This window comes from Burkholderia sp. AU16482, from assembly GCF_002223285.1.
GTDB classification, from domain to species: Bacteria; Pseudomonadota; Gammaproteobacteria; order Burkholderiales; family Burkholderiaceae; genus Burkholderia; species Burkholderia semiarida.
This window is the reverse complement of record NZ_NKEY01000003.1, coordinates 169,409-282,388: the sequence shown is the minus strand read 5'-3', so window position 1 is coordinate 282,388 and position 112,980 is coordinate 169,409. Positions and strand designations below refer to the sequence as shown.

At 67.5% G+C, this 112,980-nt stretch carries 110 protein-coding genes, 1 tRNA gene, 2 pseudogenes and 1 riboswitch (1 of these 114 running past the window's edge); of the genes and pseudogenes, 59 read left to right on the top strand and 54 right to left on the bottom strand.

What is annotated here, in order from left to right; translation table 11 throughout:
- Positions 1–195, top strand: partial view of an MFS transporter gene (locus CFB35_RS03715; protein WP_059574242.1) — the 3' portion only. Its footprint begins 966 nt before the window's first position; only the last 195 of its 1,161 coding nucleotides appear in the window; its start codon lies off the left edge, out of view; it ends in the stop codon at positions 193–195.
- A 201-nt stretch (positions 196–396) separates the two neighbouring features.
- Here CFB35_RS03715 and fahA read toward each other — a convergent pair whose 3' ends face one another.
- The 5 genes from fahA to CFB35_RS03690 are packed head-to-tail and all read right to left on the bottom strand — an operon-like array spanning position 397 to position 6,353.
- Positions 397–1,728 (bottom strand): fumarylacetoacetase, encoded by a 1,332-nt coding sequence (gene fahA, locus CFB35_RS03710; protein WP_059574243.1) that lies wholly within the window; start codon positions 1,726–1,728, stop codon positions 397–399.
- Positions 1,725–3,059: a homogentisate 1,2-dioxygenase gene (hmgA, locus tag CFB35_RS03705; protein ID WP_059574244.1), complete on the bottom strand. Its 1,335-nt coding sequence runs from the start codon at positions 3,057–3,059 to the stop codon at positions 1,725–1,727. Before hmgA ends, fahA begins: the two co-directional genes overlap by 4 nt.
- A 15-nt stretch (positions 3,060–3,074) precedes the next feature.
- Entirely contained in the window at positions 3,075–4,436 is a 1,362-nt protein-coding gene (locus tag CFB35_RS03700) for an MFS transporter (protein WP_059574245.1), read from the bottom strand.
- Entirely contained in the window at positions 4,433–4,663 is a 231-nt protein-coding gene (locus CFB35_RS03695) for a DUF2783 domain-containing protein (RefSeq protein ID WP_059574246.1), read from the bottom strand. The genes CFB35_RS03700 and CFB35_RS03695 overlap by 4 nt, the downstream gene beginning before the upstream one ends.
- Positions 4,664–4,691: 28 nt before the next feature.
- A complete protein-coding gene (locus CFB35_RS03690; RefSeq protein ID WP_089464567.1) occupies positions 4,692–6,353 on the bottom strand; it encodes an FAD-dependent oxidoreductase in 1,662 nt (553 codons plus the stop codon).
- Positions 6,354–6,707: 354 nt separating this feature from the next.
- Between CFB35_RS03690 and CFB35_RS03680 the strand changes: the two genes are divergently transcribed.
- Positions 6,708–7,511 (top strand): EAL domain-containing protein, encoded by an 804-nt coding sequence (locus CFB35_RS03680; protein ID WP_059574247.1) that lies wholly within the window; start codon positions 6,708–6,710, stop codon positions 7,509–7,511.
- 218 nt (positions 7,512–7,729) lie between these two features.
- Here the strand turns inward: CFB35_RS03680 and CFB35_RS03675 are convergent, their stop codons facing one another.
- Together CFB35_RS03675 and CFB35_RS03670 are read right to left on the bottom strand one after the other, a co-directional pair.
- Complete coding sequence (locus CFB35_RS03675) at positions 7,730–8,140, bottom strand: GFA family protein (RefSeq protein WP_059574248.1); 411 nt, start codon at positions 8,138–8,140, stop codon at positions 7,730–7,732.
- 148 nt (positions 8,141–8,288) lie between these two features.
- Positions 8,289–9,080, bottom strand: a complete 792-nt coding sequence (locus tag CFB35_RS03670; protein WP_059574249.1) for an IclR family transcriptional regulator — start codon at positions 9,078–9,080, stop codon at positions 8,289–8,291.
- A gap of 113 nt (positions 9,081–9,193) precedes the next feature.
- On the opposite strand from CFB35_RS03670, the gene CFB35_RS03665 reads away from it, so the two are divergent.
- The gene (locus CFB35_RS03665) at positions 9,194–10,381 is read left to right on the top strand and encodes an acyl-CoA dehydrogenase (protein WP_059574250.1); all 1,188 of its coding nucleotides are present in this window, start codon (positions 9,194–9,196) and stop codon (positions 10,379–10,381) included.
- A 138-nt stretch (positions 10,382–10,519) separates the two neighbouring features.
- On the opposite strand, the gene CFB35_RS03660 is transcribed toward CFB35_RS03665, so the two are convergent.
- On the bottom strand, positions 10,520–11,158 hold the full coding sequence (locus CFB35_RS03660; protein ID WP_006476788.1) for a peroxiredoxin: 639 nt from the start codon (positions 11,156–11,158) through the stop codon (positions 10,520–10,522).
- A 317-nt stretch (positions 11,159–11,475) separates the two neighbouring features.
- On the opposite strand from CFB35_RS03660, the gene CFB35_RS03655 reads away from it, so the two are divergent.
- The 3 genes from CFB35_RS03655 (at position 11,476) to CFB35_RS03645 (ending at position 12,777) form a co-directional block, all read left to right on the top strand.
- Complete coding sequence (locus CFB35_RS03655) at positions 11,476–11,778, top strand: YqjD family protein (protein WP_006494044.1); 303 nt, start codon at positions 11,476–11,478, stop codon at positions 11,776–11,778.
- A gap of 122 nt (positions 11,779–11,900) precedes the next feature.
- A complete protein-coding gene (locus CFB35_RS03650; RefSeq protein ID WP_059574251.1) occupies positions 11,901–12,290 on the top strand; it encodes a phage holin family protein in 390 nt (129 codons plus the stop codon).
- Between the two features lie 43 nt (positions 12,291–12,333).
- Complete coding sequence (locus CFB35_RS03645; RefSeq protein ID WP_059574252.1) at positions 12,334–12,777, top strand: DUF3318 domain-containing protein; 444 nt, start codon at positions 12,334–12,336, stop codon at positions 12,775–12,777.
- A gap of 67 nt (positions 12,778–12,844) precedes the next feature.
- Here the strand turns inward: CFB35_RS03645 and CFB35_RS03640 are convergent, their stop codons facing one another.
- The 7 genes from CFB35_RS03640 to glyA form a co-directional block, all read right to left on the bottom strand.
- Entirely contained in the window at positions 12,845–13,291 is a 447-nt protein-coding gene (locus tag CFB35_RS03640) for a type IV pilin protein (RefSeq protein WP_059574253.1), read from the bottom strand.
- Positions 13,288–13,815: a hypothetical protein gene (locus CFB35_RS03635; protein WP_179231713.1), complete on the bottom strand. Its 528-nt coding sequence runs from the start codon at positions 13,813–13,815 to the stop codon at positions 13,288–13,290. Before CFB35_RS03635 ends, CFB35_RS03640 begins: the two co-directional genes overlap by 4 nt.
- 143 nt (positions 13,816–13,958) lie before the next feature.
- Positions 13,959–14,792, bottom strand: coding sequence for a type IV pilus assembly protein (locus CFB35_RS03630; RefSeq protein WP_059574254.1), 834 nt, complete (start codon positions 14,790–14,792; stop codon positions 13,959–13,961).
- Positions 14,782–15,195: a hypothetical protein gene (locus tag CFB35_RS03625; protein WP_059574340.1), complete on the bottom strand. Its 414-nt coding sequence runs from the start codon at positions 15,193–15,195 to the stop codon at positions 14,782–14,784. The genes CFB35_RS03630 and CFB35_RS03625 overlap by 11 nt, the downstream gene beginning before the upstream one ends.
- Positions 15,192–15,755 carry a GspH/FimT family pseudopilin gene (locus CFB35_RS03620; RefSeq protein WP_059574255.1) on the bottom strand — a complete coding sequence of 188 codons (564 nt, stop codon included), beginning with the start codon at positions 15,753–15,755 and terminating at the stop codon, positions 15,192–15,194. Before CFB35_RS03620 ends, CFB35_RS03625 begins: the two co-directional genes overlap by 4 nt.
- A gap of 153 nt (positions 15,756–15,908) precedes the next feature.
- Complete coding sequence (gene nrdR, locus CFB35_RS03615; RefSeq protein WP_050011738.1) at positions 15,909–16,388, bottom strand: transcriptional regulator NrdR; 480 nt, start codon at positions 16,386–16,388, stop codon at positions 15,909–15,911.
- 6 nt (positions 16,389–16,394) lie between these two features.
- Positions 16,395–17,642 carry a serine hydroxymethyltransferase gene (gene glyA, locus CFB35_RS03610; protein ID WP_059574256.1) on the bottom strand — a complete coding sequence of 416 codons (1,248 nt, stop codon included), beginning with the start codon at positions 17,640–17,642 and terminating at the stop codon, positions 16,395–16,397.
- Positions 17,643–17,779: 137 nt separating this feature from the next.
- Positions 17,780–17,880, bottom strand: a riboswitch (ZMP/ZTP riboswitch).
- Between the two features lie 180 nt (positions 17,881–18,060).
- Between glyA and CFB35_RS03600 the strand changes: the two genes are divergently transcribed.
- From CFB35_RS03600 to CFB35_RS03560, 9 genes are all read left to right on the top strand, one after another.
- On the top strand, positions 18,061–18,807 hold the full coding sequence (locus CFB35_RS03600; protein ID WP_059574257.1) for an SDR family NAD(P)-dependent oxidoreductase: 747 nt from the start codon (positions 18,061–18,063) through the stop codon (positions 18,805–18,807).
- A 121-nt stretch (positions 18,808–18,928) separates the two neighbouring features.
- The gene (gene ybgC / locus CFB35_RS03595; RefSeq protein ID WP_059574258.1) at positions 18,929–19,414 is read left to right on the top strand and encodes a tol-pal system-associated acyl-CoA thioesterase; all 486 of its coding nucleotides are present in this window, start codon (positions 18,929–18,931) and stop codon (positions 19,412–19,414) included.
- A gap of 144 nt (positions 19,415–19,558) precedes the next feature.
- Positions 19,559–20,236, top strand: coding sequence for a protein TolQ (gene tolQ, locus CFB35_RS03590; RefSeq protein WP_059574259.1), 678 nt, complete (start codon positions 19,559–19,561; stop codon positions 20,234–20,236).
- Positions 20,237–20,246: 10 nt separating this feature from the next.
- The gene (tolR, locus tag CFB35_RS03585) at positions 20,247–20,696 is read left to right on the top strand and encodes a protein TolR (protein WP_006484943.1); all 450 of its coding nucleotides are present in this window, start codon (positions 20,247–20,249) and stop codon (positions 20,694–20,696) included.
- Positions 20,693–21,748, top strand: coding sequence for a cell envelope integrity protein TolA (gene tolA, locus CFB35_RS03580; protein ID WP_059574260.1), 1,056 nt, complete (start codon positions 20,693–20,695; stop codon positions 21,746–21,748). Before tolR ends, tolA begins: the two co-directional genes overlap by 4 nt.
- A gap of 109 nt (positions 21,749–21,857) precedes the next feature.
- Positions 21,858–23,153, top strand: coding sequence for a Tol-Pal system beta propeller repeat protein TolB (gene tolB / locus CFB35_RS03575; RefSeq protein WP_059574261.1), 1,296 nt, complete (start codon positions 21,858–21,860; stop codon positions 23,151–23,153).
- 17 nt (positions 23,154–23,170) lie between these two features.
- Complete coding sequence (gene pal / locus CFB35_RS03570; protein WP_006484980.1) at positions 23,171–23,683, top strand: peptidoglycan-associated lipoprotein Pal; 513 nt, start codon at positions 23,171–23,173, stop codon at positions 23,681–23,683.
- Between the two features lie 19 nt (positions 23,684–23,702).
- Positions 23,703–24,452 (top strand): tol-pal system protein YbgF, encoded by a 750-nt coding sequence (ybgF, locus tag CFB35_RS03565; RefSeq protein WP_006484965.1) that lies wholly within the window; start codon positions 23,703–23,705, stop codon positions 24,450–24,452.
- A gap of 109 nt (positions 24,453–24,561) precedes the next feature.
- Positions 24,562–24,638: transfer RNA gene (locus CFB35_RS03560), tRNA-Lys, on the top strand.
- A gap of 128 nt (positions 24,639–24,766) precedes the next feature.
- On the opposite strand, the gene CFB35_RS03555 is transcribed toward CFB35_RS03560, so the two are convergent.
- From CFB35_RS03555 to CFB35_RS35250, 8 genes and pseudogenes are all read right to left on the bottom strand, one after another.
- Positions 24,767–25,714, bottom strand: coding sequence for a fatty acid desaturase family protein (locus CFB35_RS03555; protein ID WP_196485200.1), 948 nt, complete (start codon positions 25,712–25,714; stop codon positions 24,767–24,769).
- Positions 25,711–26,328 (bottom strand): phosphatase PAP2 family protein, encoded by a 618-nt coding sequence (locus CFB35_RS03550; protein WP_059574342.1) that lies wholly within the window; start codon positions 26,326–26,328, stop codon positions 25,711–25,713. The genes CFB35_RS03555 and CFB35_RS03550 overlap by 4 nt, the downstream gene beginning before the upstream one ends.
- Complete coding sequence (locus CFB35_RS03545; protein WP_059574263.1) at positions 26,325–27,482, bottom strand: hypothetical protein; 1,158 nt, start codon at positions 27,480–27,482, stop codon at positions 26,325–26,327. Before CFB35_RS03545 ends, CFB35_RS03550 begins: the two co-directional genes overlap by 4 nt.
- Positions 27,479–28,228 carry a hypothetical protein gene (locus CFB35_RS03540; RefSeq protein WP_059574264.1) on the bottom strand — a complete coding sequence of 250 codons (750 nt, stop codon included), beginning with the start codon at positions 28,226–28,228 and terminating at the stop codon, positions 27,479–27,481. The genes CFB35_RS03545 and CFB35_RS03540 overlap by 4 nt, the downstream gene beginning before the upstream one ends.
- Positions 28,225–29,241 carry a hypothetical protein gene (locus CFB35_RS03535; RefSeq protein ID WP_059574265.1) on the bottom strand — a complete coding sequence of 339 codons (1,017 nt, stop codon included), beginning with the start codon at positions 29,239–29,241 and terminating at the stop codon, positions 28,225–28,227. Before CFB35_RS03535 ends, CFB35_RS03540 begins: the two co-directional genes overlap by 4 nt.
- A 70-nt stretch (positions 29,242–29,311) precedes the next feature.
- Complete coding sequence (locus tag CFB35_RS03530) at positions 29,312–30,376, bottom strand: glycosyltransferase family 2 protein (RefSeq protein ID WP_059574343.1); 1,065 nt, start codon at positions 30,374–30,376, stop codon at positions 29,312–29,314.
- 140 nt (positions 30,377–30,516) lie between these two features.
- Positions 30,517–30,960 carry an inner membrane protein YiaA gene (gene yiaA / locus CFB35_RS03525; RefSeq protein ID WP_059574344.1) on the bottom strand — a complete coding sequence of 148 codons (444 nt, stop codon included), beginning with the start codon at positions 30,958–30,960 and terminating at the stop codon, positions 30,517–30,519.
- A gap of 124 nt (positions 30,961–31,084) precedes the next feature.
- Positions 31,085–31,373: pseudogene (locus tag CFB35_RS35250) on the bottom strand (AraC family transcriptional regulator); the annotation flags it as partial.
- A gap of 130 nt (positions 31,374–31,503) precedes the next feature.
- On the opposite strand from CFB35_RS35250, the gene CFB35_RS03515 reads away from it, so the two are divergent.
- Both CFB35_RS03515 and CFB35_RS03510 read left to right on the top strand, forming a co-directional pair.
- Positions 31,504–31,833 (top strand): carboxymuconolactone decarboxylase family protein, encoded by a 330-nt coding sequence (locus CFB35_RS03515; RefSeq protein ID WP_059574266.1) that lies wholly within the window; start codon positions 31,504–31,506, stop codon positions 31,831–31,833.
- Positions 31,834–32,034: 201 nt separating this feature from the next.
- Positions 32,035–32,868, top strand: a complete 834-nt coding sequence (locus CFB35_RS03510; RefSeq protein ID WP_011544669.1) for a class II glutamine amidotransferase — start codon at positions 32,035–32,037, stop codon at positions 32,866–32,868.
- A gap of 108 nt (positions 32,869–32,976) precedes the next feature.
- Here the strand turns inward: CFB35_RS03510 and CFB35_RS34105 are convergent, their stop codons facing one another.
- The gene (locus CFB35_RS34105; protein WP_143328692.1) at positions 32,977–33,201 is read right to left on the bottom strand and encodes a hypothetical protein; all 225 of its coding nucleotides are present in this window, start codon (positions 33,199–33,201) and stop codon (positions 32,977–32,979) included.
- 268 nt (positions 33,202–33,469) lie between these two features.
- On the opposite strand from CFB35_RS34105, the gene cysC reads away from it, so the two are divergent.
- The 3 genes and pseudogenes from cysC (at position 33,470) to CFB35_RS03495 (ending at position 35,254) form a co-directional block, all read left to right on the top strand.
- A complete protein-coding gene (gene cysC, locus CFB35_RS03505) occupies positions 33,470–34,000 on the top strand; it encodes an adenylyl-sulfate kinase (RefSeq protein WP_060011431.1) in 531 nt (176 codons plus the stop codon).
- Between the two features lie 85 nt (positions 34,001–34,085).
- Positions 34,086–34,241 (top strand): annotated as a pseudogene (locus CFB35_RS35245) (mannose-1-phosphate guanylyltransferase/mannose-6-phosphate isomerase); the annotation flags it as partial.
- Positions 34,242–34,441: 200 nt separating this feature from the next.
- Complete coding sequence (locus CFB35_RS03495) at positions 34,442–35,254, top strand: mechanosensitive ion channel family protein (protein ID WP_059574269.1); 813 nt, start codon at positions 34,442–34,444, stop codon at positions 35,252–35,254.
- Positions 35,255–35,344: 90 nt separating this feature from the next.
- Here the strand turns inward: CFB35_RS03495 and CFB35_RS03490 are convergent, their stop codons facing one another.
- Positions 35,345–36,028 carry a DedA family protein gene (locus tag CFB35_RS03490; RefSeq protein WP_059574270.1) on the bottom strand — a complete coding sequence of 228 codons (684 nt, stop codon included), beginning with the start codon at positions 36,026–36,028 and terminating at the stop codon, positions 35,345–35,347.
- A 183-nt stretch (positions 36,029–36,211) separates the two neighbouring features.
- Between CFB35_RS03490 and mutL the strand changes: the two genes are divergently transcribed.
- Both mutL and miaA read left to right on the top strand, forming a co-directional pair.
- Positions 36,212–38,197: a DNA mismatch repair endonuclease MutL gene (mutL, locus tag CFB35_RS03485; protein ID WP_089464565.1), complete on the top strand. Its 1,986-nt coding sequence runs from the start codon at positions 36,212–36,214 to the stop codon at positions 38,195–38,197.
- Positions 38,194–39,168, top strand: a complete 975-nt coding sequence (gene miaA, locus CFB35_RS03480; protein WP_089464564.1) for a tRNA (adenosine(37)-N6)-dimethylallyltransferase MiaA — start codon at positions 38,194–38,196, stop codon at positions 39,166–39,168. The genes mutL and miaA overlap by 4 nt, the downstream gene beginning before the upstream one ends.
- 4 nt (positions 39,169–39,172) lie before the next feature.
- Here miaA and tetR read toward each other — a convergent pair whose 3' ends face one another.
- Entirely contained in the window at positions 39,173–39,805 is a 633-nt protein-coding gene (gene tetR, locus CFB35_RS03475) for a tetracycline resistance transcriptional repressor TetR (RefSeq protein WP_060011424.1), read from the bottom strand.
- Positions 39,806–39,861: 56 nt separating this feature from the next.
- Between tetR and tet the strand changes: the two genes are divergently transcribed.
- On the top strand, positions 39,862–41,061 hold the full coding sequence (tet, locus tag CFB35_RS03470; RefSeq protein WP_089464563.1) for a Tet(A)/Tet(B)/Tet(C) family tetracycline efflux MFS transporter: 1,200 nt from the start codon (positions 39,862–39,864) through the stop codon (positions 41,059–41,061).
- A 105-nt stretch (positions 41,062–41,166) separates the two neighbouring features.
- Here tet and purM read toward each other — a convergent pair whose 3' ends face one another.
- The gene (gene purM / locus CFB35_RS03465) at positions 41,167–42,222 is read right to left on the bottom strand and encodes a phosphoribosylformylglycinamidine cyclo-ligase (protein ID WP_089464562.1); all 1,056 of its coding nucleotides are present in this window, start codon (positions 42,220–42,222) and stop codon (positions 41,167–41,169) included.
- Positions 42,223–42,475: 253 nt separating this feature from the next.
- Between purM and hda the strand changes: the two genes are divergently transcribed.
- The 10 genes from hda (at position 42,476) to CFB35_RS34090 (ending at position 49,191) form a co-directional block, all read left to right on the top strand.
- Entirely contained in the window at positions 42,476–43,210 is a 735-nt protein-coding gene (gene hda, locus CFB35_RS03460; protein ID WP_059574276.1) for a DnaA regulatory inactivator Hda, read from the top strand.
- Between the two features lie 11 nt (positions 43,211–43,221).
- The gene (locus CFB35_RS03455; protein WP_011656045.1) at positions 43,222–43,899 is read left to right on the top strand and encodes an HAD family phosphatase; all 678 of its coding nucleotides are present in this window, start codon (positions 43,222–43,224) and stop codon (positions 43,897–43,899) included.
- A 5-nt stretch (positions 43,900–43,904) separates the two neighbouring features.
- Positions 43,905–45,446, top strand: coding sequence for a polynucleotide adenylyltransferase PcnB (pcnB, locus tag CFB35_RS03450; RefSeq protein ID WP_089464560.1), 1,542 nt, complete (start codon positions 43,905–43,907; stop codon positions 45,444–45,446).
- 35 nt (positions 45,447–45,481) lie between these two features.
- Positions 45,482–46,024 carry a 2-amino-4-hydroxy-6-hydroxymethyldihydropteridine diphosphokinase gene (gene folK / locus CFB35_RS03445; RefSeq protein ID WP_059574279.1) on the top strand — a complete coding sequence of 181 codons (543 nt, stop codon included), beginning with the start codon at positions 45,482–45,484 and terminating at the stop codon, positions 46,022–46,024.
- Positions 46,021–46,707, top strand: coding sequence for a deoxynucleoside kinase (locus CFB35_RS03440; protein WP_059642128.1), 687 nt, complete (start codon positions 46,021–46,023; stop codon positions 46,705–46,707). The genes folK and CFB35_RS03440 overlap by 4 nt, the downstream gene beginning before the upstream one ends.
- 43 nt (positions 46,708–46,750) lie before the next feature.
- Positions 46,751–47,566, top strand: a complete 816-nt coding sequence (gene panB / locus CFB35_RS03435) for a 3-methyl-2-oxobutanoate hydroxymethyltransferase (RefSeq protein WP_059642131.1) — start codon at positions 46,751–46,753, stop codon at positions 47,564–47,566.
- 158 nt (positions 47,567–47,724) lie between these two features.
- Positions 47,725–48,105, top strand: coding sequence for a BPSL0067 family protein (locus tag CFB35_RS03430; protein WP_059642133.1), 381 nt, complete (start codon positions 47,725–47,727; stop codon positions 48,103–48,105).
- Positions 48,102–48,548, top strand: coding sequence for an STY0301 family protein (locus CFB35_RS34100; protein ID WP_143328691.1), 447 nt, complete (start codon positions 48,102–48,104; stop codon positions 48,546–48,548). Before CFB35_RS03430 ends, CFB35_RS34100 begins: the two co-directional genes overlap by 4 nt.
- Before the next feature lie 23 nt (positions 48,549–48,571).
- Positions 48,572–48,745, top strand: a complete 174-nt coding sequence (locus CFB35_RS35655; protein ID WP_323620624.1) for a BPSL0067 family protein — start codon at positions 48,572–48,574, stop codon at positions 48,743–48,745.
- Positions 48,670–49,191 carry an STY0301 family protein gene (locus tag CFB35_RS34090; RefSeq protein ID WP_323620627.1) on the top strand — a complete coding sequence of 174 codons (522 nt, stop codon included), beginning with the start codon at positions 48,670–48,672 and terminating at the stop codon, positions 49,189–49,191. The genes CFB35_RS35655 and CFB35_RS34090 overlap by 76 nt, the downstream gene beginning before the upstream one ends.
- A gap of 5 nt (positions 49,192–49,196) precedes the next feature.
- Here the strand turns inward: CFB35_RS34090 and CFB35_RS03425 are convergent, their stop codons facing one another.
- The 5 genes from CFB35_RS03425 to grpE all read right to left on the bottom strand — a co-directional run bounded on the left by CFB35_RS03425 (position 49,197) and on the right by grpE (position 55,686).
- Positions 49,197–51,179 (bottom strand): chorismate-binding protein, encoded by a 1,983-nt coding sequence (locus CFB35_RS03425; RefSeq protein WP_089464559.1) that lies wholly within the window; start codon positions 51,177–51,179, stop codon positions 49,197–49,199.
- A 5-nt stretch (positions 51,180–51,184) separates the two neighbouring features.
- Entirely contained in the window at positions 51,185–52,321 is a 1,137-nt protein-coding gene (dnaJ, locus tag CFB35_RS03420; RefSeq protein ID WP_006476837.1) for a molecular chaperone DnaJ, read from the bottom strand.
- A gap of 267 nt (positions 52,322–52,588) precedes the next feature.
- Positions 52,589–54,541 (bottom strand): molecular chaperone DnaK, encoded by a 1,953-nt coding sequence (dnaK, locus tag CFB35_RS03415; RefSeq protein WP_059574284.1) that lies wholly within the window; start codon positions 54,539–54,541, stop codon positions 52,589–52,591.
- Positions 54,542–54,689: 148 nt separating this feature from the next.
- Positions 54,690–55,130 carry a thioredoxin family protein gene (locus CFB35_RS03410; RefSeq protein WP_060011413.1) on the bottom strand — a complete coding sequence of 147 codons (441 nt, stop codon included), beginning with the start codon at positions 55,128–55,130 and terminating at the stop codon, positions 54,690–54,692.
- Positions 55,131–55,140: 10 nt separating this feature from the next.
- Positions 55,141–55,686 carry a nucleotide exchange factor GrpE gene (grpE, locus tag CFB35_RS03405; protein ID WP_059574286.1) on the bottom strand — a complete coding sequence of 182 codons (546 nt, stop codon included), beginning with the start codon at positions 55,684–55,686 and terminating at the stop codon, positions 55,141–55,143.
- A gap of 353 nt (positions 55,687–56,039) precedes the next feature.
- Here grpE and CFB35_RS34895 point away from each other — a divergent pair, with 353 nt between their 5' ends.
- The gene (locus tag CFB35_RS34895) at positions 56,040–56,201 is read left to right on the top strand and encodes a hypothetical protein (RefSeq protein WP_006476841.1); all 162 of its coding nucleotides are present in this window, start codon (positions 56,040–56,042) and stop codon (positions 56,199–56,201) included.
- On the opposite strand, the gene CFB35_RS03395 is transcribed toward CFB35_RS34895, so the two are convergent.
- From CFB35_RS03395 to hrcA, 3 genes are all read right to left on the bottom strand, one after another.
- Positions 56,173–56,580 (bottom strand): RNA-binding S4 domain-containing protein, encoded by a 408-nt coding sequence (locus CFB35_RS03395; protein WP_059574287.1) that lies wholly within the window; start codon positions 56,578–56,580, stop codon positions 56,173–56,175. The two genes, CFB35_RS34895 and CFB35_RS03395, sit on opposite strands and share 29 nt — an antisense overlap.
- An 84-nt stretch (positions 56,581–56,664) precedes the next feature.
- Positions 56,665–57,729 (bottom strand): ferrochelatase, encoded by a 1,065-nt coding sequence (gene hemH / locus CFB35_RS03390; protein ID WP_059574288.1) that lies wholly within the window; start codon positions 57,727–57,729, stop codon positions 56,665–56,667.
- 141 nt (positions 57,730–57,870) lie between these two features.
- A complete protein-coding gene (gene hrcA / locus CFB35_RS03385; RefSeq protein WP_059451324.1) occupies positions 57,871–58,893 on the bottom strand; it encodes a heat-inducible transcriptional repressor HrcA in 1,023 nt (340 codons plus the stop codon).
- Between the two features lie 131 nt (positions 58,894–59,024).
- Here hrcA and CFB35_RS03380 point away from each other — a divergent pair, with 131 nt between their 5' ends.
- Both CFB35_RS03380 and recN read left to right on the top strand, forming a co-directional pair.
- A complete protein-coding gene (locus tag CFB35_RS03380) occupies positions 59,025–59,927 on the top strand; it encodes an NAD kinase (RefSeq protein ID WP_006492558.1) in 903 nt (300 codons plus the stop codon).
- Positions 59,928–59,946: 19 nt separating this feature from the next.
- Positions 59,947–61,596, top strand: coding sequence for a DNA repair protein RecN (recN, locus tag CFB35_RS03375; protein WP_059574289.1), 1,650 nt, complete (start codon positions 59,947–59,949; stop codon positions 61,594–61,596).
- Positions 61,597–61,725: 129 nt separating this feature from the next.
- On the opposite strand, the gene glnE is transcribed toward recN, so the two are convergent.
- A complete protein-coding gene (gene glnE, locus CFB35_RS03370) occupies positions 61,726–64,530 on the bottom strand; it encodes a bifunctional [glutamate--ammonia ligase]-adenylyl-L-tyrosine phosphorylase/[glutamate--ammonia-ligase] adenylyltransferase (protein WP_089464558.1) in 2,805 nt (934 codons plus the stop codon).
- A 233-nt stretch (positions 64,531–64,763) separates the two neighbouring features.
- Between glnE and CFB35_RS03365 the strand changes: the two genes are divergently transcribed.
- The 6 genes from CFB35_RS03365 (at position 64,764) to CFB35_RS03335 (ending at position 73,654) form a co-directional block, all read left to right on the top strand.
- Entirely contained in the window at positions 64,764–68,963 is a 4,200-nt protein-coding gene (locus CFB35_RS03365; protein ID WP_089464557.1) for a YhdP family protein, read from the top strand.
- Positions 68,964–69,023: 60 nt separating this feature from the next.
- The gene (locus CFB35_RS03360) at positions 69,024–69,851 is read left to right on the top strand and encodes a carbon-nitrogen hydrolase family protein (protein WP_089464556.1); all 828 of its coding nucleotides are present in this window, start codon (positions 69,024–69,026) and stop codon (positions 69,849–69,851) included.
- An 86-nt stretch (positions 69,852–69,937) separates the two neighbouring features.
- A complete protein-coding gene (gene tldD / locus CFB35_RS03355; protein WP_059574293.1) occupies positions 69,938–71,404 on the top strand; it encodes a metalloprotease TldD in 1,467 nt (488 codons plus the stop codon).
- A 395-nt stretch (positions 71,405–71,799) separates the two neighbouring features.
- A complete protein-coding gene (gene aroG, locus CFB35_RS03345; RefSeq protein ID WP_059574294.1) occupies positions 71,800–72,873 on the top strand; it encodes a 3-deoxy-7-phosphoheptulonate synthase AroG in 1,074 nt (357 codons plus the stop codon).
- Positions 72,874–72,998: 125 nt separating this feature from the next.
- Positions 72,999–73,268: a type II toxin-antitoxin system Phd/YefM family antitoxin gene (locus CFB35_RS03340; protein WP_089464555.1), complete on the top strand. Its 270-nt coding sequence runs from the start codon at positions 72,999–73,001 to the stop codon at positions 73,266–73,268.
- Positions 73,265–73,654, top strand: coding sequence for a type II toxin-antitoxin system VapC family toxin (locus CFB35_RS03335; RefSeq protein ID WP_089464554.1), 390 nt, complete (start codon positions 73,265–73,267; stop codon positions 73,652–73,654). The genes CFB35_RS03340 and CFB35_RS03335 overlap by 4 nt, the downstream gene beginning before the upstream one ends.
- A gap of 90 nt (positions 73,655–73,744) precedes the next feature.
- Here the strand turns inward: CFB35_RS03335 and hmpA are convergent, their stop codons facing one another.
- Positions 73,745–74,953, bottom strand: coding sequence for an NO-inducible flavohemoprotein (gene hmpA / locus CFB35_RS03330; RefSeq protein ID WP_059574297.1), 1,209 nt, complete (start codon positions 74,951–74,953; stop codon positions 73,745–73,747).
- A 95-nt stretch (positions 74,954–75,048) separates the two neighbouring features.
- Positions 75,049–75,600: a cob(I)yrinic acid a,c-diamide adenosyltransferase gene (locus CFB35_RS03325; protein WP_059574298.1), complete on the bottom strand. Its 552-nt coding sequence runs from the start codon at positions 75,598–75,600 to the stop codon at positions 75,049–75,051.
- A 136-nt stretch (positions 75,601–75,736) separates the two neighbouring features.
- Here CFB35_RS03325 and CFB35_RS03320 point away from each other — a divergent pair, with 136 nt between their 5' ends.
- The 6 genes from CFB35_RS03320 (at position 75,737) to proC (ending at position 82,879) form a co-directional block, all read left to right on the top strand.
- Positions 75,737–77,146, top strand: a complete 1,410-nt coding sequence (locus tag CFB35_RS03320) for an FAD-binding oxidoreductase (RefSeq protein WP_059574299.1) — start codon at positions 75,737–75,739, stop codon at positions 77,144–77,146.
- A 38-nt stretch (positions 77,147–77,184) separates the two neighbouring features.
- On the top strand, positions 77,185–78,678 hold the full coding sequence (locus CFB35_RS03315; protein WP_059574300.1) for an FAD-linked oxidase C-terminal domain-containing protein: 1,494 nt from the start codon (positions 77,185–77,187) through the stop codon (positions 78,676–78,678).
- Positions 78,679–78,861: 183 nt separating this feature from the next.
- A complete protein-coding gene (glcE, locus tag CFB35_RS03310; protein WP_059574301.1) occupies positions 78,862–79,950 on the top strand; it encodes a glycolate oxidase subunit GlcE in 1,089 nt (362 codons plus the stop codon).
- 7 nt (positions 79,951–79,957) lie between these two features.
- Positions 79,958–81,184, top strand: a complete 1,227-nt coding sequence (gene glcF, locus CFB35_RS03305) for a glycolate oxidase subunit GlcF (protein WP_059574302.1) — start codon at positions 79,958–79,960, stop codon at positions 81,182–81,184.
- Positions 81,185–81,314: 130 nt separating this feature from the next.
- A complete protein-coding gene (locus CFB35_RS03300; RefSeq protein ID WP_059574303.1) occupies positions 81,315–82,013 on the top strand; it encodes a YggS family pyridoxal phosphate-dependent enzyme in 699 nt (232 codons plus the stop codon).
- Between the two features lie 53 nt (positions 82,014–82,066).
- Positions 82,067–82,879 carry a pyrroline-5-carboxylate reductase gene (gene proC / locus CFB35_RS03295; RefSeq protein ID WP_059574304.1) on the top strand — a complete coding sequence of 271 codons (813 nt, stop codon included), beginning with the start codon at positions 82,067–82,069 and terminating at the stop codon, positions 82,877–82,879.
- 104 nt (positions 82,880–82,983) lie between these two features.
- Here the strand turns inward: proC and ubiA are convergent, their stop codons facing one another.
- The 6 genes from ubiA to recG all read right to left on the bottom strand — a co-directional run bounded on the left by ubiA (position 82,984) and on the right by recG (position 91,157).
- The gene (gene ubiA, locus CFB35_RS03290; RefSeq protein ID WP_059574305.1) at positions 82,984–83,847 is read right to left on the bottom strand and encodes a 4-hydroxybenzoate octaprenyltransferase; all 864 of its coding nucleotides are present in this window, start codon (positions 83,845–83,847) and stop codon (positions 82,984–82,986) included.
- Positions 83,848–84,054: 207 nt separating this feature from the next.
- The gene (gene dpsA / locus CFB35_RS03285) at positions 84,055–84,543 is read right to left on the bottom strand and encodes a non-specific DNA-binding protein DpsA (RefSeq protein ID WP_059574306.1); all 489 of its coding nucleotides are present in this window, start codon (positions 84,541–84,543) and stop codon (positions 84,055–84,057) included.
- 120 nt (positions 84,544–84,663) lie between these two features.
- Positions 84,664–84,834 carry a hypothetical protein gene (locus CFB35_RS34890; RefSeq protein ID WP_179231712.1) on the bottom strand — a complete coding sequence of 57 codons (171 nt, stop codon included), beginning with the start codon at positions 84,832–84,834 and terminating at the stop codon, positions 84,664–84,666.
- A 110-nt stretch (positions 84,835–84,944) separates the two neighbouring features.
- Complete coding sequence (gene katG, locus CFB35_RS03275) at positions 84,945–87,131, bottom strand: catalase/peroxidase HPI (RefSeq protein WP_063888301.1); 2,187 nt, start codon at positions 87,129–87,131, stop codon at positions 84,945–84,947.
- Positions 87,132–87,755: 624 nt separating this feature from the next.
- Positions 87,756–88,715 (bottom strand): LysR substrate-binding domain-containing protein, encoded by a 960-nt coding sequence (locus tag CFB35_RS03270; RefSeq protein WP_006754461.1) that lies wholly within the window; start codon positions 88,713–88,715, stop codon positions 87,756–87,758.
- 126 nt (positions 88,716–88,841) lie between these two features.
- Positions 88,842–91,157, bottom strand: coding sequence for an ATP-dependent DNA helicase RecG (recG, locus tag CFB35_RS03265; protein ID WP_089464553.1), 2,316 nt, complete (start codon positions 91,155–91,157; stop codon positions 88,842–88,844).
- A gap of 167 nt (positions 91,158–91,324) precedes the next feature.
- Between recG and queA the strand changes: the two genes are divergently transcribed.
- Positions 91,325–92,392: a tRNA preQ1(34) S-adenosylmethionine ribosyltransferase-isomerase QueA gene (gene queA / locus CFB35_RS03260; protein ID WP_089464552.1), complete on the top strand. Its 1,068-nt coding sequence runs from the start codon at positions 91,325–91,327 to the stop codon at positions 92,390–92,392.
- Between the two features lie 184 nt (positions 92,393–92,576).
- Positions 92,577–93,776, top strand: coding sequence for a tRNA guanosine(34) transglycosylase Tgt (tgt, locus tag CFB35_RS03255; RefSeq protein WP_089464551.1), 1,200 nt, complete (start codon positions 92,577–92,579; stop codon positions 93,774–93,776).
- Positions 93,777–94,068: 292 nt separating this feature from the next.
- Here the strand turns inward: tgt and CFB35_RS03250 are convergent, their stop codons facing one another.
- The gene (locus tag CFB35_RS03250) at positions 94,069–94,407 is read right to left on the bottom strand and encodes an acyl carrier protein (RefSeq protein WP_143328689.1); all 339 of its coding nucleotides are present in this window, start codon (positions 94,405–94,407) and stop codon (positions 94,069–94,071) included.
- A complete protein-coding gene (locus CFB35_RS34085; RefSeq protein ID WP_124658310.1) occupies positions 94,397–94,957 on the bottom strand; it encodes a hypothetical protein in 561 nt (186 codons plus the stop codon). The genes CFB35_RS03250 and CFB35_RS34085 overlap by 11 nt, the downstream gene beginning before the upstream one ends.
- A 593-nt stretch (positions 94,958–95,550) precedes the next feature.
- Here CFB35_RS34085 and yajC point away from each other — a divergent pair.
- The 3 genes from yajC (at position 95,551) to secF (ending at position 98,968) form a co-directional block, all read left to right on the top strand.
- Entirely contained in the window at positions 95,551–95,874 is a 324-nt protein-coding gene (gene yajC / locus CFB35_RS03240; RefSeq protein ID WP_006476868.1) for a preprotein translocase subunit YajC, read from the top strand.
- 106 nt (positions 95,875–95,980) lie between these two features.
- Positions 95,981–97,999, top strand: coding sequence for a protein translocase subunit SecD (gene secD / locus CFB35_RS03235; RefSeq protein ID WP_059581177.1), 2,019 nt, complete (start codon positions 95,981–95,983; stop codon positions 97,997–97,999).
- A gap of 18 nt (positions 98,000–98,017) precedes the next feature.
- Positions 98,018–98,968 (top strand): protein translocase subunit SecF, encoded by a 951-nt coding sequence (gene secF / locus CFB35_RS03230; RefSeq protein WP_059581175.1) that lies wholly within the window; start codon positions 98,018–98,020, stop codon positions 98,966–98,968.
- A 165-nt stretch (positions 98,969–99,133) separates the two neighbouring features.
- On the opposite strand, the gene CFB35_RS03225 is transcribed toward secF, so the two are convergent.
- The 8 genes from CFB35_RS03225 to CFB35_RS03180 all read right to left on the bottom strand — a co-directional run bounded on the left by CFB35_RS03225 (position 99,134) and on the right by CFB35_RS03180 (position 104,764).
- The gene (locus tag CFB35_RS03225) at positions 99,134–99,439 is read right to left on the bottom strand and encodes a hypothetical protein (RefSeq protein ID WP_089464549.1); all 306 of its coding nucleotides are present in this window, start codon (positions 99,437–99,439) and stop codon (positions 99,134–99,136) included.
- A 259-nt stretch (positions 99,440–99,698) separates the two neighbouring features.
- Positions 99,699–100,130, bottom strand: a complete 432-nt coding sequence (locus CFB35_RS03215; RefSeq protein ID WP_226094209.1) for a hypothetical protein — start codon at positions 100,128–100,130, stop codon at positions 99,699–99,701.
- Between the two features lie 5 nt (positions 100,131–100,135).
- Positions 100,136–100,570: a lysozyme inhibitor LprI family protein gene (locus tag CFB35_RS03210; protein ID WP_059581169.1), complete on the bottom strand. Its 435-nt coding sequence runs from the start codon at positions 100,568–100,570 to the stop codon at positions 100,136–100,138.
- Complete coding sequence (locus CFB35_RS03205; protein WP_059581167.1) at positions 100,558–101,298, bottom strand: LysM domain-containing protein; 741 nt, start codon at positions 101,296–101,298, stop codon at positions 100,558–100,560. The genes CFB35_RS03210 and CFB35_RS03205 overlap by 13 nt, the downstream gene beginning before the upstream one ends.
- 211 nt (positions 101,299–101,509) lie before the next feature.
- Positions 101,510–102,787, bottom strand: a complete 1,278-nt coding sequence (locus CFB35_RS03200; RefSeq protein WP_059581163.1) for an MFS transporter — start codon at positions 102,785–102,787, stop codon at positions 101,510–101,512.
- 200 nt (positions 102,788–102,987) lie between these two features.
- Entirely contained in the window at positions 102,988–103,569 is a 582-nt protein-coding gene (locus tag CFB35_RS03190; protein WP_034187441.1) for a YceI family protein, read from the bottom strand.
- 65 nt (positions 103,570–103,634) lie between these two features.
- Positions 103,635–104,195, bottom strand: a complete 561-nt coding sequence (locus CFB35_RS03185) for a YceI family protein (RefSeq protein WP_006482463.1) — start codon at positions 104,193–104,195, stop codon at positions 103,635–103,637.
- Between the two features lie 8 nt (positions 104,196–104,203).
- The gene (locus tag CFB35_RS03180) at positions 104,204–104,764 is read right to left on the bottom strand and encodes a cytochrome b (RefSeq protein ID WP_059581160.1); all 561 of its coding nucleotides are present in this window, start codon (positions 104,762–104,764) and stop codon (positions 104,204–104,206) included.
- Positions 104,765–105,022: 258 nt separating this feature from the next.
- On the opposite strand from CFB35_RS03180, the gene CFB35_RS03175 reads away from it, so the two are divergent.
- The 6 genes from CFB35_RS03175 (at position 105,023) to CFB35_RS03145 (ending at position 112,724) form a co-directional block, all read left to right on the top strand.
- Positions 105,023–105,688 (top strand): paraquat-inducible protein A, encoded by a 666-nt coding sequence (locus CFB35_RS03175; RefSeq protein ID WP_059581157.1) that lies wholly within the window; start codon positions 105,023–105,025, stop codon positions 105,686–105,688.
- Positions 105,685–106,320: a paraquat-inducible protein A gene (locus tag CFB35_RS03170; RefSeq protein ID WP_059581155.1), complete on the top strand. Its 636-nt coding sequence runs from the start codon at positions 105,685–105,687 to the stop codon at positions 106,318–106,320. The genes CFB35_RS03175 and CFB35_RS03170 overlap by 4 nt, the downstream gene beginning before the upstream one ends.
- Positions 106,313–107,932: an intermembrane transport protein PqiB gene (locus CFB35_RS03165; RefSeq protein WP_089464548.1), complete on the top strand. Its 1,620-nt coding sequence runs from the start codon at positions 106,313–106,315 to the stop codon at positions 107,930–107,932. The genes CFB35_RS03170 and CFB35_RS03165 overlap by 8 nt, the downstream gene beginning before the upstream one ends.
- Positions 107,929–108,651, top strand: a complete 723-nt coding sequence (locus CFB35_RS03160) for a membrane integrity-associated transporter subunit PqiC (protein ID WP_059581149.1) — start codon at positions 107,929–107,931, stop codon at positions 108,649–108,651. Before CFB35_RS03165 ends, CFB35_RS03160 begins: the two co-directional genes overlap by 4 nt.
- Before the next feature lie 483 nt (positions 108,652–109,134).
- Entirely contained in the window at positions 109,135–111,264 is a 2,130-nt protein-coding gene (locus tag CFB35_RS03150) for a site-specific recombinase (protein WP_059581147.1), read from the top strand.
- Positions 111,265–111,422: 158 nt separating this feature from the next.
- Complete coding sequence (locus CFB35_RS03145) at positions 111,423–112,724, top strand: class I SAM-dependent RNA methyltransferase (RefSeq protein ID WP_059581144.1); 1,302 nt, start codon at positions 111,423–111,425, stop codon at positions 112,722–112,724.
- Positions 112,725–112,980: the final 256 nt, after the last annotated feature.

Below are 112,980 nucleotides of genomic sequence, written 5' to 3'. Positions count from 1 at the left end.
GCCGCGCTCGTCACCGCGAGCTCGCTCGTGTCGGCGTCGTGGAGCGCCGCGAGCTTCGGCGGGCCGCTGATTGCCGGCGCGTTGATGGAGCAGTTGGGCAGCCATGCGTTGGTCGGCGTGCTGGTCGCCTGTGTCGCCGCGTTCGTCGGGGCCGCGTTGTGGGAACGACGCGCCGCGGTGCAACGCGCGATCTGATGCAGATTGGCGTTGGCGTTGGCGTTGGCGTTGGCGTTGGCGTTGGCGTTGGCGCGCGGCATCATGCACCGGGCCGCATCGGCCCGCTCGCGCCCACTCTCCGGTAAACGGAAACGGCCCGCGCAATGCGGGCCGCCCTGTCCTTCCTGACTACGCGTGATCTACACGTGACCTACGCGTGACGTTCCGCGCTGCAATCCGTCACGCGCTCCGCGCCGGCGAGATCTTGCCCGCACACGTGCCGAAGCCGACGCGATAGCCGTCGCCCTGGCACCAGCCGGCGAGCGTCAGCTCGTCGCCGTCCTCGATGAACGTACGGCTGCCGCCGCCCGTCAGCGCGAGCGGCTCCTTGCCGTTCCACGTCAGTTCGAGCAGGCTGCCGAACGAATCCTTCGTCGGCCCGCTGATCGTGCCCGAGCCCATCAGGTCGCCCACGCGCGTGTTGCAGCCCGCGACCGTGTGATGCGCGAGCTGCTGCGCCATCGTCCAGTACATGTGCTTGAAGTTCGTCCGGCAGATCGACGTGGCCTCGGCCGCACCTTCGGCGCGCAGCGTCACTTCCAGCGCGATGTCGAACGCGTGCTTGCCCGCATGCCGCAGATACGCGAGCGGCGGCGGCGACTGCTCGGGCTGCGCGACGCGAAACGGTTCAAGCGCGTCGAGCGTGACGATCCACGGCGAGATCGTCGTCGCGAAGCCCTTCGAATTGAATGGCCCCAGCGGCACGTACTCCCACTGCTGGATGTCGCGTGCGCTCCAGTCGTTCAGCAGCACCATCCCGAAGATATGCGCTTCCGCGTCCTCGCATGCGATCGGCTCGCCGAGCGCGTTGCCGCGGCCGACGATGAAGCCCGTCTCCAGTTCGATATCGAGCTTGCGGCACGCGCCGAACACCGGACGCTCCTGGTCGGGGAGCTTCAGCTGCCCGTTCGGGCGCCGCACCGGCGTCCCGCTCACGACCACCGACGACGCGCGGCCGTTGTAGCCGATCGGCATTTCCGACCAGTTCGGCAGCAGCGCATTCTTCGGATCGCGAAACATCGAGCCGACGTTGGTCGCGTGCTCCTTCGACGAATAGAAATCGGTGTAGCCGGGAATCTCGACCGGCAGATGCAGCGTCGCGTCGCGCCGCGGCACCAGCACCTTCGCGCGCAGCGCCGCGTCGTCGCGCAGCCGTGCGTTGTCGCGCGAGAACAGGTCGGACAGTTGCACGCGCACGCTGCGCCATGCATCGCGGCCGAGCGCGATGAAATCGTTCAGCGTCGGCTGCTCGAACGCGCGATCGCGCATCTCGACAAAATCCTCGGGGCTCGGCAGCGGCAACGTCAGCAACCCGGCCCGCTTCAGTTCGGCCAGGTCGACGATCTGGTCGCCAAGCGCGACGCCCGCGCGGCGCGCCGTCTGTTTCGCATCGCTGAAGATTCCGAACGGCAGGTTCTGGATCGGGAAATCGCAGGCGGGATCGTTCGCGGTATCGACCCAGCTCTTGCGAGCCGGGTCGAGCGTCGCGCGCCAGTCTTGGGTATCGCTCACTTTTGCTCCGGATTGAAGTGTTTCTTGATGCCTTGCCAGCATTCGAAGTAATCGGCCTGCAGCTGTGCGGTATCGAGCGCGTAGCGCGTCGGCCGGATCAGCGTGCGGGTTTCGAACATGAACGCCATCGTCGCGTCGACCTTGTGCGGCTTCGTCGTGTCGCTCGCGGACGCCTTCTCGAACGTGTCCGCGTCGGGCCCGTGGCCCGACATGCAGTTGTGCAGGCTCGCGCCGCCCGGCACGAAGCCTTCGGCCTTCGCGTCGTACGCGCCGTGCACGAGCCCCATGAACTCGCTCGCGACGTTGCGGTGGAACCACGGCGGGCGGAACGTATCCTCGGCCGCGAGCCAGCGCGGCGGGAAGATCACGAAGTCGATCGTGTCGACGCCCGGCGTGTCGCTCTGCGCCTGCAGCACGAGGAAGATCGACGGATCGGGATGGTCGAAGCTGATCGAGCCGATCGTGTTGAACAGGCGCAGATCGTATTTGTACGGCGCGTAGTTGCCGTGCCACGCGACGACGTCGAGCGGCGAATGGCCGATGTCCGCGCGCCACAGGCGCCCGTTCAGTTTCGCGATCAGCTCGAACGCGCCTTCGCGGTCTTCGTACGCGGCCTGCGGCGTCAGGAAGTCGCGCGGGTTCGCGAGCCCGTTCGAGCCGATCGGGCCGAGATCCGGCAGCCGCAGCAGCGCGCCGAAGTTTTCGCAGATGTAGCCGCGCGCGTCGCCGTCCGGCAGCGCGACCGAAAAACGCACGCCGCGCGGGATCACCGCGATCTCGAACGGCTCGACGTCGAGCCGGCCCAATTCCGTCGCGATGAACAGGCGCCCCTGCTGCGGCACGATCAGCAGTTCACCGTCCGCGCTGTAGAAGAAGCGGTCCTGCATCGACCGGTTCGCCGCATACAGATGGATCGCGCAGCCGTTCATCGCGGCGGCCGAACCGTTGCCGGCCATCGTAACGAGGCCGTCGACGAAATCGGTCGGCTCGACCGGCATCGGCAGCGGATCCCAGCGCAACTGGTTCGGCGGCGTCGGCGGCACGTCGGCCGAATCGCCGAACTCCGACACGAGCCGCTGCGCGCCCGCATACGGCTCGAACGGCCGGTGCACGGCGGCGGGGCGAATCCGGTACAGCCACGAGCGGCGGTTGTGGCCGCGCGGTGCGGTAAACGCGGTGCCCGACAACTGCTCCGCGTACAGCCCGTACGGCGCGCGCTGCGGCGAGTTGCGGCCGTGCGGCAGCGCGCCGGGCAGCGCCTCGGTCGCGAACTCGTTCGCGAAACCGCTGAGGTAGCCGGCGGTCGCCGGTGTCGACAGGTCAAGCGTCATCGTTTCCTTTCTCCATCAATTCAGGGCGGCGTTCGGCGCCTGCGCGCCGTTGCGCCGCGACACACCGGCCAGCCCGAGGACGAATAGCGCCGAGCACAGCACGGGCACCGCGGCCGCGTGAAACAGCGCGCCGTTGGTCCAGTTCAGCGCAATCAGTTGCCCGCCGACGAGCGGCCCGAGCACCGAGCCGATCCGGCCGATGCCGAGGCTCCAGCCGATGCCCGTCGAGCGCAGCGACGTCGGGTAATACTGGCCCGCGAGCGCGTTCACGGCCGGCTGTCCGCCGACCACGCAGAACCCGCCCGCGAACACGACGACCAGCAGCCACGGCAGCGCATGCGCGACCGAGCCGATCAGTCCCACCGACACGGCCGCGCACGCGAAGCACGCGAACAGCACGCGCACGAAGCCGTAACGTTCGATGAACCAGCCGAGCGACAGCGTGCCGATCACGCCGCCCGTCTGCAGCACCGTGCCGACGATCACCGCCGTGCCCGGCGAATAACCGGCATCGCGCATCACGGTCGGCAGCCAGTTCGACAGGAAGTACAGGTCGATCAGGTTCATGAAGCTGATCGACCACAGCAGCAGCGTGACCGGCAGGCGGCCATGGCGGAACAGCTCGGCGACCGGCGCGCCGCTCGCCGCGCGTTCGCGCACGACGAGCCGCGTGTTCGCATCGATGCCGGCGGCCGGCGCGAAGCGCGCGAGCCAGTCGCGCGCCTGCGCGACACGCCCTTTCAGCACCAGGAACTGCAGCGACTCCGGCAGCCGCGCGACCATCGCGATCGTCAGCACGAGCGGCACCGCGCCGCCGACGAAGAACACCGAGCGCCAGCCGAGCGCCGGAATCAGCGCCGCGCTGATGAAGCCGCCGAGCGCCGCGCCGAGCGTGAAGCCGCACGACACGATCATCATCCGCTTCACGCGATGCGCGGCCGGGCTGAATTCGCCGACCAGCGCCATCGCGTTCGGCATGATGCAGCCGAGGCCGAGGCCCGTGACGAAGCGCAGCGCCATCAGCACGGGGATCGAACTCGCGAACGGCGTCGCGAGCATCGTCACCGAGAAGAACAGCGTCGAGCCGATCAGCACCGGACGCCGGCCGATCCGGTCGGCCAGCACCGACAGCCCGAGCGCGCCGAGCAGCATCCCGAACAGGCTCGCGCTGAACACCGGCCCGAGCGCCTGCTTCGGCACGCCCCATTCGGCGATCACGCTCGGCGCGACGTAGCCCATCGCCTGCGCATCGAAACCGTCGATCACGAGGCACAGCCCGCACAGCGCGAGCAGCATCCAGTGAAAACCCGGGCGATGGGTCTCGTCGATCACGCGCTCGACTTCGAGCACGCGCGTATCGGCCGGCGCCCCGCTCATCGCGGCACCTCGGCGGACGGATGCACGGGCGGCGTCACGCCCTGGCGCGCGAGCGCCATCGCTTCGCGCAGTACGTCGGCGTCGCCGACCTGGTTCGCGAGCAGCAGGATCAGCTTCGCGTTGACGAGCTGGCTGTCGGCGTCCGACAGGTCGCGATGCATGTCGATCAGCGCTTCGTAGAACGCGTCCGGATCGGCCAGGCGCGGGCGGGTATCGAGTGAGGGCATGACGGTGTCTCCGGTGTCTTTATCGTAGTCAGCGTGCGCAGGTCGCGCGCGCCAGTGCGTCGGCGATCGCCTGACGGTCGAGCGTGCGCGTGCGTGCGCACACGTGCTGGTCGGGACGCAGCAGGTAGAACGTGCCGGGCTGCGCGTCGTAGCGCTGCGCCGCGAGGCCGTCGACGTCCTCCACGACGTCGACGCCGGCTGCCGGCCGCGCGTGCCCGGCCGGCACGACGAGCACCGGCCGCACCGTCGGCGCGAGACCACTGACGGCCTGCGCGAGCGCTGCCGCGTCGCCCGGCAATCCGAACAGCACGCCGGTGAAGCCGCCACGCAGATGCTGCAGCAGCCAGCCCGACGCACCATGCGCACGTACCGGCGCATCGGCCGCCGCCGCGCCTGGGCGCATCGCGCATGCGAATGCGTCGCCGCCGCGGTCCGGCGTGTTCAGCGGCGAATCGGCCAGCACGGCCGGTACCGACAGGCGCCCGCTGTTCACCAGCCTGCGCGCGAATTCGCAGTCGCGCGCGAGCTTCAGCGTCGCATCGCGGAACACGCGCGACACCGCGCTCTTCGGCGTGATGAAATCGGTCGAGCGCGTCGAGTGGCGGATGTTCTCGTCCGCCGCGAACTCGCGCTCGCTCGCGTAGGTGTCGAGCAGGCGGTCGTGCGCGTGGCCGTCGAGCACCAGCTTCAGCTTCCACGCGAGATTGTCCGCGTCCTGCACGCCGCTGTTCGCGCCGCGCGCGCCGAACGGCGACACGCCGTGCGCGGAATCGCCGGCGAACAGCACGCGGCCGTGCCGGAACGTGTCCATCCGCTGGCAGCGGAACGTATAGACGCTCACCCACTCGAGCTCGAACTCGACGTCCGGCCCGAGCAGTGCGCGCACGCGCGGGATCACGCGCTCCGGCTGCTTCTCGGCGACGGGATCGGCATCCCAGCCGAGCTGGAAGTCGATGCGCCACACGTTGTCGGGCTGGCGGTGCAGCAGCACCGACTGGTTGCGATGAAACGGCGGATCGAACCAGAACCAGCGCTCGGTCGGAAACTCCGCCTTCATCTTCACGTCGGCGATCAGGAAGCGATCCTTGAACGTACGGCCGCGGCTCTCCAGGCCCATCATCGTGCGCATCGAGCTGCGCGAGCCGTCGGCCGCGATCACGTACTGCGCGTGCAGCGTCGCGACGCCGTCCGGCGTCTCGACCGTCAGCACCGCGTGTTCGGCCGACTGCGCGACGCCCGTCACCTTGTGCTTCCAGCGGATGTCGATGTTCGGCAGCTCGAACGCGCGATCGGCCAGATAGCCTTCGACGTAGTACTGCTGCAGGTTGATGAACGCGGGGCGCGCATGCCCTTCCTCGGGCAGCAGGTCGAACGCGTACAGTTGCTCGTCCTGCAGGAACACCTTGCCGACGTGCCAACTCACGCCCTTGTCGACGAAGCGCTCGCCGCAGCCGAGCCGGTCGAAGATCTCGAGCGTGCGCTTCGCGAAGCAGATCGCGCGCGAGCCCGTCGACAGCGTGTCGTCGTCGTCGAGCAGCACGATCGGCACGCCCTGCTGCGCGAGGTCGATCGCGGCCGCGAGGCCCACGGGCCCCGCGCCGACGACGATCACCGGGTGGACGGCCGCGTCGTGCGCGCGGGCGCGGTACTCGAACTTCAGCGTCTGGTAATCGATGCTCATGGTCGCCATCCGCTCCTCAATCCCGCCGCGCGCGCACCGCCGCGCCCGTCGTCGCGTCCGTCTCCTGCCGGCGCGTGTGCCCGCCTGTCCTGTCAACCGCCACGTCTCGCTCCTTGCTTCCTGTTGATTCGTGAACGGCGCCGTTTCGCGGCGCCTGCCTGCCGCATTTCTTGATCGGCGACAAATCTTTGGATTTACGAATAGTAAAACCAATTACGAATAGTGAAAACAACGTAAACCCTAATCGTTCGCTCGGAGACGGGATAACCATATGAGCGAAACGCCGAGCCGAGCGCGGCGCGCGCTGCTAATATCAAGACAACGAGGCGGCCCTTTCGGCCGCCATTTTTCCTTTTCACGCCGATGATTCCGCCTACCATCCCCGAGCTGGTCGCCCGTGCCGGGCAACTGCCGTATCTGCGGGAACACCTCGCGCTTGCCGAAGGCGGCACCGCGTGCGCGAATCTGCCCGAGCGCACGCTCGCCAGTGCGTACGAGCCGATCTACGACGTGACGATGCCCGGCGCGCCGCAATCGACGTCGTTCGCCGACGCGATCGAGCGCTACGGCGACGAGCTCGGCTTCCAGGCCGTCACGCTGGTCACGGGCGCGCAGCACGATCCGGTCGACGCGGCCGTCGACGACCAGACGCTCGTCGCGATCGACCGCCTGTCGCGCGCGCTGCACGCGATCAATTTCTTCGGTGCGCAGCGTCACGGTCTGCTGTTCCTGCGCGTGCACGAGCGGCTGCTCAAGAGCGTGAAGTACGACCACGGCAAGCATTTCTCGTCGGTGCTCCAGCGCTTCGGGCTGCCGCCCGAGCGGATCGTGATCGAGCTGCCGGCGGTCGCGGTCGCCCACAAGACGTTCCTCGGCTACCTGACGCGCAGCTACCAGCATCACGGCTTCAAGGTCGCGGACAAGCTGCCCGACCCGGGCCGCATCCTCGCGGTCGAATCGGACATGGCGCGCCCCGACTACATCAAGATGGATGCGGGCATCGCGTTGCGCGACGGGATGGTCAAGGCGCTCGTCGCCTATGCGCAGCGCGTGCGGATTCCGCTGATCTTCGACGGTGTGGTCGACGAGACGCAGTGCGAGCTGCTGCGCCAGCACGACGTGCGGTTCATGCAGGGGCCGGTGTTCGCGAAAGTCGTGACGGCCTGAGCGGCGCGGCGGAAGGTGCGCGCCGCGCGCGGGACGTGGCACGCTGGATGACGGCGTGTCGTGCCGCTTCGGGAGTCGGGTTGCAGGTTTCAGGTTTCAGGTTTCCGCACCCGGCGTCGCTCGACGCCGGCCGGTTTCTTGTTCTTTACGCGGAAAGGTCGGACCTGCTTGCGCGCGAGATCCACACCGGCGCGTCGGCGTGAACCAGCCGCCTATTCTTATTCTCTTCCACCGTCGTCGTACTTCGGCAGATCGTCGTCGATCTCGATGCCCGGGAAACGATCTCCGTACCAGACATGCCACGCCGGACGCAGCCGCGACGGCTCGTCGAGCGTCGCGTAATTGATCTCGACCGTCCGCGGCGCCACGGAGCGCCGGTATTCGAGCTGCGCGCCGCAGCGGCCGCAGAAACGCCGCTCGCCCCACGCGCTCGACGCATAGACGGTCGGTTCGCCCTGCAGGTATTCGAATGCGTCGATCGGCACCGATGCCGATGCGACGACCGCCGCGCCCGTCGTACGCTGGCAGAGCCGGCAGTGGCAGAAGCCGGCATCGGCCGGCAGGCCGGCGATCCGGTAGCGAATCGCGCCGCATGCGCATCCGCCTTCCATCGTTTCGGGGTGCGGCATCGCGAACCTCGTGATCGTCAGGACACAGGCGAACGATGATGAGCGCGGTTCGCCCGTCGCACAATACGCAACCGCGCCGCCCCTTCCGCTTCCGCCCCCGCGACCAACGAACCCGTTGCCGGGCGACGGCGACCTGCGCGCTCGTTGCTCAGACCGTCTGCCCGAGCCGTTGCGCGAGCGCCTTCAGCTTCGGCCCGACTTGCGTGCGGAACACGCCCTCGTCCATCGACGATGCGGGGCCGCTGCAGCTCAGGATCAGCCAGCGCCCCTCGCGCGGCTCGCGAAACGGCACGGCTGCCGCATTCACGTCCGTGTGCCACGCGCGGAACGAATAGCAGCAACCGCTCGCCGAGAACTCGGCCACCGCGTGCTGCGCGGCGGCGACGAGCGCATCGGCATCGGCCGCGCCGCCGGCCGCGCGGTGCAGCTCGGCATAGAGCGCGCCGCGCACGTCCTCCGGCTGCACGGCCAGGTACGCGCGCCCCATCGAGCTCGTCAGCATCGACAGCCGCGAACCGGGCGCGAGCCCGAGCGTCAGCGCGGTCTCGCTGCGGATCGTCTCCAGATAGATCATGTCGAGCCCGTCGCGGCAGCCGAGCGATACGGCCGCGCCAATCTCGCGCGCGAGCGCCTGCATGTGCGGCCGCGCGAGATCGATCGTCCCCGAGCCCGACAGCAACGCGTAGCCGAGCGACAGCACGCCGGCGTCCAGCGCATACTTGCCGAGCGTCTCGTCGTAGCGCAGATAGCCGAGCACGGTCAGCGTATAGGCGAGCCGGTTCACCGTCGCCTTCGGCAGGCCGGTGCGTTCCGCGAAATCGCGATTGCCGAGCATCGTCTCGCCGGGCCGAAAGGCGCGCAGCAGGTCGAGCCCGCGTGCGAGCGCGACGACGAACTTGCGCTCGTCGATCGTGGTGTCGTCGATGGTTGAAAGCGTCATCCGGTGCTACACTGAGTTCAATTTGCAAAACATTGTTCCGCACAGCGGAACCATAGTCAAGCGAACTTTGGCATGGGGCCGGCTGGAAGACCGGACCAACAGGAGATGAGACGATGAGTGCTGCAACTTTTCATTGGGACGATCCGCTGCTGCTCGACCAGCAACTGACCGAGGACGAGCGGATGGTGCGCGACGCCGCGCAGGCCTACGCACAGGACAAGCTCGCGCCGCGCGTCACCGAAGCGTTCCGCCACGAACGCACCGACGCGGCCATCTTTCGCGAGATGGGCGAACTCGGCCTGCTCGGCCCGACGATTCCCGAGGAATATGGCGGCCCCGGCCTCAACTACGTGAGCTACGGGCTGATCGCGCGCGAAGTCGAGCGCGTCGATTCGGGCTACCGGTCGATGATGTCCGTGCAGTCATCGCTCGTGATGGTGCCGATCTTCGAATTCGGCTCCGACGCGCAGAAGCAGAAATACCTGCCGAAGCTCGCGACCGGCGAATGGATCGGCTGCTTCGGGCTGACCGAGCCGAACCACGGCTCCGACCCGGGCAGCATGGTCACGCGCGCGAAGAAGGTGCCGGGCGGCTACGCGCTGTCCGGCGCGAAGATGTGGATCACCAACTCGCCGATCGCCGACGTGTTCGTCGTGTGGGCGAAACTGGAAGAAAACGGCAAGGACGCGATCCGCGGCTTCATCCTCGAGAAGGGCTGGAAGGGCCTGTCGGCGCCGGCGATCCACGGCAAGGTCGGGCTGCGCGCGTCGATCACCGGCGAGATCGTGCTCGACGAGGTGTTCGTGCCCGAAGAGAACCTGATGCCGAACGTGAGCGGCCTGCGCGGCCCGTTCACCTGCCTGAACTCGGCGCGCTACGGGATCGCGTGGGGCGCGCTAGGCGCCGCCGAGTCGTGCTGGCACACCGCACGCCAGTACGTGCTCGACCGCCAGCAGTTCGGCCGGCCGCTCGCCGCGAACCAGTTGATCCAGAAGAAGCTCGCCGACATGCAGACCGAAATCACGCTCGGCCTGCAAGGCGTGCTGCGCCTCGGCCGGATGAAGGACGAAGGCACGGCCGCCGTCGAGATCACGTCGATCATGAAGCGCAACTCGTGCGGCAAGGCGCTCGACATCGCGCGGCTCGCACGCGACATGCTCGGCGGCAACGGCATCTCCGACGAATTCGGCGTCGCGCGCCATCTCGTGAATCTCGAAGTGGTCAACACGTACGAAGGCACGCACGACATCCACGCGCTGATCCTCGGCCGTGCGCAGACGGGCATCCAGGCGTTCTTCTGATGATTCGGCCATGACGCACGCGGCGGCGGCGATGCCGCGCCTGCGAGCGCCGCCACGTAAAAGGCCCGCCCGGCATCGCTGCCGGACGGGCCTTTGTCATCGCAGCCGCGGGCGGGGGGGGGGGGGCTGCGTCGATGCTTACTTGTTCGGCTGCGGCGTCAGGCGCAGATACGGACGCACCGCGTTGAAGCCCTTCGGGAAGCGCTTTTTCAGTTCTTCCGGATCCTGCAGCGACGGCACGATCACGACGTCGTCGCCGTCCTTCCAGTTGCCGGGCGTCGCGACCTTGTAATTGTCGGTCAACTGCAGCGAATCGATCACGCGCAGCACTTCGTCGAAATTGCGCCCCGTGCTGGCCGGATAGGTGATCGTGAGCCGCACCTTCTTGTTCGGGTCGATCACGAACAGCGAACGCACCGTCAGCGTTTCGTTCGCATTCGGGTGAATCATGTCGTACAGCTGCGACACCTTGCGGTCCGCGTCGGCGATGATCGGGAAGCCCACGACCGTCGACTGCGTCTCGTTGATGTCGTTGATCCAGCCCTTGTGCGATTCGACGCCGTCGACCGACAGCGCGATCACCTTCACGTTGCGTTTCTCGAATTCGCCCTTCAGCTTCGAGGTCAGCCCGAGTTCGGTCGTGCACACCGGCGTGTAGTCGGCCGGGTGCGAGAACAGGACACCCCAGCTGTTGCCGAGCCACTCGTGAAACTTGATGGTGCCCAGGCTCGATTCCTGCTCGAAATCCGGTGCGATGTCGCCAAGACGCAGACTCATGATGTTCCCTCCTCGAACGATGCTGGTTGAAACCGCGCGCCGGACAGCGCGGGGCAGTCCATCAGCTTACGGGAAGCAATGGGCCGTGCGAACGATTATTCCGTTTGATATTCATACTTTTTTGTCATTTTTACCCGGCGTCGTGGGAGAACGGACGGCAGCGGGGAAACTTTTCAATCCCTTTGCCGCTCTGTTCATCATTACAAGTCGTTTACCATGCAGTCTTGCGCTGCCGCCGTGCGTCTTCCCGGCTCGCCAGCAGGCACGGGTTTCGCTACGATGTGAACCTGCAGCATGACAGCACGAAGGGAGTTGCAATGTCGGAAATCAACAAGGAGAAACTGATGTCGGATATCAAAACCGTTCTCTCGGACGCCGAAGACCTGCTCAAGCAAGCTGCGAGCAGCACGGGCGACCGTGCGGCCGAGCTGCGCGAGAAAGCCATGTCGCGCCTGAAGCAGGCCAAGGAAAAGGCAGCCGACGTCCAGGTCGTGGTGGTCGAGAAAGGCAAGAAGGCCGCGCGCGCGACCGACGACTACGTGCACGAGCATCCGTGGACGTCGATCGGCGTGGCTGCCGGCGTTGGCGTGCTGATCGGCCTGCTGATCAACCGCAAGTAACGCGCTTTGCGCCGTTTCGTCCCGCGGGCCGCATGATGACGCGGCGCGCGGGCGTCGAAGCCGGCCGGCCTGCGCCGGCGGCTTTGTCCTAGCTGCTCACTGTACGCGCAAGCACCGCATCCATGACGACAGACACCCCCTCGCAGCCGTCCGGTCAAGGACCGCTGCGCCGCCTCGTCGGTTCGGCCATCGGCCTCCTGCAAACGCGCCTCGAACTGGTGGGCATCGAGCTTGCCGAGGAGAAGGAGCGCCTGATGGGCGTGCTGTTCCTCGGCCTCGCCGCGATGATGCTCGCGACAATGGCACTCATCAGCCTGACCGTGCTGATCGCGATCGCGTTCTGGGATACCTACCGCTGGCAGTCGCTCGCCGCGATCACCGCGCTGTATGCCGTTGGCGGCATCGTATGCGGGCTGAAGGCGCGCTCGGGCCTGCGGGGCGCGCCAACCGTGTTCGAGGCGACGCTCGCCGAACTCGAGAAAGACCGCGACCTGTTCCGCGGCAAGCCGTGAACGCCCTCGCGCTCATCCCTTCCACCTACTTCGCCGACGCGCCATGAGCCAGAACATCACGGGCAATCCATCCCGCTCCCATTCGTCGCGATCGAACTGGAGCGCGTCGCAGCACCGCGCGCTGCGCAAGGAACTGCTGATCCTGCGATCCGAAGTCGAGCGGCTCGAACTCGCGGAAGCCGCCGCCGAAATGCGCCAGGCCGTCACGCGCTTCAGCTGGCTCAAGGTGTTCATCCCCGGGCTGTCGACCGGCAAGTTCGGCCAGTCGGCCAGGAACCTGAACGCAAGCCTCGGCCACCTCGTCAACCAGTATCCGATGCTGAGTTCGCTCGCGTCGCTCGTGCTCGCGAAACCCGTTCGCTCGCTGCTGCGCGCAAGCGCGGGCCCCGCGTTGAAGTGGGGCACGCTCGGCTTCGCCGCATGGGAGGTCTACCGGATCTGGAAGCAGTCCCGCGACGAGCGCGGGCTCGACGCACGCGACGACTGACCGCGGGCCTCCTGCGCGCACGGCCATGCGCGGCCGCGCGCGTTCGTTGCGCGCGTTCGTTGCGAACTCAGCGCACGCCCCAGCAGGCAGCGCCTGGTTCGTCGGCGCCCCCACTTCCCGCATTGCCTTTCGTCCCGTCCGAGCGCAGCGTGAACATGCCGCATGCATCGTCGCGCATCGGCCCCGTGTCGAGCGGCGTCGCTACCAGTTCATAGCTCACCGGCGACTCGTCGCCGTCCGGCCGCCCGAGCGTCAATCGATACACGGCCGGCCCGTCCGGCGGCGCCTGCGCGAGCGCGTCCGGCAATGCCGCCGGCGGTGCACCGTCGAGCGTTTCGAGATACTGGGCCGCACGGTACAGCGCGGACACCGCCGACGCGCGGTGAACCCGCACGACATGCTCGCGATACGACGGGATACCCCACCCGGCCAGCACCGCGACGATCGCGAGCACGATCATCAGTTCGATCAGCGTGAACCCCGCCGCTCGAACCCTGAACAGGCGGCCGTTCATCGAAGCACCGCCGCGACACGACGCCAGCGCAGCACGACGATATGGCCGTCCCGCATCGCAACCTGGTGCTGCAACCATACGGCACTCGACGCGTGCGCGCCGACACCGCGCGCGGTCACAAGATAAGCGCGGTCGCGTGCCTGCCCTGCCGGACGCCGCCACGCCTCGATCAGGCATCGCGGCGGCTGCTCGGCCATCGGCCATTCGGCGAATGGCGTGAACGCTTCGGCAGCCGCCAGCGGCGGCATGCGTCGCCATGCGTCGGGCTCCGCATGCGATTCGCTTTCGTACACATACGGCGCCGAGCCGCGCAGCAATCGCGCGGTACACGCGGCAAGCGCGGCATCGGCCGCGTGGAATGCAATCAGCCGATCGGACAATGCGCGTGTGCGGCGCGACTCCGTCAGCGCGGCGTCGAACCATGTACCGGTCAGTGCCGCGACCGCTGCGCCGATGGCGATCACCGCAGGCAACGCAAGGCCCGCATCGCGCCGCCACGCACGGCGACCGGGCCAGAAACGCATGTTCGGCTCGCGCGGAGTCGCCGCTGGAACGCGAGCACGTACGGCGTGCTGCCGATCGCCGCCGCTCGCGACGCCGCGCTCGTGCGCGTGGCCAGCCTCGCCGCGTCGCGAGATGCCATCCCGCGCGTATCGCGATGCTCCGCTCATCGCGCCACCTCGCTTGCTCGAATGGCATCATGCGACGCAGCGTCGGCGGCGAGCGCGACGTTGCGCAACGCGACGATGCGATCGAGCGTCAAACGGGCGCGGCCGTCCGACGCCACGGCAACGCGGCCGTGGCAGTCGACCTGACGCGCCGGTTCGCGTATCGGCTCGCCGCGCGCCCTGACGCAGACATGCACGGCCACGACCTCGCGCCAGTCGTCGGCACGCATCGCGTCGGCGTCGACGAACCGCATGGCGCCGCGACGCAAATAACGGATGCGCAACTGATCGATCCCCGCCACGACGGGCTGCGGCGTGCCCGGACGGCCGCTTCCTTCGCAATACAGTTCGGGCTCGCCCGTCGACGGGCTGACATGCGCATCGAAGCGATTCTCCACCGGCGCCGGCTCGCCCGGCTCGCCGACACCCTGCCCGAGGCAATCCGACGCCTGGCCGCTCACCGTCGTCCACGTGGACACGGCATCGCCGACATACCGGACCAGCAACGCGTCCGACGCCGAACGCGCGGGCTCGCAGCGCACCTGTGCGCCGCTACCGCGCACGCGTGCCGTCGAACAGCCGAACACCGGCGGCAACGGCGATGCCGCTTCGGCATCGAGCGGCCGGAAACCCGCCATCTGGATCTGCTGACCGATCAGCATCAGCGCGGCCGCCGCCGCGTCGCGCATCCTGAACCCGTCTTCCGCGCGACGCTGCGCAATGCGCTGCGCGTGGTACAGCGCACCGGCCGCCGCGAGCACGAGCAGCCCGACGGTCATCGCAATCAGCACTTCGAGCAGCGTATGGCCACACGTACGGCGATCAGCGCTCATCGCGTGCCCTCTCCCGAAACGGTATCCGGACACACGATCGCGGCTGCGCTGACGACGCCCCTGCCGCATCGCAGCGCGGCGACGCGCCCCCGTTGCCGCGCCGCCAGCCGACGACCGCGTAGCGGACGCCGCCCGGCCCGCCGTCGAGCGTCATCGCGCCACCGGGCAACGACGTCGCCGCCGACGCCGCGAGGCCGTCGTCGACCGCCGCCGCGGCATGCAGACGCTCGATACGTGCATCGGCCAGCCACAGCGCGCGCTCGCGCCAGATCGTCGCGCGCTGCGTACGCGCCATCGCGAGCTGGCTGCCGGCGACCGCCAACATCACGGTGGCGAGCAGCGCGATGGCGAGCGTCGCCTCGAGCAACGACGTACCGCGCATGGCATGGCGCATGGCGATCATGCCGCGTCGCAGCGGCCGGCGACCATCCGCGCGCGGCCGCCGGCCGCGATGCGCACGCAACGCGATGCGCGCGCGTCGTCGGCATCGGACACGCCGCGCCTCGGACGCAACTCGAAACGCCGGATCCCGCCGATCGACTGGCCGGCCGGCGGTGCGAACGCGAGCTCATGCGCGGCGCCCACGACGGCCACTTCCGCATCGCGCGGATAGCGTCGCAGCACACGCGAGTACCCGTCGACCTGCCCGCTGACGATCCAGTCGCACGACCATTCGGCCGGATCGCACCGCTCTCCGGCACGCAGGCAGGCGCCGTCGCGCCCGGCGCGGCACAGCGTGACGCGCGTACCGAGGCGCGTTGCCTCGGTACGCGCAAACGACAGCGCACCGAGCAGCGCGCGCGAGCGGGCATCCACGCGTTCACGCATGCGCCACTGGTCGAACGTGGGCACCGCATAGAGCGCCAGCCCCGCCGCCAGCGACAGGGCGACCATCAGCTCGACGAGCGTGAATCCGCCCGATCGTTGCACCACATTCTTCAAGGATTGAGCGCCCGGTTCCATCGCAATCGTCCTCCGCCACGGTGATGCGACGACTGTAGCGGCGCGTGCGGACGCACGCCATTGGCCGAACGGCCGACTGGCGACATGCGATCGCGACCGACACAATCGGCGCGAATCGAACCAACGGAGCAGACGATGAACGAACGCAGCGCGTCAGCGCTTACGCGGGGTCTTGGCGGGAGAGGCGCGACGGAACTCTTCGATCACGTCGGCAAATTCGGAGACATCCTCGAACTGGCGATACACCGATGCGAAGCGCACATAGGCAATCGTATCGAGGCCGCGCAACTCGTTCATCACGAGCTCGCCCAGCTTCTCGCTACGCACTTCACGCTCGCCAGTCGCGAGCAGTTGATATTCGATGCGGGCGACCGCCGCATCGATCGCGTCGGCGGCAACCGGCCGCTTGCGCAGCGCGAGTTGCATGCTGGCGACGATCTTGCGACGGTCGAATTCCGTGCGGCTGCCGTCCTTCTTCACGACGAACGGCAGCGACAACTCGACCCGCTCGTACGTCGTGAAGCGCTTGTCGCAAGCCGAGCAGCGACGGCGCCGCCGAATCGCGGCGCCATCTTCGGACACGCGCGAGTCGACGACCTGCGTGTCGTCATGCCGGCAGAACGGGCAGCGCATCGGCGATCAGCGATAGACCGGGAAACGCTTGGTCAGCTCGGCGACCTGCGCGCGCACGCGCTCGATCGTCGCCGCATCTTCCGGGTTCTCCAGCACGTCGGCGATCAGGTTGCCGACCTGCTCGGCTTCCGCCGGCCCGAAGCCGCGCGTCGTCATCGCCGGCGAGCCGAGACGGATGCCGCTCGTCACGAACGGCTTTTCCGGGTCGTTCGGGATCGCGTTCTTGTTCACCGTGATGTGCGCCGCGCCGAGTGCCGCTTCCGCTGCCTTGCCGGTGATGTTCTTGGCGCGCAGGTCGACCAGCATCACGTGGCTTTCCGTGCGGCCCGACACGATCCGCAGCCCGCGCTTGACCAGCGTTTCGGCCAGCACGCGTGCGTTCTCGACCACCTTCTGCTGATATGCCTTGAACTCCGGCGACAGCGCTTCCTTGAACGCCACGGCCTTCGCCGCGATCACGTGCATCAGCGGGCCGCCCTGGATACCCGGGAAGATCGCCGAGTTGATCGGCTTCTCGTACTCGGCCTTCATCAGGATCACGCCGCCGCGCGGGCCGCGCAGGCTCTTGTGCGTCGTGGTCGTGACGAAATCCGCGTGCGGCACCGGGTTCGGGTACACGCCCGCCGCGATCAGGCCCGCGTAGTGGGCCATGTCGACCATCAGGTACGCACCGACCGACTTCGCGATCTTCGCCAGACGCTCGAAATCGATCTTCAGCGCGAACGCCGACGCACCCGCGACGATCAGCTTCGGCTTGTGTTCGTTCGCCAGCTTCTCGGCCGCGTCGTAGTCGATGTCTTCGTTTTCGTTCAGGCCGTAGCTCACCACGTTGAACCACTTGCCCGACATGTTCACCGGCGAGCCGTGCGTCAGGTGGCCGCCATGCGCGAGGCTCATGCCCATGATCGTGTCGCCCGGCTTGAGCATCGCGAAGAACACGCCCTGGTTCGCCTGCGAACCCGAGTTAGGCTGCACGTTCGCGGCTTCCGCGCCGAACAGCTGCTTCACACGGTCGATCGCCAGCTGCTCGACCACGTCGACGTACTCGCAACCGCCGTAGTAGCGCTTGCCCGGGTACCCTTCCGCGTACTTGTTCGTGAGCTGCGAGCCCTGCGCGGCCATCACGGCCGGGCTCGTGTAGTTTTCCGACGCGATCAGCTCGATGTGATCTTCCTGGCGGCGGTTTTCCTGCTCGATCGCCGCGAAGATTTCGGGATCGACGTTCGCGATGGTGCTTTGGGCTCTGTCAAACATACGGTTTCCGTTAAGTGTGTACAGGTTGACCGGAGTGGCCGAGTACGGTGCGCTGCTGGCGAGACCAGCTCGACGTGGCGGAAGAATCCGTATGACGCGAGGCAGGACAGCCACCGGCGATGCACGCGACGGCGCACAACGGCTGCCCAGGCGAACGGCAAAAACGGCGCCCCGCGCTTCACGGTGGGATGCTCCACCTTGAACCCGAAGGGTTCTATCGCCAGTCACGCAGGGGTGATGAGCGCATTAGTGTATTGGATGCGTCATGAATAGGCAACCGCGCGGCAGGGCGCCCGAATCAATTGGGGCCGGACTCTACGCGCCCGTGCCGACACGCTTTGCCGCCTTGCCGCGGTGCGGCATTCTCAGTAGGCTTGCGGGATTCCACCCGCTATTCCGTTACCGACCAGGAGCAGCAATGATCGTGTTCGTCACAGGCGCGTCCGCCGGCTTCGGCGCCGCCATCTCCCGTGCCTTCGTCAAGGGCGGCCATCGCGTCGTCGCGACCGCACGCCGCAAGGACCGTCTCGACGCGCTCGCCGCCGAACTCGGCGACGCCCTGCTGCCGCTCGAGCTCGACGTGCGCGACCGCGCGGCCGTCGAGGCCGTGCCGGCCGCCCTCCCCGCCGAATTCGCGGCGCTCGACGTACTCGTCAACAATGCCGGCCTCGCACTCGGTGTCGAGCCGGCCCAGAAGGCGAGCCTCGACGAGTGGCAGACCATGATCGACACGAATTGCTCGGGCCTCGTGACCGTCACGCACGCATTGCTGCCCGGCATGATCGCGCGCGGTCGCGGCCATATCTTCAACCTGGGCTCGGTGGCCGGCACCTATCCGTATCCGGGCGGGAACGTGTACGGCGCGACCAAGGCGTTCGTCAGACAATTCAGCCTGAACCTGCGCACCGACCTGATCGGCACGCCGTTGCGCGTCACCGACATCGAGCCGGGCCTGTGCGGCGGCACGGAGTTCTCGAACGTCCGCTTCCGCGGCGACGATGCAAAGGCGGCGAACGTCTACCAGAACGTCCAGCCGCTCACCGCCGAGGACATCGCCGACACGATCTACTGGATTGCGACGCGCCCCGCTCACGTCAACATCAACACGATCGAAATGATGCCGGTCGCGCAAGCCCCGGCCGGCCTCACGGTCCATCGCGGCTGACACGTCGCCCGCAGCCGCGGGCCGGCCTCCGGCCGGCCCGCGGTGTGCCATGACGGTGTGCCACGACGCACTACATTCCGTTACGAATCGGTTACGAATCCGGTCTTTGCCTTCCGGTAGAATGCGCGCCATGACTCAGCCCACCCGCTCCCCGGAAGCGCCGTCCGGCTTTACCTGGCCGGTGCGCGTGTACTACGAGGATACCGACGCAGGCGGCATCGTCTTCTATGCCAACTACCTGAAGTTCTTCGAACGCGCCCGAACCGAGTGGCTCCGCGCCTGCGGCGTCGACCAGCGTCGGCTCGCCGACGATACCGGTGCGATCTTCATCGTGCGCAACACGTCGCTCGACTACCGCGCGCCGGCGCGACTCGACGACACGTTGACGATCACGAGCCGGCCTGGACGCATCGGCCGCGCGTCGGTGGAATTCACGCAGGAAGCCTGGTGTGGCGACACGCTGCTCGTGGTCGGGCACATCCGCCTCGGCTGCGTCGACCGTCACGGCATCCGGCCCGCGGCCATCCCGCCGGCCGTGCTCGACGCGCTGCAACGCGGGCCCGTCATCGACGCCGGGCAGACTGGTTTGTCAACGAAGCTCGCATGAGCGCCGTTTAGACACAGCCTATGAACTTGCCGTTCTGATTCGATACTAAGCAAGGTTCGGCGTCAGGCATGGCCGGCGCGCCGCGCCGCACGCACGCCGGACGCCCTTGCCGGGCACCCCCGAAGGGACGTTACTCAAACCTCTATGAATACTGTTCAAGACCTGTCGATCATTTCCCTCGTCCTCAACGCGAGCGTGCTGGCCCAGGCCGTGATGGGGCTGCTGCTGCTGCTGTCGCTGATGTCGTGGACCTTCATCTTCCGCAAATGGTTTGCCATCCGCCGCGCGCGCGCGCAGACCGAACGCTTCGAAAAGGACTTCTGGTCGGGCGGCGACCTGCAGGCGCTGTATCAGAGCGCAGCCAACAACCGCCATACGATCGGCGCACTCGAGCGGATCTTCGAATCGGGGATGCGCGAATTCCTGAAGGGAAAGGAAAAGCGCCTGAGCGACCCGGGCCTCGTGCTCGACGGTGCGCGCCGCGCGATGCGCGCGTCGTTCCAGCGTGAAATGGACGTGCTCGAGGCGAACCTCGCGTTCCTCGCGTCGGTCGGCTCGGTCAGCCCGTACATCGGTCTGTTCGGCACGGTCTGGGGGATCATGAACTCGTTCCGCGGCCTCGCGAACGTGCAGCAGGCCACGCTCGCGAACGTCGCGCCGGGCATCGCCGAGGCGCTCGTCGCCACCGCGATCGGCCTGTTCGCCGCAATTCCGGCGGTGGTCGCGTACAACCGCTACGCGCACGACATCGATCGCCTCGCGATCCGCTTCGAGACCTTCATCGAAGAGTTCTCGAACATCCTGCAGCGTCAGGCCCAGTAAGGAGCACGCCATGGCAGGAAGCCCCATCCGATCCAGCATGCGCGGCGGCCGCTCGCGCCGCGCAATGGCCGACATCAACGTCGTGCCGTACATCGACGTGATGCTGGTGCTGCTCGTGATCTTCATGGTCACCGCACCGCTCGTCGCCCCGTCGATCATCAACCTGCCCACCGTCGGCAATGCCGCGCCGCAAGAGCAGACGCCGCCCGTCGTCGTCAACATCAAGGCCGACCGCACGATGAGCGTCAAGTACAAGGGCGACTCGGGCGCGACCCAGGAAGACACGATGACGAAGGCCGAGCTCGACAGCTTCATCTCGGCCCGGCAGGCCGATCACCCTGACCAGCCGGTCGTGATCGCAGCCGACAAGACCGTGCAGTACGATGCCGTCATGACCGTGATGTCCGATCTGAAGGCGCGCGGCGTCAAGCGCGTCGGCCTCCTCGTCAAATCGCAATGAACCGGCAGCAATCCACGCGCAGATCCGCGTACCCGCTCCAGCCTCCCCGCGAGCGCGGGACGTGGCGCGCGTTCGCGCTCGCCGCGCTGATGCACGTGCTGCTCGCGCTGTTCCTCTATCACGGCGTGCAGTGGCAGAACAGCACGCCGGCCGGCGCCGAGGCCGAGCTGTGGACCGAAGTGCCCGACGTCCCCGCGCCGCGGCCGGTGGTCACGCCCGCGCCGCCCGCGAAGGTCGCGCCGCCCCCTGCCCCGGTGCGCGACGAACAGGCCGACATCGCGCTGCAGCAGAAGAAGCGTCAGCAGGAAGCAGCCGCGCGCGAAGCGCAACTCGAGCAGCAGCGCCGCGCCCAGCAACTGAAGGCCCAGCAGGAAGAGGAAGCCCGGCGTGCGCAGCTCGCCGCGCAGCAGGCCGCCGCCCTCGCCGCCCAGAAGGCCGCGGAACGCGACAAACAGAAGCAGGCCGAGAAGCTCAGGCAACAGCAGCTCGCCGAGCAGCAGAAACTCGAACAACAGAAGCTCCAGCAGCAAAAGCAGGCGCAACTCGAAGCACAGCAGGCGGCGAAGGCGAAGGCCGACGCGGCCGCGAAGGCCAAGGCGGAAGCCCAGGCCAAGGCGAAGGCCGAAGCCGCGGCGCGCGCGAAGGCCAATGCGGCGGCGAACGCGAAGCTCGACCGCGAGCGCAGCGCGCGACTCGCGCAACTACAAGGCCTGTCCGGCGCCGGCGAAGGCGGCGGCGACGGCCTGGCGAAAAGCGGCACCGGCACGGGCTCCGGCGGCAATGCCGCGACGCCCGGCTATGCCGACAAGGTGCGCCGCCGCGTCAAGCCGAACATCGTTTGGGGCGGCGAGCGGGCAGGCCTGACCACCGTCGTCAAGATTCGGTGCACGCCGTCCGGTGACGTATTGAGCGCATCGGTCTCCCGCTCGAGCGGGAATTCGGGGTGGGATCAAGCCGTGGTGAATGCGATCCACGCGTCGGTCCCGTTGCCGCCCGATTCTAACGGCCGTACCCCGTCCGACATTACGATTACCTTCAAGGCGGCGGAGTGAAACGAAATGCGCTTACACTCCGGGCGTCGCTGTCGGATGGGAACGAATCGGGTATTTTTACTGTCTCTGCGGTTGCGCAGCGATCCAAGCCATACGGGAAGCAAGAAGCATGAGTTTGATGACAAAGCTAGGTTTCAGGGCACTCGTGGCCTCGTGTCTGATTACGGCGGGCAGCGCCGCTAACGCCCAGGTCAACGTGCTGATCACCGGTGTCGGGTCGACCCAGTTCCCCATCGCCACCGCGAATTTCACGAACGAGGCGAACCTGCCGCAGCAGGTCACGTCGATCGTGCGAGCCGACCTCGCCCGCAGCGGCAAGTTCACCAACATCGACGCAGGCAGCACGCCCGTGCCCGAGACCGCCTCGGTCGATCTCGGCGCATGGAAGGCAAAGGGCGCGAACGCGTTCGTCGCCGGCAGCGTGAACCGCGACGCGAACGGCCAGTACAAGGTCAACTTCATCCTGTACGACACCGTGAAGCAGCAAAGCCTTGGCGGCCTGTCGCTGACGGCCACCGACACCACGCTGCGCACGGCCGGCCACAAGATCGCCGACTACATCTACCAGAAGCTGCTCGGCGTGCGCGGCGTGTTCGCCACGCGCCTGTCGTACGTGATCAAGACCGGTAATCGCTACCAGCTGCAGATTTCGGATTCGGACGGCCAGAACGCGCGCATCGCGCTGTCGAGCACCGAACCGATCATCTCGCCGGCGTGGTCGCCGAGCGGCACGAAGGTCGCGTACGTATCGTTCGAGCGCAAGAAGCCGATCGTCTACATCCACGACCTGCCGACCGGCCGCCGCTACATGGTGTCCGACCAGAAGGGCAACAACAGCGCGCCGGCGTGGTCGCCGGACAGCAACACGCTCGCCGTCGCGCTGTCGCTGACGGGCAATACGCAAATCTATACGGTCAACGCGAACGGGGGCGGCCTGCGCCGTCTCACGCAGAGCAGTTCGATCGATACCGAGCCGTTCTACTCGCCGGACGGCCGCTGGATCTACTTCACGAGCGATCGGGGCGGTGCGCCGCAGATCTACCGGATGCCCGCCCAGGGTGAAAGCGCCGGTGCCGCGCAGCGCGTGACCTTCACCGGCAGCTACAACACGAGCCCGCGCGTGAGCCCGGACGGCAAGCTGCTCGCTTACATCTCCCGCACGGGTGGGGGCTTCAAGCTGTACGTTCAGGATCTGCAGACTGGCGCGGCGAACGCCATCACGAATACCAATCGCGACGAATCGCCGAGCTTCGCGGCAAACGGCCAGTACCTTCTGTACGCTACCCAGTCGGGTGGCCGCAACGTTCTGGCCGCCGTGCCTTCCGACGGCAGCGCGCCGCCGCAGATCCTGTCCGTCCAGGGCGGCTCCGTTCGCGAGCCGTCGTGGGGGCCCTTCATGCAATGACCACAAGGAGAGTAACCATGATGTCGAATAAAGCTCGTCTGGCCCTGGCCGTGATGATGATCAGCGCGCTCGCCGCGTGCAAGTCGGGTGTGAAGCTCGACGACAAGGCAAACAACGCGGGCGCAGTCAGCACGCAGCCGAGCGCCGACAACGTCGCGCAAGTGAACGTCGACCCGCTGAACGATCCGAACAGCCCGCTCGCGAAGCGCAGCATCTACTTCGACTTCGACAGCTATTCGGTGAAGGACGAGTACCAGCCGCTGATGCAGCAGCACGCGCAGTACCTGAAGAGCCACCCGCAGCGTCACGTGCTGATCCAGGGCAACACCGACGAACGCGGCACGAGCGAGTACAACCTCGCGCTGGGCCAGAAGCGTGCGGAAGCCGTCCGCCGTGCGATGGCCCTGCTCGGCGTGAACGACTCGCAAATGGAAGCCGTGAGCCTCGGCAAGGAAAAGCCGCAGGCAACGGGTCACGACGAAGCATCGTGGGCGCAGAACCGTCGCGCCGACCTCGTCTACCAACAGTAAGTAACGGAAGAATCGCCGTATGACGCACCGTTCAACCTGGCTGCGCGTTGCCGCAGCATTCTGCGTCGCGGGCGCGGCGTGGTCGGCCGCGCCGGCGCACGCCGGCATGTTCGACGACAACGAGGCGCGCCGCGCCGTGCTCGATCTGCGCAGCAAGAGCGACAACCTGTCGAGCCAGTTGTCGGCCGCTCAGCGTACGATCCTCGATCAATCCGGCCGTATCGACCAGCTGAACCAGCAGGTCGCGACGCTGCGCGGCGAGAACGAGGATCTGACGAACCGGCTGACGACGCTCGAGCGGCAGCAGAAGGAGTACTACCAGGATCTCGACACGCGGCTCAAGAAGTTCGAGCCACAGCAGGCGACGATCGATGGTGTCGAAGGCACCGTGCAGCCGGGTGAAACGGATGCGCTCAGCGCGGCGCAGCAGCAGTTCCGCAACGGCAACTTCAAGGCGGCGGCGGCTTCGTTCCGCGCGTTCATCGCGAAGTATCCGCAGAGCCCCTATCAGCCGACCGCGCAGTACTGGTACGGCAACGCGCAATACGCGCTGCGCGACTACCGTGGTTCGACCGCGACGTGGCAAGGGATCGTCAGCAAGTTCCCGCAGCACCCGCGCGCGGCCGACGCCCTCGTGGCGATCGGCACGAACCAGCTCGAACAAGGCCAGAAGGCGGCCGCGAAGAAGACGTTCGAGCAGGTCGTGTCGCAGTACGCCGGCTCGAACGCGGCGCAGACGGCGCAGGGCAAGCTCGAAACGATCAAATAATTATCGTGGCGCGTTGTTGACAGCCCTGCAACCCGTCGCTATAATCTTTTGCTCTTTAGGTCGTTGCCCCAGGTTATTGAAGCAACGAACCGACAGGTTTCAAGAACGTGGGGTGGTAACTCAGTTGGTTAGAGTATCTGACTTTTAATCAGAGAGTCGAGGGTTCGAGTCCCTCCCACCCTACCAACTATCTTCGATAGTGCAAAAAAGCCTCCCTCGCGGAGGCTTTTTTGCGTCTGTCGCCTGGCCGTTCGAGCCTGAATGCTCGACGATGCTCGTCCACACTCAATCGCGCGCGACCTGATCCCGGCCGATCACCGCACGCTCACGTCGCGCAGCACCGCACCATATCCCGCATACAGATTGCCGTCGGGCAGCAACCGCAACTGCGCGAGTTGCCGATGCACGACCGGCAGGTTATGGAACGGCATCCGCGTGAACAGATGATGTTCGATATGGAAATGAATCGCATGCGGGCCGAACAGGAACGTCTGCCACGAACGCCGGACGATCGTGCGTGCGTTGCGGCTCTGGTCCGCGCCGGCCGGCAGCCCCGCATGCTCGAAGATCGCGCGCACCTGCCCGGCGAACGGCAACAGCGTGACGGACGGCACGATCCACAACGCGACGTACAGCAGCGGATGTCCGGCCAGCGCGAGCGCGCCGAACAGCGCGCCGTTGCCGACCAGCATCGACGCGATCTCCCACGCCGCATACGCCCGCGATTTTTCGACCTTCGGCAACGCATGCGCGAACGCGCCGCGCGCGAGCTTCACGACGCTCGTCACGTAGCCGATCCCGCATGCGTACGCGAGCAGGCGGACGATCAGCCGCGAGCGCGTCACCGGATAGTCGTGCACGCCGAACAGCAGCGCGACGGGGTCGTCCGCCTGCATCGGCGCGCGATGGTGCTTCAGATGGCCGGCCCGATACGTGCGCAGCGACAGCCATAGCGGGCCGGCCGCGAGCAGTTGCCCGAGCACGTCGTTGACGTGCCGGTTGCGCGCGAGCAGCCCGTGCGCCCCTTCGTGCATCATGACCGCGAGCGCGAGCTGGCTGCGCGCGATCACGATCGCCGCGCACGCGTAGGCAAGCGGATGCGCAAACGCGATCGCCGCGGCGAACGCGGCGGCGATCATCAGCCAGTCACCCGCCAGCGCCACGCCGACACGCGCCGTGCTTACGCGAAACAGCACTGGATCGGGCACGAACCGCGCGAGCCCGGCGTTCGATCCGACGCGGTGAACGTGCGTCTCCGTCACGCAAGCCTCCTGCGCAGCGAACGCCGCTCCACCCATCGCGCGCTGACCGCCGCGAGCACGACCCCACCCAGCACGTCGGCGACCGTATGCTGCTTGAGCGTCAGCGTCGACGCGCAGATCAGCAGCCCGATCGCCGTCGCGACGATCCGGCGCCGGTCCGCCAGCATCCGGCACGCCAGACACGTCACCGCGACATGCAGGCTCGGGAAGCCGTTGGCCGCAAGATCGAGCTGCCACATGCGCGCAAGACGCCGACGCACGAACGCATTGCCGATCTCCGCGATGTCGGGCCGCGGCACGGCTTCCGGAAACAGCAGGAAGCAGATCACACCGAGCACGAACGCGATCAGCACGGCCTCCCTGAACGCGGCGAATGCGGACGGCCGCGCATACGCGGCGAGCGCAACCACGAACGGAAAGAACGCGACATAGACGAACCACGACCACGCGATGAATGGAATCCGCGCATCGATCGCCGTGGCCAGCACGTAGCGCGGCGTGACGCCGCGCTCAAGCAGAAAGAAGATCGCGAGACCCGCGACCATGCCGAATGTCGCGGCCAGCATCTGACGGACATCGGGCCGGCGATCGTCATGCAGCATTCGCGTATTCATCGCGGCGTCGGCGCCTCGCATCGGGTTTGCGCATCGGCCGCTCGCGCATGCGGACACAGCGTGAGGAGGTGCGATGTCCACGCGTCGACACGCGCACGCGCATGCTCGCGGCCCGCGAGCGTCCCCGCCGGCGTACCGGGATCGCGCATCAGCGCGATCGACGCCTGCGCTACCTCGCGCCGGAATGCCGCCGCATCGCCACGCCATGTGACGACACGGTGCACGAGCCGCAGCCGTGCCGCGCGCGCGGCGTTGCTCGCCTGTTCGGGTTGATCGGTCTGTACGAGCAGGATCGGGCGGCGATACACATGCGCGATCGACAGCGCGGCCATGCCGGGCGCCGACACGATCAGCGGCGCATGCGCGGCGCGCGTCGGCCAGCCGGCGTCGACGCCGGTCCAGCCGTCGTGCCCGGCGTAGCCCTCGCCCACCCGGTGTGCGGCGAGCCCCGCGTCGCGCATGCCGGCCGACAGCGCATCGGCGAGCGCGACGTCGCGAAAGTGCGGATTCAGATAAACAGCCGCGGCAGCGGATTCCGGCGCCGGCAGGTCGGCGACGATCGGCACCGGCGTCGGCAGCCGGCGATGCCGGTGTGAGCGCTGCACATCGTCGGCGAAGCCGTACGCGAAATCGTGCTCGATGCGGCCCAGCGCCGAATCGATCTGCCAGTCGACGATTCGCGCGAACGCACGCGCCAGCACGCGCGGCAGCCGCGCATCGAAATTCGCGGTCAACGCGCGGCGCAGGCTGCCGCCATACACGTGGACGACGCGACGCCGCCAGCCCGGCACCGCGCCCATGAACAGCAGCGCCGGATGAAACGAGTCATTGATCACGAGATCCGCATCGCGCACGATCGCGCGCAGCCGCGCGATGTCGCGCAACATGCGGGTCGGCCTGAACACGTAGTGCGCGACATTGCGATCGGTCGCGTCGCGCAGCATGTTCTGCCGCTCGTCGAACTGCACCGCGTAGTGCCGCGACAGCACGTCCGCGTCGATGCCGAACGCGGCGAGAAACGCCCGCCCGGCGTCGGACGTCGTCAGCACGTCGACCTGCGCGCCGGCCGCGCGCAACGCATGCACGAGCAGTTGCGCACGCATCAGATGGCCGCGTGCGTCGGCCGTCGCGAGATAGACGATGCGCGGCATCATGCGCGCGGACGAAGCGACTGGATCCAGCCGGCTGCAACCATCGCCAGCGCGCCCGTCACGCCGAAACCGGCTTCGATCGCGCGGATCTCGTCCAGCAACGCGGCGAGCGACGCGGCCTCCGACGGCTCGACGAGGCGACGCAGCGTATCGGCGCAAAGCCGCACGTGCCGCGTCTCGTCGGCGAGCACGCGCGACAGCAGCGGATACAGCGGATGCGCGTCGCCGATCGTCGCGCAGTGGCGCGCGAGCACGCGCATCGCCATCTGTTCCGCGCACAGGCCGGTCGCATACGCGGGCACGAGTACGCCTTGCGCGAAATGCGGCGCGTAGCGCTGCGCGAGCCGGCGCCATCGCACGATCTTGCGCCGGCTCAGCCAGTCGGGTGCATGCGGCCCGGTCGACGTGTCGACGCCGCGCTCGCGCAGCGCATCGGCAAACGCGGCCGCGTGGCGGCGCTCGTCCGCGAGATGCTGGTCGATGCGCGGCGCGAGCCAGCCCGGCGGCTGTCCGGTCCAGTCCTCGTGCAACGCGCACTCGGTCGCTTCTTCGCCGATCAGGTACATGCGCAGCATCCAGCGCTCGCCATGCGTGCTGCGATGCAGCTGCCGGATCGCCGCCCGCTTGATGCGATCGACGAGATACGCACGCACCCGCGCCGGGCCACGCGGCACCGGCGTATCGAGACAATCGAAGCGCTCGCCGTACGCGGCCCGCGACGACGCGGGCAATTCGTTTGCCGCGGTCATGCCGGCTCGCTGCGTGCCGATGAAGATTTCGTCGCGGCAGCGGCTGAAGCAGCCGGATCGCGACGCCAGCCGAGGATCAGGCCGACGAAGCTTTCCTGCAGGAACGCATGCGCGGAGGCCGCCGCGCCCGCGAACGCTTCCTCGCGGCCATTCACGCGCAGATAGCCGTTGCCGTCGCGCGCGCCGAACTCGATGCGGTCGTTCTTCCGAAAGCCGCGTTCGCGCACGTCCTTCACGAGTGCGCTGCCGTCGAGGCCGAACAGGAACAGCTCGCGCTGCGCGACCCACACCGGAATGTGATTGCTCAGCGCATCGAAGCGGATCGACCACGTGCCGGACGCGAGCGCGCGATCGACGTCGGCATCGCCCGGTGCGTTCGACGTGAAGCTCGCGCGCGCGACCGCCTTCGTCAGGCCGCCGACACCGAGCGCGATCGTGATGTCGTCCGCGGACGGCTGCTTCGGATCGGTCGCACTCACCTTCACGAGATGACGCGCCAGCCGCGATGCGAGCGTCGGATGCGCGAACAGCGCAAGCGTTTCGTCCGGTGTGAGCACGTCGCGCTCGCGATCGCCCTCCTTCACGCGCACGCGATACGGATCGATCCGCACGTCGGTGAACTTGCCGCGCACGGGCACATGGACGTACACGTCACGATCCCATTTCCGGCCGTCGCGACGCAGCAGAACGTGCACGCTCAACGGCACACGCCGCCCGTCGGCATCGACGCCCGTGCCTTGCAGCAGCACGTCGCCGAGCACGTCCTTCGTGCGGCGGCTCGCCTCGCTCGAGAAAACGATCGTGTGCGCATCGGTATCGATGCTCGCGTGAACGTCGGGCGCATCGAGCGCGACGCGATTGCAGTCCGACGCGGCGGCATTCGTGAACGGGCAGCCGCTTTGCGACGTGAAGTGAAAAATCCCGCGCCCCGCCCGATCGACCGGTGCGGCATCGGCGCCGACGCTGGCGGCAAACAGGGCGAGACAGGCAACGCGGGTGGCGAGTGAGGGCATGGTCGTCGTCGGAAGGGAATCAGGATATCGAAGTGTCGTGGCCGCGCCGCGAGGCGTGGCGCCATTTCAATCAATGACGGTGATAAGACAGTGCGTCGAGATCGCGCCGGGCCGATGCGCGTCCCGTGAGCCCGAAACCGCGCGCGAGCGCGCCGAGCGTATCGACGGCGGATGCGGCGATCGTGACGCCGACGGCCGCCAGATAGCGAACCGCGCCCAGTCGCGGCAACTGCTGGCGATCGAGCGCGCGCAGGCTGTAGCCGAGCCGCATCGCCATCACGCAGAACGGGCCGAGCGGGCCGCTGCGGCCGAGCCACTGCCATTGACGCGGCAGGTACGCGTTCACGAGATGCGGCGTCAGCCCGACGCTGTCCTCGCCGCGCATCCAGCGCAGCTTCAGCGATTCGCGACGTGTGTCCGGCAGCCGATGCTCGGTATGCGCGGCCGGTGCGAATTCGACGGCCACGCCAGCCGCCTGCATCCGCAGCCCCATCACCTGGCAATGCGCGCGATAGACGCCGTCAAGCGGCTCGTAACGGAATTGCGCGAACACGTCGCGTCGGAACGCGACGTTGTTGGCGTAGAAATTGCGCGTCGCGCCATCGCGTAGCGGGCTCGGGAAATACATGAAATCGATCGACGTCAGCGCGATGCCGAGCACGTTGGGCGCGTAGCTGGTCCGCCCCGCCACCGCGACGGGCGCGTCGCCCGCGTCGCGTGCGAACGGTGCAAGCAGATGTTCGAGCCAGTCGTCGGCCGGCCGGCAGTCGGCATCGCCGAATACGACGATGTCGCAGCGATCGGCATCGACGCGATCGAAGCCGTCGTTCTTTGCATCGTAGTAGCCGGTGCTCGCACCGATCTCGACGAAGTCGATCGGGCGGCCGGCCAGCGCGGCGATTTCCGCGCACGCGTCGGCGGGCAGGCCGTCGTGCGTGATGATCCATTGCGCAAGGGCGGCCGGCGGCACGGTCTGTTTCGACAGCGCCGCCACGAGGCGTTTCAGGCTGTCGACGGCCTGCGCGAGGCCCGCGCCGCCGCGCAGGTTGTTCGTCTCCAGCACAAGCGCGGCGTGCGCGGCCACGGAACGGGCGGCCAAGCGCGCCCGCGCAGCGGTATCAGTGAAGTTCGGCATCCGGAATATCTCCATCGTCATGCGTGACGGCATGGACGAAACGAAAAGACAGCGGGGCCGCGGCGCGCCGGCGAATGCGGGCGCAGCGAGCGTCGTCGCGCAACGGGCGGCCTCGGCGGGCGCGCCCGCTGCGCCTGCCGTCACTCGTGGATCGACGGTGCGGAATCCGCGTCGGTATAGCGCGGCTTCGCGTTCTGCAAGTCGCGCGTGTTCTTCTGCACGGCCACCGAGCCGAACAGCGCGAGCACGAACGACATCGCGTAGAAGCCCTTCTCGCTCAGTTGCAGCGTCGCGTTGAAAAGGCCGACGATCAGCAGCGCGATCGACAGCAGCAGCGCGATCCAGCTGAGGCCGTAGTAGATGCCGGTGACGGGAATGCCTTCCGCGCGGTCGCGCACGCTCTTCTGCAGCGAGATCGCCGCATAGAGGCCGAACACCAGCACGGTGAAGTAGTAGCCCTTCTCGTTGAGCTGCATGCCGGCGTTCCAGAGCCCGATCAGGAATGCCGCGAAACCGGCGAGCAGCGCGGCCCACGACGCGGCCACGAACGCGAACGACGGTTGCTGGATGGTGGTCTGGTTCATTGCTTTGCCCTCTCTTTCTTGTTGTTCGAAATCGTTGTCGTTGAACTGCGTTTTGCGCATGGTAGCAGCTTCGGCGCGCGACATCGCGGCCGCGGCGCCGAGCGGCTCGACCGTCCACGGTTGCGCCGGCGCCTGCAGCACGGCCTGGCCCGGCGGGCCGAGCCGCGCATCGGCACGCGAGCATGAACACGTCGTCCGCGCCGGGAAACCGCACGAAATCGCCGTCAGAGCGTTGCAGCGTGCGTGCGTCGGCGGCACGCAGCCGGCAGGCTCCGGCCGGCGCCAGGTGGAACGCCGCCTCGCCGGGCGGCAGCGGGCCGTGCGGCATCGCGAACGGGGCCGTCGAGCAAGCAGTGCATGTCGGACTCGACATGGCTGCGCCCCGGCGACAACAGTCGACCCCATGCATCCACGAAACGACTGCGCTGAAAATCCACACTCCCGCCTATCGAAACCCTCATCGAGAGCGATCAGAATAGCCTTGCATCGCCCGAGATCGCGGCAGCCGCCGCGCTCGTCACTCTTCTCGAAAAAGGACGCATCATGCTGAACTGGAACGAATACCGGAAGGAGCTCTCGACGCGTATCGGCGACATCGCCAAGCTGTCGCCCGACACGCTGGCCGGCTACCAGGCGCTGTCCGGCGCCGGGGCCAAAACCGGCCATCTCGACGCGAAAACGCGCGAGCTGATCGCGCTCGCGGTGGCCGTCACGACGCGCTGCGACGGCTGCATCGCCGTGCACACGGCCGAAGCGGCCAAGCATGGCGCGACCCGGGAGGAAGTGGCGGAAGCGCTCGGCGTCGCGATTGCGTTGAATGCCGGCGCGGCGCTCGTCTATTCGGCGCGTGTGATGGACGCGCTCGGCGACTGAGCCGACGCGGTGCGGCACTGCCGTCGTGCCGCACCGCAGCGTCGAACGGCTGCGTTGCGTGACGCCGGCAGTGTGGCCGCACGGTGGTCCATCGCGCGTATGCGGCCGCCATGTATGACGATTGCCGGTGACGCGCCTCGATGCGGCAACGCCGCTCAGTCGGCTACCATGCGCGAACGATACATCGTGAAGGAGCGCTCCATGTGCCGCTGGCTCGCCTATACGGGTAATCCGATCCATCTGGAAACCGTGTTGTTCCGCGCGAAGCATTCGCTGATCGACCAGAGCCTGCATTCGGAGCTGGGCGCCACGACCACCAACGGCGACGGCTTCGGCATCGGCTGGTACGGGCATCCCGACGAACTCCCGTTCCGCTATCGCTCCGTGCATCCCGCATGGAACGATCGCAACCTGCGCGAAGCCGCACGTGCGATCCGCTCGCGGATGTTCATCGCGCACATTCGCGCGGCGACCGATACGCCCGTGCAGGAAACCAACTGCCATCCGTTCCGCCACGGCCGCTGGCTGTTCGCGCACAACGGGCTGATCCGCGACTTCCACAAGTTGCGCCGCGACCTGACGATGAAGGTCGATCCCGCGCTGTTCCCGACGCTCGAAGGCTCGACCGACTCCGAGCTGATGTTCCGCCTCGCGCTCACGTACGGTCTCGAGCAGGCGCCGCTGCCGGCGCTCGAACGGATGGTCGGCGTGGTCGAGGAAACCGCCGCGCGGCATCGCGTCGCCGACCCGCTGAACATGACGATCTGCGCGACCGACGGCGAACGGATCGTCGCGGTGCGCTATTCGAGCGAACGGCAATCGCGCTCGCTGTTCCACAGCACGTCGTTCAAGCATCTGCACGAGCTGTATCCACATAACCCGCGCATCGCCGAAGCCGGCGACGACGCGTTCATGGTCGTGTCGGAACCGCTCGTCGACCTGCGCGGCGCGTGGGAGGAAGTGCCGGAGGGGATGGCGATCGTCGCGCACGGCGCCGACGTGCAGCAGCGGCCGTTCGGGCCGCGGCACAAGTGACATGCCGCAGTCCTGACGAATCGAGCGCGTCCAGGTGGCGAGTACTTCGGTGCGATACGGCCGTTTCGCCGATCCGGTTGCGCCGGGCCGACGCCCGGTACTGCCAGATCAATCGAAAGCGATACGAATCGTCGCGCGACGAATACGATCGGGCAAACGCCTCGGATAATTCCCCAATTCGATAATGAGCGACGGAGTCGCATGGCGAAAGCGGATGCTGCGCACTAGCACAGTTTTCGCTGAATAAAAAAATCGATGCCCTTGCGATTCATCCCGACCGGGAACCACGGCAATAATCGACACACGGTCGAGAACCCTGTCGACGATACGCATTCATTTCGAATTATTACGGCGCATCGGCAATCATTACCGTGCGGGCGATGCTCGCACGCCGTCACGGCGACTGAAGGCGACCGTTTATTCCTGATTAAAATATTCAAGTTACCAATTTTGAAAAGCACCGCTACAATTCGCCGACGGATGAATCCGCTTCACAATTAAAGTACGAGGCCGTTACCGGCACATCGAATCCGAGATGGCTCAAGATCTCCCCAGTTCTCCCCCTGTCACGCTCACGCGCGATCCATCCGTGCTTTCCAGCATGAAGCAGGACCATGCCTTCGTGGTATGGCTTACCGGCATCTCCGGCGCCGGCAAATCGACCCTCTCGAACCTGCTGAAGCAGCAACTCGATGCGCGCGGTCTGCGGACTTTTCTGCTGGACGGCGATCGGCTTCGCGAAGGATTGAATCAGGACCTCGGATTCAGCGACGCAGACCGCCACGAGAACATTCGTCGGACCGCCGAGGTCGCGCGCCTGATGGTGGATGCCGGGCTCGTCGTCATCGTTGCCCAGATCTCGCCGTTTCGCGAGGCACGCGCCAAAGCGCGCGCACGTTTTCCGCAGGGCATGTTCTTCGAAGTCTTCGTCGACGTCGCGCTCGACGTGGCGGAGGCGCGCGACCCCAAAGGGCTCTACGCACGGGCAAGGCAAGGGACCCTTCGGCAGTTCACCGGCATCGAATCGATCTACGAGCAGCCGGTATCGCCCGACGTGCATGTGCGCACGGGCGAGGCAGGTCCGCTGGAATGCGTGCACGCGATCATGCGCAAATTGCCGTTGAACGGCTGATGCCCATCGTCGAACGTCGTCCGCTGCCCGTCGTGCATCGCCCTCGCCGCGAGCACCGCGCCATCGTCGGCCACCGCGGCGCGATCTGACTGAAAACCAGCCGACCGACATCCCGCTCGGCACGACGCACCGTCCGGCGAACCCCGGCAAGATTCGGCTCGAACCGATCGAAGTGCAGTCGGGCACGTATCTCGGCGAGGACGACACCGCCCGCCTCGACGGCACCTACGGCCGCGCGGCGCGGCAAGCGACTCGACGCCCGCCGCGCGCCGCGCGCCACGACAGGCCGTCCTCAAACGGGCCGCACGCATCCACGTCCCGCCCGTTTTTCACTACGTCAAGCAATGTCAGCCCGGTTGCCCGCCGCTCGCCGGTCAGGTTATAAAAGCGCACCCATTCCGGTGCATGCGCCGCCCTTTTACCCTTGACTTCGGAGAACGCATGATCGATCTCGCCACCGCCCAGCAATTCCTGATGACCCGCGGCCTCGACTTCGGCCTCAACCTCCTCGCCGCGATCGTCTTATGGTTCGTCGGCCGCTGGGCGATCCGCATCGGCACGCGCCTGCTCGGCAAGGTCGTGCGCCGCAGCGGCAAGGTCGACCCGACACTCACCGACTACCTGACCTCCGTCGTCGGCGTGTTGCTGACGATCCTGCTGATCCTCGCGATCCTGCAGATCTTCGGCGTGCAGACGACCTCGTTCGCCGCGCTGCTCGCCGGCCTCGGCCTCGCGATCGGCACGGCCTGGGGCGGCCTGCTCGCGCATTTCGCCGCCGGCGTGTTCATGCAGGTGCTGCGCCCGTTCAAGATCGGCGACGTGATCAGCGCGGGCGGCGTCACGGGCACGGTGAAGGAGCTCGGCCTGTTCGGCACGACGATCATCACCGCCGACAACATCGTGACGATCGTCGGCAACAACAAGATCTTCTCGGACAACATCGCGAACTACAGCGCGACGCCGCACCGCCGCGTCGACCTGACCGCGAAGATCGCGAACAGCGTCGATGCGGCCGATGCGATCAACCGCCTGAAGACGCAGATCCAGCTGGTGCCGAACGTGCTGAAAGTGCCGGCACCGGACGTCGGCGTGCTGCAGTTCACGCCGGAAGGCCCGCTGCTGTTCGTGCGCCCGTCGACTCAACCGGAGAACTACTGGCAGGTGTACTGCGACACCAACCGCGTGATCCTCGAGACGTTCCGCGAAGCCGGCTATCCGACGCCCGAAACGCCGGTCTCGCAACGCAACGCGTGACGGCAGCAGCCGAACCGCACGGCGAACCGCGCGGACGAAAAAAAAGCGTGGCCGCCGCCACGCTTTTTTATTGCGTCGAAGCACGTCGCGTCAGCGCCCGCCCGCCTTCGGCGCCCCGTTCGAGCGCCGCCCGCGCACGAGCTTCCACACCGCGCCGAGCGCGACCGGCACGATCGCCGCGCCGATCCCGACCAGCACGATCACGTTCAGGTACTGGCGGACGAACGGGATGTTGCCGAAGAAATAGCCGAGCAGCACGAGCAGCAGCACCCACACCAGCGCGCCGATCACGTTGAACAACTGAAAGCGCGCGACGCTCATCGACGACGCCCCCGCGACGAACGGCGCGAACGTGCGCACGACCGGGATGAAGCGCGCGAGCACGATCGTCTTGCCGCCGTGCTTGTCGTAGAACGAGTGGGTCTTCTGCAGCGCGGCGCGATCGAGGAAGCGCTCGAGCACCGGGATATGCGTATTGAACACCTTCGGGCCGACCCAGCGGCCGATCAGGTAGTTCACGGTGTTGCCGGTAATCGCCGCGACGAGCAGCAGCACGATCAGCAGGCCGACGTTCATTTCACCCGTCGCCGCGAACGCGCCGCCGATGAACAGCAGCGAATCGCCGGGCAGGAACGGGAAGACGACGAGCCCCGTCTCGCAGAACACGATCAGGAACAGGACGAGATAGACCCACGCGCCGTACTGCCGGATGAAATCGCCGAGGAAAGCGTCGATATGCAGGACAAGGTTGACGAAATGAAGCAGCGTATCCAAATGCGATTCCTCGAAGGCGATGGGGCCGGAACGGCCGGGACAGGCCAGAGATGGCCGACGCGCCTGCCGGCCAGGGCGGCGCGTGCAACGGGGTGATGATACCGAAACTCCCTTAAGGCTCCGTGAAAAAACGTAACGGCCGCTCGCGCCGGCACACGTTCGCCGCCTCGCTATAATTCGGCCATGTCCGATATCACCGAAACGGCCGCGGGCGCCGCGCCCACCCCCGCCGCGCGCCCGCTGCGCGCGATCCAGCCCCTGCCCGACCAGTTGATCAGCCAGATCGCCGCCGGCGAGGTCGTCGAACGCCCGGCGTCGGTCGTCAAGGAGCTGCTCGAGAACGCGATGGACGCCGGCGCGACGACGCTGCGCATCGTGCTGGAGGAAGGCGGCGTCAAGCGCATCTCGATCACCGACGACGGCTGCGGCATTCCGCCGGACGAACTGGCGCTCGCGTTGATGCGTCACGCGACCAGCAAGATCCGCTCGCTCGAGGAACTCGAGGCAGTCGCGACGCTGGGTTTTCGCGGCGAAGCGCTCGCATCGATCGCATCGGTCGCCGAGATGTCGATCACGAGCCGCACGGCCGATGCCGCGCACGCGATGAAGATCGATGCGCAGACGGGCGTGCTGTCGCCCGCCGCCGGCTCGATCGGCACGACGATCGAGGTGCGCGAGCTGTACTTCAACACGCCCGCGCGGCGCAAGTTCCTGAAAAGCGAGCAGACCGAATTCGGCCACTGCCTCGAAATGATCCGCCGCGCGGCGCTCGCGCGGCCGGATGTCGCGATCTCGGTGCTGCACAACGGCAAGGCCGTCGAGCACTGGAACGCGACCGAGCCCGCGCAGCGCGTCGCGAAGATCCTCGGCGACGGCTTCGCGACCGCGCACCTGCCGCTCGACGAGCGGGCGGGCCCGCTCGCCGTGTACGGTTGCGCCGGCCTGCCGACCGCGAGCCGCGGGCGCGCCGACCAGCAGTATTTCTTCGTGAACGGCCGTTTCGTGCGCGACAAGCTGCTGACGCACGCGGTGCGGGCGGCCTACGAGGACGTGCTGCACGGCGACCGCTACCCGTCGTACGTGCTGTTCCTCGACCTGCCGCCCGAAGCCGTCGACGTGAACGTGCATCCGTCGAAGATCGAGGTGCGGTTCCGCGATTCGCGCTCGATCCACCAGTACGTGTTCCATGCGGTGCAGCGTGCGCTTGCCCGCCATGCGGGCGCGTCGCCGGAAACCACCGCGGGCGGCCATGCCGCGCAACTCTCCCCGGCGCCGCGCGGGCCGGCGTCGTTCGTCGACACGCCGCTCGGCCAAAGCCAGGGCCACGCGGCAGGCGGCAGCGGCTTCTCGTCGCCGTCGTCTTCATCGTCGGCGGGCAATACCTGGATGCGCCAGGCGCGGATGACGCAGGGCACGCTGCCCGTCGCGCAGCCGCTCGCGCTCTACGATGCGCTGTTCGGCCGCAAGGACATTGGCGCGGGCACGCCGGACGGCACGACGCTCGTCGCCCGCGATACGGCCGAGGCGCCGGTCGCGCCGCTGCCGGGCTTCGCCGCGGCGCCGCTCGCCGCCGGCGCGCACGACGAGCAGCCGCTCGGCTTCGCGCTCGGCCAGATCCACGGCATCTACGTGCTCGCGCAGAATGCGTACGGCCTCGTGATCGTCGACATGCACGCGGCGCACGAGCGAATCCTGTACGAGCAGTTCAAGAACGCGCTCGCCGATCGCTCGGTCGCCGTGCAGTCGCTGTTGCTGCCGATCTCGATGACGGCCACGCCGGTCGAAATCGGCACGGTCGAGGAAGAGCGCGACACGCTCGAATCGCTCGGCTTCGACCTCGCGGTGCTGTCGCCGACGACGCTCGCGATCCGGGCGGTGCCGGCGCTGCTGAAGGATGCCGACCTGCAATCGCTCGCGCGCGCGGTGCTCGCCGACCTGCACGCGTTCGGCGGCTCGCGTGTGCTCACCGAGCGCCAGCACGAGCTGCTCGGCACGCTCGCGTGCCATCACGCGGTGCGCGCGAACCGGCGCCTGACGCTCGACGAGATGAACGCGCTGCTGCGCCAGATGGAGGCGACCGAGCGCGCGGACCAGTGCAATCACGGCCGGCCGACCTGGTACCAGCTCACGCTGAACGACCTCGACCGTCTCTTCATGCGCGGGCAATGAGCGCTTCCTCGCAGCCCACTCCGACGACGATCGCCTGCCTGCTCGGCCCCACCGCCTCGGGCAAGACCGCCGCGGCGCTGGCACTCGCCGCGCGCCGCCCGATCGAGATCGTCAGCGTCGATTCGGCGCTCGTCTACCGCGACATGGATATCGGCACCGCGAAACCGTCGCGCGACGAGCGCGCGAGCGTGCCGCATCACCTGATCGACATCATCGACCCGGCCGATGCGTATTCGGCCGCGGAATTCCGCACGGACACGCTGCGGCTGATCGGCGAGATCGTCGCGCGCGGCCGCACGCCGTTGCTTGCCGGCGGCACGATGCTGTACTACAAGGCGTTGACGCAAGGGCTCAACGACCTGCCGCGAGCCGACCCGGAGATCCGCGCGACACTCGACGCCGACGCCGCGCGCGACGGCTGGCCCGCGCTGCACGCGCGGCTCGCGCAGGTCGATCCCGACACGGCCGCGCGGCTCGCGCCGAACGATTCGCAGCGGATCCAGCGGGCGCTCGAAGTCTTCATGCTGAGCGGGCAGCCGATGTCGGCGCTGCTCGCCGCGCCGCGCCGCACGGATGATGCGGCCGCCGCGTACCGCTTCGTGCCGGTCGCGCTCGAGCCGTCGGATCGCGCGGTGCTGCACGCACGGATCGCGCAGCGCTTCGACGCGATGCTCGATGCGGGTTTCATCGACGAAGTCGAGCGGCTGCGGCGCCGCGACGATCTCCATCCCGATCTGCCGTCGATGCGTTGCGTCGGCTATCGGCAGGCGTGGGAATTCCTCGACGGCGATACCGACTACCGGACGATGCGCGACAAGGGCATCTTCGCGACACGTCAGCTGTGCAAGCGCCAGATCACGTGGCTGCGCGCGATGCCGGAACGGATCGTCGTCGACTGCATCGCGCCGGATTCGACGGCTCGCGCGCTCGACGCGCTCGAACGCGTGCTCGACGGCCGCACGCCGCGCTGACCGTTCAATCCGCCCGACGCGCCGCCAGGCGCGCGCGGGCGCCGTCGACGATCCATGCGATGCCGCGCTCGAACGCTTCGTCGCCGCCGCGCTCGCGCAGCACGGCCCAGCCTTTCGCGAACAACGGATAGTCGGCCGCGTCCGGCAGTGACGCATCGGCGTCCGCGTCCGGCGCCGCCTGCTCTTCCAGCACCCATCCGACCACGAAGCGGCCGATCGCGACCATCACGTCGACCGCTTCGTCCGGCGTGAACCCCGCGTCGCCGAGCAGCGCGATCTTGCGTTCGATCGAGCTGAAATGCAGCGCGCGCGGCCGCGTGCCGGCGTGCAGGCGCGCCCCGTCGCGATAAGCCAGCAGCGCACGGCGGAAACTGCGCGCATTCTCCGCCAGCCACGCATCCCACACGTCGCCCGGCTTCGGCAGCGACGCGCCGTGGCGCTCGAGCATGATCGCCTCGGCCATCGCGTCGAGCAGCTCGGCCTTGTTCCTGAAATGCCAGTACAGCGTCGGCGACTGCACGCCGAGCCGTTCGGCGAGCCGTCGCGTCGACAGCGCGTCGATGCCCACTTCGTTCAGCAGTTCGAGCGCCGCGCGCAATACCGTATCGCGCGTCAGCCGCGCGCCTGTGTCCTTCATCTCTATCACCGATAGGGAAACTGTGGAATAATCATTACTCTATCATCGATAGAGTAATGCCCTTGAATCCGTCCCTGATTGCCATTCTCGCCACGGTCCTGCTCGACGCGATCGGCGTCGGCATCGTGATGCCGATCCTGCCGGGCCTGCTGCGTGCGCTCGCCGGCGCGGGCAGCACCGATACCCACTACGGCATCCTGCTGGCGCTGTACGCGTTCGCGCAGTTCCTGTGCGCGCCGCTGCTCGGCGCGCTGAGCGACCGTCTCGGCCGCCGGCCGGTGCTGCTCGCGTCGCTCGCGGGCGCCGCGCTCGACTATCTGCTGATGGCGCTCGCGCCCACGCTCACGTGGCTTTACGTCGGGCGGCTGATCGCCGGCATCACCGGCGCGAACGTCGCGGTCGCGACCGCGTACGTGACCGACGTGACGGCCGAACCCGACCGTGCGCGGCGCTTCGGCCAGCTCGGCGCGATGATGGGCATCGGCTTCATCGCCGGCCCGCTGATCGGCGGGCTGCTCGGCGCGCTGCACCTGCGTGCGCCGTTCGTCGCGGCCGCGTTGCTCAACGCGCTGAATCTCGTGCTCGTGTGGCGTGCGTTGCCGGAATCGCGGCCGCGCGCGGCCCGGGAAGGCCGGACGGCCGGCACGCTCAACCCGTTCGCGAGCCTGCGCCGGCTGAGCGGCGCGCCCGCGCTCGCGCCGCTGGTCGGCATCTACGTGATCGTGGCACTCGTGTCGCAGGCGCCCGCGACGCTGTGGATCCTGTACGGCCAGGAGCATTTCGGCTGGTCGACGCCGGTCGCCGGACTGTCGCTCGCCGGCTACGGCGCATGCCACGCGCTCGCGCAGGCGTTCGCGATCGGGCCGCTGATCGCGCGGCTCGGCGAGCGGCGCGCGCTCGCACTGGGGCTGGCAGGCGATGCGCTCGGGCTTGTGGTCATCGCGTTCGCCACGGCCTCATGGGTGCCGTTTGCACTGCTGCCGCTGTTCGCGGCCGGCGGCATGACGCTGCCGGCGTTGCAGGCGATGCTCGCGCGGCAGGTGGACGATACGCGCCAGGGCGAACTGCAAGGCACGCTGGCGAGCGTGGCGAGCCTGATCGGCGTCGCGGGGCCGCTGGTCGTCACCGCGACCTACGCGTCGACGCGCACGACGTGGCCGGGGCTCGTGTGGGCCGCGGCCGCGCTGCTGTACCTGTTCGTGCCGCCGTTGCTGGCCGGCGCGCGCCCGGCGAACGCACCGCGAGCGTCCGCTTGAGCGTCGGGGGGGCGCCGGCCATACTGAGCGCTCGAGCGGCCGAAAAAAAAGCCGCCGGGATCGATCCCGGGCGGCTTTCCTTGCTGCATCTGCTGCGGCAATGCGTCAGACCACGACCGTCTGCGCCTCGCCTTCGCGGGTCGCACGCACGGTGCCGATCTTCCACACCTGTTCGCCGGCGGCGGTCAGGTCGGCGAGCGCTGCGTCGGCATCGGCCGCCGAGACGATCACGGCCATGCCGATCCCGCAGTTGAACACGCGGTGCATTTCCGCATCGGCGACGCCGCCGTGCTCCTGCAGCCACTTGAACAGCGGCGGCAGCGGCCATGCCTTCTGGTCGAGCTCCGCGGTGAGACCTTCGCGCAGCACGCGCGGAATGTTCTCGACGAGGCCGCCGCCGGTGATGTGCGCCATGCCCTTCACCGTCAGCTTCTGCATCAGCGCGAGCAGCGGCTTCACGTAGATGCGCGTCGGCGCCATCAGCGCGTCGGCGAGCGAGCGGCCGTGGAAATCGGCGGACAGATCCGGGTTCGCGCGCTCGATGATCTTGCGCACGAGCGAGAAGCCGTTCGAGTGAATGCCGCTCGATGCGAGGCCGAGCACGACGTCGCCTTCGGCGATCGTGCTGCCGTCGATGATCTTGCTCTTCTCGACCGCGCCGACCGCGAAGCCGGCCAGGTCGTATTCGCCGTCCGGGTACATGCCCGGCATTTCGGCCGTTTCACCGCCAATCAGCGCGCAGCCCGACAGTTCGCAGCCCTGCGCGATGCCCTTGACGACGGTGGCGGCCGTGTCGACGTCGAGCTTGCCGCACGCGAAGTAGTCGAGGAAGAACAGCGGCTCGGCGCCCTGCACGAGGATGTCGTTCACGCTCATCGCGACGAGGTCCTGGCCGACGGTGTCGTGCTTGTTCAGATGAAAGGCCAGCTTGAGCTTGGTGCCCACGCCGTCGGTGCCCGACACGAGCACGGGCTCCTTGTACTTCTTCGGCACTTCGAACAGCGCGCCGAACCCGCCGATGCCGCCGAGCACGCCGTCGCGCAGGGTTTTCTTCGCAAAAGGCTTGATCTTGTCGATGAGCGCGTCGCCGGCGTCGATGTCGACGCCTGCGTCGCGATAGGACAGACCCTGAGCGTCGGGAGCGGATTTCGGAGGATTCATGGGGGAATGCGAGAAGGTCGGTAAAATGCGATTTTACCCGAAGCCGGCCCGTTGGCCGGAATTCCGAGCACCGAATCGTCAGGGATTGCATCTTGGTCAACACGTCCCCGTTTTCATCGCCGGGCGAAGCGCGCCGAAGCCCGCGCCGCGCCGCCGTGCGTACGGTCGCGCGTGAAGCCGGCCGAGGCGCCTTCCCGTGCGCGCGCCCGGCGTACGGCACGCGTTTTTTCAACCGATCCGCACTGTGACTGCTGTGTCCCGTCAACTGACGCTCGATCTCGGCACGCCGCCGCCCGCCACGTTCGACAACTTCATCATGAGCGAGGAGAACGACGAGCTCGTCACGCGCCTGCAGAAGCTCGATCTCGCGCTCGCGGCCGGCCCCGTGCCGGACCGGTCGTTCTATATCTGGGGCGAGCCCGGCAGCGGCCGCACCCACCTGCTGCAGGCGCTCGTGAGCGATGCGTCGTACGGCTATGCGCGCTACCTGAGCCCGCAGAGCCCGCTCGGCGCGTTCACGTTCGACCCGCGCATCGGCATCTACGCGATCGACGACTGCGACCGGATGAGCGACACGCAGCAGGTCGCGCTGTTCAACCTGTTCAACGAAGTGCGCGCGCACCCGTCGAGCGCGTTCGTCGCGGCGGGCCCGGCGGCGCCGCTCGCGCTCGACGTGCGCGAGGATCTGCGCACGCGCCTCGGCTGGGGGCTCGTGTTCCACCTGTCGCCGCCGTCCGACGCCGGCAAGATCGCCGTGCTCAAGCTCGCGGCGAAGGAGCGCGGGATCGCGCTCACCGACGACATCGCCGCGTACCTGCTGACCCATTTCCGGCGCGACATGCCGAGCCTGATGGCCTTGCTCGACGCGCTCGACCGCTTCTCGCTCGAGCAGAAACGCGCGGTCACGCTGCCGCTGCTGCGCCGGATGCTCGCGCGTCCCGGCGACGACATCACACCACCGGGCACGGGCCCGAACCGCTTCGAGTAAAATGCGCTTCCATGACTAATCTGGCACTCTTTGACCTCGATCACACGCTGATCCCCACCGATAGCGACCACGAATGGGGTCGCTTCATGGTGAAGCTCGGCATCGTCGACGCGGAAAGCTTCTCGCGTCAGAACGACCAGTTCTTCGCCGACTACAAGGCCGGCAAGCTCGACATCCACGCGTACCTGTGCGCGATGCTCACGCCGCTCGCGAAGTATTCGCGCGCGCAGCTGGCCGAATGGCACGAGCAGTACATGCACGAGGTGATCCGCCCCGCGATGACGCCCGCCGCGCTCGAACTCGTGCGCAAGCACGTCGATGCCGGCGACCTGTGCTGCGTCGTGACGGCCACCAACGAATTCATCACGCGTCCGATCGCGACCGCGTTCGGCGTCGACACGCTGATCGCGTGCGAGGTCGAAACGACCGACGGGCATCCCGACTCGCCGTACACGGGCCGGCCGACCGGCACGCCGAGCTATCGCGAAGGCAAGATCGTGCGCACCGAAGCATGGCTCGCATCGCTCGGCAAGCACTGGGACGACTTCGAACATAGCTACTTCTACAGCGACTCGCACAACGACATCCCGCTGCTCGAGAAAGTCACCGACCCGATCGCGACCAACCCTGACGACACGCTGCGCGCGCATGCAAGCAACCGCGGCTGGCGTATCCTCGATCTCTTCTGAACGTCGTGATCAAAAAATTCATCCGCAAGCTGCTCGGCCAGGACGAAACCGAGCAAACGCCTCCCGCCGCGGCCCCGGCCGACGAAGCGGCCCCAGCCGCCCCGCGCGCCCCGAAGGGCGCCCGCGGCGGCGCGAAGAAACCGCGCAGCAACCATGAGCCGACCGTCGTGCCGGCCAGCGTGCACGGCATCAACCCGGCGCTGATCTCGAAGAACGCGGTGCGCGTGACCGACACGCTGCAGCAGGCGGGCTTTCGTGCATTCATCGTCGGCGGCGCGGTGCGCGACCTGCTGCTCGGCATCGCGCCGAAGGACTTCGACGTCGCGACCGACGCGACGCCGACCGAGGTGCAGCGCCTGTTCCGCCGCGCGCGCCTGATCGGCCGCCGCTTCCAGATCGTGCACGTGCAGTTCGGCCAGGAGCTGATCGAGGTGTCGACGTTCCGCGCGCTGGTCGACGCGCCGCCCGAGGCGGCCGCGGCTGCGGCCGAGCCGCCGAGGCGCCTGAAGCGCGACGAACTCGATCGCCGCACGCACGCGGTCGACGCGAGCGGCCGCGTACTGCGCGACAACGTGTGGGGCGAGCAGCACGAGGACGCCGCGCGCCGCGACTTCACGATCAACGCGATGTACTACGACCCGTCGACGCAGACGGTGCTCGACTACCACGACGGGATGGCCGACGTACGCGCCCGCCTGTTGCGGATGATCGGCGATCCGGCCACGCGCTTTCGCGAGGATCCGGTGCGGATGCTGCGCGTCGTGCGCTTCGCGGCGAAGCTCGATTTCGAGATCGAGCCGCATACGCGCGAGCCGATCCACGCGCTCGCCGACCTGATCAACAACGTGCCGGCCGCACGCCTGTTCGACGAAATGCTGAAGCTGCTGCTGTCGGGCCATGCGCTCGCGTGCCTGAAGAAGTTGCGCAAGGAAGGCCTGCATCACGGGCTGCTGCCGCTGCTCGACGTCGTGCTCGAACAGCCGCAGGGCGAGAAGTTCATCACGCTCGCGCTGAACAACACCGACGCGCGCGTGCGCGCCGGCAAGCCGGTGTCGCCGGGCTTCCTGTTCGCGACGCTGCTGTGGCACGACATGCGCCAGCGCTTCGAGCAATACACGGCCGACGGCGAAATCCCGGTGCCGGCGCTGCATCGCGCGATGGACGACGTGCTCGACATGCAGACCGAGAAACTCGCGATCCACAAGCGCTACTCGGCCGACATGCGCGAGATCTGGGGCCTGCAACTGCGCCTCGAGAAACGCTCGGGCCGCAGCGCGATGCGGCTGCTGGAACACCAAAGGTTTAGAGCGGGGTATGATTTCCTCCTGTTACGCTGCGAATCCGGCGAGCTCGATGCGGAAGTCGGACAGTGGTGGACGGATTTCATCGAAGGCGACGCGGCCGCTCGCGAGGCATTGCTCACGCAGGGCGGCTCGAAGGAAAAATCGCCCCGCAAGCGGCGCCGCCGCGGCGGTGCGCGAAACCGCAAGCCGGGTGAAGGTGCCGCCGAGCAGGCGCCGGATACCGCGGGCGGGTCCGACGACTGACGCGCCCGCCGGCGAACGACGTAGGAAGTGATGCCATGACGGTTGCATATATCGGACTGGGGGCGAATCTCGGCGATGCGCGCCAGACCTTGAAGGACGCGGTGGTGTGCCTCGCGCAGCAGCGCACCATCTCGATCCTCGGCAAATCGAGCCTGTATCGCACGGCGCCGTTCGAAGCGGGCGGCGACGACTACTACAACTGCGTCGTCAAGCTCGACACGACGCTGTCGGCCCGCGAGCTGCTCGCGCTTTGCCAGAAGATCGAACATCACTTCGGCCGCGAGCGTCCGTATCGCAATGCGCCGCGCACGCTCGACCTCGACATCCTGCTGTTCGGCGCCGATTCGATCGACGAACCCGACCTGATCGTCCCCCACCCGCGCCTTACCGACCGCGCGTTCGCGCTCGTGCCGCTCGTCGAGATCGAGCCGGCGCTCGACATCCCCGCGCGCGGCCGTGCCGACGCCTTTCTCGCCGCCGTCGCCGATCAGCGCGTCGAAAAGGTGCAGACCTGCCAGTGCCCGATGCAGAAGGCGCTCGCGGCCGACGCAGACGCCGACAAGACCCGCTGCCGATGAACTCGACTCCGCTGACCGTCACCGCGCCCGACCTGCGCGCCCCGCACCGCTATCTCGTGATCGAAGGCCCGATCGGCGTCGGCAAGACGACGCTTGCGCGCCTGCTCGGCGAGCGCTGGTCGATGCAGGCGCTGCTCGAGCGCCCGCAGGACAACCCGTTCCTCGAACGCTTCTACCGCGACACCGCGCGCTACGCGCTGCCCGTCCAGTTGTCGTTCGCGCTGCAGCGCGCGCAGCAGGCGCGCGAGCTGATCGGCGCGCTCGACACCGGCCGCCCGGTCATCGCCGATTTCATGCCGCAGAAGAACGACATCTTCGCGCGGCTGAACCTGCCGGAAGACGAATGGCAACTGTATCGCTCGGTCGCCACGCACGTCGACGTGCCGCAGGCGCCGTCGCCCGACCTCGTCGTCTATCTGCAAGCCAGCCCCGAAGTGCTGTTCTCGCGCATCCAGAAGCGCGGGCTGCCGATGGAGCTGCAGATCAGCGATGCGTACCTGCGCTCGCTCGTCGACGCGTACAACGAATTCTTCTACCACTACGACCGCACGCCGGTGCTGACGGTCGCAGCCGAGCACCTGAACCCGCTGGATTCCCCCGAAGACCTTGCCCTGCTGGTCGAGCGCATCGAGACGATGCGCGGCCGCAAGGAATTCTTCGTCAAGGGCGAGACGACGCGCTGACGCGTCATCGCCCGTCGTTCTTCCCCACCGACCCGGATTTCCCATGACCTATCTCCAGGAATCGAGCCGGCCTGCCGTGACCGTACCCAAGCTGCAGGCAATGCGCGACGCCGGCGAGAAGATCGCGATGCTGACCTGCTACGACGCGAGCTTTTCCGCGCTGCTGGATCGCGCCGGCACCGACGTGCTGCTGATCGGCGATTCGCTCGGCAACGTGCTGCAGGGCCACACGACCACGCTACCCGTGTCGCCCGACGACATCGCGTACCACACCGCCTGTGTCGCGCGGGCTCAACCGCGCGCGCTGGTCGTCGCCGATCTGCCGTTCGGCACGTACGGAACGCCGGCCGACGCGTTCGCGAACGCGGTCAAGCTGATGCGCGCGGGCGCGCAGATGGTGAAGCTCGAAGGCGGCGAATGGCTCGCCGATACGATCCGCTTCCTCGTCGAACGCTCGGTGCCCGTGTGCGCGCACCTCGGCCTCACGCCGCAATCGGTGCATGCGTTCGGCGGCTTCAAGGTCCAGGGCAAGACGGAAGCCGGCGCCGCGCAACTGCTGCGCGACGCGCGCGCGATCGAGGATGCCGGCGCGCAGCTCGTCGTGCTCGAAGCCGTGCCGACGCTCGTCGCGGCCGAAGTCACGCACATGCTGAAGATTCCGACGATCGGCATCGGCGCGGGCGTCGACTGCTCGGGGCAGGTGCTCGTGCTGCACGACATGCTCGGCGTGTTCCCCGGCAAGCGGCCGCGTTTCGTGAAGGATTTCATGCAGGGGCAGCCGAACATTCAGGCGGCCGTCGAAGCGTACGTGCGCGCCGTGAAGGACGGCACGTTCCCGGGCCCGGAGCATTCGTTCTGATTTCGGACGAGGTGGCGGCTCGATGCGAAGGCAAAGGCCGCCACCTGCTCGACGACACCCGTCGTTCGATTTGGCAGCACTGCATTTTCAAACACGTCCTATATCCGTAGGCCTTCGTTGCGGAGACCATTGCGCTTCCATCATTCCACGGAGGCGAAATGTCCCACGTATACGAACGCGCAGCCGAATTGGCCGGCGAACCACTACAAGGCGATGGTGAGTGCGTTGCGCTCGTGAAGGTCCATACCAAAGTGGGCGCGACCTCGGGCTGGCGACCGGAAAAGACGGTAAAGGGTGATTCGACCATTCGTCCGGGCACGGTCATCGCGACCTTCGAAAGCGAACAATATCGAAACAGGTCGTACGGCAACCATGCGGCGTTTTATCTGAGTCAGGATTCGAAAGGCATCTACGTCATCGAACAATGGCGCAGTCTGTCGAAAATCCGGAAACGGCACATCCGGTTCCAGGGCAAGGACAGAAACGGTCGCTATATCGATCCGAGCAACAACGCCGATGCGTTCTCGGTGGTGCGATGACGATGGCACTCGCCTGTTTTCCAGCCAATGCGGTGCTCGCCGCGTTGCTGACAGCTAGTTGCATCTCGTCGGCGTACGCCACTTCGGCGCCTGCTCAGTGTCCGGCCCGCCTGGCGGTTTCACAGACGGTCACAGGTCCCGCGCCCGACGGCTGGCGTCCCTACGACTCACAGAAGGCACATCCGCTGATCGGTGTGTCGTTTTGGTCCGGGCCGCCCGATCAACTCGCCATGCTCGCCCCATCGAGCGGCGTCAAACGGCGCGATATGCTCGTCAACACGTGGCCACTCGCGGCAGCCGAAACCGATTACTGGGTGAGTTGCGAGTATTTCGACACGGCCGCGATCATTGCCCGTCCGCTGGGCACGGCCGCGCGAACCTGCACGGTCCGCTACGACGCGAAGCGGACGCCGCCGAAGATGATCGACTGGCACTGCGGGTGAGGGTGCAGCGGAAGGTGAAGACAATGTCGACGCCCGCTCGAGAACATCTATCACGCGTCGTACACATCGCAATTCCATACGCGTCCCATATTCGCATGGCAATCAAGAGACGATGTATTCCATTCAAGGGCAAGGACAAAAATGGCCGTTACATCGATCCGAGCAACAATGCCGATGCATTTTCGGTGGTGAAATGATGACGTTCATCCGGCAAACGCCGTACCGGCTGCTCACCATTACCGCGTTCGCATTCAGTTCGCTCACCGTCTTACCCGTATCCGCCGCCATTGCAAATTGCCCCGCACGCATTGCCGTCACCCAGCAGCTCGACGGTCAACCACCCGATGGCTGGAAAAACTTCGACACGCAACGCACCTATCCGCTTGCCGGCGTCACCTTCTGGTCGGGGCCGCCGGGCCGGATAATGTCATTGCTGCCGAATCGCTCGCGCACCGAGCCCAAAAGCGATGTTTATACCTGGTCGCTGGCCGAAGCCCGTGAAGACTACTGGGTCTCGTGTGACTACGGCAATACGAGCGTCGTGATCGCACGGCCACTCGGCAAACATGCGCAAACTTGCGTTGCGCGCTATAAACGAGGGCACGCCATCGTACAAACCTGGCAATGTACGCCACGAAAGTAATCCGTTCAGGCCGATGCGCAGTCGCGAATCAGCCGCGCCGTCATCGGCCCGCGCAACGCATTGCAGATCATCAACGCGTCTGCGTTCAGCACATCGTCGAGCGTCAGCGCGCGCTCCGTTGCGTTTAGCGCCGGATCGTCCAGCAGCACGCCGCGCATCACGCCCGGCAGCACGCCGCTCGCGAGCGGCGGCGTCACCCATTGCCCGTCGAGCTTCACGAACAGGTTCGAGCGCCCGCCTTCCGTCACCTCGCCGCGCTCGTTGACGAACAGCATGTCGAATCCGCCGAGTGCTTCGGCCGCCTGCCACGCGCGGTCGTATTCGGCACGGCGCGTGGTCTTGTGCAGCAGCAGCGCGTCGCTCGCGCAGGTCGGCGCAAAGCCGTGCTCGGACGCGAGCATCAAGCTAACCGGCCCGGTGGGCAGCGCCTTCAGCGGTGCGGCCGTGATGTCGACCGCGCCGTCCTTCGCGAGCGCGAGCTTCATCCGGTATGGACTGTCACCGTCGAGCGCCGCGCAGCGTGCATCGATCTCGCGATGCAGCGTGTCGGCGTCGAAGCGGAAGCCGAACGCATCGGCACTGCGCTGCAGCCGCGCGAGATGGCGCTCCAGATGCCGGATGCCGCCCGCGCGCGTCGCGGCGGTCGTTTCGAACAACTGGAAGCCGGGGTCGGCATCGGTCAGGAATCGCGCTTTCAATTCGCACTCCGCATATTCGTCGGCCGCGACGCTGTCGAGCACGATGCCCGCGCCGACGCCCATCGTGCCGCGCCGCCGGCCGGCCGCGGCGATGCCCGTGCCGTCCGCGTCATTATCGACGCCAGCCGCATCGAGCGTCAGCGTCCGGATCGCGACCGACAGGCAGAAATCGCCGCAGGACGCCGCACGGCCCGGCGACGCACCGGCCCCGTCAACCTGTCGCGCGGCGCCGTGGCTGGCCGACGGAACGTCTTGCGCGGCGTCCTCCACGGCGCCGTCCCGCGGCGCATCGAGCCACCCGATCGCGCCCGTATAGAGCCCGCGCGGCGTCGACTCGATCGCGTCGATCAATTCCATCGTCTTGTACTTCGGCGCACCGGTGATCGACCCGCACGGAAACAGCGCGCGCAGCATCTGCGCGAACGTCGTGCCGTCGCGCCAGCCGGCTTCGACCGTCGACGTCATCTGCCACACCGACGCATACGGCTCGACGGAGAACAGCGCCGGCACCTTGACGCTGCCCGTGCGCGCGATCCGCGACACGTCGTTGCGCAGCAGGTCGACGATCATCACGTTTTCCGCGCGGTTCTTCGGATCGCTCGCGAGGAACGCGGCGGCCGCCGCATCGTCGCGCGGATCGGCCGAACGCGGCGCGGTGCCCTTCATCGGCCGCGCGCGCAGCACGTCGCCCTGCTTCTCGACGAACAGCTCGGGCGAGCACGATACGACCCACGCGCCGCCGGGCAGCGCGACCAGCGCGCCGTACCGCACGGGCTGGCGCGCGCGCAGCCGCCGGTACAGCGCGAGCGGCGTGCCGAACACGTCGAAATTCAGCCGGTACGTGTAGTTGACCTGATACGAATCGCCTGCGCGCAGCGCGTCCTGCACCGCGCCGATCGCCGCGTCGAACGCGTCGCGCGACACGCTCTTCGCGACGTGCGCGACACCGGCGATCGACGGCGGGCCGCCGCCATCCTGCTGTGCGAGCCACGCGTCGACTTCGTCGCGCGACAACCGCTCGCAGCGCGCATACAGCAAAAAGCGCAGCGGGGCATCGCCCGGCTGCGCCTTTTGCAGGTTGCGTCCGAATTCGTAATCGCCGACGACGACCGCATGCAGCCCGTCGCGCAGATCCCGCGCGAGCGCCGCATCGATGGCGTCGAGCTGCGCCGGGTCCGTGCACACGCGTTCGCGCACGAAGCCCGAATACAAACGACTCGACCGCGCGGACGCGGTCGAGTCGCAATCGTCCAAGAGCGCGAACGACGCGCTCTCGTTGCCTTCAGTCATGCCCGTTACTCGAAGAAGCTCTTCACCCGGTCGAACCAGCTCTTGCTCTGCGGGCTGTGACGCGCGCCGCCTTCGGCCAGCGACTTCTCGAACTGCTTGAGCAGGTCGCGCTGCTGGTCGGTCAGCTTCACGGGCGTCTCGACCTGCACGTGCACGTACAGATCGCCCGCGATGCTCGAACGCAGCCCCTTGATGCCCTTGCCGCGCAGGCGGAACGTCTTGCCCGACTGCGTGCCTTCCGGCACCGGGAACGACGCACGGCCGGCCAGCGTCGGCACCTCGATCTCGCCGCCGAGTGCGGCGGTCGTGAACGGAATCGGCATCTGGCAGTGGAGATCGTCGCCGTCGCGCTCGAACACCGAGTGCGGCTTGATGTGGATCTCGACGTAGAGGTCGCCCGGCGGCCCGCCGTTGATGCCCGGTTCGCCGTTGCCGGCCGAGCGGATCCGCATCCCGTCGTCGATCCCGGCCGGAATCTTCACTTCGAGCGTCTTGGTTTCCTTTACCTTGCCCGACCCGTGGCAATGCGCGCACGGCTCGGGGATGTAGGTGCCGGTGCCATGACACTTCGGGCAGGTCTGCTGGATGCTGAAGAAGCCCTGCGACATGCGCACCGTGCCCTGGCCGTGACAGGTCGGGCAGGTTTCCGGCTTCGTGCCGGGCTTCGCACCCGAGCCGTGGCAGACTTCGCACGACACCCAGCTCGGCACGCGGATCTGCGTGTCGTAGCCGTGCGCGGCCTGCTCGAGCGTGATTTCCATGCTGTAGCGCAGGTCGGCGCCGCGATACACCTGCGGGCCGCCGCGGCCGCCGCGCGCGGCGCCGCCCGCGGCCTGGCCGAAGATGTCGCCGAAGATGTCGCCGAACGCATCCGCGAAGCCGCCGAAGCCCTGCGCGCCCGCACCGCCCATGTTCGGATCGACGCCCGCGTGGCCGTACTGGTCGTACGCGGCCCGCTTCTGGCCATCCGACAGCATTTCATAGGCTTCCTTCGCCTCCTTGAAATGCTCTTCCGCATCCTTGCTGTCCGGATTGCGGTCAGGATGATACTTCATCGCAAGCTTGCGATATGCCTTCTTGATTTCGTCGTCGCTCGCATTCTTCGCGACGCCCAGAACCTCGTAGTAATCCCGTTTCGCCATATCGATTCACTGTGCCGCCACGCATCGCGCACGCGGCGGCTCCTTTCGCCCGCAGTAAAGTCTCTCGACTCGTCTGGCGCTGCACCGTCCGCGGACGGCTCGCGCAGCACCCGCCAAAAAACAAATGTGCCCGGAGGGCCGCAAGGCCCGCCAGGCGTGGAGTCGATCCGGCCATCCGGAAGGAAAGACAGACCGCTTTTCAGCCGCTGGTCAGTCGCGCCGCGCGCGTTTTCGCGCGCGCGGCATGCGGTGCCATTGCAACCTGGCTTAGTCCTTCTTCACTTCCTTGAACTCGGCGTCGACGACGTCGTCGGCAGCCTGTTGCGCACCGCCTGCGTGGGCCGCGCCTTCCGCCGCACCGGCCGCGCCGGCCGCACCTGCCTGCTGGGCCTGCATGTCGGCGTACATCTTCTCGCCGAGCTTCTGCGAGACCTTGCCGAGCTCCTCGACCTTCGCGTCGATCGCGGCCTTGTCGGCCGACGTGTCCTTCAGCACGTCCTCGAGCGACTTCAGCGCCGCTTCGATCGCTTCCTTCTCGCCCGCGTCCAGCTTGTCGCCGTACTCGGTCAGCGCCTTCTTCGTGCTGTGAACCAGCGCATCGCCCTGGTTGCGCGAATCGGCCAGCTCGCGCAGCTTGTGGTCTTCCGCTGCGTTCGCTTCCGCGTCCTTGATCATCTGATCGATTTCAGCCTCGGACAGGCCCGAGTTCGCCTTGATCGTGATCTTGTTTTCCTTGCCGGTCGCCTTGTCCTTCGCGCCGACGTGCAGGATGCCGTTCGCGTCGATGTCGAAGGTCACTTCGATCTGCGGCACGCCGCGCGGGGCCGGCGGAATGCCTTCGAGGTTGAACTCGCCGAGCAGCTTGTTGCCCGCCGCCATTTCGCGTTCGCCCTGGAACACCTTGATCGTCACGGCCGACTGGTTGTCGTCCGCCGTCGAATACACCTGGGCGTGCTTCGTCGGGATCGTCGTGTTCTTGTTGATCATCTTCGTCATCACGCCGCCGAGCGTCTCGATACCGAGCGACAGCGGGGTCACGTCGAGCAGCAGCACGTCCTTGCGGTCGCCCGACAGCACCTGGCCCTGGATCGCCGCGCCAACCGCGACGGCTTCGTCCGGGTTCACGTCACGGCGCGGGTCCTTGCCGAAGAACTCCTTCACCTTCTCCTGCACCTTCGGCATGCGGGTCTGGCCGCCGACCAGGATCACGTCGTCGATGTCCGACACCTTGACGCCTGCGTCCTTGATCGCGATGCGGCACGGTTCGATCGTGCGCTCGACGAGGTCTTCCACCAGCGCTTCCAGCTTCGCGCGGGTGATCTTCAGGTTCAAGTGCTTCGGGCCCGACGCGTCCGCCGTGATGTACGGCAGGTTGATTTCGGTCTGCTGGCTCGACGACAGCTCGATCTTCGCCTTTTCGGCGGCTTCCTTCAGGCGCTGCAGCGCGAGCACGTCCTTCGACAGGTCGACGCCCTGCTCCTTCTTGAACTCGCCGATGATGTAATCGATGATGCGCTGGTCGAAGTCTTCGCCGCCGAGGAACGTGTCGCCGTTGGTCGACAGCACTTCGAACTGCATTTCGCCGTCGACGTCCGCGATCTCGATGATCGACACGTCGAACGTGCCGCCGCCGAGGTCATACACGGCGATCTTGCGGTCGCCCTTCTCGGCCTTGTCGAGGCCGAACGCGAGCGCGGCCGCGGTCGGCTCGTTGATGATCCGCTTGACTTCGAGGCCCGCGATGCGGCCGGCGTCCTTGGTCGCCTGGCGCTGGCTGTCGTTGAAGTATGCCGGCACCGTGATCACGGCTTCCGTGACCGGCTCGCCGAGGTAGTCTTCGGCCGTCTTCTTCATCTTGCGCAGCACTTCGGCCGACACCTGCGGCGGCGCGAGCTTTTCGCCGTGCGCTTCGACCCATGCGTCGCCATTGTCGGCCTTGATGATCGCATACGGCATCAGGCCGATGTCCTTCTGGACTTCCTTCTCTTCGAAGCGGCGGCCGATCAGGCGCTTCACCGCGAACAGCGTGTTCTTCGGGTTGGTCACCGACTGGCGCTTGGCCGGCGCGCCGACGAGCACTTCGTTGTCGTCCATGTACGCGATGATCGACGGCGTGGTGCGAGCGCCTTCCGAGTTCTCGATGACCTTGACCTGGTTGCCTTCCATGATGGCGACGCACGAGTTCGTGGTGCCGAGGTCAATACCGATGATCTTTCCCATTTTTTCCTAATCTCCAGAAATGCTTGTTTGCTGCGCGAAACGCCGCGTTTTTGGGCGGTTTCGCACGCCAGAATTCAACTCTGTTCCCGAAATGCGTCCGCCCGATCCGTTTTCAAGACCCGACGAGCGATGCGGATATTAAATTTTTTCAATCGCCGCCGGCCAGCGGATCGTGTGGGCCGGTGCCCTCGCGGGACGGGGCACCGGCCGCCGCGCCGATCTTCGCGCGTGCCGCCGCAACCGCTGCCTGGAACTGCGCGAGACCATGCCAGCCCGTCGCGCGGCCCAACCGCTTGCCGCGGTGGAAGAAGAACCACGTCGGCACGCCGTGCAGCCCGAAGCGGCGCCCCAGCTGATGGTGCTCGTACACGTTGCAATGGAACCACTTCAGGCCCAGCGCGCGGATCGCGTCGGGCTGGGCGAGCATCGCCTTCTTCGCGATTTCGCAGTTGAAGCAGTCGACACCCCAGAAGAACACCACGGCCAGCGCATCGCCCGCGCCGTCGACGGCCGCGTCGAACGTGCCGGCGTCGAGCGCCTGCATGTCGAACGCGTCGAACGCGGCCGGATCGACGCCGGCGGGCACCATGTCGGCCGCCTTACTTCGGCTGCGCGACGGTGACGAGCGCGGGGCGCAGCACGCGGTCGGCGATCATGTAGCCCTTTTGCAGCACCGTGACGACGGTGTTCGGCTCCTGCTCGGCCGGCACCATCGAAATGGCCTGGTGCTGGTGCGGATCGAACTTCTCGCCGACCGGATTGATCGCGACGACGCGGCCCTTCTCGAGCGCGCTCGTCAACTGGCGCAGCGTGAGCTCGACGCCCTCGCGCACCTTCGCGATGTCGCCGGAGGTATCGTTGACGGCCGCTTCCAGGCTGTCCAGCACGGGCAGCAGGTGCTCCGCGAAGCTCTCGATCGCGAACTTGTGCGCCTTCGACACGTCGTCCTGCGCGCGGCGGCGCACGTTCTCGGTTTCGGCCTTCGCCCGCAGGAAGCTTTCCTGGAGCTCGGCGACCTTGGCTTGAGCCTCCGCGAGCGCCGCGTCGGCGGCTTCGGCGGCGGGTGCGGCGCCTTGCTCCGCCTGCTTCTCGCTGCCGATGTCTTCGGCCGATTGGGTAGCCGGGTTCTCTTGCGTGTTTTCCATGTCGCTGAAAGTCGATTAGAGGTTGAAGCCAAATCGGCAACCGCCGGACGTATACCCGGCGGCACCGCACATTACTGGTGCAAATAAGGGCGAAAACTGCGGTTTCAAGAGGGTTATTCGCCGGCATTCTCCAATGCCGCGAAACAACCGCGCGTCTGCCGGGGCAGGCGCCGCATCGTCCGCCGCCTCGGGCGAAACGGCCTGTAACAACGCTTACCCGGCAAGTACTAGCTGCACACAGGCCGGCTGCACTACACTCCACTCAAGCGTCGGAAAAGCGTGTTTACCCTAGCTGACCGCCGCGTGACCTTCCACCTGGCGCCGTTTTCACCCTTGTTCTCGAGGGGAGTACCGTGAAACTGACCTTTGCGATATCGGTGGTCGCGCTGGTACTCATTGCCGGCACCACCACCATCTGCCTGTCGGGGGCCGTCACCGACCGCACGACCGAATACGGAAGCGCGCGGGCGACGTTCGACCAGATGTTCAGCTCCCACCAGAAAATCTGTCGATGATGCGCCGGTCGCGCTTCGTCGGCCGGCCGTGCAATTCGGCCGCCGGCTCGCGATACGTCCGGCGCCGCTCCAGTTCGGCGAGCCGCGCGGCTCGCCCCGCAGCCGTTTCCTCGTAGAGCGTCTGCGCGACGCTCGCGGGCCCGCGCACGTCGCACACGCCCAGCACGGCAATGTGCCAGACGATGCCGTCGATCGCAATCTCGACCTCGTCGCCCACCCGCACGTCCTTCGCCGGCTTGACCGCCGCGCCGCCGATCTTCACGTGCCCCTTGTCGACCGCATCGGTCGCGAGCGAGCGCGTCTTGAAGAATCGGGCTGCCCACAGCCATTTGTCGATGCGCAGCTTCGCGCCCGGCTCCGTGGAAATCCTGTAGTTCATGCAAGCCTCCGCCGGGCCGCCGTGTGATGGCTGACCGCCGCCCCGGGGAACGGCGAACAACGCGCGCGTGGGAATCGTTTCATCTCAATTGACCGGTTCGGGCTGCGCGGCCTTGACGGGCCAGCCCTGCAGATTTTCCGCGACGATCTCGCCGAGCGCGCCGATCCATGCGGAGGCACCGTTCAGGCACGGAATGCGGTGAAAGGTCTTGCCGCCGCCGGCGAGAAACTCGTCGCGCACTTCCATGCCGATTTCCTCGATCGTCTCGAGGCAATCGGCCGTGAAGCCGGGGCAGAACACGTCGGCCCGCCGCACGCCGGCCTCGCCGAATTCGCGCAGGGTCGGCGCGGTATACGGCTGGAGCCATTCGGCCTTGCCGAAGCGCGACTGGAACGTGACGCGGCATTCGGTGGCCGACAGCCCGAGCGCGGCCATCAGCAACGCACCCGTCTGCTGGCACTGGTCGTGATAGGGATCGCCGAGGTCGAGCGTGCGCTTCGGCACGCCGTGGAAACTCAGCACCAGCTTGTCGCCGGCCGCGAAATCGGGCCGGCCGTGCTGCGCCCAGTACTGGCGCACCTGCTCGGCCAGCGCGTGGATATAGGCCGGATGGTCGGCGTAGTGCCGCACCGTGCGCACTTCCGGCTGATTGCGCATGCGCGCGAGCGCGCCGAACGCGGCATCGAACGCGGTGGCGGTGGTCGACGCCGAGTATTGCGGATACATCGGCATCAGCAGCACGCGCTCGACGCCCGCCCGCTTGAACTGCGCGAGCGCGTGCGCAATGTTCGGACTGCCGTAGCGCATCGCGTAGTCGACCATCACGTGATAGCCGTTCGACGCGAGCAGGTGCCGCACGCTGTCGGTCTGGCGCTCGGTGTAGACACGCAGCGGCGAGCCCTCGGGCATCCAGACGGCCGCGTATTTCTTCGCGGACGCGCGGCCGCGCAGCGGCAGGATCAGCGTGCGCAGCAGCACCTGCCAGACGGCCTGCGGAATTTCGACGACCCGCGGATCCGACAGGAATTCGGCCAGGTAGCGCCGCACCGCGCGCGGGGTGGGCGCGTCGGGCGTGCCGAGATTGATCAGCAGCACACCGATGCGATGGGCAGCCGCGACACTCGATGGCGGCTCAAGATCGAAACGCATGGGCAGGAACGTGCTCGGGGCACGCAGTCGGACGGCCCTCAATTATAGCGGGCCGCAGCGCTCGGGTCGGCTGGCCGTTCGGCCGACTGGCGGCGCGCGCGACGCCGCGGCACGATGGCGGGACGGCGTCGGGGGCGGCTGCTACTGCTGGCTCAGCGTGAGCGACAGCAGGCGCGCGGTGATGTCGACGATCGGTATCACGCGGTTGTACGCCATGCGGGTCGGGCCGATCACGCCGAGCGTGCCGACGATCTTGCCGTTCACCTCGTAAGGCGCGGTCACGACGCTCATTTCCTCGATCGGCACGAGCGTCGATTCGCCGCCGATGAAGATCTGCACGCCCTGGGCGTGGCTCGACACGTCGAGCAGTTGCAGGAGGCCCGTCTTTTGGTCGAATACGTCGAACAGCTTGCGCAGCCGCGCCATGTCGGACGACAGGTCCGCCACCTCGAGCAGGTTGCGCTCGCCGGAAATCAGCACGGTGTCCTCGGTGTCGGGCACCTCGGTGCTGGCCGTCACGGCCGCGTGCATCAGCGTCGTCATGTCGCCGCGCAACTGGTCGATCTCGTCGCGCAGGCGGCGACGCACCTCGTCGAACGACAGGCCGGCGAAATGCGCGTTGATGTAGTTGGACGCCTCGGTCAGCTGCGACGGCGAATAGTCGCGCGGCGTCGCGAGCATGCGGTTCTGCACGTCGCCCTCGGGCGTGACGATGATCAGCAGGATGCGCTTGTCGGACAGGCGCATGAATTCGATCTGCTTGAACACGTGGCTGCGACGCGGCGTCAGCACGACGCCCGCGAACTGCGACAGGTTCGACAGCACGCTCGCGGCGGCCGCCACCACCCGCTGCTGCGGCTCGCCGGCCTGCAGCGTGTTCTGCACCTGACGTGCGACGGCCTCCGCGTCGATCGGCGCCTCGACCGTCAGCATCGTGTCGACGAACAGCCGGTAGCCGCGCGGCGTCGGCACGCGGCCGGCCGACGTGTGCGGGCTCGACACGAGGCCGAGCTCCTCCAGGTCGGACATCACGTTGCGGATCGTCGCCGGGCTCAGCTCGAGCCCGGAGTAACGGGACAACGTGCGCGATCCGACTGGCTGACCGTCGGCGATATACCGTTCGATCAGGGTTTTCAGGAGGGTTCGTGCGCGAGGATCTAGCATGGTGGAAAATTTTAGCGCAACCGCGCAAGCACGGCGAGTGGCGTCGGCCACCATTGCGCGGGCCGGCCCGATCCGGCCCCGTCGGCGCACGGGCGGTTCTTTTCGTCAACGAGCTATGGTGTAATGCCGGCATGAAAACCGGTAATCAGTTCAACACTGTCGCGCTCGTCGGCCGGAGCAACACGCCCGGCATCGCCGAGCCGCTCGCCACGCTGGCGGACAGCATTGCCACGCTCGGCTTCGAGGTCGTGTTCGAAGGCGATACCGCGCGGGAAATCGGCATCGCCGGCTACCCGGCGCTCACTCCGGCCGAAATCGGGGCACGAGCGGACGTGGCAATCGTGCTCGGCGGCGACGGCACGATGCTCGGCATCGGCCGCCAGCTTGCGCCGTACCGGACACCGCTGATCGGGATCAACCACGGGCGGCTCGGCTTCATCACCGACATCGCGGCCTCCGACATGCAGGCGCTCGTGCCCGTGATGCTGGCCGGCAAGTTCGAGCGCGAGGAGCGCTCGCTGCTCGAGGCGCGGATCGTACGCGACGGCGAACCGATCTACCACGCGCTCGCGTTCAACGACGTCGTCGTGAACCGCAGCGGCTTCTCCGGGATGGTCGAGCTGCGTGCGTCGGTCGACGGCCGCTACATGTACAACCAGCGCTCGGACGGCCTGATCGTCGCGACGCCCACCGGCTCGACCGCGTATGCGCTGTCGTCGGCCGGCCCGATCCTCCATCCGCAGCTGGCGGGCATCGTGCTCGTGCCGATCGCGCCGCACGCGCTGTCGAACCGGCCGATCGTGCTGCCCGACGATTCGAAGATCGCGATCCAGATCGTCGGCGGCCGCGACGTCAACGTGAACTTCGACATGCAGTCGTTCACGTCGCTCGAGCTGAACGACACGATCGAGGTGCGCCGCTCGAAGCACACGGTGCCGTTCCTGCACCCGATCGGCTACAGCTACTACACGACGCTGCGCAAGAAGCTGCACTGGAACGAACACGCATCGAACGAAGACGACAAGGCGTCCTGACGCCGCTCCGCCCGACACCATGCTCCGCCACCTCTCGATCCGCGACTTCGTCATCGTCGCCGCGCTCGATCTCGAATTCGACAGCGGCTTTTCCGTCTTTTCAGGCGAAACCGGCGCCGGCAAGTCGATCCTGATCGACGCCCTCGCCCTCGCGCTCGGCGAACGCGCCGACGCGAGCGTCGTGCGCACCGGCTGCGGCCGCGCCGACATCACGGCCGAGTTCACGCCGCACGACCGTGTCGCGCGCTGGCTCGACGACCACGCGTTCGACGCCGAGGACACCGTGATGCTGCGCCGCGTGATCGACGCGAACGGCCGGTCGCGTGCGTTCATCAACGGCACCAGCGCGACGCTCGCCCAACTGCGCGAACTCGGCGAGATGCTCGTCGACATCCACGGCCAGCACGCGCACCAGTTGCTGATGCGGCCCGACGCGCAGCGCGAGCTGTTCGACACGCACGCGGGGCTCGTCGCCGATGCCGCGAACGTCGCGCGCGCGTGGCGCGTGTGGCGCGACGCGACGCAGGCGATCGACGCCGCGAAGGCGCACGAGCGCGAATTGCAGCTCGAGCGCGAAAAGCTCGCGTGGCAGCTCGCCGAACTCGACAAGCTCGCGCCGCAAGCCGGCGAATGGGACGAAGTCAGCAACGAACACAAGCGCCTGTCGCATTCGGCGAACCTGATCGAAGGCGTGCGCGGCGCGCTCAACGCGCTGTCCGAGTCCGACGACGCGATGCTCGCGCAGCTCGGCGCGATCGTGTCGAAGCTGCGCAGCCTGGCCGACTACGACACCGCGCTCGGCGATGCGCTGGCATCGCTGGAGCCGGCCGAGATCCAGTTGCAGGAAGCCGTGTATTCGCTGTCGCACTATGCCCAGCGCGTCGATCTCGACCCGGAGCGGCTCGCGCAGGTCGAAACGCGGCTCGACGCGCTGCACTCGACCGCCCGCAAGTTCCGGCTGCCGCCCGACACGCTGCACGAGGAGCATGCGGCGCGCCGCGCGCAACTCGCCGCGCTCGACGCCGCCGCCGATCTCGGCGCGCTCGAAGCCGCGCAGGCCAAGGCGCGGGAAGCCTATCTCGCCGATGCGAAACGCCTGTCGAAGGCGCGCGCGCAGGCCGCGAAGGCGCTCGGCACGGCCGTCACGGCCGGCATGCAGGAACTGTCGATGGCAGGCGGCAGCTTCGAAGTCGCGCTCGTGCCGCTCGCCGACGGCGGCCCGCACGGGCTGGAACAGGTCGAATTCCGCGTGGCCGGGCACCCGGGCGTGCCGCTGCGGCCGCTCGCGAAGGTCGCGTCGGGCGGCGAGCTCGCACGGATCAGCCTCGCGCTCGCGGTCATCGCCAGCGCCGCGAGCCCGACGCCGACGCTGATCTTCGACGAAGTCGATACGGGAATCGGCGGCGGCGTCGCCGAAGTGGTCGGCCGCCTGCTGCACCAGCTCGGGCGCGACCGCCAGGTGCTGTGCGTGACCCACCTGCCGCAGGTCGCCGCGCGCGGCGACCATCATTTCCAGGTGGCGAAGGGCGCCGACGAGCGCGGTGGCACGGTATCGACCGTTGTCGCGCTCGACCGCGCCAGCCGGATCGAGGAAGTCGCGCGGATGCTCGGCGGGCTCGAAATCACCGCGACCACACGCAAGCACGCGAAGGAAATGCTGGCGGCCTGACGCCGGCTCCACGTTGGTCCGGATGCGGAAAGACCGGCGCATGCGCCGGTCTTTTTTGTTACGGCAGGCCAGCCGCTCGATCGCGGCCGGCCCGCGCCGCCGATCGTACGCCCGATTCGAACGGGCGACTCAAACGCCCGTTTCGACCGCCCCGAACACGCGCGCCCACAGCGCCGTCACGGCCGCCCGCTCGTCGGCCACGAGGGCCGGATCGACGCGCGCCTTCTCCATCCCGTCGAGCCGCAGCTTGTGCTGCAGCTTGCGGTACTTGCGATACGCCGCGCCGACGCGCTCGGCCTCGTCCGCGCCCATCAGCCCGAAGCGCGCGACCTCGCGCAGCAGCGCGATATTGCCGGTATTGCGGATCAGCTCGGCGTCGCTCGACGCGTGCAGCAGCACCCAGTACTGGACGATGAACTCGATGTCGACCATCCCGCCGCGATCGTGCTTCAGGTCGAACAGCCCGGTCTGGTTCGGGTGGCCGGCAAACACCTTCCCGCGCATGTCGACGATCTCCTTCGCGAGGATCGCCCCGTCGCGCGGCGTCGTCAGCACCTGCTGGCGGATCGCCTCGAAAGCCGCGCCGATCCGCGCGTCGCCCGCGCTGTAGCGGGCGCGCGTCAGCGCCTGGTGCTCCCACACCCACGCGGTGTTCGCGGCGTCGCCCTCGCGCAGTTGATAGCGGCGGAATGCGTCGAGATCGGTGACGAGCAACCCGGCCTCGCCGTTCGGCCGCAGCCGCAGGTCGATGTCGAACAGCGCGCCCGCGCCGGTCGCCGTCGTGAGCCACGTGATCAGGCGCCGCGTGAAGGTCGTGTAGACGTCCGCCGAACGCTCGTCCGGATCGTCGTACAGGAAGATCAGGTCGAGATCGGACGCATAGCCGAGCTCCTTGCCGCCCAGCTTGCCGTACGCGATCACCGCGAACATCGGCACGTCGCGATGGCGCTTCGCGAGCTGCGACCAGACGACTTCGATCGTCACGTCGAGCACCGCGTCGGCCAGCTCGGACAGCCGGTCGCTCACGTGCTCGACCGACAGTTGCCCGGCCAGGTCGATCAGCAGGATCCGGAACACCTCCGCGTGCTGCGCATGGCGCAGCAGGTCCATCTGCTGCTCGGGGCCGTCGGCCGCGGCGAGCCGCGCGCGCAGCGCCTCCTTGAACGCGGGCCAGTCGAACGGGCTCGCGATCGCCTCGTCGTCGAGCAGCTCGTCGAGCAGCTGCGGGTGGCGGATCAGGTAGCCGCCGCCCCAGCGCGTCGCGCCGAGCACCGACAGCACGCGGTCGAGCGCGGCCGGGTATTCGGTCAGCAGCGCGAGATAGACGCCGCGCCGGCTGACCGTCTCCAGCAGGTCGAACAGGCGCACGATCGTCTCGTCGCGGCGCGCGGCGTCGATCGTCGGCGCGGCGTCGAGCGCGCGCTGCGCGACGCTGTCGAAGCGCTGCCGGCTCTTTTCCGGCAGCCCGGTATAGCGCGACGATTGCCAGATCGCGCGCAGCCGCGCGAGCACGGCGGCCGGATCGGCGAAGCCCAGGCCGTCGAGGCGCGCGACCAGCGCGTCGTCCTCGCCGTCGTCGGCCAGCGCGCCGCTCCAGATCCACGCGGCGGCCGTGTCGTCGCCGGCCGTGCAAGGGCCGCCGCCCTTCACCTTGTCCGCGAAGATCTGGTCGAACTGCGCCTCGACGAAGTTCCGGTGCTCGTCCAGCACCGTCATCAGCGCCGCGTAGTCGGCAAACCCGAGCGACGCGGCCAGCGCCGCGCGCTCGTCGGGCTCGACCGGCATCGCGTGCGTCTGCGCGTCGTTGCGGTATTGCAGCCGGTGCTCGAGCGTGCGCAGGAAACGGTAGGCGTCGGTCAGGCGCGCGCATACGTCGTCGCCGATCAGCCCGCGCGCCTGCGCATGCCGCAGCACCGCGAGCGTCGGCCGCACGCGGAACTCCGCATCCTGGCCGCCGCGGATCAACTGGAACACCTGCGCGCTGAACTCGATCTCGCGGATCCCGCCGCGCCCGAGCTTGATGTCGTCGGCCTTGTCGGGCCGCATCGACGCCCGCCGCGCGGCTTCGTGCCGGATCTGCTGGTGCAGCGAACGGATCGCGCCGATCACGCCGAAATCGAGATAGCGACGGTACACGAACGGCTTGACGATCGACTCGAGCTGCGCCGCGAGCCGCCGCGCCGCGTCGCTGTCGCCTTCCGACACGAGCCGCCCCTTGATCCACGCATAGCGCTCCCACTCGCGCCCCTGCACGTAGAAATATTCCTCGAGCATGCCGATGCTGCAGACGAGCGGCCCCGAATCGCCGTTCGGGCGCAGCCGCATGTCGACGCGAAACACGTAGCCGTCGGCCGTGACCTCGGACAGCACGCCGATCAGGCGCCGGCCGAGCCGCGTGAAGTATTCCTGCGTGGACAGCGGCGAACGCGTACCGCCCGTCGTCTCGCCGTCGTCCTCGTAGACGAAGATCAGGTCGATGTCCGACGACACGTTCAGCTCGCGGCCGCCGAGCTTGCCCATCCCGACCACGCCGAGCACGACGCGCTGGCCGTCGGCGCCGCGCGGCTCGCCGTACAGCGCCTCGAGTTCGGCCGACAGCAGCGCGAGCGAACGCTGCACGGCCACTTCGGCGAGATCGGTCATCGCGCCCGTCACTTCGGCGACGTCCGCCAGCCCGCGCAGGTCGCGCTCCGCGACCGCGCCGAACGCCTCGGCCCGCAGTTGCCGCAGCGCGCGCTTCAGTTGCTCCTCGTCCGGCGCGGACGTGCCGGCCGGCGTCGCGAGCAGCTCGGTGAGGCGCGCGTCGAGCCGCGCGCGGCCCAGCGGCGCGGCCGCCCACGCGGCGATCTGCGCGGCCAGCGCGGGCCGGGCGGCCGCCGCGCGGGCAAGGTATCGGGAATAGGACGTGCTGAGCAGGGCGGAAGCGTCGGTCATCGAGAAGCGGGCCTGGCGGAAAGACCGGCGGGCAGCGGGCCGGCGCGTGCGCGCCCCGCTGCCGACCGGCCCGAATGGACTCGGCGCGGCCGCGCCGGACGCGCGTGCGCCCGTCGCGACGCCGCGCGCCGGAAAGCCCGTGCCGTACGGCCCCCAACGGCCGCCGACACGAACCCGTGTGATACATTTCAACGTCAGTCTGCAAAACTACCATATCGCCGCCCGTCCGCCGCATGTCCGACCGTCAGGAATCCGCCGTAGCTGCGCCCGAAGCGGGACCTCCGAAGCACGATCACCCGGTCCTGCGTCGCGTGTTCAGGGTGACGCTGGCAGTCGGGATCGGCACCTACTTCGTCGCGTCCGGCGCGTTCCTCGGGCTGCGCTACGTGCTGCTGCCGCGCATCGACGAATACCGCCCGCGCATCGAGCGCGCCGTGTCCGACAAGCTCCACGCGCAGCTTTCGATCGGCAAGCTTTCCCCGAACTGGTCCGGCATGCAGCCGGGCGTCGAGCTCACGAACCTGACGATCCGCGGCCGCGACGGCAAGGTCGCGCTGTCGGTGCCGCACGCGACGGCCGCGCTATCGTGGATGTCGCTGCTGCGGCTGTCGCCCGCGCTGTCGAGCCTGATCGTCGACCAGCCCGACCTCGTCGTCGCGCGCGCGGCCGACGGCTCGCTGAGCGTCGCGGGCGTCGGCGTGGCCACCACCCACGGCGGCAACGACACGTTCGGCACGTGGCTGCTGAAACAGGAGGCGATCGTGCTGCGCGGCGGCACGCTGCGCTGGCGCGACGCGCAGCACGATGCACCGGAGCTCGTGCTGTCGGGCATCCGGCTCGCGGTGCTCAACGACGGCCGCGTGCACAAGGCCGCGCTGCAGGCGCCCGCGAACGGCACGCTGCTGCTCGGCCCGCTCGATTTCCGCGCGCGCTTCAAGCACAAGCCGCTCGCGCCGATCGGCAAGCCGTCGAACTGGACCGGCGACGCGTACCTGTCGACCGGCCCGGTCGACCTGCAGACGCTCGCGCGCTACCTCGACATGCCGCTCACGATCCACGCGGGCCGGATCGACAACGCGATCTGGGCGACCTTCGGCGACGGCCACCTGCGCTCGGCGGGCGGCGATCTGCAAGGCGCCGACGTCGCGCTGCGCGTGCGCCCGACGCAGCCGCGGCTCGACGTGCCGACGGTCCGCTTCGGCTGGGACATGGCGCTCGATGCGGGCCAGGACTACACGCTGCACCTGACGCGCTTCAATGCGGAGCTCGGCCAGCCGCCGCTGCCGGACGGCACGCCGCTCGCGCGCTCGCTCGCGCTGTCGACGCTGACGGCACGCTACCGCGTGCCGACCGCGACCCAGGGACAACTGCTCAGCGTGGTCGGCGACCGCGTCGATCTCGGCATCCTCAGCGAATTCATCCGCGGGCTGCCGCTGCCGGCGCGCCTGCGCAACGAGCTGATCAAGATCGACCCGCGCGGGATGGTGTCGAACTATCACATCGAGGTCGAGCGCGCGAAACCCGCGCACGCCGATCTCGCCGACGAGGAGCGGCGCATGGGCGCCGCGCCGATCGTCCGCTACCGCTTCCTCGGCGATCTGCAAGGCATCAGCTTCGCCGCGCAGGAGCCGCCGCCCGGGCTCTCGCCGCGCGGTCACCCGCGCGCCGGCTGGCCGGGCGTCGAGAACCTGTGGGGCCGCGTCGATGCGAACGAGACCGGCGGCTCCGCGCATATCGACACGGTCAACGCGGCGGTCACCGTGCCCGGCGAATTCGACGAGCCGCGCCTGACGTTCGACCGGCTGCGCGGCAACGCCAAATGGACGATCACGCCCGCGCCCGGCGACAAGCACGCGCGCGTCGACGTGTCGCTGCCCGATCTGCTCGTGTCGAACCCCGATGCCGAAATCGCGGTGTCCGGCTCGTACACGAACCCCGGCCACGGCCGCGGCTCGCTCGACCTGCGCGCCGATTTCGCGCGCGCATCGGTCGCGCGCATTCCGCGCTACCTGCCGACCGGGATGTCCGAGCACCTGCGCAACTATCTCGGCCATGCGCTGCAGGACGGCAAGGTGACCAAGGGCGCGTCGATCGTCGCACGCGGCCCGCTCGAGAAATTCCCGTTCGAACACGAGCCGGACGCCGGCGTGTTCCACATCGTCGCACCGTTCACCGGCGGCCGCTTCGAGCCGACGCCGTACCCGCCGCGCAAGCTCGCGAACGGCACGCCGAGCGTCTGGCCGGCGCTCGACGGGATCGACGGCGTGTTCGAACTCGCGCAGAACAAGCTGCGGTTCGACATCGAGCGCGCGCGCTACAAGCGCGTCACGCTGACGAAGGTCGCGGGCCGCATCGACGATCTCGGCAATCCGTCGCACTCGCCGCTGATCATCGACGGCCATGCGCAGGGCCCGCTAGCCGACCTGATCGACTACGCGGACAACAGCTCGCTCGGCACGATGAGCGGCCACATCGGCCAGCGGATCGATGCGCAGGGCCCCGCGTCGCTCGCGCTCAAGATCACGATTCCGCAGCACGTCCCCCATCCGCACACGCACGTCGAAGGCGCGCTCGCGTTCGGCGGCAACACGCTGTCGACGAGCGGCGTGCCGCCGCTGTCGGCCCTGCGCGGCAGCGTCCGCTTCACCGAGGCCGGCGCGTCGCTGCACGGCCTGTCGGGGCGCTTCCTCGGCGGCCCGGTGCGCGCGAACGGCACATTCCGGTCGCATGGCCCGTACGCGGTGGACGTCGACGGCCGGCTCGCGCTCGACGCCGCGCGCGGCCTGAACCTGCACGGCGCGGCCGCCGCGCTGCTCGAACACGTGGTCGGCGACGCACCGTACCAGGTCGCCGTGCGCGGCGCGCCGGGCCGCCTGCCCGACGTCAGCGCGCAATCCGACCTGACGGGCGTCGCGCTGAACTTCCCGGCGCCGTTCGCGAAACCGGCCGGCACGCCGATGCCGTTCCGCTTCACGCTCCAGCCGGCGCCGCAGGCGGACGGCAAACGCCTCGAACACGCCGACCTGACGCTCGGCCCGGTGTCCGCGACCTACCTGCTCGACGCGACGCGCGGCCAGCCGCTGCGCGCGGTGCGCGGCGCGATGGGCATCCACCGGATGCCCGACATGCCGCAGGACGGCGTGAGCGCGGCCGTCGACGTCGCCGAGCTGGACGCCGACGCGTGGCTCGCGCTCGCCCACACGCTGCGGCCCGACACGCCGCGCGCGCCCGCGCCGCCGGCCGCGCCGCGCGTCGATTTCGCGAGCTTCGCGCCGAAGCGCTTCGCGTTCCATTTCGGCACGCTGAAGCTGCTCAAGCGCAACTGGGAGAACGTGATCGTCGGCGCGTCGCACGTCGACGATCTCTGGCAGGCGAACATCGCGTCGAACCAGGTATCGGGCTACCTGTCGTGGGCGCCGGGCGGCGGCCACAACGGCGCGGGCGTGCTCAACGCGCGGCTCGCGAAGCTCGTCGTGCCGCAGAGTGCGCAGCACGATCTCGTCGGCCGCGCGATGAACCTGCCGACGCCGACCGACCGCCCGATGCCGTCGATCGACCTGATCGTCGACCAGGTCGTCGCGCGCGATCACGACATCGGCCGGCTCGTCGTGAACGCGCGCAACATCGACGAAGACGGCACGCCCGTGTGGCAGCTCGACAAGCTCGAACTGTCGAACCCGGCAGCGAAGCTCACGGCCACCGGCAACTGGCGCACGTCGCGCCGCGCGCTGGCCCGCGGCGCCGACGAAAACGACGCGCCGCGCCGCACCGTGTTCGACTTCAAGCTCGACATCGACAACGCGGGCGCGCTGCTCGACCGCGTCGGCCTGCCGCGCACGCTCGCGGACGGTCACGGCTCGGTCACGGGCAAGGTCGGCTGGCGCGGCGGCCCGACCGCGCTGGACTTCCCGTCGCTCGGCGGCCAGGTCGCGGTCGACCTCGAACACGGGAAGATCCTGAAGGTCGACCCGGGCGCGGCGAAACTGCTCGGCGTGCTGAGCCTGCAGAGCCTCGCGCGCTTCCTGACGCTGAACTTCCGCGACGTGGTCGGCAAGGGGCTGCCGTTCGACAAGATCACCGGCACCGGCCGGATTTCGAACGGGATCGCGCGCACCGACGACTTCTCGATGATGACGGGCCCGGCGAACGTCACCGTGCGCGGCGCCGTCGACCTCGGCACCGAAACGCAGGACCTGCATGCGCACGTCGCGCCGAAGATCAGCGCGGGCGCGGCCGCGATCGGGGCAGCCATCATCAACCCGCTGCTCGGCGTCGGCGTGCTGGCCGCGAACTACGCGCTGTCCGAAACGCTGTCGCACGCGTTCGCGCTCGACTACGCGATCACCGGCTCGTGGGCGCACCCGCACATCGAGCGGGTGCGGAGCGATCAGGGTAAGATGAATCACGGTCCGGCCGATGCATCGAGCCATTGAGCGCATATCGCGCCGCAGGGTGCCGGGCCGCACCCCATTTATGACGCAAGCGATTCCGCGATGACCGACCACGCCCGTTCCGCCACGCCCTTCCAGGTCGCCGCGCTGCAGATGGTGAGCGCGCCGGACGTCACCCGCAATCTCGCCGAAGCGCGGCGCCTGATCGCGGAGGCCGCCGGCGAAGGCGCGCAGCTCGTGCTGCTGCCCGAGTATTTCTGCTTCATGGGCCACCGCGACACCGACAAGCTCGCGCTCGCCGAACCGTACCGGGACGGCCCGATCCAGCAATTCCTCGCCGACGCCGCGCGCGACCACGGCATCTGGGTGATCGGCGGCACGCTGCCGCTGAAGGCGCCGCAGCCCGACCGCGTGCTGAACACGACGCTCGTGTTCGATCCGTCCGGCAACGAGGCCGCGCGCTACGACAAGATCCACCTGTTCAACTTCGAGAAAGGCGACGAATCGTTCGACGAGGCGCGCACGATCCGCGCGGGCGACACGGTCGTCGCGTTCGACGCGCCGTTCGGGCGGGTCGGCCTGTCGGTCTGTTACGATCTGCGCTTTCCGGAGCTGTATCGCCGCATGGGCGACTGCGCGCTGATGGTCGTGCCGTCGGCGTTTACGTATACGACGGGCCGTGCGCACTGGGAAATGCTGCTGCGCGCGCGGGCCGTCGAGAATCAATGCTACGTGCTCGCGGCCGCGCAGGGCGGCAAGCACGAGAACGGCCGGCGCACGTGGGGCCACAGCATGCTGATCGACCCGTGGGGCGAGATCGTCGCGGTGCGCGACGAGGGTGCGAGCGTCGTGCTCGGCACGCTCGATCCGCAACGCATCGCCGACGTACGCCAGAGCCTGCCCGCGTGGCGGCATCGCGTGCTGACCTGAATCCGCCGCACCGCTTGAAACGCCGCGCGGCCCACCCATCTGCCCGGCAGCACCCGACAACTTTTTTGAGAACTCCCGATATCCGCATGAACATCATCGAACCCGGCATCCGCAACCTCGCGCTGGCGAAGGACATCCTGCTCACGCCGTACGGCCTCGACGAAAGCCTGCTCACGCGCACGATCGCCGACATCTTCACGCATCGCGTCGATTACGCGGACCTGTATTTCCAGGCGACCCGCAGCGAGGCATGGAGCCTCGAGGAAGGCATCGTCAAATCGGGCAGCTTCAGCATCGACCAGGGCGTCGGCGTACGCGCGGTCGCGGGCGACCGCACCGCGTTCGCGTACTCGGACGATCTGTCGCCCGAAGCGATCGCGCAAGCCGCCGCCGCCACCAAGGCGATCGCGGCGGCCGGCGGCGGCCGGCAGAAGATCAAGGCCGCCACGTCGCTGACGGGCATCTCGGGCCGCGACCTGTACCTGCCGTCCGACCCGCTCGCGTCGCTCGACGCGACGGCCAAGGTCAAGCTGCTCGAACGCATCGAACAGATGGCGCGCGGGCGCGACCCGCGCGTCACGCAGGTGATGGCCGGCCTCGCCGGCGAATACGACGTCGTGCTCGTCGCGCGCAGCGACGGCGCGCTCGCGGCCGACATCCGCCCGCTCGTGCGCGTGTCGGTCACCGTGATCGCCGAGCAGAACGGCCGCCGCGAGATCGGCTCGGGCGGCGGCGGCGGCCGCTTCGACTACGGCTACTTCACCGACGAAGTCCTGTCGCGCTACGTCGACGACGCCGTGCACGCGGCGCTCGTCAACCTCGACGCCCGCCCCGCGCCGGCCGGCGCGATGACGGTCGTGCTCGGCCCGGGCTGGCCGGGCGTGCTGCTGCACGAGGCGATCGGCCATGGCCTCGAGGGCGACTTCAACCGCAAGGGCTCGTCCGCGTTCGCGGGACGGATCGGCGAACAGGTGGCCGCGAAGGGCGTGACCGTCGTCGACGACGGCACGCTGCCGAACCGCCGCGGCTCGCTGAACATCGACGACGAAGGCAATCCGACGCAGTGCACGACGCTGATCGAGGACGGCATCCTGAAGGGCTACATCCAGGACACGCTGAACGCGCGCCTGATGAAGATGCCGGTCACGGGCAACGCGCGGCGCGAGTCGTACGCGGCGCTGCCGATGCCGCGCATGACGAACACGTACATGCTCAACGGCGACAAGGATCCGCAGGAAATCATCGCGTCGGTGAAGAACGGCCTGTACGCGGTGAACTTCGGCGGCGGCCAGGTCGACATCACGAACGGCAAGTTCGTGTTCTCGGCGTCCGAGGCGTACATGATCGAGAACGGCAAGGTCACCTACCCGGTGAAGGGCGCGACGCTGATCGGCAGCGGCCCGGAATCGCTGAAGTACGTGAGCATGATCGGCAACGACATGTCGCTCGACACGGGCGTCGGCGTATGCGGCAAGGAAGGCCAGAGCGTGCCGGTCGGCGTCGGCCAGCCGACCCTGCGGATCGACAAGATGACGGTCGGCGGTACGGCATAACCGCATCGCGGCGCAGACAATCCGCGCATTTCGATGAAAACGCGCGGATTGTCCGCATTTTCGAGTACCCCCGGTTGCCAGCCGCGCGCTGACCGGGTATAAATTCCGAATCAACTTTTTTGACGAGCCGAATTTCCGTCATGTCCGCCAAGTTTTACTTTTACTTTTTTTGGTATCTCAGACCGCTGGCGGATCGAGAGGGTTGATGGCGCGTGAAGCGCAACCGAAATTCCCGAAAAAACCGCCGGCGAACCCGGCGGTTTTTTTTCGCCCTTCGCCAGCCGGTCGCCGCCGCAGCGGCCCGCAGCCCCGACCGGCACCACTGAATTGCCTGAATTGATGAATCTGCCGCACGCGCACTGACCGAACGGCGCCCGGAACCAAGGAGAAACAGCATGCCCCCGCACAACACCGACGACGTCCGCATTCGCGAACTCAAGGAACTGACGCCGCCCGCCCACCTGATCCGCGAATTCGCGTGCTCCGAAGCCGCGTCCGAGCTGATCTACCACGCGCGCCAGTCGATGCACCGCATCCTGCACGGGATGGACGACCGGCTGATCGTCGTGATCGGGCCGTGCTCGATCCATGACACGAAGGCGGCGATCGAATACGCGGGCCGGCTCGTCAAGGAGCGCGAGCGCTTCAAGGGCGAACTGGAAATCGTGATGCGCGTGTACTTCGAGAAGCCGCGCACGACGGTCGGCTGGAAGGGGCTCATCAACGATCCGCATCTGGACAACAGCTTCAAGATCAACGAAGGGCTGCGTACCGCGCGCGAGCTGCTGCTGCAGATCAACGAAATGGGGCTGCCGGCCGCGACCGAATACCTCGACATGATCAGCCCGCAGTACATCGCCGACCTGATCTCGTGGGGCGCGATCGGCGCGCGCACGACCGAGTCGCAGGTGCACCGCGAGCTCGCATCGGGGCTGTCGTGCCCGGTCGGCTTCAAGAACGGCACCGACGGCAACGTGAAGATCGCGGTCGACGCGATCAAGGCCGCGTCGCAGCCGCACCATTTCCTGTCGGTGACGAAGGGCGGCCATTCGGCGATCGTGTCGACGGCCGGCAACGAGGACTGCCACGTGATCCTGCGCGGCGGCAAGGCGCCGAACTACGACGCGGACAGCGTGAACGCCGCGTGCGCGGACATCGGCAAGGCCGGCCTCGCCGCGCGCCTGATGATCGACGCGAGCCACGCGAACAGCTCGAAGAAGCACGAGAATCAGATTCCCGTGTGCGCCGACATCGGCCGCCAGATCGCGGCCGGCGACGAGCGCATCGTCGGCGTGATGATCGAGTCGCACCTCGTCGAGGGGCGCCAGGACCTGAAGGAAGGCTGCGCGCTGACCTACGGCCAGAGCATCACCGACGCGTGCATCGCGTGGGACGACAGCGTGAAGGTGCTCGAAGGCCTCGCGGAATCGGTGAAGGCGCGGCGCGTCGCGCGCGGCAGCGGGAACTGAAGAAACGCCGCCAGGCTGACCGTATGGCCCCCGCCTGGCGGCGAATTGGCCATACGGCCGGCCTGCGGCCGACGTGTTGCTCTGCTAGACTAGCTAACATCATCTAGCTAACCAGAGGATCGATCATGTCGACCGTCAACATGCACGATGCCAAGTCGCGGCTTTCCAGCCTCGTGGAAGCGCTTGAATCGGGGCGCGAAGCCGAAGTCGTGATCGCGCGCAATGGTCGTCCGGTCGCCCGGCTCGTTCCGTACACCGCGCCGAAGCGGATCGGCGCAGCCCGTCAGTTGCTTGCCGGACTGAGCATTCCGACAAGCGTCGAGGCATTCAATGCCGGCGATGAATCGATCGCCGCCGACTTCGATGCCAGCTCGGACCAAGGGCTTGCACCGTGAAGCTGCTGCTCGATACGCACATCGCGCTCTGGGCGGCTGAAGGCGCACCGCAACTTTCGGCAACCGCGGCCGCATTGATCGAACATCCCCAAAACACGCTGTACGTCAGCGCCGCGTCGATTTGGGAAATCGCGATCAAGTACCGCAAAGGCAATCTGCCCGTCCATCCGAGAGATGCGCGTTCGGCATTTCGGCTGGCAGGTTTTGCGGAGTTGCCGATCAGCAGCGACCACGCCGAGGCAGCCGCCGCGTTGCCGGATTTCCCGGACCATGCCGATCCGTTCGACCGCGTGATGGTCGCGCAGGCGCTCCATGAAGGCATGCCGCTCGTCAGTGCCGATCCGAAGGTGTGGCGCTACCACGCAACGCTGATGTTGCGCGCCTGAAGTCGCCTCACGGCGCCGCAAGTAAAAAGCCCGGCTCGCGCCGGGCTTCGTCATTGCATCGTTGCGTTGGCCGAAACCGGCCGCCGGACCTCACTCGAGCGCGCCCGAACCGAAGATTTCCGTGTTCACGCGTTCCGGCGCGACGCCGAGGGCGACCAGCGCGTCGCGTTGCGCCTTCATGAACGCGATCGGGCCGCAGATGTAGTAATCGGCATCCGGCACCAGCGCGTACTGCTTCACACGCTCCTGCGTGAGGCGGCCTTCGAGGTCGTGATCGACACCCGCGCGATCGTTCGGGCCGACCAGCTCGTACAGCACCGTGCGCTTGACGTTCGCATGCTCGCGCACCGCGTCGTTCAACCAGTCGCGGAATGCGTGCACCGCGCCCGAACGGCATGCGTGGATGAAGCGCACGTCGCGCTTGCTGCCTTCAGCGATCAGCGTCGACGCCATCGACATCATCGGCGTGATGCCGACGCCGCCGGAGATCAGCACGACCGGCGTATCGGCCTCGCGCTTCAGCGAGAAGTCCCCCATCGGCGCGGTCGCCTCGACGATCGCGCCCTCTTCCACGCCGTCGTGCATCAGCGTCGACACCTTGCCGGCCGGGATCGCTTCCGGCTTGCCGGCCTCGCGCTTCACCGAGATGCGCAGCCACTTGCCGTGCGGCGCGTCGGACAAGCTGTACTGGCGCGGCTGGTCGACGCCGAGATCGCCGACGAAGCGCTTCACCGTGATGTACTGGCCCGGCTCGAACGTCGGCGCTTCGCCGCCGTCGGCGGGCGTCAGGTAGAACGACGTGATCTCGTCGCTTTCACGCACCTTGCGCGCGACCTTGAACGGGCGGAAGCCGCTCCACGCGGCATTCGCGTACAGGTCGGCCTCGGCGCCGATCAGGATCTGCGCGAGCTGGCCGTATGCGACGCGCCACGCTTCGAGCGTGCCGGCATCGACCGCGTCGCCGAGCACTTCGACGATCGCCGCGAGCAGGTTCTCGCCGACGATCGGGTAATGCTCGGGACGGATGTTCAGGCTCGCATGCTTGTGCGAGATGCGCGACACCGCGCCGCCCAGCGCGCCCAGATTGTCGATGTTCGCCGCATACGCGTAGACGGCCTTCGCGAGCGTCTCGGGCTGGCTGCCGGTCTTCTGGTGCGTCTGGTTGAACAGGTTCTTCAGTTCCGGATGACGCGCGAACATGCGCTGGTAGAAGTGCTTCGTGATCGTCGCGCCGTGCTCGGCGAGGACGGGGGCGGTGGCCTTCACACGGGCCATCTGGTCGGCGGTGAGGTGGGTCATGTTCGTTCTCCGTTAAACATGCACATACGATACTTGTTTAAAAACGAACACCCCTCGGGCAAATTGTCGCAGCGCGCAACAAGCGTGACGGTTGGCTAGCGGACGCGCCCGCGCTCCCACAGCACGTCGGCGCCACCGTCGACGCGGTTCAGCACGCGCGCCAGCACGAACAGCAGGTCGGACAGCCGGTTCACGTACCGCCGCGGCGCATCATTGAGCGTGTCGCCGCGCCCGAGGGCGACGATCGAGCGCTCCGCGCGGCGGCACACGGTTCGGCAGACGTGCGCGAGCGACGCCGCGCGCGAGCCGGCCGGCAGGATGAATTCCTTCAGCGGCGGCAGCGTCGCGTTGTAGTCGGCGAGCCACTGGTCGAGGCGCGCGAGATGCGTATCGTCGAGCACTGCGTGGCCGGGGATGCACAGCTCGCCACCGAGATCGAACAGGTCGTGCTGGATCGTGACGAGGGCGGTGCGCACGTCGTCCGGCAGCGCCTCGGCCAGCAGCACGCCGAGATTTGAGTTCAGTTCGTCGACGTCGCCGATCGCGGCGATCCGCGCGTCGTCCTTGCCGATGCGCCGTCCGTCGCCGAGGCCGGTGGTGCCGTCGTCGCCCGTGCGCGTCGCGATCTTGCTCAAGCGGTTGCCCATGCGAATGTCCTCTCGTGCGCGGCCGCCACGCGGCCCGGTTGGCTGGAACGCGATTATCGCAGCCCGCGGCGCGAGGCGCAGCGGACGTTACGGCGTAGAATGAGCCGACAGTACGACAAGCAGTCAGGAGACATTCGTGAATCACCCTGCCCCGCCGGCCGCCACGCGCCGCCCGCTGCCCCCCGCCATGCTCGATGCGCTGCGCGCCGCCTTCGGCGAGCGCGTGTCGACCGCCGACGCGGTCCGCGCCCATCACGGCCGCGACGAATCCCCGTTCGACCCGCAACTGCCCGACGCCGTCGTGTTCGCGCGCAGCACCGACGACGTGCGCGAAGTCGTGTCGCTGTGCTCGCTCTACGGCGTGCCGCTGATCCCGTACGGCGCCGGCTCGTCGCTCGAAGGCCACCTGCTCGCGGTACGCGGCGGCGTGTCGCTCGACCTGTCGGAAATGAACCGTGTGCTGTCGATCAACGCCGAAGACCTGACCGTGACGGTCGAGCCGGGCATCACGCGCAAGGCGCTCAACGACGCGCTGCGCGACACCGGCCTGTTCTTCCCGATCGATCCGGGCGCCGACGCCAGCATCGGCGGGATGACCGCGACCCGCGCCTCCGGCACCAACGCCGTGCGCTACGGCACGATGCGCGAGAACGTGCTCGGCCTCACCGCGGTGCTCGCGGACGGCCGCGTGGTGAAAACCGGCTCGCGCGCGCGCAAGTCGTCGGCCGGCTACGACCTCACGCGTCTGTTCGTCGGGTCCGAAGGCACGCTCGGCGTGATCACCGAGATCACGCTGCGCCTGCACCCGCTGCCCGAGGCCGTGTCGGCCGCGATCTGCACGTTCCCGACCATGGGTGACGCGGTGCGCACAGTGATCGAGACGATCCAGATCGGCGTGCCGATCGCGCGCGTCGAATTCGTCGATGCACTCGCGGTGCGCTCGATCAACCGTCACTCGAACCTGACGCTCGCCGAAGCGCCGACGCTGTTCTTCGAATTCCACGGCACCGAGGCCGGCGTGAAGGAACAGGCCGAACTCGTGCAGGCGCTCGCCGGCCAGAACGCCGGCCAGGGCTTCGAATGGGCGACGCGCCCCGAGGATCGCACGCGGCTCTGGTCCGCGCGCCACAACGCGTATTTCGCGATGCTTCAGCTGAAGCCCGGCTGCCGCGCGGTGACGACCGACGTATGCGTGCCGATCTCGCAGCTCGCCGCGTGCGTCGAGGAAACCGAGGTCGACCTGCGTGCGTCGTCGCTGCCCTGCCCGATCGTCGGCCACGTCGGCGACGGCAATTTCCACGTCGCGATCCTGATCGATCCCGACAAGCCCGAGGAGCTCGCCGAAGCCGAACACATCAACGACCGGATCGTCGAGCGTGCGCTGCGCCTGGGCGGCACCTGCACCGGCGAGCACGGCGTCGGGCTGCACAAGATGCGCTTCCTGCCGAAGGAGCACGGCGACAACGCGATCGACACGATGCGCGCGATCAAGCTCGCGCTCGATCCGCGCAATCTGATGAATCCGGGCAAGATTTTCACGTGCTGACACGGCGGCGCGACGTCGCGCCCCACGCAGGAGACCCCATGAACGCTCCCGTCGAACTGTCGAGCGCCGCCCGCGCGCAGCGCCAGCGCGAAATCGTGCAGGCGCTGATGGCCGTGCTGCCGACCCACTGCCTGCTGTACCGCGACGAGGATACGGCGCCGTACGAATGCGACGGCCTGTCCGCCTACCGCCGGCTGCCGCTCGCGGTCGCGCTGCCGGAGACGGAGTCGCAGGTGCAGCGGATCGTGCAGATCTGCCGCCGCATGGAAGTGCCGATCGTGCCGCGCGGCGCCGGCACGAGCCTGTCGGGCGGCGCGCTGCCGATCGCGCTCGGCGTCGTGCTGTCGCTCGCGCGCTTCACGCGTATCGTCGAAGTCGACCCGTACGCGCGCACGGCGATCGTGCAGCCGGGCGTGCGCAATCTCGCGATCTCGGAAGCGGCCGCGCCGTACGGCCTGTATTACGCGCCCGATCCGTCGTCGCAGATCGCCTGCACGATCGGCGGCAATGTCGCGGAAAATTCCGGCGGCGTCCATTGCCTGAAATACGGGCTGACCGTGCACAACGTGATGCGCGTGCGCGCGGTGACGATCGACGGCGAGATCGTCGAATTCGGTTCGCTCGCGCTCGACATGCCGGGCCTCGACCTGCTCGCGGTGATGATCGGCAGCGAAGGGATGTTCGCGATCGTCACCGAGGTGACGGTGCGGCTGATCCCGAAGCCGCAGACCGCGCAGCTCGTGATGGCGAGCTTCGACGACGTGGTGAAAGGCGGCGAGGCAGTGGCTGCGATCATCGCGTCGGGCATCATCCCGGCCGGGCTCGAGATGATGGACAAGCCGGCCACGCAGGCCGTCGAGGCGTTCACGCACGCGGGCTACGACCTCGACGCGAAGGCGATCCTGCTGTGCGAATCGGACGGCACGCCGGAAGAAGTCGCCGAGGAAATCGTGCGGATGACGGCCGTGCTGCGCGAGCACGGCGCGACGCGCATCCAGGTGTCGCGCAACGAACACGAGCGGCTGCGCTTCTGGTCCGGCCGCAAGAACGCGTTCCCGGCCGCCGGCCGCATTTCCCCCGATTACTACTGCATGGACGGCACCGTGCCGCGCCGCGCGATCGGCCCGCTGCTCGCGCGCATCGAGCAGCTCGAGACGCGCTACGGGCTGCGCTGCATCAACGTGTTCCATGCCGGCGACGGCAACATGCATCCGCTGATCCTGTACAACGCGAACGATCCGGACGAACTGCACCGCGCCGAGCAGTTCGGCGCGGAAATCCTCGAATGCTGCGTGGAATTCGGCGGCAGCGTGACGGGCGAGCACGGTGTCGGCATCGAAAAACTCAATTCGATGTGCGTGCAGTTCTCGCCGCAGGAGCGCGACGCGTTCTTCGCGGTCAAGCGCGCGTTCGATCCGGCCGGGCTGCTGAACCCGGACAAGGGCATCCCCACCCGCGCGCGCTGCGCCGAATATGGCCGCCAGCACGTGCGCGGCGGGCTGCTGCCACACCCCGACCTGCCGCGCTTCTGAGCGGCGTGCGGGCCGCGGCGCGCATCGGCGGCCGCGGTACGGGGCTCTGCCGTACCCGCTCGGCGCGTTCGCGCGCCGGCGCCGGCGTGCCGCAACCGCGATGGGGCTTAGGGATAGTCGCGATGTGCAATCGCGCCACCCCGGTACAATCGACCGGACAACGAGACGAGAAAGCAACGGAACATGGAAGAGGACGACATCGTCGCCGGATGGGCCGAGCGCATCCGCGCCGCCAGTGCCGACGGCCGGCCGCTGCGGATTCGCGGCGGCGGCACCAAGGACTGGTACGGCCAGGCGCTCGAGGGCGAAATACTCGACACGCGTGCGTTTCAGGGCATCGTGTCGTACGACCCGGCCGAACTCGTCGTCACGGTCCGCGCCGGCACGCCGCTCGCGCAGCTTGAAACCGTCCTCGCCGAGTGCGGCCAGATGCTGCCGTTCGAGCCGCCGCATTTCGGCCGCGCGGCCACCGTCGGCGGCTGCGTCGCGGCCGGGCTCGCGGGCCCGCGCCGCGCCACCTGCGGCGCCCCGCGCGATTTCGTGCTCGGCGTCACGCTGATGAACGGCCGCGGCGACATGCTGCGCTTCGGCGGGCAGGTCGTGAAGAACGTCGCCGGCTACGACGTGTCGCGGCTGATGGCCGGCGCGCTCGGCACGCTCGGGCTGATGCTCGACCTGTCGATCAAGGTGCTGCCGATGCCCGTCGCCGAAGTCACGCTGAAGTTCGAGATGACCGCGACCGACGCGGTGCGCAAGCTCAACGAATGGGGCGGCCATCCGCTGCCCGTGAGCGCGAGCGCGTGGCGCAACGGCACGCTCGTGCTGCGCCTGTCGGGCGCGGAAGCCGCGGTGAAATCCGCGAAAACGCTGCTCGGCGGCGAGGTCGTCGACGCGGTCGAGGCCGAGCGCTTCTGGTCCGGCGTGCGTGAGCACACCGATCCGTTCTTCAACGGCATCCCGCCCGGCTATGCGCTGTGGCGCCTGTCGCTGCCGTCGATCACCGAACCGATGCACCTGCCCGGCACCCAGTTGATGGAATGGGGCGGCGCGCAGCGCTGGTGGATCACCGACGCCGACGCGCAAACCGTGCGCATGAGCGCGAAGCAGGCCGGCGGCCATGCGACGCTGTTCCGCGCGGGCGACACCTACGACCGCAGCGCGGGCGTGTTCACGCCGCTGCCCGCGCCGATGATGAAGATCCACCGCGGGCTGAAGAGCGCGTTCGATCCCGCGCGCATCTTCAATCGCGGCCGGCTTTACCCTGAACTCTGAGGGCTGGATGCAAACGAACCTCGCCGATTTCATCCGCAACACGCCCGACGGCGACGAGGCCGACGCGATCCTGCGCAAGTGCGTGCACTGCGGGTTCTGCACCGCGACCTGCCCGACCTATCAACTGCTCGGTGACGAACTCGACGGCCCGCGCGGCCGCATCTACCTGATCAAGCAGATGGTCGAGGGCGCGGCCGTCACGCGCAGCACGCAACAGCATCTCGACCGCTGCCTCACGTGCCGCAGTTGCGAGACGACCTGCCCGTCCGGCGTTCAGTACGGCCGGCTCGTCGAGATCGGGCGCAAGCACGTCGAGGCGCAGGTGCAGCGCCCCGCGCAGCAGCGACTGATGCGCCGCGTGCTCGCGAGCGTCGTGCCGAACGCGGCGCTGTTCTCGCCGGTGATGCGGCTCGGCCAGCACGTGCGGCCGCTGCTGCCGAAGCGGCTGCGCGACAAGGTGCCGCCGCGCACGCGGCTGCTCGAATGGCCGCACCGCACGCATACGCGCAAGATGCTGATGCTCGGCGGCTGCGTGCAGCCGTCGATGCTGCCGAACATCAACATCGCGACCGCACGCGTGCTCGACGCGCTCGGCATCGAGACGGTCGTCGCGCCCGACGCGGGCTGCTGCGGCGCGATTCGCCTGCACCTGAACTATCACGACGAGGCGCTCGACGATGCGCGCCGCAACATCGACGCGTGGTGGCCGCACGTCGAACAGGGCGTCGAGGCGATCGTGATGAACGCGTCGGGCTGCGGCGCGACGGTGCTCGAATACGCGCACCTGCTGCGCGACGATCCGGCCTACGCGGAGAAGGCCCGGCGCATCGTGTCGCTGACCCGCGACATCTCCGACGTGCTGCTCGCGTTCGAGGCCGAGCTCGCGACGATCGCGCGGCGCCGCGCGATCCATACGGTCGCCTATCACCCACCGTGCACGCTGCAACACGGCCAGCAGTCGCGCGGCAAGGTCGAGCGCCTGCTGGAGACGCTAGGCATCGACGTGCGGCTGCCGGCCGACAGCTACCTGTGCTGCGGCTCGGCCGGCACCTACTCGCTGACGCAGCCGACGCTGTCGTACCGGTTGCGCAAGCAGAAGCTGCTGAAGCTGCAAGCGCTCGAGCCGCAGATGATCGTGTCCGGGAACATCGGCTGCATCGCGCATCTGCAAAGCGGCACGCAGGTGCCGGTCGCCCACTGGGTCCAGCTCGTCGAGCATCTGCTGTACGGTTAGGGCCTGTTCACGCGCGCGACGTGCCGGCGCGCGCCGTCCGTATAATGAGCGGATCGATGCGCGGCGCGTCGCCGCGCATCGGCTTCATACCCGCTTCCGTGCTGCCTCCGTGCCCGCTTTCGTGCCCGTCATGTCCGATCTCGCCGCCCGTCTCGACTCCGTTCACCGCCGCATCGCCGACGCCGCCCGCGCGGCCGGCCGCGACCCCGCCACCGTCTCGCTGCTCGCCGTGTCGAAGACGTTTCCGGCCGACGACGTGCGCGCCGCGCATGCGGCCGGGCAACGCGCGTTCGGCGAAAACTACGTGCAGGAGTCGATCGACAAGATCGACGCGCTCGCCGACCTGCGCGCGAGCCTCGAATGGCATTTCATCGGGCCGCTGCAATCGAACAAGACGCGCCCCGTCGCCGAGCGCTTCGACTGGGTCCATTCGGTCGACCGGCTGAAGATCGCCCAGCGCCTGTCGGAACAGCGCCCCGCCCACCTGCCGCCGCTCAACGTGTGCGTGCAGGTGAACATCAGCGGCGAGGCGTCGAAAAGCGGCGTCGCGCCGGCCGACGTGGCGGAGGTCGCGCGGGCGGTCGCCGCGCTGCCGTCGCTGCGGCTGCGCGGGCTGATGGCGATTCCCGAACCGGCCGGCGACACCGACGCGCAACGCGCGCCGCATCGCGCGCTGCGTGCGCTGTTCGACGCGTTGCGCGCCGACGGCCTGCCGCTCGACACGCTGTCGATGGGCATGTCCGCCGATCTCGAGGCGGCCGTGCTCGAAGGCGCGACGATCGTGCGCGTCGGCACCGCGATCTTCGGCGCGCGCGATTACGCGCACTGAACGCCGCGCCCTTTTCCGCCTTTCCGTTCATTCACTCGCTCATTCCCGACATCATGAAAATCGCATTCATCGGCGGCGGCAACATGGCCGCGGCCCTGATCGGCGGCCTGATCAAGCGCGGCGTCGCCGCGGACGGCCTGTATGCCATCGACGTCAACGAAGAAGTCCGGGCACGCGCGGCGCAGCAATTCGGCGTGCGCACCGGCGCGGCGATCGACGCGGCGCTCGCCGATTACGACGCGATCGTGCTCGCGGTGAAGCCGCAGGTGCTGCACGACGTCGCACAGGCGCTCGCGCCGCACCTGAAATCGCAACTCGTGATCAGCATCGCGGCCGGCATCCGCGGCACGGATCTCGCCCGCTGGCTCGGCGGCTACGCGCGCGTCGTGCGCACGATGCCGAACACGCCCGCGCTGGTCGGCATGGGCGTCACGGGCCTGGCCGCGCTGCCGGGCGTCGACGCCGCGGGCCGCGAACTCGCGTCGAGCGTGCTCGGCGCGGTCGGCGAGATCGTATGGTTCGACGACGAATCGCAGCTCGACGCGGTCACCGCGATTTCGGGCAGCGGCCCCGCGTACGTGTTCTATTTCATCGAAGCGCTGCAGGAAGCCGCGCGCCGCCTCGGCATGAACGACGAGCAGGGCCGTGCGCTCGCGGTCGCGACGTTCACCGGCGCCGCGCAACTCGCCGCGCAGTCGGGCGAACCGGCGAGCGTGCTGCGCGAACGCGTGACGTCGAAAGGCGGCACGACGGCCGCCGCGCTCGCGGCGTTCGACGCGCAGGGCGTGAAGGAAGCGATCGTGCGCGGCGCGCTCGCGGCCGAAGCGCGCGCGAAGGAAATGGGCGACGAGCTCGGCCGCGCGTAAGCGCGACGGCGGCGCCGGTTTTGCCGGCGCTGGACGTAAAAAAAGCGGCCCGACGGTCGCTTTTTTACGTCCAGCGTTGCGTGCAAAGACACGCGCAGCGCCGTTCAATGACCGGCCAGCAGGTACTGCACGGCAATGCCCGCGAACAACACGCCGCCGAGCCAGTTGTTGTGGCGGAACGCCGCGAAGCACGGCATCCGTTCGCGATCCTTGATCAGCGTGTAGTGATACAGCGCGCAGCCGACCGCCGCCGCCCAACCCACCCAGTACGCAAGGCCGAAGCCGAGCGTCGCGCCGATCCACACGTAGATGCCGAGCGTCACCGCGTAACACAGCATGACTGCCGCGACGTCGAAGCGGCCGAACGTCAGCGCCGACGTGCGGATGCCGATCTTGATGTCGTCGTCGCGGTCGACCATCGCATATTCGGTGTCGTACGCGACCGACCAGAAGATGTTCGCGACCAGCATCACCCACGCAAGCACCGGCACCGTGTCCTGCACGGCCGCGAACGCCATCGGGATGCCGAAGCCGAACGCGATGCCCAGATACGCCTGCGGAATCGCGAAGAAGCGTTTCATGAACGGATAGGAACCGGCGACGAACAGCGCGACGACCGACAGTTCCTTCGTCAGCGTATTGAGCGGCAGGATCAGCAGGAACGCGATGAACGACAGCCCGACCGCGATCGCGACGGCTTCCCACGCCCGGATCTTGCCCGACGTCAGCGGCCGGTCGGCCGTGCGCTTCACGTGGCGGTCGAAATCGCGGTCGGCGTAGTCGTTCATCGCGCAGCCGGCCGAGCGCATCAGCAGCGTGCCGAGCACGAAGATTACGAGCAGCGGCCAGCGCGGGTGGCCGTCCGATGCGATCCACAGCGCGTTGAGCGTCGGCCACAGCAGCAGCAGGCTGCCGATCGGCTTGTCCATCCGGACGAGCCGCAGATACAGGGGAAAGCGGGCAAGCATGGTGAAGCACCGGGAAGGGAATCCCGGCATTTTAGAGCCGAGCGGGGCTCCGCGTCATGTCGGCGCGACCCGCGGCCAGCGGCCGAGGCGGGCCGGCTGGCCGCCGAGGCCCGCCGCGCGTGGCCACACGGTCGCACGCATCGATCAGGGGACAGATTCGAGACCGGCCGGCATCGGGCCGGCCTGAAGTCCGCGGCAGCGCGAAGCTTACGCGAGCAGCGACCGCAGCATCCATGCGGTCTTTTCATGCGTCTGCAGACGCTGGGTCAGCAGGTCGGCGGTCGGCTCGTCGCTCGCCGCGTCGGCGATCGGGAAGATCTCGCGCGCGGTGCGCACGACCGCCTCGTGCCCTTCGACGAGCTGGCGGATCATGTCCTCGGCGGCCGGCACGCCCTTCGCTTCGGGCACCGACGACAGTTTCGCGAAATCGGCGAACGTGCCGGGCGCGACGACGCCCAGCGTGCGAATGCGCTCGGCAACGGAATCGACCGCGAGCCACAGTTCGTTGTACTGCTCCTCGAACATCAGGTGCAGCGTGTTGAACATCGGTCCGGTCACGTTCCAGTGGAAATTGTGGGTCTTCAGGTACAGCGTAAACGTATCGGCAAGCAGGCGCGACAGGCCGTCCGCGATGTTCTTGCGGTCCTTGTCGCTGATACCGATGTTGATTTGCGTGGCGTTGCCTTTCTTGGCCATCTTCGAGACTCCTCATTCGAAATGTTGAACCGGCGAAAATGCGTCGAGCAAGCCGCATGCCGCGTCGCGCGGCATCCGTTCGCGACTCGCCAGTTTAACGTCGCGAAGGCGTCGCCGCACTCAACCGCCGGCGATCGACATGAACGGCCCGAGCACGTGCAGCGCCTGCGAGACCAGTTCCGCCGCCCCGCCGACGACGATCGCGAAGCCAACGGTGTAACGCGCCAGCTCGATCGGCGATCGCAGAATGGGCGACGCCGCGGCGCGCACGTTGAGCATCATCTGGGTCATGATCGTCACTCCTTCGACAAGACATCGTTCAGAGAAGAAACGGCCGGTCGTTCGACCGGCCGCTTCACGTTACTGCGTGACTGCATCACCGCATCAGGATGCGGCCGGGTTCACGCGAGATCGAAGCGGTCGAGGTTCATCACCTTGTTCCAGGCGGCGACGAAGTCGCGCACGAACTTCTCCTTCGCATCCGCGCTGCCGTACACCTCGGCCAGCGCGCGCAACTGCGAGTGCGAGCCGAAGATCAGGTCGACGCGCGTGCCCGTCCACTTGACCGCGCCCGTCGCACGATCGCGCCCCTCGAACACGTCGTTCGCGCCCGACACCGGCTTCCACTCCGTACCCATGTCGAGCAGGTTCGCGAAGAAATCGTTCGTCAGCGTGCCCGGACGATCGGTGAACACGCCGTGCTTCGAGTCGCCGACGTTCGCGCCAAGCACGCGCAAGCCGCCGACCAGCACCGTCATCTCCGGCGCCGTCAACGTCAGCAGCTGCGCCTTGTCGACCAGCAGCGCCTCGGCCGGCGTCTTGTACGCGTGCTTCAGGTAGTTGCGGAACCCGTCCGCCACCGGCTCGAGCACGGCCATCGCGTCGACGTCGGTTTCTTCCTGCGACGCATCCATCCGGCCCGGCGCGAACGGCACCGTGATCGCGACACCCGCGTTCTTCGCCGCCTGCTCGACGCCGGCCGCGCCGGCCAGCACGATCAGGTCGGCCAGCGACACCTTCTTGCCGTCCGTCTGCGCATCGTTGAACGCCTTCTGCACGCCTTCGAGCGTTTCGAGCACCGCCGCGAGCGCTGCCGGCTGGTTCACTTCCCAGTCCTTCTGCGGCGCGAGACGAATGCGCGCGCCGTTCGCGCCGCCGCGCTTGTCCGAGCCGCGGAACGTCGCCGCCGACGCCCATGCGGTCGACACGAGCTGCGACACCGACAGGCCGGTGGCCAGCACCTTCGCCTTCAGCGCGGCGACGTCGGCGGCGTCGATCAGCGGGTGATCGACGGCCGGGATCGGGTCCTGCCACAGCAGGTGTTCCGCCGGCACGTCCGGGCCGAGATAGCGCGAGCGCGGGCCCATGTCGCGGTGCGTGAGCTTGAACCATGCGCGTGCGAACGCGTCGGCGAACTCGGCCGGGTTCTCGTAGAAGCGGCGCGAGATCTTTTCGTAGGCCGGGTCGAAACGCAGCGACAGGTCGGTCGTCAGCATCGTCGGGCGATGCTTCTTCGACGCGTCGTACGCATCGGGAATCACTTCGCCGGCATCCTTCGCGACCCACTGGTGCGCGCCGGCCGGGCTCTTCGTGAGCTCCCACTCGTAGCTGAACAGGTGCTTGAAGAAATCGTTGCTCCACTGCGTCGGCGTCGACGTCCACGTGACTTCGAGGCCGCTCGTGATCGTGTCCTTGCCCTTGCCCGTGCCGAACGTGCTCTTCCAGCCGAGCCCCTGCTGCTCGATGCCCGCGGCTTCCGGCTCGGGGCCGACGTTCGAGGCCGGGCCGGCGCCGTGCGTCTTGCCGAACGTGTGGCCGCCCGCGATCAGCGCGACCGTTTCCTCGTCGTTCATCGCCATGCGCGCGAACGTCTCGCGGATGTCGTGCGCGGCGGCGACCGGGTCGGGGTTGCCGTCCGGGCCTTCCGGGTTCACGTAGATGAGGCCCATCTGCACCGCGGCGAGCGGGCTTTCGAGCTCGCGCTTGCCGGTGTAGCGGCTGTTCGGGCCGCCGCTCAGTTCCAGCCAGATCTTTTCCGAGCCCCAGTAGACGTCGTCCGGCTCCCACGTGTCGACGCGGCCGCCGGCATAGCCGAAGGTCTTGAAGCCCATCGATTCGAGCGCGACGTTGCCGGTCAGGATCAGCAGGTCGGCCCACGAGATGTTGCGGCCGTACTTCTGCTTGATCGGCCACAGCAGGCGGCGGGCCTTGTCGAGGCTGACGTTGTCCGGCCAGCTATTGAGCGGCGCGAAGCGCTGCTGCCCGCCGCCGGCGCCGCCGCGGCCGTCGGCCGTGCGGTAGGTGCCGGCGCTGTGCCACGCCATGCGCACGAACAGGCCGCCGTAGTGGCCGAAGTCGGCCGGCCACCAGTCCTGCGAGGTCGTCATCAGCGCGTGCAGGTCCTGCTTCACCGCGGCGAGATCCAGCTTCTTGAACGCTTCTGCGTAGTCGAAATCCGGGTCCATCGGATCGGACAGCGCCGAATGCCGATGCAGCACGTTCAGGTTCAGCTGATTCGGCCACCAGTCCTTGTTCGTCGTGCCGCTGCCTGCGGTGTGGTTGAACGGGCACTTCGATTCGTTCGACATGCTTTTTCTCCTTTACTTGCTCGTAGGCCCCCACGTGCCGGGCGCGGTTCGTGGAGCATTGCGGGGGGTAAGAAACAGAACGGGCGGATTCTCCTGTCGCGCTACCGGACGTCGTGCGCGGCCTTCCGCACGCGTTCCCGCTGTCGCGCGCCGCAGGCGGGGCGCTCGGGGAAGCGGCCGCCGGCTGCCGTCGTGCCAGTGAGGCGGGTGTTTTTTCCGGTATCGGACATGCGATGCTCCGTCATGGCTTGACCGCAGGTGAATCGGGGGAACACAGGACCGGCGCGGGGCGGCACTCATCCGCCATACACACGATCCGCCAGGTACGCGAATGCAATCGGACGCAGGCTGCGGACCGCCGCCCTGGCGCGATGCACGATTGTCCCGCGCGACGGCACGTTCCACTGCGCGTGCTGCAATACCGACCGCATGATGACATCCTCCTTTGACGCTTGCATTCAACGTGCATCCCGCACGTCGGCTCGATGCCGATCCATGGTGAGGATTCTATATAAATCTATCAATTATTTGAATTTAATAAATTGTATCTATTTGATAGGGAAAAATAAACGGGGTCGCACGACCCCGTTCATCACGCTGCCACACACGCATGCACAACGCGCGTCAGTTCATCGTGGCCGGCATGTCGAGCTTCGCGACACCCGGCAGCTCGCACGCGGCAATCGCGTCGCTGATCGCGTCGATCGCCGGCATCCGCGTGAAGCTCTTGCGCCATACGAGCACGACGCGGCGGTCGGGCACCGGTTCGTTGAACGGCACGTACGACAACAGCTCGGCATCCGGGCCGTTCGCGCGCGGGCCGATCTCGGCGACCGACATCCGCGGCAGCACGGTGATGCCGACGCCGCTCGCGACCATGTGGCGGATCGTCTCGAGCGACGAGCCCTCGAAGGTCTTCTGGATGCCGTCGGCCGTCTGCGAGAAGCGCATCAGCTCCGGACACACGCCGAGTACGTGATCGCGGAAGCAGTGGCCGTTGCCGAGCAGCAGCATGGTTTCCTGCTTCAGGTCCTCGGCGTCGATTTCGTCGCGCTTCTCCCACGGATGGCCGGCCGGTAGCGCGACGACGAATGGCTCGTCGTACAGCGGCCGCACCATCAGGCCGGTTTCGGGGAACGGCAGCGCCATGATCGCGGCGTCGATCTCGCCCTGCTTCAGCAGTTCGAGCAGCTTCAGCGTGTAGTTCTCCTGCAGCATCAGGGGCATCTGCGGCACCCGCTGGATCATCTGCTTGACGAGCGTCGGCAGCAGGTACGGCCCGATCGTGTAGATCACGCCGAGGCGGAACGGGCCGACGAGCGGGTCCTTGCCCTGCTTCGCGATCTCCTTGATCGCGAAAGTCTGCTCGAGTACGCGCTGCGCCTGGGTGACGATCTGGTCGCCGATCGGCGTCACGCTCACTTCGCTCGCGCCGCGCTCGAAAATCTGCACGTTGAGCTCGTCTTCGAGCTTCTTGATCGCCACCGATAGCGTCGGCTGGCTCACGAAGCACGCTTCGGCCGCACGGCCGAAATGCCGCTCGCGCGCGACTGCGACGATGTATTTCAATTCAGTCAGCGTCATTGTGGGTCAATCAGAGATATACAGGCGATAGGTTTAATTTATACACCTGTTGGCACCGGTTCGCCAAGTTTCTCTGCATCGCGATGCGTCGATCGGTGGCGTTCGATGCGGCCCCGAGCCGGTGGATCAGGCCTTCAGGTACTGCTCGCGCGCGCCGAGCCAGCGCGCCAGATGCTGCGTGACGACCTCGGGATACGCGGCAATCAGCCGCGCCGCGGCCTCGCGGGCCGGCTCGATCAGCCAGCCGTCGGTCTCGAGGTTCGCGAAGCGCAGCATCGCCGCGCCCGACTGGCGCGCGCCGAGGAATTCGCCCGGCCCGCGGATTTCGAGGTCGCGCCGCGCGATCTCGAAGCCGTCGGTCGTCTCGCGCATCGTCTTCAGCCGCTCGCGACCGGCGATCGACAGCGGCCCGGTGTACAGCAGCACGCACACCGACGCCGCGGTGCCGCGCCCGACACGGCCGCGCAACTGGTGCAGCTGCGCCAGGCCGAAGCGCTCCGCGTGCTCGATCACCATCAACGACGCGTTCGGCACGTCGACGCCGACCTCGATCACGGTCGTCGCGACCAGCAGCTGCACTTCGTTGCGCGTGAACGCGTCCATCACGGCCGCCTTGTCGGCCGGCGACAGCCGGCCATGCACGAGGCCGACCTTCAGTTCGGGGAGCGCGGCGGCGAGCGTCTCGTAGGTTTCGACGGCCGTCTGCAGCTGCAGCGTCTCGCTCTCCTCGATCAGCGGGCACACCCAGTACACCTGGCGCCCGGTCAGCGCGGCCTCGCGCACGCGGGCGATCACCTCGTCGCGCCGCGCGTCGCCGACGAGGCGCGTGAGCACGGGTGTGCGCCCGGGCGGCAGCTCGTCGATCGTCGACACCTCGAGGTCCGCGTAGTACGTCATCGCGAGCGTGCGCGGGATCGGCGTGGCCGACATCATCAACTGGTGCGGCTGAAAGTCGCGCGCGCCGTTGGCCGCATTCGCCGCCTTCGCGCGCAGCGCGAGACGCTGCTCGACGCCGAAACGGTGCTGCTCGTCGACGATCACGAGGCCGAGCCGCGCGAATTCGACCGTATCCTGGATGATCGCGTGCGTGCCGATCACGAGCTGCGCGGTGCCGAGCGCGGCCGCCTCGATCGCCGCGCGTTTCTCCTTCGCCTTCAGGCTGCCCGCGAGCCACGCGACCTTCACGCCGAGCGGCTCGAGCCACGCGCGCAGCTTGCGCGCGTGCTGCTCCGCGAGGATTTCGGTGGGCGCCATCAGCGCGGCCTGGTAGCCGGCGTCGATCGCCTGCGTGGCGGCCAGCGCGGCGACGACCGTCTTGCCGCTGCCGACGTCGCCCTGCAGCAGGCGTTGCATCGGGTGCGCGAGCGTGAGGTCGTGCGCGATTTCGTCGACGACGCGCGCCTGCGCGCCGGTCAGCGTGAACGGCAGCGCCGCGTAGAAACGCGTCGTCAGCGCATCGGCATCGGCCGCGCCGCGGCGCGGCATCGCGGGCGCGGCGCGCGTGCGGCGCTCCTCGTGCGCCCGCTTGAGCGACAGTTGCTGCGCGAGCAACTCCTCGAACTTGATGCGCGTCCACGCCGGATGCGAGCCGTCCATCAGCGCCGCTTCGTCGGAATCGACGCGCGGATGGTGCAGGATGCGCACCGCCTGCTCGAGCGTCGGCACGTCGAGCGGCTTCAGGTAATCGCGCTGGATCTCGGGCGGCAGCAGTTCGGGCAGCGGCGTGCGCTCGACCGCGTTCTCGATCGCCTTGCGCAAGTACGCCTGCGATACGCCGGCCGTGCTCGGATAGACGGGCGTGAGCACCTGCGGCAGCGGCGCGTCGGCTTCGACGACGCGCACGGCCGGATGCACCATCTCCATCCCGAAAAAGCCGCCGCGCACGTCGCCGCGCACGCGCAGCCGCTGGCCGACGGCCATCTGCTTGACCTGCGACCCGTAGAAATTCAGGAAGCGCAGCACGAGCTGCTCGCCGTCGTCGTCCTGGATCTTCACGACCAGCTGGCGGCGCGGCCGGTAGGCGACCTCGTTGTCGAACACGACGCCTTCGGTCTGCGCGATGCCGCCCGGCAACAGCTCGCCGATCGGCGTGAGCGTGGTTTCGTCCTCGTAGCGCATCGGCAGATGCAGCACGAGATCGATCGAACGCGTGAGGCCGAGCTTCGCGAGCTTGTCGGCGGTTTTCACTGGCTTGTCGGCGGCCGGCTTCTTCTTGCGCTTCGCGCCGGCCGCGCCTGCTTCGTCGCTCGCGGCGGCGGCGCCGTCGGCCTCGGGCGCGGCCGCCGCGGGCTGCGCGAGCCGGCCGTCGGCGCCGCGCTTCGGGCTGGCGCGGCGCGCGCCGGGGCCCGCTGCGGGCGGCGCTAACGAGCCGGCATCGTCCGCGTCGAACGGATCGGCGGAATCGGCGACGGCAGCGGGGGAACGGCGTGGTGACACAGGCATCGGATCGTCTGGGTGCTTCGCAAGGCAAGTACAATAGCGGCTTTCACGTCGTCCGAACGAACGACGCCGGCCAGGCCGCGCATCCCGTCATCATAGCGGCTCGCGCGCCCCGATTACGCGTTTCCGCCCTGCCGGCGACGCCCGCCGGCCGCTTCGAACCAGCCCGCATGTTCACGCTTTCCGATTTCGATTTCAATCTGCCGCCCGAGCTGATTGCACAAACCGCGCTGCCCGACCGCACCGCGAGCCGCCTGCTCGAGGTGGACGGCACCGTCGAGCCCGCCCGCCTCGTCGACCGCCATTTCACCGAGCTGCCGGCGTGCATCGCGCCCGGCGACCTGCTCGTGTTCAACGATACCAAGGTGCTGAAGGCGCGTTTCTTCGGCCAGAAGGCCAGCGGCGGCAGGATCGAGGTGCTGATCGAGCGCGTGACGGGCACGCACACGGCGCTCGCGCAGATCCGCGCGAGCAAGTCGCCGGGCGCCGGCACGACGCTGCGTCTGGCCGATGCGTTCGACGTGACGGTCGGCGAGCGCGTCGAGCCGTTCTTCACGCTGCACTTTCCCGCGCCGTGCCTCGACCTGATCGAGCAATACGGCCGCCTGCCGCTGCCGCCGTATATCGAGCACGATCCCGACGCGACCGACGAAACGCGCTACCAGACGGTCTACGCGAGCAACCCGGGCGCGGTGGCAGCTCCTACGGCCGGGCTGCATTTCGACCAGCCGCTGCTGGAGAAGCTCGACGCGATGGGCGTCGAGCGCGCGACGCTGACGCTGCACGTCGGCGCAGGCACGTTCCAGCCGGTGCGCGTCGAGAACATCGCCGAGCACAAGATGCACAGCGAGTGGTACGACCTGCCGCAGTCGCTCGTCGACAAGCTCGCCGCGACGCGTGCGCGCGGCGGCAACGTGATCGCGGTCGGCACGACGTCGATGCGCGCGCTCGAAGCCGCGGCGCGGTCGGCCGACGAAGCCGGCCGCCCGCTCGCGGCGACGCAGGCCGAGACCGACATCTTCATCACGCCCGGCTATCGTTTCCGCGTGGTCGACCGGCTCGTCACGAATTTCCACCTGCCGAAATCGACGCTGCTGATGCTGGTGTCCGCGTTCGCGGGCGTCGAAACGATCCGCGCCGCGTACCGGCACGCGATCGAAGAACGCTACCGGTTCTTCAGCTACGGCGACGCGATGCTGCTCACGCGGCGCGACACGCCGGAGGCGCCGGGCGCGTAAGCGCGGCGTGCGCGATCACGCACCGGCCTGCGATTGCCCGCAGCCGTTGCGCGCCTCGCGCTGTTACCCCGTTTTCCCGCCGTACGCGCTACGATGGCGCGCACCCGCTTTCCCCGCCGCCGGGTGGCCGGCGGCGTTTCCAACATGCGCCGAACTGTTCTTCGGTGGCAAGGAGAATGACGCGATGACCGAAGGTTCATCCCACGATACGCACGCTCATCCGAGCGCCCCCGTGCAGGACCGCCCCGCCAACGGGCTCGAATTCGAACTGCTGACGACCGACGGCCACGCGCGCCGCGGCCGCGTGAAGCTCAACCACGGCACGGTCGAGACGCCGATCTTCATGCCGGTCGGCACGTACGGCACCGTGAAGGCGATCCAGCCGCGCGAGCTGCACGAAATCAAGGCCCAGATCATCCTGGGCAACACGTTCCACCTGTGGCTGCGCCCGGGCCTCGACACGATCGACGCGCACGGCGGCCTGCACGGCTTCATGGGCTGGAACAAGCCGATCCTGACCGACTCCGGCGGCTTCCAGGTGTTCTCGCTCGGCGACCTGCGCAAGATCACCGAGGACGGCGTCACGTTCGCGTCGCCGATCAACGGCGACAAGCTGTTCCTGTCGCCGGAAGTGTCGATGCAGATCCAGAAGGTGCTGAACTCGGACATCGTGATGCAGTTCGACGAATGCACGCCGTACGCGACCAACGGTGTGCCGACGACGCACAAGGAAGCGGCCGACTCGATGCGCATGTCGCTGCGCTGGGCGAAGCGCTCGCTCGACGAATTCAACCGGCTCGGCAACCCGAACGCGCTGTTCGGGATCGTCCAGGGCGGGATGTTCGAGGATCTGCGCGACGAATCGCTCGCGGGCCTCTCGGAACTCGGCTTCCACGGCCTCGCGATCGGTGGGCTGTCGGTGGGCGAGCCGAAGGAAGACATGATGCGCGTGCTGCGGCACGTGGGCCCGAAGCTGCCGGCCAGCAAGCCGCACTACCTGATGGGCGTCGGCACGCCGGAGGATCTGGTCGACGGCGTCGCGAACGGCATCGACATGTTCGACTGCGTGATGCCGACCCGCAACGCGCGCAACGGCTGGCTGTTCACGCGCTTCGGCGACGTGAAGATCCGCAACGCGACGCACAAGAACTCGCTGAAGCCGCTCGATTCGACCTGCACCTGCTACACGTGCCAGAACTTCTCGCGCGGCTACCTGCATCACCTGCACCGGGTCGGCGAAATCCTCGGCGCGCAACTCAACACGATCCACAACCTGCACTACTACCTGCAACTGATGAGCGAGATCCGCGACGCGATCGAAACGCATACGTTCGACGCATTCCGGCAGCGCTTCGCGGAGGATCGGACGAGAGGGGTCGACTGACGGTAAATTCGCACACGGCGCGCGCGATCTTCCATCACCATCGAGTTGCGCTTATGCCGAAAAGCCGGCCTGCCGCGTGCCGGGCACGCTCCCGTGTCACGCGGCCGGCCGAAGCCATGCCTCGAACGCCGCTCGATAGCAATCCGTACCCCCGACATTCGGCCGGCCGATGAGTCGATGCGCACTCTTCTGCAGCACGCCGGAGTCGAGATCCGCTTGTCGCCCTGACAAGTCAGTCCGCACCGCAACATGAAAAGCGCGCACAAGCGTCTCGTTCGCCATACATCCTTTTTTATAAGCTGATCCACTTCAGGAACTTCCCCCAGAGCCCTTGCTTGTCCCGCGGGTCTTCATCCCTTCGTCCCAACGAGATGTAGTCGAAAATAAAATCCGAGACACCCTCTATGGTTAGCGGGAAATCGTCCTCGATGAACACCGGGATATTAAAATGCTTGAACGTCATCGTTATGAACATCGTAATATCATCGTGATCAATTTTGAAATCGCCGAGAATATCCGTATCTTTTGATATCTCGCTCCGCTCAACAAACCCAATCTCCCTGACAAAAATATCAATCACCGTCTCGATGATCTCCTTTTTAGACGGCACCGGTCGAGCTTCAGCTTCCATATCTCGCGTCATACGCACACTTGCCAATAACCACTGCGTCGATCACCCCCAGAGCAATAGCACCATACCCGGAAGCGCGTCCAACAACTCCGAATACACGAATCGTACCCAGAGTTTTCCGGGCAAGTCTCGCCGCCATGGAGCCGGAAGGCAATACCAATCTCGGGAAAAATTTGAGACCCACACTACTGACAATATTCGTGTATTTACTGGCCCTTGGATGCACCATGTGTCCAAGAAGTTTTTTATGGATCGGCATTCCAGCCACACCCGTCAAAACAGCCGAGCCTGTTAGACCATAATGATCTTTCGCACACTCCCACAGATCCACCCCGAGGGACGCTTCCGGTTCAGGCAATTCAGACGACGGGGAAAATGACAATACCTCGTAGCCAACATGATTTTCGGCTGGTGCAACAACAATCGCGCCGACATTACCGGGATGCCGACTCAAATCGACGAACAAGCGAGACAGATCGGGGCGAAATCCATTGATTCGTTCACGATTTATTTCGTCGATGCCCTGAATCACGGCGGAACGAAGCGACATCTGCACCTCTACTGTCAATTATCCTGACATCACCGTAACCGAAATTCCATCTCGAAAATAGCGAGATCCCATTACGCGCCGATCCAGCCCGGTGGCGAGGGGCGAATCGCTCGCGGGCCTGTCGGAATGCCCGCCGCTACCCGTTGCCGGTCTGCTCGCGGTGAGGGCTGATCGAGTACGTCTCGAACGACATCGGCCTGTCCGACTGCACGATGCCGCCCGCCACGCGACACACCGGCATTCGCCGCGGCGAGTCGATGCAAGCCGTAGTACCGTCCGCGCAGCACGGCTCGCGCCCTGCGGTTCGTCGCCGCAATCGACCAAACGGTCGAGACCCATATGCTTGACGCGTTCCACATAACGTCGGCCGGCCGACCAGGTGGCCAGCAAGAATAGGACTAGTACTAAAAACGCGCCGACATCTATCAGTCCAGATCGCCAAACATTACAATTACCTTCCATATCAGTCGCAACGTCGCCGGCTCGCACTTTAAGCACTTGATCTCAAAGCGCATGTGTCGCTCCGTTGCGGCATGGGGCCGGTGGTAGAATGACCGGCTTATTTTTCGATCTTCCCCTACGGAGAGACCAACGTGCCGTTCATTTCCAATGCCTTCGCGCAAGGTGCCGGTGGCGCCGAATCGAGCCTGATGAGCTTCCTGCCGCTCATCCTGATGTTCGCGGTGCTGTACTTCATCATGATCCGTCCGCAGATGAAGCGCCAGAAGGAACACCGCAACATGCTCGCGGCCATGGCGAAGGGCGACGAAGTCGTCACGAGCGGCGGCCTCGTCGGCAAGGTGACGAAGGTCACCGAAGGCTACATCGGCGTCGAAATCGCCGAAGGCACCGAAATCACCGTGCAGAAGGCTGCCGTCACGACCATTCTGCCGAAGGGCACGATCAAGTCGCTGTAAGGCCTTCACCGAGCGTCCGGCTCCCCGCGCCGTGCCCGCCTGAGAGAGCGGGCCGCCGCGGCGCCGGACGCGACGCTTTCACGCCAACCACCCGTTCGGCCCCCTCATGAATCGTTATCCACTCTGGAAATATGTCGTGATGGTCGTGGCGCTCGCCATCGGCCTTCTGTACACATTGCCCAACTTCTTCGGCGAAGCGCCGGCTGTGCAGGTGTCGAGCGGCAAGGCCACGGTCAAGCTCGACTCGACCACGCTGACCCAGGTCGAATCGGCGCTCGCGTCCGCGCAGATCAAGCCGGACGACATCACCTTCGAGAACACGGCGACCAGCGCGAACATCCGCGTGCGCCTGAAGGACACCGATACGCAGCTGCGCGTCAAGGACCTGCTGCAGAAATCGCTGAACACCGACCCGAACGATCCGCAGTACGTCGTCGCGCTGAACCTGCAGAGCGCGTCGCCGCGCTGGCTGACCGCGCTGCACGCGCTGCCGATGTATCTCGGCCTCGACCTGCGCGGCGGTGTGCACTTCCTGCTCCAGGTCGACATGACGGGCGCGCTCACGAAGAAACTCGACTCCGACGCGTCCGACGCACGCGCGCTGCTGCGCGACAAGAACATCCGCGACGGCGGCGTGAGCCGCGTCGAGCAGTCCGTGGTCGTCAACTTCAGCGATGCGCAGACGGCGGAAGATGCCCGCAAGGTGCTCGCCGCGTCGATCACCGAGCTGCAATGGGCGACCCAGCCCGGCGGCGGCGGCACGCAGGTGGTCGGCACCTTCACGCCGGCCGTGCAGAAATCCGTCGAGGACGCCGCGCTCAAGCAGAACCTGACGACGCTGCACAACCGCGTCAACGAACTCGGCGTGTCCGAGCCGATCCTGCAACAGCAGGGCAGCGACCGCATCGTCGTCGAGCTGCCGGGCGTGCAGGACACCGCGAAGGCGAAGGACATCATCGGCCGCACCGCGACGCTCGAGGCGCGTCTTGCCGATCCGATCAACACGCACCCGAACCCGAACGACCCCGTGCCGCCGGGCGAGGAGCTGTTCACGCAGGGCAACCAGGCGCCCGTGCTGCTGAAGAAGGACGTGATCTTCACCGGCGACCGCATCATCGACGCATCGGCCGGCTTCGACGAACACCAGCGTCCGTCGGTCAACATCCGCCTCGATTCGGCGGGCGGCCGCGCGGTGCGCACGGTGTCGCGCGAGAACATCGGCAAGCCGATGGCGATGGTGCTGTTCGAGAAGGGCAAGGGCGAAGTGCTGACGGTCGCGACGATCCAGTCCGAACTCGGCGACCGCTTCCAGATCACGGGCCAGCCGACGCCGCAGGCCGCGGCCGATCTCGCGCTGCTGCTGCGCGCCGGTTCGCTCGCCGCGCCGATGGACATCATCGAGGAACGCACGATCGGCCCGAGCCTCGGCGCCGACAACATCAAGATGGGCATCCACTCGGTGATCTGGGGCTTCTGCGCGATTGCCGTGTTCATGATCGCGTACTACATGCTGTTCGGCGTGGTATCGGTGATCGGCCTGTCGGTGAACCTGCTGCTGCTCGTCGCCGTGCTGTCGCTGATGCAGGCGACGCTGACGCTGCCCGGTATCGCGGCAATCGCGCTCGCGCTCGGCATGGCGATCGACTCGAACGTGCTGATCAACGAGCGCGTGCGCGAAGAACTGCGCGCCGGCCAGCCGCCGCAGCTCGCGATCCAGGCCGGCTACGCGCACGCGTGGGCGACGATTCTCGATTCGAACGTCACGACGCTGATCGCCGGCCTCGCGCTGCTCGCGTTCGGCTCGGGCCCGGTTCGCGCGTTCGCGATCGTGCACTGCCTCGGCATCCTGACGTCGATGTTCTCCGCGGTGTTCTTCTCGCGCGGGATCGTCAACCTCTGGTACGGCGGCCGCAAGAAGCTGAAGTCGCTCGCGATCGGCCAGGTGTGGAAGCCGGAAGGCGCGGCCGCCGCGTCGTTCACCGACGCGGACGAATCGACCGACACCGCGCGCGCCGCGAAGCTCGCCGCCCCGGCGAAGGGCAATGCGCCGCGCGCCGGCAAGCCGCAGTTGCGCAACCGCGCGCAGCAAGGCGTGTCGCCGAAGAAACCGGGCTCGACCCAATAAGGCCCCGGAGACGAAGCCATGGAATTTTTCCGCATCCGTAAAGACATTCCGTTCATGCGGCACGCGCTGGTGTTCAACGTGATCTCGCTGGTCACGTTCCTCGCCGCCGTGTTCTTTCTGTTCCACCGCGGGCTGCACCTGTCCGTCGAATTCACCGGCGGTACGGTGATCGAGGTGCAGTACCAGCAGGCCGCGGAGCTCGAACCCGTGCGCGCGACGCTCGGCAAGCTCGGCTATGCCGACGCGCAGGTGCAGAACTTCGGCACGTCGCGCAACGTGCTGATCCGCCTGCAGTTGAAGGAAGGCCTCACGTCCGCGCAGCAGAGCGACCAGGTGATGGGCGCGCTGAAGGCGCAGAGCCCGGACGTCACGCTGCAGCGCGTCGAGTTCGTCGGTCCGCAGGTCGGCCGCGAGCTCGCGACCGACGGTCTGCTCGCGCTCGCGTGCGTCGTGATCGGCATCGTGATCTACCTGTCGTTCCGCTTCGAATGGAAGTACGCGGTGGCCGGCATCATCGCCAACCTGCACGACGTCGTGATCATTCTCGGCTTCTTCGCGTACTTCCAGTGGGAGTTCTCGCTGGCGGTGCTCGCGGCGATCCTCGCGGTGCTCGGCTACTCGGTCAACGAGTCGGTCGTCATCTTCGACCGGATCCGCGAGACGTTCCGCCGCGAACGCAAGATGAGCGTGCAGGAAGTGATCAACCACGCGATCACGACCACGATGTCGCGTACGATCATCACGCACACGTCGACGGAAATGATGGTGCTGTCGATGTTCTTCTTCGGCGGCCCGACGCTGCACTACTTCGCGCTCGCGCTGACGGTCGGCATCATGTTCGGCATCTACTCGTCGGTGTTCGTCGCGGGCTCGCTCGCGATGTGGCTCGGCATCAAGCGCGAAGACCTGATCAAGGAAAAGAAGACCGCGCACGATCCGGACGATCCGAACGCGGGCGCGCAGGTTTGAGCGCTGCGCGGTTTCGGCGGATATACGAAGGCCGGTCCTGTTGGACCGGCCTTTTTTCATGTGGGCGTCGCCGCCCTCTTCTCGCGACGCGACGGCACGGGCGGCGGGCTACGGTATCGTGCCGGCATGGCTCGTGCCGTCGCGTCGCGATGGGGACATGGCCCGCTATTTCAACGGTAAGTCAGACACCGCGTCGCGTAGTTGCGCGGCGCGTCTGTTGTTGAGTTCTGCAACACAGGCCAGACGCTGCATCTCAAGTGCATTGCCTATAGCACCTCCGCCCAATGAGGAGACGCCAATCACTCCGTTCGAGCATTCGCCGCGCAGTTCGCGCTCACTCTGAACCCAGGTATCCGGCGCGGCTATGGAGATGATTGGAAAAGTAATAGCCGCGACTAATAATACGATTTTTCGCATATTCGCCCTGTCCTGCATTGCATCGCCTTCAATGCGCAGTTGGCTTTGCCGCATAAGTGAAACCACCACCCGGCGCGCCGGATGCGAACCGGCTCGTGCCCGTCCCGTTCCCGCACGCGAAGGTCGCTCGGTCGACGAGCGCGGCGCTGCCGCCGCGTGAAATCGGCACGACCGTCGACTCGCAACTCCGGCAAGCGCTCGATGCGCTGGTAGGGCGCGCGATTGCGAAGGTTGATGCGAAACCATGGTCGATGCCGGCGAAGCCGGTCTGCGAATCGGAAGGTAATCCGTCTACATGATTCCGGCTTCCAACTCAATCTGGCCCGGTCATCGAGCACGACAATATTTGCCTTTCTGGTAACGGTGAATTACTCCATTCCGGTAAATCTCTTTTCCGAAACCCTTCCAAAGATTGGTAGCCGCTCACGTTCCAGTTGTAGCCGCTTGCTCGCTCAACTTCTACGACAGAGTAACGGCATCGACTACTGCGATTCTTCAAACGAAAGACTATTCGCTCCTGGTCGCCATCGAATTTCTTCTCCAGAATTTCGTAGGGGGACGACTTGCAGATGCTGTAGCTTGAATTCCACTCGATCGTCTTAGCGCGTACATAGAGTGCACCCGAACAGGCTCTGCCGGTTCCCTGGAAGTTGCCTGTAAAAGCGTTGTCGGCAGCGACTGTCGCACTCCAGACACCGCCAGGAGAGGTGGACGCCGCCAAGACCATGAGCACGCGCCAATTCATGCGCGCTACTTCAGTGGCAAGTCAGACACCGCGTCGCGTAGTTGCGCGGCGCGCCTGTTATTGAGTTCTGCAACACAGGCTAGCCTCCTCATCTCAAGCGCATTGCCAATGGCGCCCCCGCCCAATGCCGAGGCGAATGCGCATTGCGCTTCACGGTATTTCACGAAAGCTTTCTTCGACGCGGCCAGCCTTGTCGTGGCCAGACTGATGAACTTGGAGTCCTCATCCCACTTGGCAAACGCATTACGCACCTTTTCTTCGGCACGCCTCAGCTCGACCTCACTGTCCTCCTGCTTCCGCTGCAAACACTCTCTTACGCCAGTCACTCCATTCGAGCATTCGCCGCGCAGTTCGCGCTCGCTCTGAACCGAAGTATGCGAGGCAGCTATCGAAACGAGCGGAAAGGCAACAGCTGCAACTAAAAATACTATTCTACGCATATCGCCCCCGTCCTTTTCTGCATCGCCTTCAATGCATAGTCGAGTTTTGCCGCGTAATTGAAATCGCCTCCTCCGTTATAGCGTTGTGCTATCAACGTTGTGGAGATCTGTCGCCAGCTTGTGATGACGCGTTGCACAGACGCTTTCTGATACTTCAACGTCTGCCCAGGTCGTAGAACGGCAGCGGTCGGATTGAACTTTCTCAGCGTATCTACTGTGCTTGCTTGCGCCTTTGCAATCTTGTCGAGGTTATCGCCTGGCTTAACGATGACCTCATAGATTTTGACATCGACGTTCGACACGCTGCGGTACTCATAATGAGCCGTTTTCATCAGCAAGTAACCGATCCCCGCACGAATGTTATGTGCCGGCATGCTTCGGACCGACCCCATCGTCAGTTGTCCCTTCCAGGCCGGTGGCAGAATCAAGTCGCCACCCTCGTTTCCCGACAGCAAGGATGACAGCCCTGGATCGCCAGGAACGCCGATGCGCATCGGCCTGATGTTCCATTCCGAGTTAGCCGGACCGGATTCGACCCATAACATTGCCTTGACAAGCTGCCAATCCAACGGCCTATACCCAGCTATCCCGGAAAGATGACGGTTGTACTCATCAACTGCCATCCGGATTTCGCAATCCCAGGAATCCCATTTGGCATCTCCGGCCGCCTTGTCAATGCCGTCCTGCCATTTCTCGAAACCTGTCTTCGCTGGTGCTTGAATCGCCATATCAGTCCTTTCCGGTCAATTGCCGGGTGGTGTGCGAGATATCCCGCAAGACTCTACAAAGCACGGGACAAAATCGCCATAAGACGTGACTGAATTTTGTAAGGCTCATTCCGAGCCAGGGGCAATCGCTGAAACATCACCAGCCGAAAAAGGCGGCGCATGGCGGCATGGTTGGCAGCACATAAAAACCACCGCCCGCCTCACCCAAGCCTCACCGGAACCCGAACCGCCGCCGCAGCACCACCAGCGCCCCGAGGCTCAGCACGGCCGCGAACATCAGGTAGAAACTCGGCGCGGTCTTCATCCCGGTTTCGCGGATCAGCCATGCGATGATGAACGGCCCGAAGCCGCCGAAGATCGTCACCGCGACGTTATACGCGAGCGACATCCCGGTCGTGCGCGTCTGCACCGGAAACACCTCGGACAACAGCCCCGGCAGCGCCGCGAAATAGCCGGTCATCAGGAACGCGAGCAGCACCTGCAGCGCGATCAGCGTGCCGAAACCCGGATGCGCGACCAGATACGCGAACGCCGGATAGATCAGCACGAGAATGCCGACGGCCGGCGCGATCATCACGCGCACGCGGCCATAGCGATCCGACCAGTGGCCGACGAGCGGCGCGAACGCCATCTGGATCACGCCGACGACGAGAATCGCGGCAAATGCGGCCGACGGCGCGAGGCCGAGCTGCTTCACGCCGTAGGTCGGCATGAACAGCACGAGATAGGTCGCGACGGTGCCCAGCACGACCACGCCCATCGCCGCGACGAGCCGCGCCTTGTGCGACGCGAACGTATCGCGCAGCGGGCTCGCGGTGCTTTCGGCCGCGAGGAATTCGGGCGTCTCGTCGACCTTCGCGCGGATGTAGTACGCGACCGGCCCGAGCAGCAGCCCGAAGAAGAACGGCACGCGCCAACCCCACGCAGCCATCTGGTCCGCCGTGAGCTGCGCGTTCAGCACGGTGCCGAAGCCGGCCGCGAGCAGCGTCGTGAGCCCCTGGCTCGCGACCTGCCAGCTCGCGAAGAAACCGCGCCGCCCGGGCACATGCTCGGCGAGGAACGCGGTCGCGCTGCCGAACTCGCCGCCCGCCGAGAAGCCCTGCATCAGCCGCGCGGCGACGAGGATCAGCGGCGCCGCGACGCCGATCGTCTGGTAAGTCGGCAGCACCGCGATCACGAGCGTACCGGCCATCATCAGCAGGATCGACAGCGTGAGCGCGGCCTTGCGGCCCGCGCGATCGGCGTATGCGCCGAGCACGATCGCGCCGAGCGGCCGCATGAAGAACGACACGCCGAACGTGCCGAGCGTGAGCAGCAGCGACACGGTGTCGTTGCCGGCCGGGAAGAACAGCTTCGAGATCGTCACCGCGAAAAAGCCGTAGACGACGAGATCGAACCACTCGAGCGCGTTGCCGATCGACGCGGCGACCACCGCGCGCCAGACGCGCGGCGACGAAGCCATGGAGCTGGACTGCGTGACGGCATGCATCGGCGATCTCCTTGTCGTTGTACGTTCTGTTCGATGTTCGAGGCGGCCGACGTCGCGCCGTCGGCCTGCCCGGCGCCGCATGGCCACATGCGACGTTCGGGCGATTATAGGCGCGCAAAAAAACCGCCGCGCCCCGGTAACGGGAGCGCGGCGGTTTGCCCGCGGGGGGCCGGCGCGATGGCCGGCCGCGTCGGGGAATATTACTGCTGCTTGACGGCTTCGGCCGTGATCAGCAGCTTCGTCTTCATCTTGAAGCCGTACTGCTTGCCGTAGTCGAGGCCGAAATCGTCGCGGCTGAATTCGCCGACCGCGTCGACGCCGCACACTTCACGCTTGAGCATCGGGTGCGGCATGCACTTGAACGAATCGATCTTCAGCGTGAGCGGCTTCGTGACGCCATGCAGCGTCAGGTTGCCGACCACCGACACCGGCTTGTCGCCGTCGAACTTGATCGTGCCCTTGTAGTTCGCCTGCGGGAACTTCGCCACGTCGAAGAACTCGGCCGTCTGCAGGTGCTCGTCGAGCTTCGCGCTGCCCGTGTGGATCGACGCGATGTCGGTCGTCACGTCGACCGTGCCGGTCTTCGCCGCGCGATCGAGCGTCACGGTGCCGCTCGACTTGTCGAACTTGCCGCGCCAGACCGACAGGCCGCCGAAATGGTCGGCCTCGAAGCTCGGGTACGTGTGGCTCGGGTCGAACTGGTACGTTGCGCTTTCGGCGAAGGCCGAGAACGACAGCGAAGCGGCCAGCGCGCCTGCGGCGATGATCAGATGCTTTTTCAAACTTTTTCTCCTGGAAACGGCGCCGCGCCCTCGCGCGGCATTCAGTTGAGGCGGCAACCAGCCGCTTACTTCGTGGCGACGAGATGGAACTTGATCTGCACTTCGTCCGCGACGATCGACGTGTCCTTCCACTCGCCGGTGCCGACGTTGAAGGCCGAACGCTTGATCGGCAGCACGCCGTCGAACGTCTGCGTCGCGCCGTTTTGCGCGACCGTGACAGGCACCGTGACAGTCTCGGCCTTGCCCTTGATCGTCAGCTTGCCGGTCACGTTGTACTTGTTGCCGCCGGCCGGCGCGATCGCCGACGACACGAAGGTCGCCTGCGGATAGGTCTTCGCGTCGAACCAGTCCTTGCCGGCGACCTGGTCGTTGTACATCTTGTCGCCGAGGTCGAAGCTCGCGACGTCGATCGTCATTTGCGCGCTGCCCTGCGCGGCTTTGGCCGGGTCGAACTTCACCTGCGCGGAAAACTTCTTGAACGCGCCTTCGGTCGGCACGTTCATCTGCTTCGACACGGCGGACACCTTGCTCTTCGCGAGATCGACGTCGGCATGCGCCGCGCCCGACGCGACAAGCGCCGCCGCGGCGAACGCGGTCAGCATGGAGCGGGAGAAAGACACTTTCATGGGATCCTTCATTTGGCAAAGGGAAGCATGCGCGACAGCAGGCCGTCGCGGTCCAACAACTGGTGCTTGAGCGCCGCGAGCACGTGCAGCGAAACGAGCGCAAGCAGAATGTAATTCAAAGTCACGTGCAGCGTCTTGAAGGTTTCCTTGAGCGCCGGATCGGGGTCGATCAGGCGCGGCAGCGGCACGATGCCGAGATAGACGACCGGGATGTTCGACGCCGAGCTGTACAGGTAGCCCGTCGCCGGAATCACGATCATCAGCACGTACAGCAGCATGTGCACGCCGTGCGACGCCGCGCGCTGCCACGCCGGCGTGTCGCCCGGCAGCGGCGGCGGCACGTGGGTCGCACGCCACAGCACGCGCACGACGGCCAGCGCGAACACCGTCACGCCGATCCACTTGTGCCACGAGAAGTACTTCAGCTTGGTCGGCGTGAAGCCGGGGATGTCCGTCATCACCCAGCCGAGCGCGAAGCCGCAGACGATCAGCAGTGCGATCAGCCAGTGCAGCGCGATCGCGGTATGCGCGTAGCGTGCCGGCACGGCCGGCGGGGATTTCGATGCCATCGTGGGTTCCTCAGTTCAGCGAACGGCTGCGCCGGTAAATTCGTCCGACGCATGTCAAGGGCGCCATGCTACCGCAACCTTTTGACGCGCGCGGACTCTGAGGACAGGCGCGCCAGCCGGCTGACGGCTTCCCGTCATGTTACCGATCGGTCACGCAGCACACGATCCTTGACCCATCGAAAAAGCCCTTTTGGTAAGATTGGCGCGGGTTCCGGCCCCGTCGACGCGTCCCCGAGCCGCCGCAACACCGCCTTTTCCATGCAACGATACGACCTGATTGCCTGCCACGAATGCGACGCACTGTTGCATAAACCGCGTCTTCACGGTCGCGAGATCGCGCGCTGTCCGCGCTGCGACGCGCTGCTCTATCGCAACAGCACCACGCAGATCGAGCGCATCACCGCGCTCGCGGTCGCGGCGCTCGTCACGTTCATCATCGCGCAGGCGTTCCCGATCCTGGAAATGGACCTGAACGGCACGCGCGTGCAGACGACGCTGATCGGCGCGATCGACACGCTGTGGCATCAGGACATGGCGGCCGTCGGCGTGATGGTGTTCTGCTCGACCGTGCTGTTCCCGCTCGTCGAGATGGCCGCGCTGCTTTACGTGCTGCTGCCGATCCGCCGCGGCGTCGTGCCGCCGGGCCTGAACCTCGTGCTGCGCACGATCCAGCTCGTGCGGCCGTGGGGGATGATCGAGGTGTTCATGCTCGGCATCGTAGTCACGATCGTGAAGATGGTGAGCCTCGCGCGCGTCGTGCCCGATGCGGCGCTGTTCGCGTTCGGCGCGCTCACGCTGATGACCGCCGTCGTGCTGATGTTCGACCCGCGTACGGTATGGGACATAGCCGACGACCTGCGCGCCGGCCGCGCGCCCGGGCGGCCCGACGCCGCCGCGCCGCTGCCGGACGCGCCCCGCCGATGACGAGCCCCACGCCGACCGCCGCCCGCGAGGGTTATGCCAGCTGCCACGCATGCGGGCTCGTGCAGACGATCGACCAGCCGCACGCGCATTGCGCGCGCTGCGGCAGCGCGCTTCACGTGCGCACGCCGAACAGCATCATGCGCACGTGGGCGCTGCTGCTCGCGGCCGCGATCCTGTACATTCCGGCGAACCTGCTGCCGATCATGCGCACGTCGTCGATCGTCGGCTCGCAGCAGGACACGATCATGAGCGGCGTCATCTATTTCTGGACGTCCGGCGACTGGCCGCTCGCCGTGGTCGTGTTCGTCGCCAGCATTCTGGTGCCGATGCTCAAGCTCGGCGTGCTGACGATCCTCGCGACGAGTGCGCAGCGCCGCGCCGCCTGGCGGCCGCTGCAGCGCACGCGCCTGTACCGGATCGTCGAGCGCATCGGCCGCTGGTCGATGCTCGACATCTTCGTCGTGACGCTGACCGTCGCGCTCGTCCATTTCCGTTCGCTCGCCGTCATCACGGCCGGCCCCGGCGCGCTCGCGTTCGGCTCGGTCGTGATCCTGACGATGCTCGCGTCGATGCAGTTCGATCCCCGCCTGATCTGGGATCCAGTCGAAACCTCAGGGAATCACCATGAATAATCCACAAGGCCCGCAGCAAGACGCGCCCCGGCCGCCCGATCCGGCGATCTCGACGAAAAGCGGCTGGCTGCCGTCGCTCGTCTGGCTCGTGCCGCTGATCGCCGCGCTGATCGGCATCGGCCTCGTGATCAAGTCCGTGCGCGAGCGCGGCCCGGAAATCACGATCAGCTTCCACAGCGCCGAAGGGCTCGAGCCGGGCAAGACCCAGGTCAAGTACAAGGACGTCGAGATCGGCATGGTCAAGACGATCAAGCTGTCGAAGGACCTGTCGCGCGTGCTGGTCCAGGTGCAGCTCAAGAAGGAAGCCGAGGACTTCGCGGTCAAGGGCTCGCGCTTCTGGATCGTGCGGCCGCGCGTCGGCGCGACCGGCGTGTCGGGGCTCGGCACGCTGCTGTCCGGCGCATACATCGGCGTCGACGCCGGCCACGGCCAGGACACGCTGACCGACTTCACGGGCCTCGAGACGCCGCCCGCCGTCACGGGCGACCAGAAAGGCACGCAGTACGTGCTGCGCGGCGATTCGCTCGGCTCGGTCGACATCGGCTCGCCGGTCTACTACCGCCGCGTCCAGGTCGGCCAGGTGGTCGGCTTCTCGCTCGACAAGGACGGCACGGGCGTCACGTTCAACGTGTTCGTCAATGCGCCGTACGACCAGTACATCGGGATGAACACGCGGTGGTGGCAAGCGAGCGGCGTCGACTTGCGGCTCGATTCGAGCGGCCTGAAGCTGAACACGCAGTCGCTCGCGACGGTGATCCTCGGCGGCATCGCGTTCCAGACGCCGCCGAACCAGGGCACCGGCACGACCGCGCCGAACAACACGACGTTCCGTCTCGGCTCCGACGAAGGCGACGCGATGCGCGACCCGGACGGCCAGCCGCTGCAGGTCGTGATGAACTTCAACCAGTCGCTGCGCGGGCTCGCCGTCGGCGCGCCGGTCGACTTCCGCGGCATCGTGCTCGGCGAGGTGACGAACATCGGCATCGACTTCGATCCGAAGACGAAGAACTTCCTGATGCCGGTGACGATGAACGTGTATCCGGAACGCCTCGGCCGCCGCTTCCGCGAGACGATCGAGAGCAAGGGCGAACCGGCGCGCCGCGAGATCGTCGAGCGGCTCGTCCAGCACGGGCTGCGCGGCCAGCTGCGCACCGGCAACCTGCTGACGAGCCAGCTGTACGTCGCGCTCGACTTCTTCCCGAAGGCGCCGGCCGCGAAGATCGACACGGCCCGCCAGCCGTTCGAGCTGCCGACCGTGCCGAATACGCTCGACGAGCTGCAGCTGCAGGTCGCCGACATCGCGAAGAAGCTCGACAAGGTGCCGTTCGACCAGATCGGCGCAAACCTGAACAGCGCGCTCGCGAACGCCGACAAGCTGTTCAAGCAGCTCGACACGCAGGTCGCGCCGCAAGCGCGCGACACGCTGTCGGCCGCGAAGCAGACCTTCTCGACCGCCGAGGCGACGCTGCAGCAGGATTCACCGCTGCAGTCCGACGTGCGCGGCGCGCTGAAGGAGCTCACGCGCACGCTGCAATCGCTGAACGCGCTCGCCGATTATCTCGAGCGTCACCCCGAATCGCTGCTCAAGGGCAAGCCAGGAGATCAACCATGACGACGACACGCGTGAACGGTTTCGCGAGCGGCGCGGCGGCAGCACTCGCCGCACTCGCGCTCGCCGCGTGCAGCTCGCCGCCCGCGCGGTTCTACACGCTCAGCCCGGCCGACGCCGCGGCGCCGCTGCGCACCGCGCCTGCCAACCCGGCGTTCCTGATCGAGGTGCCGTCGGTCGGCGTGCCCGAGCAGGTCGCGAAGAACCAGCTGGTCGTGCAGAAGAACGCCGCGCAGGTCGACGTGCTCGAGCAGGAACGCTGGGCGTCGCCGCCCGCCGACGAGATCCGCCGCGCGCTGTCGGACGATCTCGCCGCGCAGCTCGGCACGATCGACGTCGCGAATTCCGCGTATCCGGCCGGCGTGCCCGTATACCGGATCAGCGTGAACGTGCAGCGCTTCGAGTCGTGGCCGGGCAAGCGCGCCGCGCTCGACGCCGTGTGGAGCGTGCGCTCGCTCGCCACGCAGGCCGTGATGACCTGCCGCACGAGCGTCGCGGAACCGGTCGCCGACGGCTACGACGCGCTCGTCGCCGGCCACCGGCGCGCGCTCGACGTGATTGCGACGCAGGCCGCGGCCGGCGTGCGCGCGATGGCCGCTCGCGGCGGCGCGGCGGCCGCGCCGGTTGCCGGTGGCAAGACGGCCGCCGCGCCGGTCGTGCCGTGTCCGGCCAACCCGACGTCCGGCGGCGACGCCGGCGCGACGGGCAAGTCGGGCGCATAAGCGAACGCAGGCGGCACGGGCGCGAACGTTCGACACGGCGCGGCGTTCGCGTGCGCGGTGTCGAACGGCGCGGCGCGTCCGGTCGCACGCGCCGGACACCGGCAGCGCGCCGCCGCAGCCCGCCTCGCACCTGCGTCCCATCGGCCGAAACGGCCGTTGACATTCTTTGTCAAAGCCGGCGGAACCCGCGCCATGCCAAGCGGTCGGCTTGCGTTTTCCGGCCCGATTGACGATCCTACGCACTTTCAGGCTTGCGCCGTTAGTCGTGCGCGCCAGCCAGCGGCGCCGGGCCGCGTTCAGCCCGACCGCCGTGCCTCCCGGCGCCCGCACGCGAATCGCGTGCACCGCGGCGGGGCAGCCGCATCGCGGGTCGCCGCGCGTCGTCCGGCCACCGGCCCCGTCTCACCCGTGCTCACCGGCGCCGCGCCGTTTTCCCGGCCGGCATCCCGAACCCGCCCGTCCCGGGCTTTCGCTATTCCGTTTATGTTTCGTTCCCTGACGACCCTGATCAAGAAGTGGCGCGCGTCGCGCAATGCCGGTCACCAGCTCGATGCGCTGCTCGCGCACGCCGACGCCGACGCGTCGTACGCCGAGCGCAGCGAATGGCTGATCGAGCTCGCGCACTGGCTGCGCCGCAACGGCACGGTGCAGGACGCGCCGGCCGCGCGCGACGCCGACACGCGCGCGTATCCGGCCCATGCGCGGCTGCGCTACCTGTTCCATGTGCTCGATCGCAACCCCGCGTGGAAAGCGCACGCCGCGCGCATCCTGCGCGGCATCCTGCGCGAGTGCGACGGCATCTCGCTGCTGTGCGACGCCGGCATGCCCGTGCATTCGGGCTTCTTCGGCGCGCTGTTCGAGCGGATCGACTCGTCGCTGATCCCGCCCGCGCCGAACCGCCGCGAGCTGTCGGCGCTGTTCACGCTGATGTTCCCCGCGCCCGAGGACGCGAAATGGATCGACGCGCTGCCCGACGACCTGCTCGCGCGCCTCGCCCGACTGCTGTCGTTCGACGTCACCGACGAAGAGCGCCACGAGCCCGGCTCGTTCTCGCGCGACCTGCTGGCCGCGCTGCACAACCTGACCTGCCAGATCAGCTCGACCGGCCTGTCGCAGACGGTGCGCAGCCGGCTGTCCGACGACGATGCGCGCAAGCCGCTGGAACGCCAGCCGCTCGAATCGCAGCCGTTCTACCGCCTGACGCGCGCGATGCTCGCGGTCGAGACCGCGCATGCGGCCGTCGAGGACGGCGGCGACCCGAGCAAGCTGCTGCACGAGGTCAACTACCTGCGCGTGCTGCTCGACGAATGCCGGATCGCCGTCGACGACGTGTTCGCGCACCTGTACCGCAACGGCGTGTCGGTCGACATCGTGTTCCAGGTCGAGCGGATGCGCATGCGCATCCTGCGCGCGGAAACGCTGCTCAACGCGTGGATGGCGCGCGACGACCTGCACGGAATGGCGCACCTGACGGCGGAGCTCGTCGACGCGAACCAGAACAGCCAGAGCGTCGCGCACCTCGTGCGCAGCAACTTCTCGCTGTTCGCGCGCAAGCTCGTCGAGACCAACGCGGACACCGGCGAACACTACATCTCGCGCGGCCGCGCCGAGTACCTGAAGATGCTGCGGATGGCCGCTGGCGGCGGCCTCGTCACCGTCGCGACGGTGTGCGTGAAGTTCGCGATCACCGGCGCGCACCTGCAGTCGATGCTCGAAGGGCTGCTCGCGGGCATCAACTACGCGGCCAGCTTCATGCTGATGCACTTCCTGCACTTCACGCTCGCGACCAAGCAGCCCGCGATGACCGCGCCGACGCTCGCGCGCGAGCTCGACGACACCGGCCACGACGACGGCGTGAAGGCGTTCGTCGCGTCGGTGATCGCGCTGATCCGCACGCAGGCGGCCGCGATTTCCGGCAACGTGCTCGTCGTGCTGCCCGTGTGCCTGCTCGTGCAGCTGTTCGCGGCCAACGTGCTGCACACGAACGTGATTTCGCCGGAGAAGGCGCACGCGACGCTGCATTCGTTCTCGCTGCTGGGCCCGACGCCGTTCTACGCGGCGCTGACGGGCGTGCTGCTGTGGGCGTCGAGCCTGCTCGCGGGCTGGGCCGACAACTGGTTCGTGCTGCACCGGGTCGGCGACGCGCTCACGTACAACCGCCGGCTGCGCCTCACGCTCGGCGCGGCCGGCGCCGCGAAGCTCGCGCACTTCTGCCGGTCGAACGTCGCCGGCGTGGTCGCGAACGTCGGTCTCGGCCTGATGCTCGGCCTCGTTCCGGCGATCGTCACCGTGTTCATGTTCCCGTTCGAGGTGCGGCACGTGACGCTGTCGGCCGGCTCGATCGGCGTCGCGCTCGGCGTACTGGGCAAGGGCGCGCTCGGCACGCCCGAGCTGTGGTGGGCCGCCGCCGGCGTGCTGAGCATGGCGATCCTCAACGTGCTCGTGAGCTTCGCGCTCGCGTTCACGATGGCCGTGCGCTCGCGCAGCCTGCGCCCGACCAAGGTGCGCGCGCTCGTCGCGGCGATCGTCCGCACGATGCTGTCGAATCCGCTGGCGCTGTTCTGGCCGGCCGGCAATCCGAGCACGCGCGTCGGCCAGCCGGGCGCGCACTGACCGGCGGCGAGGCGGCGGCGCCCGGCCGCCCCCCCTGCCTCGCCGCCCCTGCCGGCGCGCGCGAACGGCGGTTGCGCCGGCGCCGCCGCGCCGAAACGCCGGCCCCGGTCGCCCGCGCCGCGTACAATAGTGGACTTTTGCACGTCCTCACCCGCCTTATGTCCTCGCCCACCCTGTTCGAATTCTTCGCCCCCTGCCCGCGCGGCCTCGAGGCGGCGCTTGCCGCCGAGCTGGCCGAAATCGCCGGCCGCCACCTGAACGGCGCGCCGTTCACCGCGGGCGCGCAGGTGCCGGGCGGCGTCCATTTCAGCGGCGGCTGGGCCGCCGGCATGGCCGCCAACCTCCATTCGCGGATCGCGAGCCGGATCCTGCTGAAGATCGCGCACGGCCCGTACCGCAACGAGCAGGACGTCTACGCGCTCGCGCTCGAGCAGCCGTGGGAACGCTGGTTCGCGTCGACGCAGACGCTGCGCATCGACATCACCGCGATCAAGTCGCCGCTGAAGAGCCTCGAATTCACGACGCTGCGCGTGAAGGATGCGATCTGCGACCGGATGCGCGAGAAAACCGGCTCGCGCCCGAGCATCGACACCGGTGCGCCGGACGTGCGCGTGTTCGCGTTCCTGACCGCGGGCGAATGCACGCTGTACCTCGACACGTCGGGCGAGCCGCTCTTCAAGCGCGGCTGGCGCCTCGACAAGGGCGCGGCGCCGCTGCGCGAGAACCTCGCGGCAGGCATCCTGCGGCTGACGGGCTGGAAGCCCGGCACCGCGCTGTACGACCCGATGTGCGGCAGCGGCACGTTCCTCGCGGAAGCCGCGCAGATCGCGCTCGGCGTGGCGCCGGGCGTCGAGCGCCGGTTCGGCTTCGAAAAGCTCAAGCAGTACGACATCACCGCGTGGCAGGGGCTGAAGGTGCCGGCGCTCGACGCGAAGCGCGCGGCGCGGGCCCAGCGCGGCGAAGCGCTCGGCGTGTACGGCAGCGACATCTCCGGCGACATGCTCGAGAAGGCACGCGCGAACCTCGAGCGCGCGGGCGTGCCGTCGGTGTGGCTCAAGCAGGTCGACGCGCGCGGGATGACGCCGCCGTGCGACGGGCCGGGCATCCTTCTCGCGAACCCGCCGTACGGCGAGCGGATCGAAGTGCGCGGCCGCAGCGCGCGCGGCGAGGTGCGCGAGACCGGCCGCAACCGCGGCAACGACGACGCGTTCCGCCGCACGCACACCGACGCGCCGGACAGCGAGTTCTTCAACGCGCTCGGCGATGCGCTGAAGCAGCGCTTCACGGGCTGGCAGGCGTTCCTGCTGACGTCCGACCGTTCGCTGCCGGGCCAGTTGCGGCTGCGCGAATCGGCCAAGACGCCGCTGTTCAACGGCGCGCTCGAATGCCGGCTGTTCCGCTTCGACCTGATCGCAGGCAGCGTGAAGGCGCGCCCGGCCGCGCAGGAAGGCGACGCCTGACCCTGACGCGCCGAACGCGCGCGAACGTCGCGGCGGCCGCTGCCGCCTGCTGACACTCCGATGACGCCCGGCATCCGCCGGGCGTTTCGTTTTGCGCGGCACCGATGCAAGCGGGGCCGCGCCCGCTCCGCCCGCACGGCCCCGTACGCGCCGCCGCCCGGGCGCACGCCGCCGATGCGGTCGACGGGGCCCTTTTGTCAGCACCGCCATCACTACTGACAGCACGCTGTCAGGAGCCCCCGCTCACACTGCAATC

Coding starts and splice junctions, on each gene's coding strand:
- CFB35_RS03540 (WP_059574264.1), bottom strand. CDS start 28,228: ATGACCGCGGCAAACGAATTGCCCGCGTCGTCGCGGGCCGCGTACGGC.
- grpE (WP_059574286.1), bottom strand. CDS start 55,686: ATGGAAAACACGCAAGAGAACCCGGCTACCCAATCGGCCGAAGACATC.
- CFB35_RS03510 (WP_011544669.1), top strand. CDS start 32,035: ATGTGCCGCTGGCTCGCCTATACGGGTAATCCGATCCATCTGGAAACC.
- glcF (WP_059574302.1), top strand. CDS start 79,958: ATGCAAACGAACCTCGCCGATTTCATCCGCAACACGCCCGACGGCGAC.
- dnaK (WP_059574284.1), bottom strand. CDS start 54,541: ATGGGAAAGATCATCGGTATTGACCTCGGCACCACGAACTCGTGCGTC.
- recN (WP_059574289.1), top strand. CDS start 59,947: ATGCTCCGCCACCTCTCGATCCGCGACTTCGTCATCGTCGCCGCGCTC.
- CFB35_RS03650 (WP_059574251.1), top strand. CDS start 11,901: ATGACGACAGACACCCCCTCGCAGCCGTCCGGTCAAGGACCGCTGCGC.
- CFB35_RS03365 (WP_089464557.1), top strand. CDS start 64,764: ATGTCCGACCGTCAGGAATCCGCCGTAGCTGCGCCCGAAGCGGGACCT.
- CFB35_RS03340 (WP_089464555.1), top strand. CDS start 72,999: ATGTCGACCGTCAACATGCACGATGCCAAGTCGCGGCTTTCCAGCCTC.
- CFB35_RS03380 (WP_006492558.1), top strand. CDS start 59,025: ATGAAAACCGGTAATCAGTTCAACACTGTCGCGCTCGTCGGCCGGAGC.
- recG (WP_089464553.1), bottom strand. CDS start 91,157: ATGCCTGTGTCACCACGCCGTTCCCCCGCTGCCGTCGCCGATTCCGCC.
- CFB35_RS03640 (WP_059574253.1), bottom strand. CDS start 13,291: ATGAACGGCCGCCTGTTCAGGGTTCGAGCGGCGGGGTTCACGCTGATC.
- CFB35_RS03680 (WP_059574247.1), top strand. CDS start 6,708: ATGATTCCGCCTACCATCCCCGAGCTGGTCGCCCGTGCCGGGCAACTG.
- pal (WP_006484980.1), top strand. CDS start 23,171: ATGATGTCGAATAAAGCTCGTCTGGCCCTGGCCGTGATGATGATCAGC.
- CFB35_RS03645 (WP_059574252.1), top strand. CDS start 12,334: ATGAGCCAGAACATCACGGGCAATCCATCCCGCTCCCATTCGTCGCGA.
- cysC (WP_060011431.1), top strand. CDS start 33,470: ATGAAGCAGGACCATGCCTTCGTGGTATGGCTTACCGGCATCTCCGGC.
- CFB35_RS03270 (WP_006754461.1), bottom strand. CDS start 88,715: ATGACGCTGACTGAATTGAAATACATCGTCGCAGTCGCGCGCGAGCGG.
- CFB35_RS03210 (WP_059581169.1), bottom strand. CDS start 100,570: ATGCGTAGAATAGTATTTTTAGTTGCAGCTGTTGCCTTTCCGCTCGTT.
- CFB35_RS03515 (WP_059574266.1), top strand. CDS start 31,504: ATGCTGAACTGGAACGAATACCGGAAGGAGCTCTCGACGCGTATCGGC.
- CFB35_RS34085 (WP_124658310.1), bottom strand. CDS start 94,957: ATGTCGCTTCGTTCCGCCGTGATTCAGGGCATCGACGAAATAAATCGT.
- CFB35_RS03495 (WP_059574269.1), top strand. CDS start 34,442: ATGATCGATCTCGCCACCGCCCAGCAATTCCTGATGACCCGCGGCCTC.
- CFB35_RS03660 (WP_006476788.1), bottom strand. CDS start 11,158: ATGAGTCTGCGTCTTGGCGACATCGCACCGGATTTCGAGCAGGAATCG.
- glyA (WP_059574256.1), bottom strand. CDS start 17,642: ATGTTTGACAGAGCCCAAAGCACCATCGCGAACGTCGATCCCGAAATC.
- katG (WP_063888301.1), bottom strand. CDS start 87,131: ATGTCGAACGAATCGAAGTGCCCGTTCAACCACACCGCAGGCAGCGGC.
- CFB35_RS03655 (WP_006494044.1), top strand. CDS start 11,476: ATGTCGGAAATCAACAAGGAGAAACTGATGTCGGATATCAAAACCGTT.
- CFB35_RS03545 (WP_059574263.1), bottom strand. CDS start 27,482: ATGATGCCGCGCATCGTCTATCTCGCGACGGCCGACGCACGCGGCCAT.
- CFB35_RS03700 (WP_059574245.1), bottom strand. CDS start 4,436: ATGAGCGGGGCGCCGGCCGATACGCGCGTGCTCGAAGTCGAGCGCGTG.
- CFB35_RS03695 (WP_059574246.1), bottom strand. CDS start 4,663: ATGCCCTCACTCGATACCCGCCCGCGCCTGGCCGATCCGGACGCGTTC.
- CFB35_RS03325 (WP_059574298.1), bottom strand. CDS start 75,600: ATGGGCAACCGCTTGAGCAAGATCGCGACGCGCACGGGCGACGACGGC.
- CFB35_RS03440 (WP_059642128.1), top strand. CDS start 46,021: ATGAACTCGACTCCGCTGACCGTCACCGCGCCCGACCTGCGCGCCCCG.
- CFB35_RS03200 (WP_059581163.1), bottom strand. CDS start 102,787: ATGCATGCCGTCACGCAGTCCAGCTCCATGGCTTCGTCGCCGCGCGTC.
- CFB35_RS03160 (WP_059581149.1), top strand. CDS start 107,929: ATGACGACGACACGCGTGAACGGTTTCGCGAGCGGCGCGGCGGCAGCA.
- ybgF (WP_006484965.1), top strand. CDS start 23,703: ATGACGCACCGTTCAACCTGGCTGCGCGTTGCCGCAGCATTCTGCGTC.
- hemH (WP_059574288.1), bottom strand. CDS start 57,729: ATGCGTTTCGATCTTGAGCCGCCATCGAGTGTCGCGGCTGCCCATCGC.
- panB (WP_059642131.1), top strand. CDS start 46,751: ATGACCTATCTCCAGGAATCGAGCCGGCCTGCCGTGACCGTACCCAAG.
- CFB35_RS03635 (WP_179231713.1), bottom strand. CDS start 13,815: ATGCGTTTCTGGCCCGGTCGCCGTGCGTGGCGGCGCGATGCGGGCCTT.
- CFB35_RS03425 (WP_089464559.1), bottom strand. CDS start 51,179: ATGACTGAAGGCAACGAGAGCGCGTCGTTCGCGCTCTTGGACGATTGC.
- ybgC (WP_059574258.1), top strand. CDS start 18,929: ATGCGCGCCATGACTCAGCCCACCCGCTCCCCGGAAGCGCCGTCCGGC.
- CFB35_RS03670 (WP_059574249.1), bottom strand. CDS start 9,080: ATGACGCTTTCAACCATCGACGACACCACGATCGACGAGCGCAAGTTC.
- CFB35_RS03180 (WP_059581160.1), bottom strand. CDS start 104,764: ATGGCATCGAAATCCCCGCCGGCCGTGCCGGCACGCTACGCGCATACC.
- tolQ (WP_059574259.1), top strand. CDS start 19,559: ATGAATACTGTTCAAGACCTGTCGATCATTTCCCTCGTCCTCAACGCG.
- CFB35_RS03185 (WP_006482463.1), bottom strand. CDS start 104,195: ATGAAAGTGTCTTTCTCCCGCTCCATGCTGACCGCGTTCGCCGCGGCG.
- CFB35_RS03455 (WP_011656045.1), top strand. CDS start 43,222: ATGACTAATCTGGCACTCTTTGACCTCGATCACACGCTGATCCCCACC.
- tgt (WP_089464551.1), top strand. CDS start 92,577: ATGACCGAAGGTTCATCCCACGATACGCACGCTCATCCGAGCGCCCCC.
- secF (WP_059581175.1), top strand. CDS start 98,018: ATGGAATTTTTCCGCATCCGTAAAGACATTCCGTTCATGCGGCACGCG.
- CFB35_RS03395 (WP_059574287.1), bottom strand. CDS start 56,580: ATGAACTACAGGATTTCCACGGAGCCGGGCGCGAAGCTGCGCATCGAC.
- dpsA (WP_059574306.1), bottom strand. CDS start 84,543: ATGGCCAAGAAAGGCAACGCCACGCAAATCAACATCGGTATCAGCGAC.
- ubiA (WP_059574305.1), bottom strand. CDS start 83,847: ATGCTTGCCCGCTTTCCCCTGTATCTGCGGCTCGTCCGGATGGACAAG.
- CFB35_RS03215 (WP_226094209.1), bottom strand. CDS start 100,130: ATGAATTGGCGCGTGCTCATGGTCTTGGCGGCGTCCACCTCTCCTGGC.
- CFB35_RS03165 (WP_089464548.1), top strand. CDS start 106,313: ATGAATAATCCACAAGGCCCGCAGCAAGACGCGCCCCGGCCGCCCGAT.
- aroG (WP_059574294.1), top strand. CDS start 71,800: ATGCCCCCGCACAACACCGACGACGTCCGCATTCGCGAACTCAAGGAA.
- CFB35_RS03170 (WP_059581155.1), top strand. CDS start 105,685: ATGACGAGCCCCACGCCGACCGCCGCCCGCGAGGGTTATGCCAGCTGC.
- CFB35_RS03675 (WP_059574248.1), bottom strand. CDS start 8,140: ATGCCGCACCCCGAAACGATGGAAGGCGGATGCGCATGCGGCGCGATT.
- CFB35_RS35655 (WP_323620624.1), top strand. CDS start 48,572: ATGTCGACGCCCGCTCGAGAACATCTATCACGCGTCGTACACATCGCA.
- CFB35_RS03600 (WP_059574257.1), top strand. CDS start 18,061: ATGATCGTGTTCGTCACAGGCGCGTCCGCCGGCTTCGGCGCCGCCATC.
- CFB35_RS03530 (WP_059574343.1), bottom strand. CDS start 30,376: ATGCCGAACTTCACTGATACCGCTGCGCGGGCGCGCTTGGCCGCCCGT.
- purM (WP_089464562.1), bottom strand. CDS start 42,222: ATGAATCCTCCGAAATCCGCTCCCGACGCTCAGGGTCTGTCCTATCGC.
- CFB35_RS03300 (WP_059574303.1), top strand. CDS start 81,315: ATGTCCGATCTCGCCGCCCGTCTCGACTCCGTTCACCGCCGCATCGCC.
- CFB35_RS34890 (WP_179231712.1), bottom strand. CDS start 84,834: ATGACCCAGATGATGCTCAACGTGCGCGCCGCGGCGTCGCCCATTCTG.
- tet (WP_089464563.1), top strand. CDS start 39,862: ATGCCCTTGAATCCGTCCCTGATTGCCATTCTCGCCACGGTCCTGCTC.
- CFB35_RS03410 (WP_060011413.1), bottom strand. CDS start 55,130: ATGGTGCCCGCCGGCGTCGATCCGGCCGCGTTCGACGCGTTCGACATG.
- CFB35_RS03620 (WP_059574255.1), bottom strand. CDS start 15,755: ATGGAACCGGGCGCTCAATCCTTGAAGAATGTGGTGCAACGATCGGGC.
- tldD (WP_059574293.1), top strand. CDS start 69,938: ATGAACATCATCGAACCCGGCATCCGCAACCTCGCGCTGGCGAAGGAC.
- nrdR (WP_050011738.1), bottom strand. CDS start 16,388: ATGCGCTGCCCGTTCTGCCGGCATGACGACACGCAGGTCGTCGACTCG.
- CFB35_RS03665 (WP_059574250.1), top strand. CDS start 9,194: ATGAGTGCTGCAACTTTTCATTGGGACGATCCGCTGCTGCTCGACCAG.
- CFB35_RS03360 (WP_089464556.1), top strand. CDS start 69,024: ATGACCGACCACGCCCGTTCCGCCACGCCCTTCCAGGTCGCCGCGCTG.
- queA (WP_089464552.1), top strand. CDS start 91,325: ATGTTCACGCTTTCCGATTTCGATTTCAATCTGCCGCCCGAGCTGATT.
- CFB35_RS34100 (WP_143328691.1), top strand. CDS start 48,102: ATGACGATGGCACTCGCCTGTTTTCCAGCCAATGCGGTGCTCGCCGCG.
- folK (WP_059574279.1), top strand. CDS start 45,482: ATGACGGTTGCATATATCGGACTGGGGGCGAATCTCGGCGATGCGCGC.
- CFB35_RS03205 (WP_059581167.1), bottom strand. CDS start 101,298: ATGGCGATTCAAGCACCAGCGAAGACAGGTTTCGAGAAATGGCAGGAC.
- CFB35_RS03430 (WP_059642133.1), top strand. CDS start 47,725: ATGTCCCACGTATACGAACGCGCAGCCGAATTGGCCGGCGAACCACTA.
- tolA (WP_059574260.1), top strand. CDS start 20,693: ATGAACCGGCAGCAATCCACGCGCAGATCCGCGTACCCGCTCCAGCCT.
- miaA (WP_089464564.1), top strand. CDS start 38,194: ATGAGCGCTTCCTCGCAGCCCACTCCGACGACGATCGCCTGCCTGCTC.
- yiaA (WP_059574344.1), bottom strand. CDS start 30,960: ATGAACCAGACCACCATCCAGCAACCGTCGTTCGCGTTCGTGGCCGCG.
- CFB35_RS03630 (WP_059574254.1), bottom strand. CDS start 14,792: ATGAGCGCTGATCGCCGTACGTGTGGCCATACGCTGCTCGAAGTGCTG.
- secD (WP_059581177.1), top strand. CDS start 95,981: ATGAATCGTTATCCACTCTGGAAATATGTCGTGATGGTCGTGGCGCTC.
- CFB35_RS03250 (WP_143328689.1), bottom strand. CDS start 94,407: ATGGAAGCTGAAGCTCGACCGGTGCCGTCTAAAAAGGAGATCATCGAG.
- CFB35_RS03535 (WP_059574265.1), bottom strand. CDS start 29,241: ATGCCCTCACTCGCCACCCGCGTTGCCTGTCTCGCCCTGTTTGCCGCC.
- CFB35_RS34105 (WP_143328692.1), bottom strand. CDS start 33,201: ATGCGTATCGTCGACAGGGTTCTCGACCGTGTGTCGATTATTGCCGTG.
- CFB35_RS03150 (WP_059581147.1), top strand. CDS start 109,135: ATGTTTCGTTCCCTGACGACCCTGATCAAGAAGTGGCGCGCGTCGCGC.
- CFB35_RS03550 (WP_059574342.1), bottom strand. CDS start 26,328: ATGAATACGCGAATGCTGCATGACGATCGCCGGCCCGATGTCCGTCAG.
- dnaJ (WP_006476837.1), bottom strand. CDS start 52,321: ATGGCGAAACGGGATTACTACGAGGTTCTGGGCGTCGCGAAGAATGCG.
- CFB35_RS03175 (WP_059581157.1), top strand. CDS start 105,023: ATGCAACGATACGACCTGATTGCCTGCCACGAATGCGACGCACTGTTG.
- CFB35_RS03315 (WP_059574300.1), top strand. CDS start 77,185: ATGAACGCTCCCGTCGAACTGTCGAGCGCCGCCCGCGCGCAGCGCCAG.
- mutL (WP_089464565.1), top strand. CDS start 36,212: ATGTCCGATATCACCGAAACGGCCGCGGGCGCCGCGCCCACCCCCGCC.
- hrcA (WP_059451324.1), bottom strand. CDS start 58,893: ATGCTAGATCCTCGCGCACGAACCCTCCTGAAAACCCTGATCGAACGG.
- CFB35_RS03690 (WP_089464567.1), bottom strand. CDS start 6,353: ATGGCGACCATGAGCATCGATTACCAGACGCTGAAGTTCGAGTACCGC.
- CFB35_RS03625 (WP_059574340.1), bottom strand. CDS start 15,195: ATGATCGCCATGCGCCATGCCATGCGCGGTACGTCGTTGCTCGAGGCG.
- tolR (WP_006484943.1), top strand. CDS start 20,247: ATGGCAGGAAGCCCCATCCGATCCAGCATGCGCGGCGGCCGCTCGCGC.
- glnE (WP_089464558.1), bottom strand. CDS start 64,530: ATGACCGACGCTTCCGCCCTGCTCAGCACGTCCTATTCCCGATACCTT.
- CFB35_RS03145 (WP_059581144.1), top strand. CDS start 111,423: ATGTCCTCGCCCACCCTGTTCGAATTCTTCGCCCCCTGCCCGCGCGGC.
- CFB35_RS03225 (WP_089464549.1), bottom strand. CDS start 99,439: ATGCGGCAAAGCCAACTGCGCATTGAAGGCGATGCAATGCAGGACAGG.
- tolB (WP_059574261.1), top strand. CDS start 21,858: ATGAGTTTGATGACAAAGCTAGGTTTCAGGGCACTCGTGGCCTCGTGT.
- proC (WP_059574304.1), top strand. CDS start 82,067: ATGAAAATCGCATTCATCGGCGGCGGCAACATGGCCGCGGCCCTGATC.
- hmpA (WP_059574297.1), bottom strand. CDS start 74,953: ATGACCCACCTCACCGCCGACCAGATGGCCCGTGTGAAGGCCACCGCC.
- hmgA (WP_059574244.1), bottom strand. CDS start 3,059: ATGACGCTTGACCTGTCGACACCGGCGACCGCCGGCTACCTCAGCGGT.
- tetR (WP_060011424.1), bottom strand. CDS start 39,805: ATGAAGGACACAGGCGCGCGGCTGACGCGCGATACGGTATTGCGCGCG.
- glcE (WP_059574301.1), top strand. CDS start 78,862: ATGGAAGAGGACGACATCGTCGCCGGATGGGCCGAGCGCATCCGCGCC.